General features: G+C 63.1%; 102 protein-coding genes and 1 pseudogene (1 of these 103 only partly in view). 52 read left to right on the forward strand and 51 right to left on the reverse strand.

Translation table 11 applies throughout. The features are described from left to right. The 13 genes from tssA to tssB form a co-directional block, all read right to left on the reverse strand. A protein-coding gene (gene tssA, locus F6X39_RS07280) for a type VI secretion system protein TssA (protein ID WP_187616119.1) crosses the window boundary here: on the reverse strand, positions 1 to 1,166 show its 5' portion. It extends 415 nt beyond the left edge of the window; the window shows 1,166 of its 1,581 coding nt (coding positions 1–1,166); its start codon is at positions 1,164 to 1,166; its stop codon lies off the left edge, out of view. After that, on the reverse strand, positions 1,167 to 4,739 hold the full coding sequence (locus F6X39_RS07285) for an ImcF-related family protein (RefSeq protein ID WP_187616120.1): 3,573 nt from the start codon (positions 4,737 to 4,739) through the stop codon (positions 1,167 to 1,169). Next, positions 4,736 to 5,977 (reverse strand): hypothetical protein, encoded by a 1,242-nt coding sequence (locus F6X39_RS07290; RefSeq protein WP_187616121.1) that lies wholly within the window; start codon positions 5,975 to 5,977, stop codon positions 4,736 to 4,738. The genes F6X39_RS07285 and F6X39_RS07290 overlap by 4 nt, the downstream gene beginning before the upstream one ends. A gap of 4 nt (positions 5,978 to 5,981) precedes the next feature. Beyond that, complete coding sequence (locus tag F6X39_RS07295) at positions 5,982 to 6,239, reverse strand: PAAR domain-containing protein (protein ID WP_121324170.1); 258 nt, start codon at positions 6,237 to 6,239, stop codon at positions 5,982 to 5,984. 164 nt (positions 6,240 to 6,403) lie between these two features. Further along, positions 6,404 to 6,949: a hypothetical protein gene (locus F6X39_RS07300; protein ID WP_187616122.1), complete on the reverse strand. Its 546-nt coding sequence runs from the start codon at positions 6,947 to 6,949 to the stop codon at positions 6,404 to 6,406. Then, the gene (locus F6X39_RS07305; protein ID WP_187616123.1) at positions 6,946 to 7,362 is read right to left on the reverse strand and encodes a hypothetical protein; all 417 of its coding nucleotides are present in this window, start codon (positions 7,360 to 7,362) and stop codon (positions 6,946 to 6,948) included. The genes F6X39_RS07300 and F6X39_RS07305 overlap by 4 nt, the downstream gene beginning before the upstream one ends. A 131-nt stretch (positions 7,363 to 7,493) precedes the next feature. After that, on the reverse strand, positions 7,494 to 9,995 hold the full coding sequence (locus tag F6X39_RS07310) for a chitinase (protein WP_187616124.1): 2,502 nt from the start codon (positions 9,993 to 9,995) through the stop codon (positions 7,494 to 7,496). 154 nt (positions 9,996 to 10,149) lie between these two features. After that, positions 10,150 to 10,944 (reverse strand): hypothetical protein, encoded by a 795-nt coding sequence (locus F6X39_RS07315; RefSeq protein WP_187616125.1) that lies wholly within the window; start codon positions 10,942 to 10,944, stop codon positions 10,150 to 10,152. 45 nt (positions 10,945 to 10,989) lie between these two features. After that, complete coding sequence (locus F6X39_RS07320; protein ID WP_187616126.1) at positions 10,990 to 11,931, reverse strand: hypothetical protein; 942 nt, start codon at positions 11,929 to 11,931, stop codon at positions 10,990 to 10,992. Positions 11,932 to 11,972: 41 nt separating this feature from the next. After that, positions 11,973 to 14,705: an SH3 domain-containing protein gene (locus F6X39_RS07325; protein ID WP_262413581.1), complete on the reverse strand. Its 2,733-nt coding sequence runs from the start codon at positions 14,703 to 14,705 to the stop codon at positions 11,973 to 11,975. Between the two features lie 8 nt (positions 14,706 to 14,713). Then, positions 14,714 to 17,050: a type VI secretion system Vgr family protein gene (locus tag F6X39_RS07330; protein ID WP_187616127.1), complete on the reverse strand. Its 2,337-nt coding sequence runs from the start codon at positions 17,048 to 17,050 to the stop codon at positions 14,714 to 14,716. Between the two features lie 96 nt (positions 17,051 to 17,146). After that, positions 17,147 to 18,697, reverse strand: coding sequence for a type VI secretion system contractile sheath large subunit (gene tssC, locus F6X39_RS07335; RefSeq protein ID WP_187616128.1), 1,551 nt, complete (start codon positions 18,695 to 18,697; stop codon positions 17,147 to 17,149). An 85-nt stretch (positions 18,698 to 18,782) separates the two neighbouring features. Next, entirely contained in the window at positions 18,783 to 19,295 is a 513-nt protein-coding gene (gene tssB, locus F6X39_RS07340; protein ID WP_187616129.1) for a type VI secretion system contractile sheath small subunit, read from the reverse strand. A 598-nt stretch (positions 19,296 to 19,893) separates the two neighbouring features. Here tssB and tssK point away from each other — a divergent pair. The 16 genes from tssK to F6X39_RS07420 all read left to right on the forward strand — a co-directional run bounded on the left by tssK (position 19,894) and on the right by F6X39_RS07420 (position 38,429). After that, positions 19,894 to 21,246, forward strand: a complete 1,353-nt coding sequence (tssK, locus tag F6X39_RS07345) for a type VI secretion system baseplate subunit TssK (protein WP_187616130.1) — start codon at positions 19,894 to 19,896, stop codon at positions 21,244 to 21,246. Then, entirely contained in the window at positions 21,243 to 22,007 is a 765-nt protein-coding gene (locus F6X39_RS07350; protein WP_187616131.1) for a DotU family type IV/VI secretion system protein, read from the forward strand. Before tssK ends, F6X39_RS07350 begins: the two co-directional genes overlap by 4 nt. Before the next feature lie 74 nt (positions 22,008 to 22,081). Beyond that, positions 22,082 to 23,866 (forward strand): OmpA family protein, encoded by a 1,785-nt coding sequence (locus F6X39_RS07355; protein WP_187616201.1) that lies wholly within the window; start codon positions 22,082 to 22,084, stop codon positions 23,864 to 23,866. 98 nt (positions 23,867 to 23,964) lie between these two features. Further along, on the forward strand, positions 23,965 to 24,450 hold the full coding sequence (locus tag F6X39_RS07360; protein ID WP_090807873.1) for an Hcp family type VI secretion system effector: 486 nt from the start codon (positions 23,965 to 23,967) through the stop codon (positions 24,448 to 24,450). Between the two features lie 141 nt (positions 24,451 to 24,591). After that, on the forward strand, positions 24,592 to 27,336 hold the full coding sequence (gene tssH, locus F6X39_RS07365; protein WP_187616132.1) for a type VI secretion system ATPase TssH: 2,745 nt from the start codon (positions 24,592 to 24,594) through the stop codon (positions 27,334 to 27,336). A gap of 11 nt (positions 27,337 to 27,347) precedes the next feature. Beyond that, entirely contained in the window at positions 27,348 to 27,770 is a 423-nt protein-coding gene (gene tssE, locus F6X39_RS07370; RefSeq protein WP_184057939.1) for a type VI secretion system baseplate subunit TssE, read from the forward strand. Positions 27,771 to 27,777: 7 nt separating this feature from the next. Then, positions 27,778 to 28,080, forward strand: coding sequence for a hypothetical protein (locus F6X39_RS07375; protein WP_187616205.1), 303 nt, complete (start codon positions 27,778 to 27,780; stop codon positions 28,078 to 28,080). 739 nt (positions 28,081 to 28,819) lie between these two features. Then, complete coding sequence (locus F6X39_RS07380; RefSeq protein WP_187616133.1) at positions 28,820 to 31,204, forward strand: bifunctional salicylyl-CoA 5-hydroxylase/oxidoreductase; 2,385 nt, start codon at positions 28,820 to 28,822, stop codon at positions 31,202 to 31,204. After that, on the forward strand, positions 31,201 to 31,974 hold the full coding sequence (locus F6X39_RS07385) for an SDR family NAD(P)-dependent oxidoreductase (protein WP_187616134.1): 774 nt from the start codon (positions 31,201 to 31,203) through the stop codon (positions 31,972 to 31,974). The genes F6X39_RS07380 and F6X39_RS07385 overlap by 4 nt, the downstream gene beginning before the upstream one ends. Further along, entirely contained in the window at positions 31,971 to 32,531 is a 561-nt protein-coding gene (locus F6X39_RS07390; protein WP_184030378.1) for a MarR family winged helix-turn-helix transcriptional regulator, read from the forward strand. Before F6X39_RS07385 ends, F6X39_RS07390 begins: the two co-directional genes overlap by 4 nt. Positions 32,532 to 32,550: 19 nt before the next feature. After that, a complete protein-coding gene (locus F6X39_RS07395) occupies positions 32,551 to 33,402 on the forward strand; it encodes an enoyl-CoA hydratase family protein (RefSeq protein WP_187616135.1) in 852 nt (283 codons plus the stop codon). 1 nt (position 33,403) lies between these two features. Next, on the forward strand, positions 33,404 to 34,615 hold the full coding sequence (locus tag F6X39_RS07400; protein ID WP_187616136.1) for an acyl-CoA dehydrogenase family protein: 1,212 nt from the start codon (positions 33,404 to 33,406) through the stop codon (positions 34,613 to 34,615). Then, on the forward strand, positions 34,612 to 35,055 hold the full coding sequence (locus tag F6X39_RS07405) for an acyl-CoA thioesterase (protein ID WP_187616137.1): 444 nt from the start codon (positions 34,612 to 34,614) through the stop codon (positions 35,053 to 35,055). Before F6X39_RS07400 ends, F6X39_RS07405 begins: the two co-directional genes overlap by 4 nt. Beyond that, on the forward strand, positions 35,052 to 35,447 hold the full coding sequence (locus F6X39_RS07410; RefSeq protein ID WP_187616138.1) for a RidA family protein: 396 nt from the start codon (positions 35,052 to 35,054) through the stop codon (positions 35,445 to 35,447). The genes F6X39_RS07405 and F6X39_RS07410 overlap by 4 nt, the downstream gene beginning before the upstream one ends. 84 nt (positions 35,448 to 35,531) lie before the next feature. Then, a complete protein-coding gene (locus F6X39_RS07415) occupies positions 35,532 to 37,172 on the forward strand; it encodes an AMP-binding protein (RefSeq protein WP_187616202.1) in 1,641 nt (546 codons plus the stop codon). A 33-nt stretch (positions 37,173 to 37,205) separates the two neighbouring features. Next, positions 37,206 to 38,429: a dienelactone hydrolase family protein gene (locus F6X39_RS07420; protein ID WP_187616139.1), complete on the forward strand. Its 1,224-nt coding sequence runs from the start codon at positions 37,206 to 37,208 to the stop codon at positions 38,427 to 38,429. 88 nt (positions 38,430 to 38,517) lie between these two features. On the opposite strand, the gene F6X39_RS07425 is transcribed toward F6X39_RS07420, so the two are convergent. Both F6X39_RS07425 and F6X39_RS07430 read right to left on the reverse strand, forming a co-directional pair. Further along, a complete protein-coding gene (locus F6X39_RS07425; RefSeq protein ID WP_187616140.1) occupies positions 38,518 to 38,895 on the reverse strand; it encodes a hypothetical protein in 378 nt (125 codons plus the stop codon). Next, entirely contained in the window at positions 38,892 to 39,278 is a 387-nt protein-coding gene (locus F6X39_RS07430) for a DUF6402 family protein (RefSeq protein ID WP_187616141.1), read from the reverse strand. Before F6X39_RS07430 ends, F6X39_RS07425 begins: the two co-directional genes overlap by 4 nt. 154 nt (positions 39,279 to 39,432) lie before the next feature. Here F6X39_RS07430 and F6X39_RS07435 point away from each other — a divergent pair, with 154 nt between their 5' ends. Together F6X39_RS07435 and F6X39_RS07440 are read left to right on the forward strand one after the other, a co-directional pair. Then, entirely contained in the window at positions 39,433 to 40,926 is a 1,494-nt protein-coding gene (locus F6X39_RS07435; protein WP_184030402.1) for a DHA2 family efflux MFS transporter permease subunit, read from the forward strand. Between the two features lie 45 nt (positions 40,927 to 40,971). Beyond that, positions 40,972 to 41,805, forward strand: a complete 834-nt coding sequence (locus tag F6X39_RS07440) for an AraC family transcriptional regulator (RefSeq protein ID WP_187616142.1) — start codon at positions 40,972 to 40,974, stop codon at positions 41,803 to 41,805. 61 nt (positions 41,806 to 41,866) lie between these two features. Here F6X39_RS07440 and F6X39_RS07445 read toward each other — a convergent pair whose 3' ends face one another. After that, positions 41,867 to 43,234 (reverse strand): MFS transporter, encoded by a 1,368-nt coding sequence (locus F6X39_RS07445; RefSeq protein WP_187616143.1) that lies wholly within the window; start codon positions 43,232 to 43,234, stop codon positions 41,867 to 41,869. A gap of 313 nt (positions 43,235 to 43,547) precedes the next feature. Then, complete coding sequence (locus F6X39_RS07450; protein WP_187616144.1) at positions 43,548 to 44,420, reverse strand: GyrI-like domain-containing protein; 873 nt, start codon at positions 44,418 to 44,420, stop codon at positions 43,548 to 43,550. Between the two features lie 151 nt (positions 44,421 to 44,571). Between F6X39_RS07450 and F6X39_RS07455 the strand changes: the two genes are divergently transcribed. The 3 genes from F6X39_RS07455 (at position 44,572) to F6X39_RS07465 (ending at position 46,012) form a co-directional block, all read left to right on the forward strand. Continuing rightward, positions 44,572 to 44,955 (forward strand): hypothetical protein, encoded by a 384-nt coding sequence (locus tag F6X39_RS07455; protein ID WP_187616145.1) that lies wholly within the window; start codon positions 44,572 to 44,574, stop codon positions 44,953 to 44,955. Continuing rightward, on the forward strand, positions 44,900 to 45,376 hold the full coding sequence (locus F6X39_RS37330; protein ID WP_222945142.1) for a PQQ-binding-like beta-propeller repeat protein: 477 nt from the start codon (positions 44,900 to 44,902) through the stop codon (positions 45,374 to 45,376). The genes F6X39_RS07455 and F6X39_RS37330 overlap by 56 nt, the downstream gene beginning before the upstream one ends. Positions 45,377 to 45,514: 138 nt before the next feature. Beyond that, positions 45,515 to 46,012, forward strand: a complete 498-nt coding sequence (locus F6X39_RS07465) for a GNAT family N-acetyltransferase (RefSeq protein ID WP_187616147.1) — start codon at positions 45,515 to 45,517, stop codon at positions 46,010 to 46,012. Between the two features lie 6 nt (positions 46,013 to 46,018). Here the strand turns inward: F6X39_RS07465 and F6X39_RS07470 are convergent, their stop codons facing one another. The 3 genes from F6X39_RS07470 to F6X39_RS07480 form a co-directional block, all read right to left on the reverse strand. Further along, positions 46,019 to 46,600 carry a flavin reductase family protein gene (locus F6X39_RS07470; RefSeq protein WP_187616148.1) on the reverse strand — a complete coding sequence of 194 codons (582 nt, stop codon included), beginning with the start codon at positions 46,598 to 46,600 and terminating at the stop codon, positions 46,019 to 46,021. Positions 46,601 to 46,784: 184 nt separating this feature from the next. Beyond that, positions 46,785 to 47,117 carry a hypothetical protein gene (locus F6X39_RS07475; protein WP_184030473.1) on the reverse strand — a complete coding sequence of 111 codons (333 nt, stop codon included), beginning with the start codon at positions 47,115 to 47,117 and terminating at the stop codon, positions 46,785 to 46,787. Positions 47,118 to 47,312: 195 nt separating this feature from the next. Continuing rightward, complete coding sequence (locus F6X39_RS07480) at positions 47,313 to 48,905, reverse strand: PLP-dependent aminotransferase family protein (protein ID WP_187616149.1); 1,593 nt, start codon at positions 48,903 to 48,905, stop codon at positions 47,313 to 47,315. Between the two features lie 89 nt (positions 48,906 to 48,994). Here F6X39_RS07480 and F6X39_RS07485 point away from each other — a divergent pair, with 89 nt between their 5' ends. The 7 genes from F6X39_RS07485 (at position 48,995) to F6X39_RS07515 (ending at position 58,391) form a co-directional block, all read left to right on the forward strand. Next, the gene (locus F6X39_RS07485) at positions 48,995 to 49,729 is read left to right on the forward strand and encodes a GNAT family N-acetyltransferase (RefSeq protein ID WP_184030479.1); all 735 of its coding nucleotides are present in this window, start codon (positions 48,995 to 48,997) and stop codon (positions 49,727 to 49,729) included. A gap of 312 nt (positions 49,730 to 50,041) precedes the next feature. Beyond that, positions 50,042 to 51,613 (forward strand): efflux transporter outer membrane subunit, encoded by a 1,572-nt coding sequence (locus tag F6X39_RS07490; RefSeq protein ID WP_187616150.1) that lies wholly within the window; start codon positions 50,042 to 50,044, stop codon positions 51,611 to 51,613. 53 nt (positions 51,614 to 51,666) lie between these two features. Next, positions 51,667 to 52,818: an efflux RND transporter periplasmic adaptor subunit gene (locus tag F6X39_RS07495; protein WP_187616151.1), complete on the forward strand. Its 1,152-nt coding sequence runs from the start codon at positions 51,667 to 51,669 to the stop codon at positions 52,816 to 52,818. Between the two features lie 16 nt (positions 52,819 to 52,834). Continuing rightward, positions 52,835 to 55,903: an efflux RND transporter permease subunit gene (locus F6X39_RS07500; protein WP_222945143.1), complete on the forward strand. Its 3,069-nt coding sequence runs from the start codon at positions 52,835 to 52,837 to the stop codon at positions 55,901 to 55,903. A 137-nt stretch (positions 55,904 to 56,040) separates the two neighbouring features. Continuing rightward, positions 56,041 to 57,009 carry a zinc-binding alcohol dehydrogenase family protein gene (locus F6X39_RS07505; protein WP_187616152.1) on the forward strand — a complete coding sequence of 323 codons (969 nt, stop codon included), beginning with the start codon at positions 56,041 to 56,043 and terminating at the stop codon, positions 57,007 to 57,009. A 124-nt stretch (positions 57,010 to 57,133) separates the two neighbouring features. Beyond that, positions 57,134 to 57,721 carry a DUF4337 domain-containing protein gene (locus F6X39_RS07510; RefSeq protein ID WP_184030515.1) on the forward strand — a complete coding sequence of 196 codons (588 nt, stop codon included), beginning with the start codon at positions 57,134 to 57,136 and terminating at the stop codon, positions 57,719 to 57,721. Positions 57,722 to 57,773: 52 nt separating this feature from the next. Then, the gene (locus tag F6X39_RS07515; protein WP_187616153.1) at positions 57,774 to 58,391 is read left to right on the forward strand and encodes a LysE family translocator; all 618 of its coding nucleotides are present in this window, start codon (positions 57,774 to 57,776) and stop codon (positions 58,389 to 58,391) included. A 53-nt stretch (positions 58,392 to 58,444) separates the two neighbouring features. On the opposite strand, the gene F6X39_RS07520 is transcribed toward F6X39_RS07515, so the two are convergent. The 6 genes from F6X39_RS07520 to F6X39_RS07540 form a co-directional block, all read right to left on the reverse strand. After that, positions 58,445 to 59,719, reverse strand: a complete 1,275-nt coding sequence (locus tag F6X39_RS07520) for an RNA polymerase sigma factor (RefSeq protein ID WP_187616154.1) — start codon at positions 59,717 to 59,719, stop codon at positions 58,445 to 58,447. A gap of 77 nt (positions 59,720 to 59,796) precedes the next feature. Beyond that, positions 59,797 to 60,210: a YciI family protein gene (locus tag F6X39_RS07525; RefSeq protein ID WP_187616155.1), complete on the reverse strand. Its 414-nt coding sequence runs from the start codon at positions 60,208 to 60,210 to the stop codon at positions 59,797 to 59,799. Between the two features lie 179 nt (positions 60,211 to 60,389). Beyond that, positions 60,390 to 60,743 (reverse strand): YciI family protein, encoded by a 354-nt coding sequence (locus F6X39_RS07530; RefSeq protein WP_187616156.1) that lies wholly within the window; start codon positions 60,741 to 60,743, stop codon positions 60,390 to 60,392. A gap of 279 nt (positions 60,744 to 61,022) precedes the next feature. Next, entirely contained in the window at positions 61,023 to 61,148 is a 126-nt protein-coding gene (locus F6X39_RS36630; protein WP_262413586.1) for a hypothetical protein, read from the reverse strand. Continuing rightward, positions 61,145 to 61,618 carry a hypothetical protein gene (locus F6X39_RS07535; RefSeq protein WP_187616157.1) on the reverse strand — a complete coding sequence of 158 codons (474 nt, stop codon included), beginning with the start codon at positions 61,616 to 61,618 and terminating at the stop codon, positions 61,145 to 61,147. The genes F6X39_RS36630 and F6X39_RS07535 overlap by 4 nt, the downstream gene beginning before the upstream one ends. An 887-nt stretch (positions 61,619 to 62,505) precedes the next feature. Then, positions 62,506 to 62,778, reverse strand: coding sequence for a DUF1488 domain-containing protein (locus tag F6X39_RS07540; RefSeq protein ID WP_090807933.1), 273 nt, complete (start codon positions 62,776 to 62,778; stop codon positions 62,506 to 62,508). 285 nt (positions 62,779 to 63,063) lie between these two features. On the opposite strand from F6X39_RS07540, the gene F6X39_RS07545 reads away from it, so the two are divergent. Next, positions 63,064 to 63,567: a GNAT family N-acetyltransferase gene (locus F6X39_RS07545; RefSeq protein WP_187616158.1), complete on the forward strand. Its 504-nt coding sequence runs from the start codon at positions 63,064 to 63,066 to the stop codon at positions 63,565 to 63,567. Between the two features lie 18 nt (positions 63,568 to 63,585). Beyond that, entirely contained in the window at positions 63,586 to 63,948 is a 363-nt protein-coding gene (locus F6X39_RS07550; protein ID WP_187616159.1) for a DOPA 4,5-dioxygenase family protein, read from the forward strand. 28 nt (positions 63,949 to 63,976) lie between these two features. Here the strand turns inward: F6X39_RS07550 and F6X39_RS07555 are convergent, their stop codons facing one another. From F6X39_RS07555 to F6X39_RS07575, 5 genes are all read right to left on the reverse strand, one after another. Next, entirely contained in the window at positions 63,977 to 64,291 is a 315-nt protein-coding gene (locus F6X39_RS07555) for a high-potential iron-sulfur protein (protein WP_187616160.1), read from the reverse strand. Between the two features lie 36 nt (positions 64,292 to 64,327). Further along, complete coding sequence (locus tag F6X39_RS07560; RefSeq protein WP_187616161.1) at positions 64,328 to 65,017, reverse strand: nitroreductase; 690 nt, start codon at positions 65,015 to 65,017, stop codon at positions 64,328 to 64,330. A 110-nt stretch (positions 65,018 to 65,127) separates the two neighbouring features. Continuing rightward, on the reverse strand, positions 65,128 to 65,850 hold the full coding sequence (locus tag F6X39_RS07565; protein ID WP_187616162.1) for a PepSY-associated TM helix domain-containing protein: 723 nt from the start codon (positions 65,848 to 65,850) through the stop codon (positions 65,128 to 65,130). Beyond that, entirely contained in the window at positions 65,847 to 66,530 is a 684-nt protein-coding gene (locus tag F6X39_RS07570) for a Fe2+-dependent dioxygenase (protein WP_187616163.1), read from the reverse strand. Before F6X39_RS07570 ends, F6X39_RS07565 begins: the two co-directional genes overlap by 4 nt. Positions 66,531 to 66,610: 80 nt before the next feature. Further along, positions 66,611 to 68,791: a TonB-dependent receptor gene (locus tag F6X39_RS07575; protein WP_187616164.1), complete on the reverse strand. Its 2,181-nt coding sequence runs from the start codon at positions 68,789 to 68,791 to the stop codon at positions 66,611 to 66,613. Positions 68,792 to 69,068: 277 nt separating this feature from the next. Here F6X39_RS07575 and F6X39_RS07580 point away from each other — a divergent pair, with 277 nt between their 5' ends. Beyond that, complete coding sequence (locus F6X39_RS07580; RefSeq protein ID WP_187616165.1) at positions 69,069 to 70,064, forward strand: aldo/keto reductase; 996 nt, start codon at positions 69,069 to 69,071, stop codon at positions 70,062 to 70,064. A gap of 47 nt (positions 70,065 to 70,111) precedes the next feature. On the opposite strand, the gene F6X39_RS07585 is transcribed toward F6X39_RS07580, so the two are convergent. Next, positions 70,112 to 70,678, reverse strand: coding sequence for a YbhB/YbcL family Raf kinase inhibitor-like protein (locus F6X39_RS07585; protein ID WP_187616166.1), 567 nt, complete (start codon positions 70,676 to 70,678; stop codon positions 70,112 to 70,114). Positions 70,679 to 70,756: 78 nt separating this feature from the next. Here F6X39_RS07585 and F6X39_RS07590 point away from each other — a divergent pair, with 78 nt between their 5' ends. The 3 genes and pseudogenes from F6X39_RS07590 to F6X39_RS07595 all read left to right on the forward strand — a co-directional run. Next, entirely contained in the window at positions 70,757 to 71,326 is a 570-nt protein-coding gene (locus tag F6X39_RS07590) for a hypothetical protein (protein ID WP_187616167.1), read from the forward strand. A gap of 288 nt (positions 71,327 to 71,614) precedes the next feature. Next, on the forward strand, positions 71,615 to 71,779 hold the full coding sequence (locus F6X39_RS37335) for a hypothetical protein (protein ID WP_316251666.1): 165 nt from the start codon (positions 71,615 to 71,617) through the stop codon (positions 71,777 to 71,779). 12 nt (positions 71,780 to 71,791) lie between these two features. After that, positions 71,792 to 72,076 (forward strand): annotated as a pseudogene (locus tag F6X39_RS07595) (type VI secretion system amidase immunity protein Tai4); the annotation flags it as partial. A gap of 137 nt (positions 72,077 to 72,213) precedes the next feature. On the opposite strand, the gene F6X39_RS07600 reads toward F6X39_RS07595, so the two are convergent. The 4 genes from F6X39_RS07600 to F6X39_RS07615 form a co-directional block, all read right to left on the reverse strand. Continuing rightward, positions 72,214 to 73,038 carry an ROK family protein gene (locus tag F6X39_RS07600; protein ID WP_184057872.1) on the reverse strand — a complete coding sequence of 275 codons (825 nt, stop codon included), beginning with the start codon at positions 73,036 to 73,038 and terminating at the stop codon, positions 72,214 to 72,216. A gap of 63 nt (positions 73,039 to 73,101) precedes the next feature. Beyond that, a complete protein-coding gene (gene zwf / locus F6X39_RS07605) occupies positions 73,102 to 74,721 on the reverse strand; it encodes a glucose-6-phosphate dehydrogenase (RefSeq protein WP_187616168.1) in 1,620 nt (539 codons plus the stop codon). A gap of 110 nt (positions 74,722 to 74,831) precedes the next feature. After that, the gene (locus tag F6X39_RS07610) at positions 74,832 to 77,642 is read right to left on the reverse strand and encodes an MGH1-like glycoside hydrolase domain-containing protein (RefSeq protein ID WP_187616169.1); all 2,811 of its coding nucleotides are present in this window, start codon (positions 77,640 to 77,642) and stop codon (positions 74,832 to 74,834) included. Positions 77,643 to 77,693: 51 nt separating this feature from the next. Next, positions 77,694 to 79,664 (reverse strand): amylo-alpha-1,6-glucosidase, encoded by a 1,971-nt coding sequence (locus F6X39_RS07615; RefSeq protein WP_187616170.1) that lies wholly within the window; start codon positions 79,662 to 79,664, stop codon positions 77,694 to 77,696. A 200-nt stretch (positions 79,665 to 79,864) separates the two neighbouring features. On the opposite strand from F6X39_RS07615, the gene F6X39_RS07620 reads away from it, so the two are divergent. After that, a complete protein-coding gene (locus tag F6X39_RS07620) occupies positions 79,865 to 80,218 on the forward strand; it encodes a hypothetical protein (RefSeq protein ID WP_187616171.1) in 354 nt (117 codons plus the stop codon). Between the two features lie 99 nt (positions 80,219 to 80,317). Continuing rightward, positions 80,318 to 82,486 carry a phosphocholine-specific phospholipase C gene (locus tag F6X39_RS07625; RefSeq protein ID WP_187616172.1) on the forward strand — a complete coding sequence of 723 codons (2,169 nt, stop codon included), beginning with the start codon at positions 80,318 to 80,320 and terminating at the stop codon, positions 82,484 to 82,486. A 110-nt stretch (positions 82,487 to 82,596) separates the two neighbouring features. Here the strand turns inward: F6X39_RS07625 and F6X39_RS07630 are convergent, their stop codons facing one another. From F6X39_RS07630 to F6X39_RS07640, 3 genes are all read right to left on the reverse strand, one after another. Next, positions 82,597 to 83,514 carry a dihydrodipicolinate synthase family protein gene (locus F6X39_RS07630; protein ID WP_187616173.1) on the reverse strand — a complete coding sequence of 306 codons (918 nt, stop codon included), beginning with the start codon at positions 83,512 to 83,514 and terminating at the stop codon, positions 82,597 to 82,599. 257 nt (positions 83,515 to 83,771) lie between these two features. Further along, the gene (locus F6X39_RS07635; RefSeq protein WP_187616174.1) at positions 83,772 to 84,887 is read right to left on the reverse strand and encodes a succinylglutamate desuccinylase/aspartoacylase family protein; all 1,116 of its coding nucleotides are present in this window, start codon (positions 84,885 to 84,887) and stop codon (positions 83,772 to 83,774) included. A gap of 37 nt (positions 84,888 to 84,924) precedes the next feature. Further along, positions 84,925 to 85,692, reverse strand: a complete 768-nt coding sequence (locus F6X39_RS07640; RefSeq protein WP_187616175.1) for a transporter substrate-binding domain-containing protein — start codon at positions 85,690 to 85,692, stop codon at positions 84,925 to 84,927. A gap of 114 nt (positions 85,693 to 85,806) precedes the next feature. Between F6X39_RS07640 and F6X39_RS07645 the strand changes: the two genes are divergently transcribed. Next, entirely contained in the window at positions 85,807 to 86,727 is a 921-nt protein-coding gene (locus tag F6X39_RS07645; protein WP_187616176.1) for a LysR substrate-binding domain-containing protein, read from the forward strand. Between the two features lie 29 nt (positions 86,728 to 86,756). Here F6X39_RS07645 and lysA read toward each other — a convergent pair whose 3' ends face one another. Next, positions 86,757 to 88,013: a diaminopimelate decarboxylase gene (lysA, locus tag F6X39_RS07650; protein ID WP_262413595.1), complete on the reverse strand. Its 1,257-nt coding sequence runs from the start codon at positions 88,011 to 88,013 to the stop codon at positions 86,757 to 86,759. 120 nt (positions 88,014 to 88,133) lie between these two features. Here lysA and F6X39_RS07655 point away from each other — a divergent pair, with 120 nt between their 5' ends. Both F6X39_RS07655 and F6X39_RS07660 read left to right on the forward strand, forming a co-directional pair. Continuing rightward, positions 88,134 to 89,072: a LysR family transcriptional regulator gene (locus F6X39_RS07655; RefSeq protein ID WP_187616178.1), complete on the forward strand. Its 939-nt coding sequence runs from the start codon at positions 88,134 to 88,136 to the stop codon at positions 89,070 to 89,072. A 229-nt stretch (positions 89,073 to 89,301) separates the two neighbouring features. Further along, entirely contained in the window at positions 89,302 to 90,156 is an 855-nt protein-coding gene (locus tag F6X39_RS07660; RefSeq protein ID WP_184030598.1) for an oxidoreductase, read from the forward strand. Positions 90,157 to 90,189: 33 nt separating this feature from the next. Here F6X39_RS07660 and F6X39_RS07665 read toward each other — a convergent pair whose 3' ends face one another. The 6 genes from F6X39_RS07665 to F6X39_RS07690 form a co-directional block, all read right to left on the reverse strand. Further along, positions 90,190 to 90,624 carry a rubredoxin gene (locus tag F6X39_RS07665; RefSeq protein ID WP_187616179.1) on the reverse strand — a complete coding sequence of 145 codons (435 nt, stop codon included), beginning with the start codon at positions 90,622 to 90,624 and terminating at the stop codon, positions 90,190 to 90,192. 72 nt (positions 90,625 to 90,696) lie between these two features. Next, a complete protein-coding gene (locus tag F6X39_RS36635) occupies positions 90,697 to 90,822 on the reverse strand; it encodes a hypothetical protein (protein ID WP_260327592.1) in 126 nt (41 codons plus the stop codon). Between the two features lie 225 nt (positions 90,823 to 91,047). Continuing rightward, positions 91,048 to 92,238, reverse strand: coding sequence for an aromatic ring-hydroxylating oxygenase subunit alpha (locus tag F6X39_RS07675; RefSeq protein WP_090807989.1), 1,191 nt, complete (start codon positions 92,236 to 92,238; stop codon positions 91,048 to 91,050). 214 nt (positions 92,239 to 92,452) lie between these two features. Continuing rightward, positions 92,453 to 93,904, reverse strand: coding sequence for a glycosyltransferase family 2 protein (locus F6X39_RS07680; RefSeq protein WP_187616180.1), 1,452 nt, complete (start codon positions 93,902 to 93,904; stop codon positions 92,453 to 92,455). Between the two features lie 79 nt (positions 93,905 to 93,983). Beyond that, a complete protein-coding gene (locus tag F6X39_RS07685) occupies positions 93,984 to 94,583 on the reverse strand; it encodes a cytochrome b (protein ID WP_090807993.1) in 600 nt (199 codons plus the stop codon). A gap of 357 nt (positions 94,584 to 94,940) precedes the next feature. Next, positions 94,941 to 95,855 (reverse strand): LysR substrate-binding domain-containing protein, encoded by a 915-nt coding sequence (locus F6X39_RS07690; protein WP_184030617.1) that lies wholly within the window; start codon positions 95,853 to 95,855, stop codon positions 94,941 to 94,943. Between the two features lie 100 nt (positions 95,856 to 95,955). Here F6X39_RS07690 and metC point away from each other — a divergent pair, with 100 nt between their 5' ends. The 4 genes from metC to F6X39_RS07710 are packed head-to-tail and all read left to right on the forward strand — an operon-like array spanning position 95,956 to position 99,417. Then, the gene (metC, locus tag F6X39_RS07695) at positions 95,956 to 97,119 is read left to right on the forward strand and encodes a cystathionine beta-lyase (RefSeq protein ID WP_187616181.1); all 1,164 of its coding nucleotides are present in this window, start codon (positions 95,956 to 95,958) and stop codon (positions 97,117 to 97,119) included. Positions 97,120 to 97,157: 38 nt separating this feature from the next. Then, entirely contained in the window at positions 97,158 to 97,997 is an 840-nt protein-coding gene (locus tag F6X39_RS07700) for an ABC transporter substrate-binding protein (protein WP_262413600.1), read from the forward strand. Positions 97,998 to 97,999: 2 nt separating this feature from the next. Beyond that, positions 98,000 to 98,650, forward strand: a complete 651-nt coding sequence (locus F6X39_RS07705; protein ID WP_184057818.1) for an amino acid ABC transporter permease — start codon at positions 98,000 to 98,002, stop codon at positions 98,648 to 98,650. Beyond that, complete coding sequence (locus F6X39_RS07710) at positions 98,647 to 99,417, forward strand: amino acid ABC transporter ATP-binding protein (protein ID WP_187616183.1); 771 nt, start codon at positions 98,647 to 98,649, stop codon at positions 99,415 to 99,417. Before F6X39_RS07705 ends, F6X39_RS07710 begins: the two co-directional genes overlap by 4 nt. 131 nt (positions 99,418 to 99,548) lie before the next feature. Here F6X39_RS07710 and F6X39_RS07715 read toward each other — a convergent pair whose 3' ends face one another. Further along, positions 99,549 to 100,433, reverse strand: a complete 885-nt coding sequence (locus F6X39_RS07715; protein ID WP_187616184.1) for a LysR family transcriptional regulator — start codon at positions 100,431 to 100,433, stop codon at positions 99,549 to 99,551. 89 nt (positions 100,434 to 100,522) lie between these two features. Here F6X39_RS07715 and F6X39_RS07720 point away from each other — a divergent pair, with 89 nt between their 5' ends. From F6X39_RS07720 to F6X39_RS07730, 3 genes are all read left to right on the forward strand, one after another. Beyond that, positions 100,523 to 100,852, forward strand: a complete 330-nt coding sequence (locus tag F6X39_RS07720) for a hypothetical protein (protein WP_187616206.1) — start codon at positions 100,523 to 100,525, stop codon at positions 100,850 to 100,852. A gap of 174 nt (positions 100,853 to 101,026) precedes the next feature. Next, complete coding sequence (locus F6X39_RS07725; RefSeq protein WP_187616185.1) at positions 101,027 to 102,289, forward strand: multidrug effflux MFS transporter; 1,263 nt, start codon at positions 101,027 to 101,029, stop codon at positions 102,287 to 102,289. Positions 102,290 to 102,344: 55 nt separating this feature from the next. Further along, a complete protein-coding gene (locus F6X39_RS07730; RefSeq protein ID WP_187616186.1) occupies positions 102,345 to 103,754 on the forward strand; it encodes a DHA2 family efflux MFS transporter permease subunit in 1,410 nt (469 codons plus the stop codon). Between the two features lie 23 nt (positions 103,755 to 103,777). Here F6X39_RS07730 and F6X39_RS07735 read toward each other — a convergent pair whose 3' ends face one another. Next, complete coding sequence (locus F6X39_RS07735; RefSeq protein ID WP_187616187.1) at positions 103,778 to 104,497, reverse strand: SDR family oxidoreductase; 720 nt, start codon at positions 104,495 to 104,497, stop codon at positions 103,778 to 103,780. An 82-nt stretch (positions 104,498 to 104,579) separates the two neighbouring features. On the opposite strand from F6X39_RS07735, the gene F6X39_RS07740 reads away from it, so the two are divergent. Both F6X39_RS07740 and F6X39_RS07745 read left to right on the forward strand, forming a co-directional pair. After that, entirely contained in the window at positions 104,580 to 105,530 is a 951-nt protein-coding gene (locus F6X39_RS07740; RefSeq protein ID WP_187616188.1) for a LysR family transcriptional regulator, read from the forward strand. 83 nt (positions 105,531 to 105,613) lie between these two features. Then, complete coding sequence (locus F6X39_RS07745) at positions 105,614 to 106,018, forward strand: DUF3224 domain-containing protein (protein ID WP_184030690.1); 405 nt, start codon at positions 105,614 to 105,616, stop codon at positions 106,016 to 106,018. 80 nt (positions 106,019 to 106,098) lie between these two features. On the opposite strand, the gene F6X39_RS07750 is transcribed toward F6X39_RS07745, so the two are convergent. After that, a complete protein-coding gene (locus F6X39_RS07750) occupies positions 106,099 to 108,366 on the reverse strand; it encodes a beta-glucosidase (protein ID WP_187616204.1) in 2,268 nt (755 codons plus the stop codon). Positions 108,367 to 108,590: 224 nt separating this feature from the next. Here F6X39_RS07750 and F6X39_RS07755 point away from each other — a divergent pair, with 224 nt between their 5' ends. From F6X39_RS07755 to F6X39_RS07765, 3 genes are all read left to right on the forward strand, one after another. Beyond that, positions 108,591 to 109,610 (forward strand): helix-turn-helix transcriptional regulator, encoded by a 1,020-nt coding sequence (locus F6X39_RS07755; protein WP_187616189.1) that lies wholly within the window; start codon positions 108,591 to 108,593, stop codon positions 109,608 to 109,610. Between the two features lie 7 nt (positions 109,611 to 109,617). Continuing rightward, complete coding sequence (locus F6X39_RS07760; RefSeq protein ID WP_187616190.1) at positions 109,618 to 110,232, forward strand: hypothetical protein; 615 nt, start codon at positions 109,618 to 109,620, stop codon at positions 110,230 to 110,232. Between the two features lie 405 nt (positions 110,233 to 110,637). Further along, positions 110,638 to 111,243, forward strand: coding sequence for a hypothetical protein (locus tag F6X39_RS07765; protein WP_187616191.1), 606 nt, complete (start codon positions 110,638 to 110,640; stop codon positions 111,241 to 111,243). 81 nt (positions 111,244 to 111,324) lie between these two features. On the opposite strand, the gene F6X39_RS07770 is transcribed toward F6X39_RS07765, so the two are convergent. Both F6X39_RS07770 and F6X39_RS07775 read right to left on the reverse strand, forming a co-directional pair. After that, on the reverse strand, positions 111,325 to 112,635 hold the full coding sequence (locus F6X39_RS07770; protein WP_187616192.1) for an MFS transporter: 1,311 nt from the start codon (positions 112,633 to 112,635) through the stop codon (positions 111,325 to 111,327). Between the two features lie 177 nt (positions 112,636 to 112,812). Then, on the reverse strand, positions 112,813 to 113,907 hold the full coding sequence (locus F6X39_RS07775) for a tartrate dehydrogenase (RefSeq protein WP_187616193.1): 1,095 nt from the start codon (positions 113,905 to 113,907) through the stop codon (positions 112,813 to 112,815). Positions 113,908 to 114,031: 124 nt separating this feature from the next. On the opposite strand from F6X39_RS07775, the gene F6X39_RS07780 reads away from it, so the two are divergent. Beyond that, a partial coding sequence (locus F6X39_RS07780) for a LysR substrate-binding domain-containing protein (RefSeq protein WP_187616194.1) occupies positions 114,032 to 114,948 on the forward strand: 917 nt, incomplete at its 3' end.

The raw sequence follows: 114,948 nt of genomic DNA on the forward strand, positions 1-114,948 counted from the left end.
GCGGATACGGACAGTGGTGCAACGCTTTCGCCCGCCTCAAGGTCACGCACGACCGCGTGCCGCGCGATCCATTCGAGCGTTGCGTCGTCGGCGAACGGCGTACCGTCGTTGAACGCGAGCCGTTCGATGCCAGGCAACCTTTCGAGGAACAGCGCGAAGTCTGCGCGCAGCAGCTCGCGCCACGCGTTGTACGGTGCGCCGACGTGGTCGAGCGCGACATGCTGGAAATATTGCAGGTCGAACCAGAGGTGGTTCACCCCCTCCATGAAGGTCCCTTCGACGCGTTCCAGCAGTTCGTGCCACTGTTTCTGCAGCACGAGCCGTTTCATCTGCTGGCGAAGTTCGCCGCGCGGCGGCACAAGGCGCGTACGTGCGCTCGCATCCGCTGGCGGCACCTCGTGGAGTGTGTCCCAGCGGATGCTACGCACGAGCCGCACGGAAGGCAGGTAGCCATTTTCCTGATCGCGCAGCCACGTTGCCATCGTGCGCGCCTGGTCAAGCAGATCACGCGTGGAGGCGATCGTGCTGGATGCTGAAGGGGACCCCGCCACGGCGAACGGCGCGCTCGCGTCGGGTTCCGCGCTGCGTGCCGGATCGTCGCTGCGCTCGAAACGGGACACGAGGGGGCGCAGGTTCGGACGGGCCGCTTCTGGCCACACCCCGGTGCGGGTCACAAGCAGATCGAGCGCGGCGATCGCACGTTCGAGATCGGCCGGCGCGAACTCGCCGCGGCTCTTCAGCAGATCGATCATGCGGGTGGTGGCCAGCATATCGAGCGCGCCCTTCTTCGCCTCGGCGCGTGCGGGCAGCAGCGCCTCGCCGAACCGCTCCACCAGCGCGGCCGCAAGCTCCAGACCGTCCGCGAAGCCAGCCGTCCCATCCTGGCGCAGTCGCGCGAACGCGTAATACCCCACCACCCGCAGATCCTTGCCGGTTTCCTTCGTGAGCTGCTCGCAGGAGCGGACGATCAGGCCATCATCAATGCCGGAGAGCCTGTTCGCCTCGTCCTTCAGTTCGAAGAACGCATCCTCGTAGCCCGGATCGCGGCCCACACCGTGGTCGCCTGGTAACGGGTGCAGCCAGGCGTCCCATGCATCGAGACGCGCGCGCACCAGTTGCTCCGCATCACGCGACGGAAAGAGACTCTTGAGCAGACCGGACAGCATTTATTCGACCTCCGGCATCGCGCCATGCGGCAGCGGCATCGCCGCGTGTTTCGCTGCTGCGATTGCCGACGGCGGCAGGGGCGGCGGATTGACGGCCGAGAGCTTCGGTCCGCCTTTCGCTGCGCTGGTCACGAAGATCCGCGTCGGCAGCGTGAAGTGGCGCAGTTCGAGCACGTCGAGCGGCCCCTTGCCGGCCTCACTGCGCAATTGCACACGCAAGGGAATGCCCTGACTCTGATCCGGCGTCCACGACAGCAGATAGCGCGCACTGTCCTGCGGCGTGACCGTGGCGTGCTCGAACAGGCGGATCAGCCCGAAGCGGCCCTGAGCGTCGAGCCCCGAGCGCAAGCCGCCCTGCTCGGTCTGCCACTCGATATGCGAGAGATTCTCCAGCGAGTCGCCGGGCCAGATAAACGGCGTCCACTCTTCCTTCTGGTTGAAGTAGTGCAACTCGCGGCCCGACAGCACGAACTTCATGTCGGTTACGCCTGGTGTCGGCACCGCGCGTAGCTCATAGCGCACATGCGCGTCGCCGGATGGAAACAGCACGGTCGCCACGCGGGTGAGCCTGTTGAGGTCCGCGAGGAAGCCCGGATCCAGTGTGAGCGCGCCGTGGCTGGTGCCATGATCAGCCCCTTGGGCGGCGACCCATCGGTCGCCCTGACGCTCGACGATACCGGCCAGTTGCGTCGTGACGAACCCGGTGATGACGCCGCTGTCCGGGCGCATGAAGCGCGCCATCTCGGGTAGCGAGGCATCGTTGTCGGAGTCGGCGAATGGATAGCGGCCGCCGAACGTCCGGTTCCAGTCCGCGACAATCGCCGTGCGCCAGATGTCGTTCAGGCTCGCCGCGGCCGGCTGTACCACGACCTGCCAGGTCTGGTCGAGCGGTGCCTGAAAGAGATTGCCGAAGCCTGCCCATTGCTCGCCGAGGCTCGCAGCCAGACGGCTCGCGTAATCCCGGCTGTCGGCGATATCAGACGTCTTGCCCTGCAGCACCGATTGTGCGGCCGAGCGGGCCATCGCGTCCGCGTCGGCACTGTCGACCATCTGCTGTGCCTTCAGCCGCATCGCGCTCACCCGTTCGAGATAACGCGCGAGGCTCAGGTCGCCCGTGGCCGCCAGCCGGGTGGCGACTTTCGCGTTTGCGGGCGCGCCCGAAGCCAGGGAAGCCAGGTCGCTACCCGTCAGGCGCAGGACCGGTCCGAAGGCCACGGCCAGCGGTGCCAGTTGCGGCTGGGTCTGCTTCGACGGATCTTTCTCGTCGGCGCCGACAAGCTGCTGGGCCTTGCTGATCAGGGTGTCGGACAGCGATTGCGTCGCGGTGCCCGCACCTGCCTGATAAACCACTGCGTTCATCAGGGCAACAAGCGGCGAGCGCTGCGGATCGCTGAGCAGCGTCAGCTGGTCAACCGTGCCTGACAACGTCGGCGCCGGCTGCCAGCGCAGGCTGTTGAGAAACAGCTCCCAGGCTCGCGCGTAGTCATCAAAATAGCGCTGACGCAGTTCGGCTTTCAGCGAGCCGGTCGACGGTGCGCTCGCGTGGACGTCTGAGAGCACCCAGTCGCCGGTCACGTTGCGCTGCTCGCTCGCGTCGTCGATCGCTTTCGAGATCCGCTCGTCCCACGCAGTGCGCGCGAACACGCCCGGTACGGTCACCGCGGTATTGAAAAGCCCCTTGCTGCTCGTATCGCCGAGCAGCGTCGCTAGCGACACAGGCGGATATTTCGGCTTCGCGTCGTCGAGGATCTGCTGGTAGATCGCGTCAGTCGAGTTCTGGATGCCGCGCACGCCGATGATGGTCTGACGGGCCGTGGCCACCAGTGCGCCATCCGGAACGATCGCGAGCGACGAGTCCCCGGCGGGTCCACGGCGCCCCAGGTGACTCGCAAAGAACGCGATTGCATGCTGGCGCAGGTCTTCCCACGTGCCGGACGTGAGCTGGGAACGGGCCGGGCGCGCTGGCACGGCCGTGGCAATCAGCTGCGGCGTCAGGAATGAGGCAACCGCCCGATCCGGCCTCGCGAGCATCAGGTAGGTCTTGAGTGTGTCGTAGGCGGCCTGGACCTGCGCGTTGCCGCCGCTGGCGATTTCCGCATCCGAGAGCGAGGCGAGCTGGTGCAGGCGCTCCTCCAGTTTCAGGCGGATCGGCGTGACGAGGATGCGGCTGACGGCGTTTTCATAACCGGGCCAGGCGGCAGTCAACAGTTTACCGTCGCGGTTCAGACCGAAGCGTGTAGTCCACGGTGCGCCATCGCGCTGACGGACTTCGAGGGTGTCGATCTGCTTGTCAAGGCTGTCGAGTGCGAGCACCGCCTGCGTGTGGTCCTGCACGATAGAAAGCTTCGTCAGCGTGCCGGCTGCGGTCTCGATCGCCGAGCGGTTGGTTAAGCCCGACAGCATCGTGCCAGCGACCCAGCATCCAATGAGCGCCATCGTCATCCACGCGGCCGTGGTCGACAGCGAGAAGCCGACACGGCGGCCGTGAATCTTGCGGCTATGGTCGGCGACCGTTTGCCAGATCGTCCTTTGCTGCGGCGGTAGGAGATCACCGTCTTCAGCGTCAGGAGCTGGAACGGGTGCGGTTGCCTCCCGCTCCTTGAACAGCGGAGCAAACAGCAGCCCGTGGACCGCATTGCGCCAAAGGCGTGACGCCCTGGTCTGCATCACAAGGTCCGACAATGGTGCGCGAAGTTCCGAAATGTGTCGCGACAGCTCGGCCGGGTACCGGTCGTTCGGGTCCTGCGTGAGGCGCACGACTCCAGCGTCGGCAAGATTTTCGGAGAGTCCGCGCAGCGACGCTTCGACCTCGTCGGGACGCGTGCGCTCATTCGCCCAGGTGAAACCGATCGCCTCGTCTGGTCCGGACTGTTCGCCACCAAAGTCGGTGACGTTCAGCAGGTACGCGGGCGCAGCCCAGCGCAGCGCGCGCGCGTGACGTGCGAGTCGCTGTGCGGTGCCCTCCGCGTCGAACGGCGTGTTGGCTGAACCGCGGTTTCGCGTCAGGGCTACGATCGCGTCAACAGGGCGTCGCCGACGCAGACGGCGGATCTGGTCGAGCCATCCGGTATCGAGCTTGTCGGTTGTCTGCTTCGCATAGAGCAGCACGGTATCGCCGGTGATCGCATAGCCGGTGTCGGCGAGCCCGGGCGCAAGACGCTTGACGAGCGGCTCGTCGCCAGCGACCACGACCCAGCGGTCGCGATAACGCCAGCTCCAGCCGTGACGCTCGCGAAGCGCATCGCGCAGCATTACGATCTTGTCCGGTGTTGTGACGTGCGCGAACGCCGGGCCTTCGTTGGCACCTTGCGCCTGCTTCTGCGAATCGTAGCGTGCCAACCACCGCATCGCACGCATTGAAGCAATCCAGAGTAAGACGGCCTCAAAGTACTTTACGAACATCAACGCCAGGAGCAGCCCCGAGAGCAGACATAGTTCGATGATGATCCGTGTCTGAAGCGACCATCCGCGCGCCGGGCCCTCCATCCAGACGGCCAGACCCAACGCAACGAAAAGAATGCCAATCCCGATGCCAACGAAGAGCGCTACCGGCTCAGACTTTTGTTCATTCATGTTTGTTTTCTGCACACGAGCGCGATCAGGTCGCCGCCGTCCTGTGTAAGTACGAGTTGCGGGTCGCCGATCCGCGCCGTGAGTTCAGCCGCGAGAGCGGTTGCAAGCCATCCGCCCGCCGCCCCACAGTCCCCGACCGTCGTTTTCAGGTCGATCTTTGATCTTTGTCCGTCGAGTTGGGGCGCCGACTTTATTGCTACCTCCAGCTCGGGCGAAAGTCCGTGACTCCAGACAGTCTTGACGCGTGTCGACGCGGCTTTCCCCCAACGCATGGCATGTCCGAGTGTCTCTCCAACAGCATTGACCGGGCTCCGTGCTGGACGATGCAGGAGTAGGGGCGGGTTTCCCGTCATTGTTCTGGCAAGGCTCGGGTGCCCCAATAGCAGCGCGACGCCCGCCTCCGCGACTCCGTCCTGCAAGCGCTCGCTGACCGCATTGCGCAATCGAACTGCAACTAGCAGGCGAACAACCTGCGGTCTCATACGGTCGAACCACGCGTCCGCTTGAAACACCGACGAAGGCGCGGGGGGAGGCGTCATCGTCACACGTAGAGACGGCGATTTCGCGGAAACAAGCTGCTGCAGCAGGGCACGCACGTCAGTGTCCGCAAGTACGGAATGCAGGCTCGATTCGACCTGGAGCGTGGTGCGCGCCGGAAGGGCCATTAGTTGCGGCGCCAGGCTGTCGATCAACCGGACCAGAAGCCAATTGCAGACTGCCTGATGGCGAGCGTGTTCCGTTAGTTCGTTTCCCGCATGGAATTGCTGATCCGGGAGTTCTAGCCAACGGGCACTCACGTCGGTGTTTGGCTCGGCCCGGCTCGCCCGCGGGCGCAACATGAGGCTGCCGTCGACCAGCCCCTCGATACCGTTCTCATCGTGATCGGAGGAGAAACACCACGCATGGCCCAGCAACGCCAGCGGCTCGCTGGCAAGGGCATGGCATTTTTCGGTTTCGTGGTCGCTGACGCGATTTGCCGCGATTGCTCCACTCCGTCGTGCGTATAAATATCCAAGCCGACAGCACAGCAAAAACGCCCATGCAAGCATCGGATAGCCGACGACACAGAACCAGAACCAAACAGTGTTTGTCGGTCGGCCTTTCGGCCACAGAAAAATCGTCAGCGCGGCACCCAGGCACAGGACGACGCCGAGGAGCACTAGCCAGACGGTTTTCGAGAGATGCGGCGGCGCAGGTACCGCAATCCGCGGCGGTATGCGAGCAAAGTCAATCGGCATCTGGCTATCGAACCGTCGCCCCATCGGACACAGCGATGAGGACACTCCCGCACTGGGTCTTGTCCCCATCACGCGAAAGCGGCGTGCCAGCATCCTTGATGCCGCCTCCCCCTTCCACGATTTCGTTGTCACCGTGAATCGGGCAGGACACCAGGTCTCCCACGCGTGCGGCGCGACGACCCTTGACCTTGATACGGTCCGAGCCGGTAAGGATCTTCCCGCCGTGACTCGTGCTATCGCCTTCGTACGCTAATTTCTTCATTTCAATATCCCTGTTCAAGCTAATTCGATGAATGCGATGACCAACTTGCTAGCAAAGCCAGCGGCGCGCTTTTATATGTCGCACGCATAGGTTGACGCGCCTTTTGAAATCACGTGAAAATTTGCACTTGCGCGATTATTCGTATGGCCATAGTCCGCACCTACCTATTGGGATTCAATATTCTTGTATCCCTCTTTCGTAATGTCGCTGTAGGCCGCCTGACGAATTGAGGCATCGTTACTGCAAATTTTCCGAGAAATTTTCTTGTTGCCGCGATACACAATTATTCCAGCCGAAAATTCCGGGCCATCATCGGTCTTTACGGTCTTGTCATAGAAATAATAGGTATATCCAGCCCTCGAAAATCTAATATGTGCTTCGCCACCGCCGGCATAAGGGACATTGCTAAAATAAAAAACGTTACCTTTGCTCGAGCCGCTATCTGACACCTCAATGTCAATTTTCTTCATTGTTCCATTGCGATACGTCAAAACGCCAGTATCTTTCATCTCACATAGAGAGGCAGTAGTCCTGTCCAATTCGCAATTAAATACAGCTTCTTCTTCCAATCCACACACGCCTTCTGCGTGTGCGGCTGTTGTAGAATTAAAAATAATTGCCAACAAAAATATGGACGTGAATAAACGTGCGAACTCTGTGACAATCATCGACAGAGCGACGCCCCTTGCTGAACGCAACAACGGAATCACTTGTAGCCCCACTCAAGGATCTGGCGTCTCACCGCAAGTGCATTCTTATACTTGTAGGTTACTAAGTGCCCTTCGCGTGTGCCATCGAATCCAACCCCAAACCGGTTGGTCAATTCAGTATCCGGATGCAACTGCAGTGACCTCCCGTTGTTCTCTATCCGTTCGTCGTAAGCAAATACCCGGTATATGCTTCCACCGGTACCCAGAGCTGAACTGTCTGCGCTCCAGGCCACTATTACAAAGAGCTTCTTCGGCTTTCGTCCAGCCACAAATACACTCTTGACATCGGGTGTCACGCCCCCCTCTGGCTCATAGTAGTCGACGCGAATGGGTCCTTTTTCGCGAACACCAGTTATGTAGGCTCCTATCCCATCCCCATCGGGAGTCTTTTCTGGTCGAAACTCGATGTTCACCTGACCGCCCAGAAATGGAATGCGATAGCTTTCCTCTTCCGCCGCACTTGACGTACTGCACCAGAAAAAGAGGAGGCTAAAGATAGCGAGAAGCGTACGGACGATGTTCGTCAAAGGGTATTTTGACATTATTACTTAATCTCACTAAAAATTTCGGCATTCCAAATGGCGTGAAAGTTGTTTTTGCGCGCGCCGTAGCTATCTGTATGGAGATTGATGACTCCCGTAATCTGATCAACTACGCCGTCGGCGTGTCCTGTGTCCGCTATCGCTGGTAGACGATTGTGAATCCAAAAATAGATTGCCGAACGCACCGCATAACGCATTTCGGCTACCACGTCAGGATTCTCAATAAAATTGACATCATCGTCTCCCCACAACGAAGGATAGAAGTTTTGGAAGCTAGTGTAGTTGCCCTTCCCGGTAAGTTGCTTTAACCCTCTTCCCCTATACCGCCAACCATCGCCACTCACCACAGAACCGTTTCCGATTTTGTTTGCATAGGCTCGGTTTGCAATAGGTTCGGGCTGAGCTGGATGGGATGCCGTTTTTCCGTACAACTCAGCTTCATCCGGATGCGAGGCGAAATACGAAAATTTTTGGGACAGAATGTACGATCGGTAGTTGAGGTTCTCCGACGTATTAAGACTGGTGCCTGCCTCCTGCCGGATCTGGGCGAAGAAGTGCGACAATCGAAGTCTCGAATCGAGCTTGTAGTCGCCAAGGCGGGGATTAAGTTCGTTGACTACGACTTGCAACTGATCAGTCGATGCCTCCGTAAAGATTCGCTGGAGCATCGCAACGGTGATCTTGCCGGGTTGACGAGCAAAATTCCCTACCAACCCGATCGGATGGATATGAAATACGTTCGACGCGGGGAAGCCAGTCAAGCTGGCCTTGACCTCATCCCACCAGACCAGCTTTTCGATCCGTTTCTGTTCCTCGGCGTGTTCGGCCCGAGGCCCAGTACGCGCCTCGATCGCCGCAATCAACTGCTCCCATTTATCAGGATTAGCCCACTCGCTCTCGTGCTGAATGATCAGCCTCGACATACGCAGCGCATTCCACGGGTCGTTCGCCGCATTGCACAGGTCATCGGCCGCTTGCGTCTGGTCGCCTGCCAGATGCAACGCCTGGTAAATCGACGTCATGAGCGGGCTGAGCTTGTCCAGCGAACCCGGGTTCGGCACATCCGCACCGACTGAATAGTCGACGAACCCTTGCGTGGTCGCGAACATCGTATGCGTGGGATCATGTTCGTCGTCCAGAGGCTGAAAGTCCACCCACTTCTGCGCAAACTCCTTCGTTACCCTGCCGCCCGCAAAGCTCTGTTCGCGCACCCACCCGTCGATTGGCTGGTGGCGAACATCCGCGCTGTCCACCTTCCACCAGTGCCGCTTTTCACCGTCGCTGCCGGGCACTACTGCAGTCTCCATGAACTGATGGTCCGCGTCCGCCTTTGCAAGCGCCGCGAGCGGAAAAACCCCGATCACACCGGTCTGCCTGGCATCAGCCCCTTCCTGGTTGGGCAGCCCGTACAACGTGGTCTGACTGTCGATCCGCAGGATCGTCGGGTCGCCGGGCAGTTTCAATTGTTGCCACGCGCTGAGATGTGCGCCGTTATCTTTGATCCAGTCACGCCCCTTGTCGATAAACGACTTGACGCTGCCGTCGCAGAAAACTTCGATGTGAACCATGCGGTTGCCCGATGTCTGCTGGGACAATGAATCGTAGCGCCCAAGATGGCCGATCAGTTCTCCTGCCTTGATCTGGACCATTTCAGCAGGATCGGATAGTACGACCACCTGATCCAGCGAAGACTCCGGCTTCACCTCCTTCACGACGGGACCACCGTTTTCCTTGCCGAGAAAGATCCATCCGTTCACCAACGAGGGCTGCACGAAACCACCCGCGACCGGAGGATACGGCGTTACACCACTCGCATCCTTGATCTGCCCCCAGCCGCCCTCGCGCTTTCCAATGCTCACCTGCGCCCCCTGCGGAAGGATGCCGAGCACGGTGCCGCGCGGCTTCGATACCCGAACCCGCAGCCCCTCGTGGTCAGCCGGTGCTGACTGGCCGCCCGCTCCTGCGGTGGGGCGGTCCTGTGCGCAAGTGGTTACCTCAAACTGCGTCGTCCAGTACTTTGGCCTGGGAAGGGACGGGTCGCTGTCGTAGTCCGCGAAATCCTGCAGATGGGCGTACAGGCTGTAAAAGGTCAGTTTCTGGTCTTTCGGAAACTCCATCGAATGACGCACCAGCGCGAAAGCTGTGCTATACGGCGCGCTGATCGCGGGATTGCCATTCTGCGCCGGGATTTCGCTTACCGGGTAGGTTCGGTTGACGCGCCACGCGACCACTTCGCCGTCGGCTATGCAGCGCACCCCGCTTTTCAGATCCAGCGAAGCACCAGCGCCAGCCTCGGTCACATGGATTCCACCGTGCCACATTCCCTTGCCGCTGACCGAATAGGCGCCTGATGGCTCCTGGCTCAGCAGTTTGTGAAACTCATGCTCATCGGTGAAGTCAGCCGACGCCGCGCCAGTGCCCTGTCCCTTCTTGCGAAACGGAAAGGCAAAAGGAAGCTGCTTCACGGGAGTGCTGGGCGGATTCTGCGGAGTCGTATTTGCCATGATTGTGCTTATTCAGAAAACCCGAAGTTCATGTTTCCCTTGACCTCTTTCAGGGGACTGCCAGACCAGTTGGGAAAGGTGAAATCGCCCTTCGCCGGGCCGTCGACATCCAGACCACCCTTGACCTGTACTTCGCTCGGACTAAAGTCAACCGCTACTCGAGCTTCTTTGCCTGCTCGTCAATATCAAGTGCGCTACACATTAACCACATCTCTAGTGGTTTTGCGCCGCCGGAGTAGTTAACGTGACACCATCCCGCTGTAACCTTGTCAACGGTGGCTCGGTCTCCTTCGATCAGATATTTCCTTGTCTTATTTCCAATATTAGGGCCGTCAAACAGATAGCTTTTATTTTTCAATTTGACGGGAATAAATCCGTCTCTAATCATCAACAACGCGAAAGGGGAGTCCATTGCCTGCTGAACGTCCCTTCTTGATTGGTAAGGAAATTTATAAGTTACACTTCGTCCATCTGATAGCGAGCTGTAATCGGCCCCAAACCAATCAGAAGCGCGCTCATCGCGACGCAAGGTGTTGCCGATTTGGTAAAACACAGCAACTGAGTACAATTTACCAGATGAATTTGGCTCCACGAGCGATTCGCGTACATTAATAGCATGGATGACGAAGATTTTCTCTCGGTGATCGTAACCAACACTCGATGAAAATGCGTCAACGATTTCACCGGGCGTGTCATCATAAAGGAGACCCCGTCCTTCCGCCTTCACGGCGGAAAATCCATTGAAGATGTAATACAAGGAAATCGCATCCGCCCCGATGGGCGTCCTCGTCTTTAGGTCTAACATCGGCTCCCGGACAAAGCAGATAGTTCCATTTTTTATGCTCAGTGGCTGATAACTTTGCGGGCCATGCATATCGACACAGGTACTCTTCGCACATGCCGAACCACTTACAAGGACGATCGCCAGGAAAAGCCAACTCTTAATCATTAGTACTCCCCCGACGAAAAGTCTTGTCCATGTTTCCCTCGCCATCTATTTGGTGCAAAGCCCTACGTCGGCGCAGGCGATCCACCTTTCCAATGCATTCCCATTCGATTGAACGTATTCGATCAAAATCCATTCGCCCTGCCTACGGATTAGCCGAACGGAGTCATTCTTTATCACGTACATCTTTGCTTTACTTGATAAATCTGGATTGTCATACAGCCGCGCCTTATCCACAACAACCTTTACGACGCTGGTGAAAGGATCGTCACGCGTCGGAGCGCCCAGTGCTTTATCGATCAATGTGGCTTCAATCGCATCTCCATCCATTCTCAATTGGCGGGAAATCGATAGATAGGCGCTGCGATTATTAGCCGATGGTGGCTCGCAAGCCATCATGTTCGCAATGCCTAAGTTACTCACAAGGAATTCCTCTAATTTCGTAGCTTCATTTTTTTTTGACGATTGTTCATATTGGTTCCATAGTTCGTTCGCACTATTAAACTGGTACTTAAACATAGCCGAATTGGAGTCATACTTATATCCTGTCACGGCCCATTGATCGACGTTGCTGGACCACTCTCCACCGCACAGTTCGCCTGTCTGCATACTAACTATGCATCCAGATGCAGTATTCAGTACCGGGCAATATTGCCGGCTAGATACTTCGGCTTTCCCGCTAGGTCCCGGATTCACGATGCCGGCCCGTAAAACATCCAAAATGGCATATTTGCCTGAGGGTGAAATCTGCGGAGGATAATCGCTTTCGAAAATTACCCCGCCGCCTGAAGTGGGATATTCCAGCCCCAAAAGGGTTATCCGAGTCCCGGACGCCGCGATGAAATCCGCTCGCTTCCAGCCTGAACCAAAATTCTTCTCTTCGGCACCTTTCAGAGGTTGCGAAAAAACTACAGAGGTGCCTGCTGCAAAATCAACTGTTGATACGTCAGTACTGGCATTGGCAGAAATCCATATGGCCAGTGAGAACACTGTTAAAATTACTCTTGTGCGGCACCACATATCAGCCCCCTTTAAGCCAAGTTACTCAGCAAATTGTTGTATCGTCTATGGTTCGAACTTGTTCCATTGTTGTCCAAAGACATTTCTCGACTATTTCCGTAATGCTCGATTGTCTCTCGTTCGTATTGAGCACGATTCACGCCCCATTCGTTTGGGTTTCGAGATAACCCTGGATGCCTCGATAGTAAAACGTCCAGCGATTTCCCGATGTCTCGCGCGACATATCCCGGGCGGTTGACACTCTGGTCCAATGCGGTGGCTCGACCGAGATCGGTTTGGAAATAATCTGCAATAGTGTATTGATAGCCGCGTGGTTTGGCCGGCAAAACCATCTCCCGCAATCGCGAGATAAAATCCATCACTTGTTTTTTTTCATACGGTTGCGAAGTAATCGCATGAGCAATAACGGCCAACGGCACACTTTTTACAGTTTGCCCGAAATTTTCCACGGTACATCCTTGTCTCAACAGGATTTTTAGATCAGCGCCTGTTTTTTTAATCCCGTGTGTAAGCTCAGGATGGGCATAGAACATCTGCGCCGAATTTCCGGTTCCTTCAACAGTCCACCCACATTTCTCAAACAACTCTTGATAGTCCGCCTCATTCTCGGCCTTAAACTCCGCAACCTGTGTCGGAAATTCGCCATTACCTACTGGGTTTATGGTTTTCTGCATCGCTCCTGCAGTTACTATTTCGCTATCGTAAGATTGAACCGCGTCAATTTTTCCTTCATTCGTTGACATCGCCGTAACTATGCGGAATTCACTTTCCGAAACTGAGCCATTCGCTCGCATTGCTATCAATTCTTTTGATTTCTCCAAGGAGATCTCCCCCCAGAACACCGGGCCGTAATGCGTGTGCGGAGCATGACCGTAACGAGTCACCTTGAAAACACTCTGTAGACAGCAACCGCACTCACAGACGGACTTCCTGCGCATGAAATTGCCCACCAATCCGATCGGATGAATATGAAAGACGTTCGACGCGGGGAAGCCAGTCAAGCTGGCCTTGACCTCATCCCACCAGACCAGCTTTTCGATCCGTTTCTGTTCCTCGGCGTGCTCGGCCCGAGGCCCCGTGTGCGCCTCGATCGCGGCAATCAACTGCTTCCATTTGTCGGGATTAGCCCACTCGCTCTCGTGCTGAATGATCAGCCTCGACATACGCAGCGCATTCCACGGGTCGTTCACCGCGTTGCGCAGGTCATCGGCCGCTTGTGTCTGGTCGCCAGCCAGATGCAACGCCTGGTAAATCGACGTCATGAGCGGGCTGAGCTTGTCCAGCGAACCCGGGTTCGGCACATCCGCACCGACTGAATAGTCGACGAACCCTTGCGTGGTCGCGAACATCGTATGCGTGGGATCATGTTCGTCGTCCAGAGGCTGAAAGTCCACCCACTTCTGCGCAAACTCCTTCGTTACCCTGCCGCCCGCAAAGCTCTGTTCGCGCACCCACCCGTCGATTGGCTGGTGGCGAACATCCGCGCTGTCCACCTTCCACCAGTGCCGCTTTTCACCGTCGCTGCCGGGCACTACTGCAGTCTCCATGAACTGATGGTCCGCGTCCGCCTTTGCAAGCGCCGCGAGCGGAAAAACCCCGATCACACCGGTCTGCCTGGCATCAGCCCCTTCCTGGTTGGGCAGCCCGTACAACGTGGTCTGACTGTCGATCCGCAGGATCGTCGGGTCGCCGGGCAGTTTCAATTGTTGCCACGCGCTGAGATGTGCGCCGTTATCTTTGATCCAGTCACGCCCCTTGTCGATAAACGACTTGACGCTGCCGTCGCAGAAAACTTCGATGTGAACCATGCGGTTGCCCGATGTCTGCTGGGACAATGAATCGTAGCGCCCAAGATGGCCGATCAGTTCTCCTGCCTTGATCTGGACCATTTCAGCAGGATCGGATAGTACGACCACCTGATCCAGCGAAGACTCCGGCTTCACCTCCTTCACGACGGGACCACCGTTTTCCTTGCCGAGAAAGATCCATCCGTTCACCAACGAGGGCTGCACGAAACCACCCGCGACCGGAGGATACGGCGTTACACCACTCGCATCCTTGATCTGCCCCCAGCCGCCCTCGCGCTTTCCAATGCTCACCTGCGCCCCCTGCGGAAGGATGCCGAGCACGGTGCCGCGCGGCTTCGATACCCGAACCCGCAGCCCCTCGTGGTCAGCCGGTGCTGACTGGCCGCCCGCTCCTGCGGTGGGGCGGTCCTGTGCGCAAGTGGTTACCTCAAACTGCGTCGTCCAGTACTTTGGCCTGGGAAGGGACGGGTCGCTGTCGTAGTCCGCGAAATCCTGCAGATGGGCGTACAGGCTGTAAAAGGTCAGTTTCTGGTCTTTCGGAAACTCCATCGAATGACGCACCAGCGCGAAAGCTGTGCTATACGGCGCGCTGATCGCGGGATTGCCATTCTGCGCCGGGATTTCGCTTACCGGGTAGGTTCGGTTGACGCGCCACGCGACCACTTCGCCGTCGGCTATGCAGCGCACCCCGCTTTTCAGATCCAGCGAAGCACCAGCGCCAGCCTCGGTCACATGGATTCCACCGTGCCACATGCCCTTGCCGCTGACCGAATAGGCGCCTGATGGCTCCTGGCTCAGCAGTTTGTGAAACTCATGCTCATCGGTGAAGTCAGCCGACGCCGCGCCAGTGCCCTGTCCTTTCTTGCGAAACGGAAAGGCAAAAGGAAGCTGCTTCACGGGAGTGCTGGGCGGATTCTGCGGAGTCGTATTTGCCATGATTGTGCTTATTCAGAAAACCCGAAATTCATGTTTCCCTTGACATCTTTCAGGGGACTGCCAGACCAGTTGGGAAAGGTGAAATCGCCCTTCGCCGGGCCGTCGACATCCAGACCACCCTTGACCTGTACTTCGCTCGGACTCACTATTTCGATCTTTCCGTTCGCGATCTTCAGATATGCACCCGCTCCATCACCCAAGGTGATGCCCTTCGAACCGGTAATGATCACTTCGCCTGTTGACGAACTGACTGCAATGTTGGTAAGCGCCATCAATTCCATCGCATCGCCCTGGGCCTGAATCTGCACCTTGCCTTTGGCCGCAAAAATCCGGATTCCAAGCTTCGCGGCAAACAGCGAAATCGCCTCGCCGGCGGCTGCCGTGATGCGCTTGAGCACACCAATATCGAGCCCTTCGCCGGCTGTGACGAACATCTGCTTGGCGGCGGCCAGCTGCATGTGCTGACCACTCGCAACACCGATGCCTTCAGGTGCGCTTACGACAATTACCGGCTTCTGGAGTTTGGCGAGCTTCTGCTCGACGAGCGTACGTTGCTGATCGACTTCTGCGAGCCATGCCTGCGCGGCGCTAGCAGAATCATTGAGGGAGCGCAGGATTTCCTCGGCCTGCTGAAGCGTGCTATCCGCGTTGGGCATCGCGAGCTGCTCGCCCGAAGCACCCGGCTGCGCCTCGGCGCTGAGCAAAATTCCCTTCGCCGCCCGCGCCGAAAGATGTCCATCTGTCCGCAATTCCGCGCCCTGCCCGCGTTCCTTGCTATCGGCGTCGACCATGTGGCCAAGGTTCAGCTCACTGGTCTGGTACGGCGTCGTCAGGTGGCTGTGCTCGACACCTTCCTTGTCCTCGATTCGCCACTCCGTACCGCCTGCGGTACGAACGATGTTCCGGGTGTTGTTGAGGTTATTGACGAGGTCGGGATGCAGACTGTCGTGCATCGAACCAATGATGACGGGCCGATTTGGATCCCCCGCCGTATGGATGATGGCTACCTCCGCCCCATCGATCAGCGGAAAATGGTGGCCGTAATTGTCGCCGCTGTATGGCTTCGCGAGGCGCACCGGCCGGCTGGTGCCACCCGGGCTCCACTCGTCGAGATCAAACGGCAGCTTGATCACGTACCAGCCCTGCTCGGTCAGGTACGCGTATTTGTATCCGCCCGGCGAGGTAATACGCGCCGGCAGGATACCGTCGATCACCGGTCTCCTGATCGTATCGAGCGACGTGCGCCACACCCGGTCGGCCGAGATCGCCGTGAGCGTATTGGTGTAGGACTGGCTGCGGCCACCGCTGGATTCCACCGACGTGATAAACAGCCCATGCGGCGCATCGACCGGGTTCTGGTCGAGCCGTACGACCTCGCCAGCCTCGATGGCGAATGCGTTGCCCGTTGCCTTGTAGGTGATCTGTGTTGCGAGATAGGCTTCATGCCGCAGCCGTGCGATGCGCCGGCCTTCTTCAGGCGTCTCGTAATGTTCGCCCCAGCGATAGTCAACCGCGTTGGTCGTCTTGTCGCCGCGTGCGGCGTTTTCCTCGACGAGCAGCGACACGTCGGCCTGCCGGTGGTTATAGTCGTGCAGGCGGACAGCTTCCGGGACACGCTGCGTATATCGCTCAAGTGTCTTGATCGCATCTACGCCGACGCTTTCGAGTCCCGAGTGTAGCCGGAACGGCACAACGCGCTGATTGCGGGCATACGCGTCCAGATCGTCGCCGAAGACAATCACGGCGTGATCGCGCTTCTGCTCGAAGCGGAACCAGATGCCTCCCTCCGCGCAGATCCGCTGGATGAAGGCGAACGTCGTTTCCTCGCACTGTGTGATGTACTCGTGCCGCTTGTATTTCGCACGCAGCTTGAACTCGAAATCGACGCCCGCGCGGAAGCCATAGTGGCGCAGCGTATCGGTAATGATTTCTTCGACCGACTGCTTCTGGAACAGCCGGCTCGTGACGCCGCGATTCAGATCAGCGAGCTTCGGCTCCATCACGACCTTGTAGCGCGTCTCGTCAGCCGAAGTCCCGAGTTCATCGAACTTCGTGATAATGCCGTGGACTGTGTGTGCAGGCGGCATCTTGCTGAACTGCCCAGCGTTCTCGCCGAACATCTTGCGCAGATAGTCCATGTTCGGGTCGATCGGATCGATGATGAACTTCGCCGGGCGCCCCAGCACCTGATCCATCGGAATTCCGGCCATCGGGCTCGTGAATTCGATCTCGTACCGGTAAAGCTCGCTGAGCGCGTCGCGCCCGCTGAACTTCAGGATCGAGAACGGCGCCGGGTGCGGCGCCAGTTTCAATTCATAGGCCTGGGAAGGCAAAACCATCGACATTTTCGAAAGACCCCTTGAACACGCGTCACATCGCAAAGGACAGCGCCGGGGCGCATGTTTCAGCGCCCCGGCGGGGGTTACATCAGGTAATGCGGATCAGCTCTTGGCTTTCGGCATCTGCGATACCAGCGACAGGCCGATGTCCATGCCTTCCACCTGGAAGTGCGGAATGATGAAGAGTTTGATGCGGAAGAAGCCCGGGTTGTCCTCGATGTCCTCGACCGTGACCTTCGCCTCACGCAGCGGATGCGACGACTGCAACTCGTCACCCGGATCCTTCATCTCGGTCACGAGGCCCTTGATCCAGCTGTTCAGCTCAAGTTCGAGCAGACGCCGGTCCTTGGTCGTGCCGATGTTCTCGCGCTGGATCAGCTTCAGGTAGTGCGCAATGCGCGAGAGCAGGAAGATGTAAGGCAGGCGCGCATTGATGCGGCTGTTCGCGGTCGCCTCCCTAGTCTCGTACAGCGCCGGTTTCTGGGCCGAGCTGGCCGAGAAGAAGCACGCGAAGTCGTGGTTCTTGTAGAACGAGAGCGGAATAAAGCCGAGGTTGGCGAACTCGAATTCGCGGGTTTCGGGAATCAGCACTTCGGTCGGAATTTTCGGCTGCGCGCCGGTGCCCAGGTCGTACAGGTGAACCGGCAGGTCCTCGACCTTGCCGCCCGCCTGCGGGCCGCGGATCTGCACGCACCAGCCGTTGTTGACAAAGCTGCGCGTCATGTTGGCCGCGAAGGCGAACGACGCGTTGACCCACAGGTATTTGTCGTGGTCCGGACCCTTGACCGCTTCCTCATAGTTGAACGAACGCACCGGCGTCGTATCCTTGCCGTACGGCAGGCGACCGAGCACACGCGGCATTGTCAGGCCCACGTAGCGGGCGTCATCGGTGTCACGGAAGCTCTTCCACTTGATGTACTCGGCGCGATCAAAGTAGTTGCCGATATCCTGGATCGCGGCCACTTCTTCCATCGACTGCTTGCCGAAGAACGCGGCGCCGACTGAGCCGACGAACGGCATGTGCGCGGCTGCGGCCACCTTGGAAACGTTACGCAGCAGCGCCACGTCCTGCGGCGAGTTGGTGAACTCGTAGTCGCTGATCATCGCGCTGATCGGCTGACCACCCGGCGTATCGTATTCCTCGATATAGGTCAGACGGTACAGGCCGCTCTGGATGATCTCGGGCGTATCCTCGAAATCACGCTGCAGCGCTTCCTTCGACACGTCGAGCACTTCGACGCGCGCGTTCCGACGGAAGTCCGTCCGGCTCACGAGCATCTTGAGGCCACGCCAGCGGCCTTCGAGCGCCTGGAATTCCGGTGTATGCATCACTGCGTCAAGCTGCCGGCTGATCTGGCGGTCGATCTGGCCGATATGGAAATCGAGCAGCGACTTGTCGAGCCGGTCGACCGGCTTGCTGCCCTTGCTGATCAGATCGAGAAACGCACCCATGCCGCGCGCGATACGCTCGTCGGCTGAGGCCTCGGACAGCATGTCGCTGTCGCGGAAGGCGACCAGCGGCCGTGCCTCGGCGACGGGCTTCAGGTTGATCTTGCTGCACAGCGACGCATAGACGCTGTCATTGCCCCCCTGGGGGGCGTCCAGCACGACGGTCTCGGTCGTGCCGCCTTGCTGCGATTCAGTGGGATTCATTTCGTGTCCTGTCTGCGATACTATCGCTACCTGCATATCTGTCCGGTTATGGAACGCGGTGAAGGCCATCTTGGGCCGACGCCGTTCAGGCATGGCCTCCAGGCTGGGTGGCCGCCGTCGCGATCTGTGCGAGTTCGCCGCGCAGCTTGTCAGAGAGCGGCTTATCCTTGAGAATCTTCTCGAACTCACGGCGGAACGTGCCGTTATCGAGCAGATTCGATTTCAGGTCACGCAGCAGATTGCGCACCGCCAGCAGCGCCTGCATCTCCGGGATCTGACGTGCCACCTGTTCCGGCTCGAAGTCTTTCAGCGAGCGAAACGAGAGGTTCACCGGCAGTTCCGAGCCGTCGCCAGCCAGGGTGTTTTCCGCAGCGACCTTGAGGTCCGGCGCGTAGTCAGCGAGAACAGAATCAAAATTATTCTTGTTGATGTCCGTTTTCTTGCGCTCGGCGAGCGGCGCCTGTTCCTTGCCCGCGCTGAAGTCACCGGCGACGAGCAGCTTCAACGGCAGCTCGACCTTCTTCTGGGCACCGCCCGTATGCAAATCTAACGTGATCGAAACCCGACTTTTCGGAATTTCGCGCTGGAAGCTGTCCATTTGTATTCCCTATTGAACGACGTTCAGGATCCCCGCAGAACTCGCCCGGTGCGATGCGGTGACCTCTTTCGATCGGGCGCACACGCATATGCGTGTTTCGCTCGCGAAGGACTCCTTGTGGTACCCCATAGCGCGGCCTCCATTCATGCGATCATTATTGCCACGCGCCATTAAACAGGTTTACCCGCGCCGAGTCAAAGTATGTCGGCGTAGTGAAATCGATACGGATTGTAAAGACATCGCGAATAATTGTTAATTATCATCAATTCAATGCGCATTCAGACTCGTCAATATGAATAATTTGATAAACGAGGTATGCGAATGCGTGACAATTTTCACGAAACCGTTGCTGGCATGGGCTCACAAGGGCATGACATTCTCTGACAATCTTTCAATGATGAAGGCGGTACGATGGCAACATCGCGCTAACCATGCATCGAGAATATTGCCTATTCTGGTACGGATAATATCTCAAAAATAATCATCCTCTATTTGATGTAGTTCGCATGCTTAACTATTCGCAACTGTATACGGATCACAAGTCACGCGTATAGAATCGCCACTCACCATAATCCAAGATAACGGCACAACCACACCCATGCGGATCGATAAACCGCTCTTTCACGAAGGGCTGATCCTGACCCAACAGCACTTCCAGCAGCTGGGCCGAAACGTCGACTTCACGTTGAACCAGATCGCTGCCGCCTGCGTCGCCGAGCCGTGGGGCACGCAGGGCATCGATATCGACGAGGAAGTGCTTGCAGCTGGGCGTCTGAAGCTCACCCGACTGAAGCTGCGTTTTCCGGACGGCACACTGATCGACTCCACGGTGACCGATGCGTTGCCGCCTGCACGTGATCTGACGCAGGGACTGCCAGCCGATGTGCAGAGCGTGGTCGTGCTGGCCGCCCTGCCGCTGTTCAATGCCACGGGCAGCAACTGCCGGTTCGACGAAGCGACGCTGGCGCGGCCGCGGCGCTCATACCGGGAGTTCGTCAAGGTCATCGACCTCAACGGTACCGGCGAGGCCGAGATTGCCGCCGAACGCCATGCGGTGCGACTGCTGTTCGACTTCGAGTCGCATGCCGACGACACGGTGTGTGCGATTGCCCGGTTGACGCGTACCACGAGCGGGCAATTTCAGGTCGACCACCAATACGTGCCACCGTGCCTGACGCTTGGCAGTCATGCGCTGCACGTCGAACGGATCAATCGTCTTGCCGACATCCTGCAGGCGAAGAGCACGGCGCTGGGTTCGCGTAGAAGCGAACGGATCGAGCAGGTTGCCGAATACGGCGTGGCCGACGTGCAGCTGTTCTGGTTGCTCCACTGCATCCATACGGTCTGGCCGCAACTGCGGTTCTTCTCGACGCATCCGGGCCAGCCTCCGGAGCGGCTGTACTCGACGCTTGCCCAGCTCGCGAGCGTCCTCATGACGTTCTCGACCGGCTCGCAGCTCGGCGACATTCCGGCGTATGACCACGTACGTGCCGATGAAGTATTCGCCAGGCTCGAGACGCAGATCCGTGATCTGCTCGACGCGATCATTCCGTCGCGTGTGGTGTCGATTGGGCTCACGCACAGGAATCCGACGACGTGGGCGGGCCAGTTCCTCGACGAGCGCATCGTAGCGAGTTCCGCCGACTGGTACCTGTCGGTCCACGCCGCGTCGCCTGCATTCGAACTCGTCGAGCAGTTCCCGAGGCTCTGCAAGATCGGTGCGCCGGACGATATCGAGCACATCGTCAATTCGGCTCTCCCCGGCATTCCACTGAAGGCCGTGCAGCGTGTGCCGGCCGCCATTCCGGTGCGGCTGGACAACCAGTACTTCGCGCTCGACGCGAGCGATCCCGCACACGCGCGGATGCTGGCCGCCCGCGCCTGCCAGATCTACCTGCCGACGTCGGTTCCCGACGCGTCGCTTGAACTTTACGCGGTGTTGCGCTCATGAGCACGCTGACTCCTGCCCGCGGCGAAACCGCCCTGATGGGTGGATTCGCCTCTGCGAACCGTACTTCCGCCGGTGGTATCCGGGACCTGTTGCGCGACACGGCCCTGCTCGTGACACGATTGTCCGAGGGTGGCCACACGGAAGACCCTGCTACCCTGCGTCAACGTTGCAAGCAGCTGATGGCGGGTTTCTCAACCGCGCTCGATCAGCGCGGTTTTGCGGCGGACGTCCGCGAAGACGCAGAGGTTGCCCAATGCGGCCTTCTTGATGAGGCGGTGTTGCGCCACCTGAACGCAACGAACAGGCCGGTTTGGGACGCACAGCCGCTGCAGGTCGAGCGCTTCGGCGAACACGACGCGGGCGAGCGCGTGTTCATTCGGCTTGAGCAACGGATGCGCGAAGCGTCGCCGAACGTCGCCCTACTCGAATGCTACGCGGCGGTCCTCGGGATGGGGTTCATGGGCCGCTATGCGCGTGAAGGCGAAGCGAAGCGTTCCGTGCTGATCGCCTCACTCGGTACGCAACTCGAAAAACTGCGCCCCGAAGGAAGTCCCCTTGGGGGGCGCCCGGTCGCTGCCCGCCCTTTCTTCGCCGATCGTGCCGGCAGGCGGTTCTCGGACTGGTTCTACCGCCTCTCGCCCTGGGCGATTGCCGGCCTCGCGTGCGTGGCGGCCGCGGTGATCTGGCTGATATGGGCACAGGTGCTCGATGCGCAGATTGCGCACCTCGTACCAACTGTACCGACGGCGCCGCGGCCGTGAAGTCCGATCTGCACGAACCGTCCGGACCGGCGCTCGGGGACGCGAGCCGCACACTGGACCCCGGGTCGGGTCAGATGCGGGGCCAGGCGCAGAGCCGCGCGCTGGAGGGCCTGGGTTACCCGTTCCGCGCCATCGTGACACTGATGGCCGCGCTCGCGCTCGCCGTTATCTGGCTGGTGTTGCCTGTCTCCCAGGAGGGCTTCCTTCGACCAACGGAAGTCCCTGTGGAACGGGGCGCCGGACAGGGTCTCGCATGGACGCTCACTGTCCCCATCGTCCTGTCCTGGCTTGTACTGATCTGGCTGCGCACCCGTCAGCTCTCACGCGCGCGCGAACAGAACGTACACGTACTGACTGCACTCGGCGCCGCTACGTCGAATATCCCGGTCAACCTGCGCACCCGCATGCCGCTCGTGCTCGTGACCGGCGACGCCTTGGGGAACCTGTTCGACCGGATTGCCGGAGAGCGACGTCTCGCACACGTTGGCGACGGCGCAATATGGCTACGGGCCGACCGGCTGCAGGATCTGCCCCGCCTTGCGGTGGCCGTGAAGCAGTGGCGCGATGGGCGCGCACCCGATGGTGTCGTGCTGTCGGTTGCGCCGGCATTGCACGCGGGTGAAGACGTCCTGACGCAGAATCTGCGCGTCGTGCGGCAGTCCGTCGCTGACGCCTCGCGCATGCTCGGCGTGCGCCTGCCAGGCTTTGTTGCCGTCTACCAGCGGCTCACCAATGCGCCGGCCACACTCGCGATGCCACAGTGGTATGGCGTGTCATCGGCTACGCGCCTAGCTGACGCAAGCCGTTTTGAAGCCGTGGTCCAGGTGGCCGAAACTGAAGTTGAGCGGGCCGGAGGCGACCGCAGTGTGGCGGCAAGCGTGGCGGCACGCGCCGCAAGCCTGGCTTCGATCGTCGGCTGGACCCAGCGCGTCGTGATCGGCGTGCTAAGCGACCGCCGGCAGCCGGCCACGCCGTGGGCACTGTTCGGCGCGGGCTGGATCGATTGCGGGCCGGCGAGCGGTCCGGGCAGGCCCTGGGAGCGCGACGTCGAAATGCAGACCCGGGTCGTGCCGCCTGCACTGCCGGCGTCCCCGCTGCCGTGGCCGCTGCCCCAGCCGTTGATCGAGGCCATGCCGCGGCGGTTGTGGATGTCGCCGCGCCTGGCGGCTCTCGCCCACGCCGTTGCTCTGGTTGCCTGCGCGATCGCGGTGGCGTTTTGGGGCGCCGCCAGGAACAATCAGGCGCTGATCACCCGTATCGGCGCGGATCTCGGAAGATATTCGATGATTCCTGCTGCACACGACGCCGCGAAGCGCGATGCGCTGCAGGCTCTCGTGGCCGATCGCGACCAGCTCGACCGCTATTCACGCACAGGGGTGCCGCTGGGACTTTCCTTCGGCATGTACCGCGGTGCGCAGTTAATGCCGGCGCTCAACCAGGCGATCGCAACCTACCAGCCGCCGCCGCCTCCACCTGCGGTGGTCACGCTTGACAGCATGTCGCTGTTCGACAGCGGCCGCGCGCAACTGAAGCCCGGCTCGACGCGCGCGATGGTCGGCGCGCTTGAAATGATCAGGTCGCATCCGGACAAACGGATTCTCGTGGCCGGTTATACCGACAACGTTGGCAGTCCGGACAGCAACCTGACGCTGTCGGTCGCACGCGCGGGCGCGGTGCGCGACTGGCTCATCGAGGTGTCGGGCATTGCCGCCACGCAGTTCGCGATCCAGGGCTACGGCGATACGCGGCCGATCGCGAGCAACGATACGCAGGAGGGGCGAGCCAGGAACCGGCGCGTCGAAATCACGCTGGTGCCGGACGCCCCGAAAGAAATCCCGTTGGAGGATTCGACCAGATAGCAGGACTTTTTTTAGCCCTCGAAGCGAACGCTTCGGGTTTCAGAGGCTCGGGGGCTGGCTCCGGGCGATTGTCGTAGTACCAGAAAAGGGAGTGAAAGATGGCAATTCCGGCTTACATGTGGGTCAAGGACGACGGTGGTGCGGACATCAAGGGTTCGGTGACGGTCCAGGGTCGCGAAGGCAGCGTCGAGCTCGTCGCGTTCGACCATGGCGTGAACATCCCGACCGATGGCAACACGGGCAAGCTGACCGGTACGCGCGTGCACAAGCCGATCAAGCTGACCAAGGAAACCGATGCGTCGACGCCGTACCTGTACAAGGCGGTGACGAGCGGTCAGACGCTGAAGTCGGTCGAGATCAAGTGGTACAAGATCGACGACGCGGGCAAGGAGAAAGAGTACTTCAACACCAGGCTCGACAATGTGAAGATCGTGGCCGTCAACCCGAAGATGCTCGATATCAAGAATCCGGACTACGAGAAGCACAACCACATCGAAGAGGTCGAGTTGCGCTACGAGACGATCACGTGGTCGTACAAGGACGGCAACATCATCCACAAGGATACCTGGAACGAGCGTTCCTGATCCTGGCCACAAGCCATGTTGTGCCGGAACCGGTACTGCACCCCGCAGCCGGTTCCTTTTTGCCAGCCCCGTACGTGGGCTGGCACTTTTTTGATACGGGTAGAGCGGCGTTTCTGCCCCGTTCCGTGATACGGCATTGATATGACACTGCGCGACTCTACCCACCTGCTTCGCCGGCTCAACCCGCACTGCGCGAGAGCGCTCGAGGCGGCTGCGAGCCTCTGCCAGACGCGCCTCGCGGACGAGATCACCGTCGAGCACTGGCTACTCAAGCTTATCGAGGCAGACGACGGCGACATTCCTACGATCTTGCGCCACTACGGAATCGACATCAATGCCGTCTGGGACGCGCTAATGGCGGCGATCGATCACCTGCCCCGCAACCTGCGCGGCAAACCCGCCCTTTCCCTACAGCTGGCGACCGTGCTGCAGGATGCCTGGAACTGGGCATCATCGCAGGAGGCTGACCAGCCCATCCGTTCCGGTCATCTGTTGCAGGTGATTGTTGACGCGCCGCACGTGCTGCGTGCGCAAAACGCGTGGCCGCTGCTGTCGGTCAGTAGCGCGCAGATCCAGCGCCTGATCCCGCGACTCGGCCACCAGTCCTGCGAAAACCAGCCCGACGAAGCAGAACCGGCGGCGCCAACGACAGCGCCAGCATCCGGAGTCGACGCAAGCCAACCGCCGTCGGCCACGAGTGCGCCCACGAAACATACGCCGCCGCGCTCGACCGACGGCGAGGCACTTGCCCGGTTCGCCATCGACCTGACCGACAAGGCCCGTCGCGGCGAGATTGACCCCGTGTTCGGGCGCGAACGCGAAATCCGGCAGATGGTCGACGTGCTCGCGCGGCGACGCAAGAACAATCCGATCCTCGTCGGCGAGCCGGGTGTTGGCAAGACCGCGCTGGTCGAAGGCCTCGCGCTACGCGTCGCTGAAGGCAGCGTGCCCAATGTGATCCGCGACGTACGCATTCTGACGCTCGACCTGGGCCTGCTGCAGGCAGGCGCCGGTGTGAAGGGCGAATTCGAGCAGCGCCTGAAGAACGTGATCGACGAGGTGCAGGCTTCGCCCCTGCCAATCCTGCTCTTCATCGACGAAGCCCACACGCTGATCGGCGCGGGCAACGCCGCGGGCGGCGCCGACGCGGCGAACCTGCTGAAACCCGCGCTCGCGCGTGGTGAACTGCGCACGATCGCGGCCACCACCTGGTCGGAATACAAGGAATATTTTGAGCGCGACGCGGCACTCGAGCGGCGCTTCCAGATCATCAAGGTCGACGAGCCCGATGACGAAGCAGCGTGTCTGATGCTGCGGGGGCTCGCGAGCCGCTACGCGAAACACCATAACGTGCATATCCGCGACCAAGCGCTCGTCGCGGCCGTGAAACTCTCGCGCCGCTATATCCCGGCCCGGCAGTTGCCCGACAAGGCGGTCGACCTGATCGACACGGCTGCGGCGCGCGTGCGCATGGGGCTGGAATCGCCGCCGTCCGAGCTGCAGCGTGCCCGCGCAGCAGTCGCCGCGATCGAAATTGAACGCTCGACGCTCGACGCGGACGAACGGGCCGGCGTTGACGACGTCACGCCGCGACGTGATGCGCTCATTGCTGCTCTTGCTGATGCGAACAGTGAACTGATGGCTTTGCAGGCGCGCTACGAGCATGAGTTGGGGCTCGTCCAGGCGTTGCATGTACAGCGGGACACGAAAGATTCAAAACCGGATGCCGGAGCGCTTGCGAGCGCGAAGCGGACACTGGCCGATGCACAGGGCAGGACAGCGCTGGTTTTTGCGGACGTTGATGCGCAGGTGATCGCACGCGTAGTCGCTGAGTGGACCGGCGTGCCGGTCGGCGATCTTGTCGAGGACGAACTCAGGAGCCTGCTGACGATCGAGGACAGTCTCGCGAAGCGGGTCGTCGCACAGGACGATGCGCTGGCCGCGCTCGCGGAGAGCCTGCGCACCGCCAAGGCGGGGCTGAAGAGCGAGCGCACGCCGCTCGGCGTGTTCCTGCTGGCTGGTCCCTCGGGTGTCGGCAAGACCGAGACAGCGCTTGCGCTTGCCGATGTGCTATTCGGCGGTGAGGCGGCGCTCACGACCATCAACATGTCGGAGTACCAGGAAGCACACACGGTGTCGCAACTGAAAGGCTCGCCGCCTGGCTACGTCGGCTTTGGCCGCGGCGGCATCCTGACCGAAGCGGTGCGGCAACGCCCGTACAGCGTCGTGCTGCTCGATGAGATCGAGAAGGCTCATCGCGATGTGCTCGACATCTTTTATCAGGTGTTCGATCGCGGCATGATGCGCGACGGCGAAGGCCGCGAAATCGACTTCCGCAACTGCGTGATCCTGATGACCTCCAACCTCGGCAGCGCGCAGATCGACGAGGCAACCGCGGAGAACCCCGCCATCTCGCAGGCCGAACTGCTCGAGGCGATCCATCCGCAGCTCGTTGCGCACTTCCAGCCCGCGCTGCTCGCGCGCTTCCAGACGCTGGCGTATCGCCCTCTGGGCGCAGGTGCGCTCGCTTCGATCGTGCGGCTCAAGCTCGCGAAAATCGCCGACCGTCTGCGCAGGCAGCACGACGTCGCATTGACCGCCGATGACGCCCTGACCGATTCACTCGCGCAGCGTTGCCTCGCGCGTGAATCGGGTGCGCGCAACGTCGATGCGTTCCTCAACCAGCGGATCCTGCCCGCCGTGTCGCGCGAACTGCTCACGCGGATGGCGAACGGCGCGGCGCCGGCGGAAATCCAGCTGTCCGGTTCGTCTGAAGGGAATCTCACGATCGACTTTGTTGAGCACGATGATGTGCCGGCAGCCGGGGCGAACGCACCAGCAGTGGAGCAAACGGGCGAACGTGTGCCGGCCGACGCCGGCATCTAGGAGAGCGCACGATGCCAGCAGGCCCGTCCCTTTATGACATGCTGCTCGGCCAGATCGGCGGGGAGCCGCTCGATGCCTACGACGACAGAACGCTCGAAATCATGAGCGTGCAGCAGAATGTGCGGCGCATCCTCAACACGCGCGCGGGCGCGCTCAAGCACCTGCCCGATTATGGCCTGCCGGACCTCACGAACATCTACAAGGCACTGCCCGCTTCGTCCCACCTGCTCAGGCAGCAGATGGAGGCAACGCTTTTGAAGTACGAACCCCGGATTCGCGCAATCGACGTCGAGATCATCGACAATCAGGACCCCGGCGTGCTCGTGAGCTTCGAGATGACGTGCCACATGAAGAAGGCCGGCCTGGTGCGGTTCGGCACGTACTTCGAGCCACCGGGACGGATGCGACTTGAGCGGAAGACTGAAGCAAAGTAGCCCTTCGATGAGTGAAGAACCCGATCCGCTGAGACAGGGCCATCTTATAGATGGCCCTGTCCGCCCACGCAAATTTCTTCATTATTGTTTCACTGTCTATTTCCGGCTTCGTGCCGTGCATTTGCAATGCGTATGTGGGAATCCCTTCAATACGACTTTTGCTTGCCCGAAAGAGATGCAAAAACCCGCCTCTTTTGCGCGCAAGGCGAGTGAGTACGGAGATGAGCCTGCAGGTGTTGGCCTACAACCTGAAGCGGGTCATGAACATACTTGGCGTTGCAGGGACGATGAAGGCCATGAAGATGGTTAGAAGCTAAAGCCCCGAGGGTCTTTTTTGTGCTCGCGATGTTCGATTAGTGCAAACTCGCAGTATCAAACTCGATCGGGGTCATCCAGATAACGAGTCGGTAGCATCGCGAGGAATGCATCCATCCGGACATGCAAAAACACGTCTGGGGGCGACAATGATTTCGTCCGGACCTCCTGCTTGACGCTATCCATTCGAATCCCTGATTCGTTCCGCCAAGACAGCGGCTGCCTCTCGCCAAAACCTCAGGCAACCGGAGTGTGCGGGTAACTTCGCTGGTTGGCACATGGCCTCCTCGGGTGTCCGTCCTGTTATTGGCGACGCCGTGCGAAATTGAGGTGCAGCGCATCGCAACCTTTTCTCCCCGCTCTGGCCGGAAAACAGGAAGTGATCAAGAATTTGAGCAATTCGGCGCCCCGATTACACATTTCCGGGTCTGCTCTCGCTGCAAGTCGAATGCGCTTTTCTCCGGGCGTAGCCCAAGCCCTCCTAGTTCTCGCCTGCTTCGATGCAGGCTTTCTTGCGCGTCCCCGAAGGGGCTCCCGCCCCTGCTTTCGCATACTGAAACGTCAGTCCGATATTCCGCATTGTGAGAGACGCGTGACACTCTTTATTTTTCACTGACGCTTTTTATTTCCAGGATCAAGAACACGACTCGATACCCGCCCCCGAAATTTACTTGACATCTAAACTATCAAAACCTAAATTAATCTCACCGCAAAGTTCATTTTTGGGAACCAGCATGCGCATAGTCTGTATCGGCGGCGGTCCGGCCGGTTTGTACTTCGGTCTGTTGATGAAACAACGCAACCCCGGCCATGAAGTCATGGTAATCGAGCGCAACCGCCCCTACGACACCTTCGGCTGGGGCGTCGTGTTCTCCGACCTGACGCTCGGCAATCTGCGCGCCGCCGACGCCCCGAGCGCCGAGTCGATTCTCGACGCGTTCAATCACTGGGACGACATCGAGATTCATTTTCGCGGCCGCAGCGTGCGCTCATCGGGCCACGGTTTTTGCGGCATCGGTCGCAAACGTCTGCTGAATATCCTGCAAGCGCGCTGCGAAGAACTCGGCGTGAAGCTCGTGTTCGAAACCCAGGTCGTGGACGACAGCGCGTACGACGCGGACCTGATCATCGCGAGCGACGGCCTGAACAGCCTCGTGCGCCAGAAATACGCGGACACCTACCAGCCGGACATCGACGTGCGCGACTGCCGCTTCGTGTGGCTCGGTACGAAGAAGCTGTTCGAGGCGTTCACGTTCGCGTTCGAGCAAACCGAATTCGGCTGGTTCCAGGCACACGCCTACCGCTTCGACGATCAAACCTCGACGTTCATCGTCGAAACACCGGAACGCGTGTGGCGCGCCGCCGGTCTCGACGAAATGAGCAAGGAAGACAGCATCGCGTTCTGCGAGAAGCTGTTCGCGAAGTACCTCGACGGCAACGCGCTGATGTCGAACGCGGCGCATCTGCGCGGCTCGTCGCAATGGATCCGGTTTCCGCGCGTCGTCAACAAGGAATGGGTGCATTGGCGCAGCAACGCGAACGGCACACGAACGCCGATCGTGCTGATGGGCGACGCCGCGCACACCGCGCACTTCTCGATCGGCTCGGGCACCAAGCTCGCGCTCGAAGACGCGATCGAACTCGCGAACAGCATCAGCGCGCACCCGGGTTCGCGCCTGGACGATCTGGCCGCCGCATTGAAGCACTACACCGAAGTACGCAGCGTCGACGTGCTGCGCATCCAGAACGCCGCGCGCAATTCGACCGAATGGTTCGAGCACGTCGATCGTTATACGTCGTTCGAGCCGGAACAGTTCGCGTATTCGTTGCTCACGCGCTCGCAGCGCATCTCGCACGAGAACCTGCGCGAGCGCGATGCGCAATATCTGTCCGGTTTCGAGGACTGGCTCGCGAAGCGCGCGGGTGTCGAGCGCGCCGCTGACAGGCATTCGATTCCGCCGATGTTCACCCCCTTGAAGGTGCGCGGCGTCAAGCTGAAAAATCGCGTGATGGTGTCGCCGATGGCGCAGTACTCGGCGGTAAACGGCGTGGCCGGCGACTATCACCTGATGCATCTCGGCGCGCGCGCGATGGGCGGCGCCGCGCTCGTGATGACCGAGATGACCTGTGTGTCACCCGAAGCGCGTATCACTCCCGGATGCCCGGGCATGTACGCGCCCGAGCATCTGGTCGCGTGGAAACGCATCGTCGATCTGGTCCATCTGCAATCGGATGCGAAGATCGGCATCCAGCTCGGCCACTCGGGCGCGAAAGGTTCGACGCGCGTCGCGTGGGAAGGCATCGATCAGCCGCTCGACGAAGGCAACTGGCCACTCGTTTCGGCGTCGCCGCAGCAGTACCTGCGCGGCATCAGCCAGCATTCGCGCGAAGCCACGCATGACGAGCTGCGCGCCATCGAGCAGCAGTTCGTCGAGGCGACGCGCATGTCGATCGAAGCGGGTTTCGACTGGCTCGAACTGCACTGCGCGCATGGCTATTTCCTGTCGAGCTTCCTGTCGCCGCTCACGAATCACCGTACCGACACATACGGCGGTCCGCTCGAAAACCGTCTGCGTTATCCGCTGCAGGTATTCAGCGCGATCCGCGCGGTGTGGCCGCAAGACAAGCCGATCTCGGTACGGATTTCGGCGCACGACTGGGTCGATGGCGGCAACACGCCCGACGACGCCGTGAAGATCGCGCAAGCGTTCAAGGCGGCCGGCGCGGACATGATCGACGTGTCGTCGGGCCAGGTCAGCAAGGAAGAAAAGCCCGTGTTTGGCCGCATGTTCCAGACGCCGTTCGCCGATCGCGTGCGCAACGAAGCCGGCATCGCGACGATCGCGGTTGGCGCGATTTCGGAAGCCGACCACGTGAACAGCATCATCGCGGCGGGTCGCGCCGATCTGTGCGCGATCGCGCGTCCGCATCTCGCGAATCCGTCATGGACATTGAACGAAGCGGCAAAGATCGGCTATCTCGACGTCGCGTGGCCGAAACCCTATACCGCCGCGAAAATGCAGCTCGAACGCAACCTCGAACGCGAGCGTGCGCAGGCCATCGCCAACGCCGGCCTCACGGCGCAACAACGCGCGCAACGCGCCGAAGGAACCGTGTGAACACCTCAGACACTCCTCTCGCCGGACAACACGCGGTCGTCACCGGCGGCGGCAGCGGCATCGGCGCGGCCATCGCGCAGGCGCTGCTGCGCGCCGGCGCGCGCGTCACGCTGATGGGCCGCAACGCGCAACGCCTCGACGCGCAGCGAGAGCAATGCGCGGCGCTCGGCGACGTCGCGTGTGTCAGCGTGGACGTCACGCAAGAAGATTCGGTGGCGCGCGCATTCGGGCAGGCGGGCGCCGCCGATATCCTCGTGAACAACGCGGGCCAGGCGCAGGCCGCGCCGTTCACGCACACCGATATCGCGCTGTGGCAACGCATGGTCGACGTGAATCTGACTGGCGTGTTTCTCGGCACGCGCGCCGTCCTGCCCGGCATGCTCGAGCGTGGCTATGGCCGCATCGTCAATGTCGCGAGCACCGCGGGGCAAATCGGTTATGCGTACGTCGCCGCGTATTGCGCCGCGAAGCACGGCGTGATCGGTCTCACGCGCTCGCTCGCGCTCGAAACCGCGACGCGCGGCATCACGGTCAATGCAGTGTGCCCCGGCTACACCGAAACCGAGCTGCTGCATGCCTCGCTCGAACAGATCACGAGCAAGACCTCGCGCACCGAAGCACAAGCGCGCGAAACGCTGCTGCGCTCGAATCCGCAGCGCCGCTTCGTGAATCCGGAGCAGGTCGCGAACGCGGTGTTGTGGCTGTGCCGCCCCGGCTCGGATGCGATCACGGGGCAATCCATTTCCATTTCGGGTGGAGAAGTGATGTGAGCAAATCAACCCAGGCAAAAAAGTCGGCGGCGGCATCGGATGCGAAGCTGTCGCGCAAAGGCGTGGCTCAACCCGCGGAGAACGTCGTGGACCTCGAAATGAGCACCGGTGCCGACAGCCACATGGGCCTGCGTTTGTGGCTGCGCATGCTGACCACCACCAACCTCGTCCAGGCCGAATTGCGCAAACGTCTGCGCACCGAATTCGACACCACGCTGCCGCGATTCGATCTGATGGCGCAGCTCGAACGACATCCCGATGGCCTGAAGATGACCGAGCTATCGCGCCGTTTGATGGTGACGGGCGGCAACGTCACTGGCATCACCGATCAGCTCGAAAAAGAAGGGCTCGTCACGCGCGACACCGATCCGAACGACCGCCGCTCGATCAGCGTGTGCCTGACGCCCGCTGGCCGCAAGGCGTTCGACAAAATGGCCGTCGCGCACGAGCAATGGGTCGTCGAACTGTTCGGCGGCCTGAGCCTCGACGAAAAGATGAAGACGCATCAGGACCTCGGCAAGCTCAAGCAGCATCTGCTCGACAGCCTGAGAGGCTGACTTCGCACTGGAGGAATACATGACACGATCCAACGCCGATGCACTGTTGTCCGGCAACCGCCTGACCCTGGCAGGCCACGAGGCGAAGCATGTCGGCTGGTCGGTGAGCGACAAGGTCGCGACGATCACGCTGAACCGTCCCGAGCGCAAGAACCCGCTGACCTTCGAATCGTATGTGGAGCTGCGCAACCTGTTCCGCGATCTCGCGTACGCGACCGACGTGAAAGCCGTCGTGCTACACGGCGCGGGCGAAAACTTCTGCTCGGGCGGCGACGTGCACGACATCATCGCGCCGCTGATCGATCTGCCGATGCCCGAGTTGTTGATGTTCACGCGCATGACCGGCGACCTCGTCAAGGCAATGCGCCATTGCCCGCAGCCGATCGTCGCAGCCGTCGACGGCGTCTGCGCGGGCGCCGGCGCGATCCTCGCGATGGCTTCCGATCTGCGCCTCGGCACCGCGCGCAGCAAGCTCGCGTTCCTGTTTGCGCGCGTCGGCCTCGCCGGCTGCGACATGGGCGCGTGCGCGATGCTGCCGCGCATCATCGGCCAGGGACGCGCCGCCGAACTGCTGTTCACCGGCCGCTCGGCAAGCGGCGACGAAGCTCACGCCTGGGGCTTCTACAACCGCCTGTGCGACCCGGCCGCGCTCATCGAAGTAACACAGAAGCTCGCCGCCGATCTCGCGGCCGGTCCGAGCTTCGCGCACGGCATGACGAAGAAGATGCTGCACCAGGAATGGAGTATGAGCATCGACGAAGCGATCGAATCCGAAGCGCAGGCGCAGGCGATCTGCATGGGCACGCGCGATTTCGAGCGCGCATACAACGCGTTCGCGGCGAAGACGCGTCCGGTGTTCGAAGGAGACTGAGTTGAGCGCCGATCATCAGAACATCCCGATCGATTTGCACAGCCCGCTCGCGTGGCCGTTTTTCGAGCCGCGTCATCGCGAACTCGCGGCAGGCATCGACGCATGGTGCCGCGCGCATCTCACGCATGACGAGCATGGCGACACCGATGCGACCTGCCGTCTGCTGGTGCGCGAACTCGGTCACGCCGGCTGGCTGAACTACGGCGTGGGCGGCGTCGCCTATGGCGGGCACGGCGACACGATCGACACGCGCGCCGTATGCCTGCTGCGCGAAACGCTCGCGCGCTATTCGGGCCTCGCCGATTTCGCCCTCGCGATGCAAGGCCTCGGCTCGGGCGCGATCTCGCTCGCGGGCACGCATGAGCAGAAATCGCGTTATCTGCCGCGCGTCGCGAGCGGCACGGCGATCGCCGCGTTCGCGCTGTCGGAGCCGCAAGCGGGCTCGGACGTCGCCGCGATGGCGCTCGCGGCTCGCGAAGAGGGTGAGCACTACGTGCTCGACGGCGAAAAGACGTGGATTTCGAACGGCGGCATCGCGGACTTCTACGTGGTGTTCGCGCGCACCGGCGAAGCGCCGGGCGCGCGCGGCATCAGCGCGTTCATCGTGGATGCGCAGACACCGGGCCTCGACATCGCCGAGCGCATCGACGTAATCGCGCCGCATCCGCTCGCGCGCCTGCGCTTCACGAACGCGCGCGTGCCGAAGAGCCAGATGCTAGGTGCGCCCGGCGAAGGTTTCAAGATCGCCATGCGCACGCTCGATATTTTCCGCACCTCGGTGGCGGCCGCATCGCTTGGCTTTGCCCGTCATGCGATGGCCGAGGGCCTCGCGCGCGCGGCGTCGCGCAAGATGTTCGGCCAGACGCTCGGCGACTTCCAGTTGACCCAGGCGAAGCTCGCGCAGATGGCGTTGACGATCGACAGCAGCGCGCTGCTCGTCTATCGCGCCGCATGGCTGCGCGACCAGGGCGAAAGCGTCACGCGCGAAGCCGCGATGGCGAAGTGGCACGCGAGCGAAGGCGCGCAGCAGGTGATCGACGCGGCAGTGCAGCTTTACGGCGGCATGGGTGTGCAAAGCGGCAGCGCGGTCGAGATGCTGTACCGCGAGATCCGCGCGCTGCGCATCTACGAAGGCGCGACCGAGGTGCAGCAGCTGATCGTCGGCCGCGATCTGTTGAAGGCGCATGCCGCCGCGAACGGGAAGGCGCAATGAGCACTTCGTTCGAGCGGCCCATACGCATCCGCTTTTCGCACTGCGATCCCGCGGGCATCGTGTTCTTTCCGCAGTACCTCGTGATGACCAACGTGCTCGTCGAAGATTGGTTCAACGAGGGCTTGCGCATCGACTACGCGCACATGATCGCGCGGCGCCGCATCGGCCTGCCGATCGTCAAGCTCGACTGCGAGTTCTCGCGGCCGAGCCAGATGGGCGAAACGATCCTGCTCACGCTCAAGGTCCGAACCGTCGGCCGCAGTTCGATCGGCATCGAGATTCACGGTCATTGCAACGGCGAAACGCGTTTCCGCTCTAAACAGGTGCTCGTGTTCATATCGTTCGACAGCGGCAAATCCATCGATATTCCCGGCGACGTCGCGAGCGCGCTCGCGGCGTACGCTCCATCGGCCCCCTCCATCGAGGCGCATCGCTCATGAAACAGGCTCTCCTTCCCGCCGGCTGGGTCAAGCCGCGCGGCTATGCGAACGGCGTCGCTGCGAGCGGCACGCAGGTGTTCATCGCCGGCCAGATCGGCTGGGACGAACAGGCGCAGTTCCAGTCCGATGACTTCGCGCAGCAGTCCGAGCAGGCGCTGAAGAATCTGCTCGCCGTGTTGCGCGAAGCGGGCGGCAAGCCCGAACACCTGGTGCGCCTCACGTGGTACGTGACCGACAAGCTCGAGTATCTCGCATCGCTGAAGGACATCGGCCGCGCGTTTCGCGAGCTGATCGGCGACTACGACATCGCGATGAGCGCGGTGCAGGTCGTCGCGCTGATGGAAGACCGCGCGAAGGTCGAGATCGAAGCCACCGCGGTGATTCCGCACTGAACGTCGTACAGGTACCGAACGCACAGGCAAGCCCTTCACACCGAACGAAGCGCATTTTCCGGCTCAACGCCTCGGGAGACCATGATGGAACCGTCAGCACACGTCGATACTTTCGCGCGCGACAATCTTCCGCCGCAGGATCAATGGCCCGTCTTACTGCTCGACAATCCGGACGTCGCCTATCCGCCGAGGCTGAACTGCGCGACCGAACTGCTGGAGCGGACGATCGAGGCGGGGCATCGCGACCGGCCGGCGATCTGGTCCGACGTGGACGGCAAGCCGCAAGCCACCACGTACGGCGAACTGCTCGCGCGGGTCAACCGCAGCGCGCATGTGCTCGTCGATGAAATGGGCTTGCGCCCCGGCAACCGCGTGCTGCTGCGCGGACCGAACACATTGCAGATGGCCGTCGCCACACTCGCGGCGCTGAAGGCCGGGCTCGTCGTCGTGCCGACCATGCCGCTGCTGCGCGCGAAGGAGCTCAAGCAGATCATCGAGAAGGCGCAGGTCAGCGCCGCGCTTTGCGACGCGCGCCTGAGCGCGGAACTCGAGCGCTGCACGAATCCGCGGGACGAGTTCTACTGCGCGGTGCTGAAACAGACCCGCCGCTTTCACGACGACTCCGCCGATTCGCTCGACACGCTCGCCGTCAACAAGCCCGAGCACTTCACCGCCAGCGACACCGCCGCGGACGACATCTGCCTGATCGCGTTCACGAGCGGCACGACCGGTGCGCCGAAAGGCTGCATGCATTTCCATCGCGACATGATCGCGATGTGCGACCTGTTCCCGCGTCATGTGCTGAAGCCTTGCGCGAACGACATCTTCTGCGGCACACCGCCGCTCGCGTTCACGTTCGGGCTCGGCGGGCTGCTGTGCTTTCCGCTGCGCGTCGGTGCCTCGACGGTGTTGGTCGAAAAGCTCACGCCGCAGACCTTGCTCGAGGTGGTCGAACGATTTCATGCGACCGTGATGTTCACAGCGCCGACGTTCTATCGGCAGATGGTGCCGCTCGTCGCGCAACATGACCTTTCGTCGCTGCAGAAGACCGTGTCGGCCGGCGAGGCGCTGCCCGATTCGACGCGGCGCCTGTGGCGCGAGGCGACCGGCATCGACATGATCGACGGTATCGGCGGCACCGAGCTGATCCACATCTTCGTTTCGTCGCAAGGCGCGGAGATCCGGCCGAACGCAATCGGCCGCGCGGTGCCGGGCTACGTCGTGCAAGCCGTCGACGACGACATGCAACCCGTGCCGCCCGGCACGATCGGCAAACTCGCGGTGCGCGGCCCCACCGGCTGCCGCTATCTGGCCGACGAACGGCAGTCGCGCTTCGTGCGCGACGGCTGGAACCTGCCGGGCGATTCGGTCTATCTCGACGCGGACGGCTACGTGTTCTACCAGGCGCGCGCCGACGACATGATCGTGTCGGCCGGCTACAACATCTCCGGTCCTGAGGTGGAAAGCGTGCTGATGCAGCACGAGGCGGTGGCCGAATGCGGCGTGATCGGCGTGCCCGAAGAAACGCGTGGGCAAATCGTGCGAGCCTTCGTCGTGGTGAACCCGGGCTACACCGCCGACGACAAACTGGTCGCGCAACTGCAGGATTTCGTTAAGAATAACGTCGCGCCGTATAAATATCCCCGCGTCATCACGTTCGTCGGCGCGCTGCCGCGCACCGAAACCGGCAAGCTCAAACGTTTCGAGTTGCGCATGATGACGTAACCCCTATCTTTCGTGAGACTGGAGGCAGACTGCATGGCCGGCTCTTTCATCGAAGTCGTCGCCCACGATGGCGGCCGTTTCAACGCATACGTCGCGCGGCCCGCGCAGGGCTCGGGCCCAGGGCTCGTGCTGCTGCAGGAAATCTTCGGCGTCAACGACACGATGAAAGCGACCGCCGATCGCTACGCCGAAGAAGGCTACGTCGTGCTCGTGCCAGATCTGTTCTGGCGCATCAAGCCGAGCATTGCGCTTGGCTACGGCGACGCCGACATGAGAGAGGCGCTCGGCTATCTGGGGCAGTTCGACGCCGACGTCGCGGTCAAGGACATCGCCGCCACCGTCGCCGCGTTGCGCGGACTGCCCGAGCAGGCCGGCAAGGTGGGCGTGGTCGGCTACTGCCTCGGCGGCAAGCTCGCGTTTCTGAGCGCGGCGCGCACCGACGTCGATTGCGCGGTCAGCTATTACGGCGTGGGCCTCGAAGCGCATCTCGACGAAGTATCGGCAATCAACTGCCCGATGGTGTTCCACTTCCCTGAAAACGACGCGCACTGCCCACCCGAAACGCGCGAGCGCATCAGCGCCGCGCTGCGCACGCGACCGCAAATCGAGCAATACGTGTACCCCGGCTGCGATCACGCGTTCGCCGCGCCGCAGCGCAAACAGTACGACAAGCCCGCCGCGATGATGGCGTACTCGCGCACGCTCGCGCTGCTGCGCAAGGTGCTCGGTCCGGTCTACGATCTGAACGCGCTGTGGGAAGCGCACTGCTATCACGAGTTCGCGACACGCGACGTCGACGCGGTGATGCCGACGATGGTCGCCGAGCCCTACGTCAATCACGTGCCGACGATGACGGGCGGCGTCGGGCATGACAATCTGAAGCGCTTTTACACGCATCACTTCGTCAACTCGAATCCGCCCGACACGAAGCTGATTCCGATTTCGCGCACGATCGGCTCGGATCGCGTCGTCGATGAATTCATTTTCAGCTGCACGCATAGCTGCGAAATCGACTGGCTGCTGCCGGGCGTCGCGCCGACCGGCAAGTACTTCGAGGTGCCGATGCTCGCCGTGGTGTGCTTCCGCGGTGACAAGCTTTATAACGAGCATATCTATTGGGATCAGGCTTCGGTGCTCGTGCAGGTGGGGCTGCTCGATCCGGAGGGCTTGCCGGTGGCGGGGATTGAAAGTGCGAGGAAGTTGCTCGATGAGACGTTGCCGTCGAATGGGTTGATGGGGGGTAAGTCGAAGGTTTAAGGAACTGGTGCTGCCGTCGCTGTGTATCATCCGAATGACTCGCGCCGGCAGCGCGTATTAATCGCGGCGTGCAAGACCGAAAAACTCATCATCCAATCGACGAAAATCTGGCGATCATGCGGTCATAGAATGACGGCGGCAGCTTTATAAACGACGCGTCGTCGCCGCCGCGGGAAAATGAAACGCCTTCGTCGCCCACCCAAATCAATTCAGGAACCGGTGTGCTGAAGGTTCTGCGCACTAGCAGTTTGCCTGACGCGGCGTCGTAGACCTGACCGAGATAAGCCGGGTCGTTGCCGCCTCTCCATTGGAGCAGGCATCGCTCCGCAGTGTAGCGGCCGTTTTTTGACGTGCTTTTGATGCATTCGCTCGCATTCCTGTGATCGGGGTGCGTCGCGACGAGAAGCACGGCAAACGCGACTGTGAGCACTACAGCGCCCCATCCGATCGATCGCCCCGGTTTCATAAATACACCTTGATCGGTGGGTCGATTCGAACAAGCTTTCGATCCGAATAGATCACGAAGTCACCTCCTCGCTGATGTTTTATTGCCCACTCTCTAAAGTCCTTATTGTGAACCGGGTAGTACACGTTGCCCCTGACCTTCGGGTTCCCCAGTGCAACGGGATAGGAAAAATACAATCGCGGTTCGTTCAGATATGACATCGCGCCGTTGTAAGCCAGAACGATCACCCCGTTTTTGCTCCAATGGCCAAGATATTGCGACGCCTCGCCAGGCTTGTCGGTGAAGTCGTAACTATCCTTAATATAAACGTAGATACCTGAGATTTCTGCAACCCTGGTATTGCCTTCCTTCCCGCTCGAAGCCGCCACCGCGCGCGGCGGCAAATACGAAATCCTCGGCGGTGATTGAAGCGGAACCGCGCGCGGCTTCGCGCAACGCCGCCGCCCAGGATTTCGTAGTTGGACGCTAAATGTGCGGGTGCTAGACTCGAAAACCCATCGTCGGTGATCGACCGAATCCGCGTAAAGGGGCGTCCGCATGACCCATTCCCTCCACGGCAAGCAACGCTGGCTCGCGCTAATCGTGCTCTGCCTCGGCGTACTGATGATCGTGCTCGACACGACCATCGTGAACGTCGCGCTGCCGTCCATCGCAGCCGATCTCGGCTTTAGCGAAACTTCGCTCGTGTGGGTCGTCAACGCCTACATGCTGACGTTCGGCGGCTGCCTGCTGCTCGGCGGACGGCTTGGCGATCTGTACGGACACCGCAAGCTGTTTCTCAGCGGCATTACGCTCTTCACGCTCGCTTCGCTCGCCTGCGGCCTCGCGAATTCGCAGGTGCTGCTGGTCGCCGCGCGCGCCGTGCAGGGCCTGGGCGGTGCGATCGTCTCGGCGGTATCGTTGTCGCTGATCATGAATCTGTTCACCGAAGCCGGCGAACGCGCGAAGGCGATGGGCGTGTATGGCTTTGTCTGCGCGGGCGGCGGCAGCATCGGCGTGCTGCTCGGCGGACTGCTCACCAACCTGCTGAGCTGGCACTGGATCTTCCTGGTCAATCTGCCGATCGGCATTGCGGTGTACGCGCTGTGCCTCGCGCTACTGCCCGCCGCGCGCGGCCACGCGCACGGCGAACGGCTCGACGTGGCCGGGGCGCTCAGCGTGACCGCATCGCTGATGCTGGCGGTCTATGCGATCGTCAACGGCAACGAAGCGGGCTGGACTTCGGCGCAAACGCTCGGCCTGCTGTTCGTCGGGCTCGCGCTGCTTGCCGTGTTCCTCGCAATCGAGGCGAGAATCGAACACCCGTTGATGCCGCTCGCTCTGCTGCGTTTGCGCAATGTCGCGACCGCGAACCTGGTCGGCGTGTTGTGGGCGGCGGCGATGTTCGCGTGGTTCTTTATTTCGGCGCTGTATCTGCAGCGCGTGCTCGGCTATCGGCCATTGCAGGTGGGGCTCGCGTTTCTGCCCGCGAACCTGATCATGGGACTCTTTTCGCTGGGATTGTCGGCGCGCGTGGTGATGCGCTTCGGGCTGCGTCGTCCGCTCGCGGCCGGCCTGCTGATCGCGGCATGCGGGCTTGCGCTGTTCGCGCGTGCGCCCGTCGACGGCAGCTTCGTACCCGACGTGTTGCCCGGCATGTTGCTGCTCGGCTTTGGCGCGGGCATCGCGTTCAATCCGCTGCTGCTCGCCGCGATGAGCGACGTCGATCCCGCCGATTCGGGCCTCGCGTCGGGCATCGTCAATACATCGTTCATGATGGGCGGGGCGCTCGGGCTTGCGGTGCTCGCGAGTCTTGCCGCCGCGCGTAGCGAGGCGATGCAGGCGTCGTCGAGTGCGGCGGCTGCGCTGAACAGCGGGTATCACGTCGCGTTTCTGTTTGGGGCGGTTTTTGCGGCGGCGGCCGGCGTGCTGGGTGGGCTGTTGCTGAGGCCGGGGCAGGCGGGTGGCGCCGCGGGCGTGCATGGTGACGCGGCGGAATCGTCTCGGCCCTCCGCCGCGACCGCAAAACCGCAAGCGCGATCAAATGCGTGAGTTCGCCGCTGACTATGCTGGCTTCATGCTGACATGAGAGCCGAGATGAACCCGGTTGGAAAAGCGCTCTGGTATATCGAAAGCCACTTCGCCGGCGAGTTGACGCTCGACGACATCGCCCGCTGTGGCTGCGTATCGCGCTTTCACCTCGCACGCGCGTTCGAAGCGGCCACCGGGATGCCGGTGATGCGCTACGTTCGCACACGGCGTTTGAGCGAGGCCGCACGACGTCTGGCCGATGGTGCGCCCGACATCCTCGCGGTCGCTCTCGACGCCGGCTACGGCTCTCACGAAGCATTCACGCGCGCGTTTCGCGAACAGTTCGGGCTCACGCCCGACGCGCTGCGCGCGCGGGGTCATCTCGACAACCTGACCATCGTGGAGCCGATCAAAATGGACGAAACCCTGCTCACCCATCTGGACCCGCCGCGCTTCGAAGACGCGCGACCGTTTCTCGTCGCTGGACTGAGCGAGCGCTATACGTGCGACAGCAGCAAGGCGATCCCATCCCAATGGCAGCGCTTTGGCGCCTGGTACGGCAGGGTGCCGGGACAGGTCGGCAAGGTGGCTTATGGCGTTGGCTATAACGCCGATGAACTGGGTAACTTCGACTACATGTGCGGCGTCGAAGTCAGCGATTTTTCCGCATTGCCGCCAGAGTTGAGTCGTGTGCGCATCGCCGCGCAACGGTATGCGGTGTTCGCTCATCGCGAACACATCTCAGGCATTCGTCGCACGATGAATACGATCTGGAATCAGTGGTTGCCCGCGTCAGGGCACGTGCCTGCCGATGCACCGCATTTCGAACGGTATGGCGAGCAGTTCGACCCGGTGACGGGGATGGGTGGAGTCGAAGTCTGGTTGCCGCTGAAAAGTTGATGGTCGATTCGGCGGATGGCCGTTGCGGATGGCCGTTGTGGCCGGCCATCCGCCTGATCGTTCACGGAGTGGCATGTCTGCTGCTGTCATGCAATGCATGCACGTCGTCGTATTCCCGCGAAATGTCCTTATTCGTGTAATCGCCCAATCTCATGGCGGCCGCCACGCTAATCACCGCGCACGCGAAGACATACCACGCCACCGCAAATCCCGAATGGAAGTAAGCATAAAGCGCCGTCGCAATCAACGGTGCCGGACCGCCAGCGATGACGGAAGCCAACTGATAGCCCATCGACGCACCGCTGTAGCGCAAGCGCCCCGTGAACGATTCGGCGATCAACGCGGCTTGGGGACCATACATCATCGCGTGCGGCACCAGCGAAAGTACGATGGCCGCGAAGATCCATATCGGGTTATGGGTTCCGACCATGAAAAAGTACAGGAAGCCGAATAGCCCGACAGCAGCGGCACCGATCACATACATGCGTCGACGTCCGATCAGATCAGACACATGACCAAACAGCGGAATCGTGAAGAATTCCAGCACCGAAGCGGCCAGCACCGCCGTGAGCAACAGATCGCGTGTGACGCCCAGACTCATCACACCATAGGTGAATATAAAGGCCGTGAAAATATAGAACGGCGCCTGTTCCGCCATACGCGCAAGAGCCGACAGAAGAATGTCTTTCGGCTGCCGGCGCAATACTTCACGCATCGGCGCCTTTTCGATCCTGCGCTCAGCGAGCAGCTTCGCGAAGATAGGCGTCTCGAGGATACTCAAGCGGATATAAAGGCCGATCGCGACCAGCACGATACTGAGGAAAAACGGCACCCGCCAGCCCCAGGTGAGAAATGCGCTGCCGGAGATCTGGCTGACGGCAAGCACCACCAGATTCGCGACGAACAATCCCGCCGGTACGCCGAACTGCGGCCAGGACGCGATGAAACCGCGATGCTTGTTGGTACGTGCCCACTCCATCGACATCAACACCGAACCGCCCCACTCGCCTCCAACGCCCACACCTTGAATGAAGCGCAGCGCCGTGAGCAGGATTGCCCCCCAGATACCGATCGTCGCATAGGTTGGAACAAAGCCCACGGCAAACGTCGCGAGTCCCATCAGCAACAGCGTCACGATTAACGTGGCTTTACGTCCGATGCGATCGCCATAGTGGCCGAAAATCGCCGCGCCCACCGGCCGCGCGATAAAGCCGACAGCGTAAATCAGAAAAGCTTGCAGTGTGCCGACGAGCGGGTCCGATTCAGGAAAGAACAGTTTCGCGAATACAAGACCCGTGACAATGCTGTATAGGAAGAAGTCATACCATTCGATTGTGGTACCAATCGTGCTGGCGATGACAGCGCGGCGCAACTGGCGCCGAGCCTCCTCATCCGAAAGGGGCACCGCCCCTGATTGCGTGGCAGCCATTTGATATCTCCCCAAAATGGACGGGTGACATCGTTTTTTGACATTTGAGGTATTGCGTGGTTCCAGCGAGGACGCGAGGTACGTGCAGCGAAAACCGGCTTTGCGGCTACTGTTATGGCTGGGCGGCCGGGTCGATAAAAACCGGCTCCGAACCACTATTCGCAGAGAGCGGGGCTTTATTCAGAGAGACATTGGGAAATTGCATTTTTTGCCGAATTAGCAATCGGCAATGCTCGCTCAATGCAATTGATACCGATGGAGCAACTTGCTTCGCACTAGCAGGCACCTCGCATGCTCATCACACCCATTCCAATCACACCAACGGAATGTAGATATCCGTCTGCCACTGATCCAGCGGCGTCTCAGGATAGACGCTCAGGTAGTAGAAAAACAGCGGATGGTCCCGCAACTCTTCCCCACTCGAAGGCAACCAGTCGCGATAGACCGGGTAGATCGTCTCGCCGATGTGGTCGGTTGATCCCGTGTGCCGAACCACCGCGCACCGTCCACCCTGCATCACGAGCTCGCGCACGCCATAGAGATTCGGCGCGACCGGCTCGTCGATCTCTCCGCAGATATCGAAACGGAATTCATCCGCTGGCACCGTGTCTGGATTGCCGTGCGGGACGCCGAAGGTCCGGCTCGACGCCACCGGTGATTGTCCGCTTTGAATACGCCAATCGATGAACTTGCGCGCACTTTCATTGACGAGTCCGGGCGAACCACAATGTTCGAGCGCGGCAACGCGGGTTTCTGCAAAATCGACGATTTTCACTTGCATGGTCAGTTTCCTCGAAACATAGGGGACAACAAAACTCGCACTCCAGAATTGCCATGTTGGATGTCGTCGAAACGCGCTCGGCGCCATGCCGAACGCACGCTTGAACGCACGGCTGAAGGCTTCGGGACTGTCGAAGCCGGCGTCGAGCGCGGCATCGAGAACCGGGCACGTCGCCTGCGACGCGAGGCGGCGGCCCGCGCGACGCAAGCGCATCAACTGCACGTAGCGTGCGACGGGCACGCCGACATACGCGACAAACTGCCGATGAAAGTGGAACATCGAGAAGTTTGCGATGCGGCTTAGCGCGTCGACCGACAGATCGCCCTCGAGGTTTGCATCGATATAGGCGAGAACGGCTTCGAAGCGCTTCGTGTAGGCAGCGGTGGCGTCTGTGTGAGCTAACATGGTCTGGATCGTGCGAGTGTCGATATGGTCGCCGAGGTTGGACACATCTTACCTAGCCGGACTTGCTCGATCTTCAATTGGCTCGCCGCCGAGCCGGAGAATTTACGTAAACTTATCTTCGTTCACCCGCGCTTCCTGAGATTGTCCGCCGATGCCCTCTTCGATCAGCAATTCGCTCCTTTGGATCTTCGACGCGTTCGAACGCGATCCGACGTATATGCGTCGGCGGATGTTTGGTAGCGACGCTGCGTATATCGATGGGCTGTTGTGCCTGGTTGCCGCCGATCGCGATAAGCCGTGGAATGGGCTGCTCGTCTGTACGTCGCGGGAACGCCATGCTGCTCTGATTACCGATATGCCTGCGTTGCGGCCTCACCCGGTGCTTGGGAAATGGCTTTACCTGCCACAGGAGGATCCTGCGTTTGAAGACACTGTCGAGCAGTTGACGGCACTCGTGCTGGAGCGGGACCCGCGAGTGGGTGTCGAGCCTAAGCCGAAAAAGCGGCGCGGTAAGTCGGTGTTGCCGGAGGGTTGAAGCGCGGCAGTGCCGTTTCGGTCTCTCTTCCTGTCCGAACGCGCGCTCATGCCGGGCAATCATCCAATCAGCCGCGAATCGCACCACCCCGTCATACTCTCGCCGACGAACCCGGCAGGGATGTAGAAGGGCGTCGCTCAACGCGAATTCCGGCGCAGTGACGTGGACCACGCCGGACCCGCTCGGAAGCCGCGCGGAGGCAGCCGTCAGTGTCGCCAATGGCGTGGTCTTCGGATGCAATCTCGACTACACGAATGGCACGATGTACGCGCTCGATTCTTCCAACGGAAAAGTCCTGTGGTCATTCAATAGCGGGGGTGCATGCAATACCGGGCCGGCCATTGCGGACGGCGTGGTGTTCTGGGGCTCTGGCTCGACGAGTGGACCGGGGCCGCTGAAATTGTTCGCCTTCGGTCTGTAGGAAACGCCCAAGGCCCGGTCCGTTCGCGGCGGGGCCTTTGGCTCTTTGCTACGATGTGAGTCTGTTCCGAAACCGGCGCATTTGGCGCGTACCGCCCGCCGGCCGGCAGTCATCACCGAACTCACCGAGCACTAGACCTTGACGATCCACATCCGCCCCGCCACCGCTTCCGACGCCCCCCTGATCCTGCGCTTCATCACCGAACTCGCGATCTACGAAAAAGCCGAGCACGAAGTCGTCGCCGGCGTCGAAGACATCGAGAAGAGCCTGTTTGCCGAGGGCGCGCCCGCGAAAGCGCTGATCTGCGAAATGAACGGCGAGCCAGTCGGTTTTTGCGTGTACTTCTTTTCGTATTCGACGTGGCTCGGCAAACAGGGGCTTTATCTGGAAGACCTGTACGTATCGCCCGCATCGCGTGGCAGCGGCGCGGGCAAACAGATGCTGCGCCATCTCGCGCAAATCGCCTGCGAAACGGGCTGCGGCCGATTCGAATGGAGCGTGCTCGACTGGAACGAGCCGGCCATCGGCTTCTACAAGTCGATCGGCGCGAATCCGCAAAGCGAATGGGTACGTTATCGTCTCGCCGGCGACGCGCTCAAAGCATTCGCCGAAGGCGAAACCGAACGGAGCACCTAAGCCCGGTCACTGCGCGGAGGCCGCGACGGGCGCCACCTCGAATGCATCGCCCGTCGCGAAGAAGGTACCGCCGGCCACGTAATGGCATGTGCGCAGGTCGGGATCGTCGCCGAAATGCCAGCGGTTGCGCGAATACACGCGGCTATCCGCATACGCGGCGACCACCTCGCCGATGATCAGATCGTGCCGTTGGCTGTCGTCCGGAATCACCTTGCATTCCATCCAGGTGATGCAGCCGGCCAGCATCGGCACGTCGATTTTTTGCGCGAGGAAGGTCTCGAGATCGAACGCGGAGAACTTGTCGAGTTCGACGCCCGCGTGCGTGCCGACCGCGAGCGTTTGCGCGGCGAAACCGCGGCTCGGCAACTGCAGCCCGAACACGCCGCTCGCTTCGATCAGGCGACGCGTCAGCGTGCGGCTATCGACGACCACCACCACCTTCGGCGGATTGAAGTCGAGCGGCATCGACCATGACGCGGCCATCACGTTCGATCGACCATCGTGTGCGCTCGTGATCAGCGTGACGGGTCCGTGATTGAGCAGTTGAGTCGCGCGCGACAATTCCACGGTTTCTCGGGTGGCGTTCATGGCATCGTGATGGCGTCGAAAGAATGACGCTGATTGTAGCGGGGCGGGAGAAATGCGGTGCGGCGTAGGGCCGAGCGATACGAGAGCGATTCGAACCACGCGCGGATGGCGGCCGAATCGAACTGCCGGGCGGCAGCCCACAAGCCGCCACCCGACCGGACTTCAAACGAATTTCAAGGGACCCTCAATGTGGCGCCTTGCCGTTCGGCACCGCATTGAGCGGCTTGTGCTGCTCGTCGCCGAGCCCCGGGAAGAACGCGTTCCAGGCGGCGCGCACGCCTTGCGCCGCGGTGGCTTCGGCGCCGACCGACTCGGCCGCGCCGTCCGCGGCTTTCGAGGGATCGGCGGACAGGCCGCGCCAGTGCGTGAATACGAGCAACGGCTTTTCGGTCCACACGCCGTCGCCAAATTTCGCAAACGCCGTGTCCCCGCTCGCCAACTGCACTTCGTACCAGCCTTCGCGTACGGGCGTATGGATGGCAAGGTCAAACCACGGGGTCGGTTCGATTTCCTTCATGTCGTCTCCGGTCGGATAGATCGTCATCGATAACCACACTGAACGCATTGTTCGTGCCCATCGCCGGCGCCACACCCGCCGCGCGACGGGACGGGCAACCGCGGCACATGCGGGCAAACCAGCACATCGGAACTGCGAAGTCGCCGCGCATACGACACGATAGCGCGACATGGGCCAGGCGGACAGACGTAAAACTTACATGCCCGGAGTGGCGGGCGTGCGGCGTGGCGGGGTGGGTTTTTTGCGGGGCCGGACGACGGTTTTTCCGCCCCGTTTTGCCGCGCGCTTCGCAGCCGGTCGCGCCTCGCCCTCCATCTGCCGCACCACCTCCGCCAGCGCTTTCACCGCGGGCCCCAAGCGCTCCGCCTCCGTATTGCCATACCCGATCACAAGCCCGTTCATCTGCTCCGACGCCCCGATCGAAAACCCCGACAGCGCGCGCGGACTCAACGCCAACGCCTGCGCCCGCGCAGTGAGCGCGCGATCGTCGAGCGACGCCGGCAGCCGCAGCGTCAGATGCATGCCGCAATCGCCGCCAAGAATCTTCGCTGCCGGAAAATGCTCGGCCAGCGCGTCGCGCAGCGCCTGCTGCCGCTCGCGGTACAGCCGCCGCATCCGCCCGAGATGCCGCCCGAATTCGCCGCTTTCGATGAAACGCGCGAGCGCCAGTTGCTCCAGCCGATGCCCGCCGCGCAGCATCTCTTGCAGCGCAACAGCGGCGTGCGCGGCGATCGCGCGAGGCAGCACGACGAAGCCGATGCGCAGCGCCGGAAACATCGTCTTGCTGAACGAGCCGACGTACAGCACGGGCGCCGCGTCGACGAGGCCCTGCATGCTCGCGATCGGCTCGCCGGTGTGACGCACCTCGCCGTCGTAATCGTCCTCGATCAGCCACGCGCCGCAGCGCCGCGCCTCGGCAATCAGCGCAAGCCGCCGCGCCACCGACAGCACCGCGCCGGTCGGATACTGATGCGCGGGAGACGTGTAGATCAGTTTCGGCGGATGCGTGTGCCACGCGTCGGCCGGCACGGCCATGCCTTCGGCGTCGACGGGAATCGGCAGCGTGCGCAAGTCGCCCGCGTTGAAAGCGGCCTTCGCGCCGCGATAGCCGGGGTCCTCGATCCATGCGATATCGCCGGGATTGGTCAGCAGTCGCACGCACAGGTTCAGCGCCTCCTGCGCGCCCTCGGTGATCACGACCTGCGAGCCATCGCAGCGCACGCCGCGCGCCATCCGCAGATGCCCGGCGATCGCGTCGCGCAGCGCGGGCTCGCCGGCCGGCGTGCCGTAGCCCAGCGCTCGCGGTAATGCGCGCTCCATCGCACGTTCGAGCGCGCGCCGCCACGCGGCAAGCGGGAAACGGTCGAGCGCGGGCGTGCCGGGGGTCAGCGCGCACCCGTTGTCGGCGTGCTTGTGCGACGCCGCGAACCGCTCGACGCGCGCCGCGTATACGACCTCCGGCGCGGCCGACGCCGCCGCCCGCTCGCCGCGCGCGGCGGGGCTCGACAGCGGGCTCACGCGCGTGCCCTGGCGATCGGCGATGACGTAGCCGACCGCGGCGAGATGCTCGTAAGCGATCACGACCGTGTTGCGCGACACGCCCATTTCGGCGGCGAGCAGCCGCGACGACGGCAACAGCGACCCGGCCGGCAGACGACCGGCGAGAATCGCCTGCTGCAGACGTTCGATCAGTTGCTTTTGCAGCGGCGCGGGCCGCATGGCCCCGCTGGCGCCGCTCGCGGCGAACGCGTCGTCCGCATGGACGAGCGGTCCGATGATTTCGATCATGGTGGCTGGACCTATCGAATAAGCACGTCGTGGATCTTTTGAACATACCACGTTTGCCGTATCGTTCCTGCATCGACAGGAGAACAGACATGGAACCCACACGTAACGCCTACGGCCAGCCAATCGGCGCGCCCCTGCCCGGGTGGCACGGCGCGCAGCCGCCGGGCCGCGAGCCGCTCGGCGGCCGCTATTGCCGGCTCGAAGCGGTCGACGTCGAGCGCCACGCGGCCGACCTCTTCGACGCGTACGGCTCGGCCACCGACGGCCGCGACTGGACCTATCTGGCGGTCGGCCCGTTCGACAGCCTCGCGGCCTATCGTGAGCGTCTGACGCAGATGGCGGCATCGAAAGATCCGCTGCACTACGCGGTCATCGACCTGGCGACGGGCAAGCCGGTCGGCACGCTCTCGCTGATGCGGATCGATCCGGCCAACGGCGTGATCGAAGTCGGCCACGTCACGTATTCGCCGCGGCTCAAGCGCACGCGCATCGCGACCGATGCGATGTACCTGCTGCTAGGCGAAGTGTTCGACAAGCTCGGTTATCGGCGCTTCGAATGGAAATGCGATTCGCTCAACGAGCCGTCGCGCAAGGCCGCGTTGCGCTATGGATTTACGTTCGAGGGGATCTTCCGGCAGGCGATCGTCTATCGCGAGCGCAATCGCGACACGGCGTGGTTTTCGATCATCGACAGCGAGTGGCCGGCATTGCGCTCGTGCTATGAGCGGTGGCTCGACGCCGGCAATTTCGATGCGCAAGGGCAGCAGGTCGAGCGGCTCGCCGATCTGATCGCGCAGCGCCGAGCGGCGGACGAGGCCCGGTAAAGCCAGACGATCGATAACCAGGCAACAGCTCGACCAGTTCGCCAGGCGCGATGCCGAGCCAACCGCGTGCCCGAATCCGTGAAATTGTCGTGAATGCCGCTCCGGGCGTGGCAGACAGCGGTAGCACCGCCTGCCATCACCGCCCTCCTACGTGATCTCGTATCCACCTTCGTCCGCCAGCGAACGCGAGGCCAAGCGCGGTTCGCGCCGTGCATGGTAAATTCCAGCGTCGGCAAGACAACTCCAAGAACGTTCGGGTGACCTGAACATCTTCGTCCGGTCCACCCGCCACTGGCGATACAAGGTAGATCGATGATCGACGTGAGTCAGCGTATTGTCTGGCGGCGCCTCTACGTTGCGCTGTGCAGCTGCGTCGCGCTGGCCGGCTGCATGGTCGGCCCCGACTACCACGCGCCGCCCGCGCCGGCCACCGACACCTTCACCACCACGCCGCTGCCCGACCAGACCGCCTCCGCGCCCGGCCCGGCAGGCCTGCCGCAGCGTTTCGCGCCGGCCCAGGACATTCCCGCCGCGTGGTGGACGCTGTTTCATTGCGAGCCGCTCGACGCACTGATCCGCGAGGCGATCGCCAACAGTCCGAACATGGCCGCCGCGCAGGCGGCGTTGCGACAGGCTCGCGAGAATTACACCGCGCAAGCCGGCGGCACCTTGCTGCCGAGCGTCGACGCGCAACTGAGCGCCACGCGCGAAAAGATCAACGGCATCGCGTTCGGCGAGCCCGGCCTCGTCGAGGAATTCAATCTCTACAACGCGTCGGTCAACGTCTCGTACAAGCTGGACGTGTTCGGCGGCGCGCGGCGCGAACTCGAAGCGCTGCATGCGCAGATCGACTATCAGCGCTTCCAGCTGCAGGCCGCCTATCTCACGATATCGGCCAACATCGTGACCGCGGCGGTCAAGGAAGCGTCGGTGCGCGCGCAGATCGACGCGACCGAGCGGATCGCTACCGAGGAAGAGCAGCAGCTGAACGTGCTCGACCAGCAATTCTCACTCGGCGGCGTGAGCCGCACGGCCGTGCTCGCGCAGGAAACGCTGCTCGCGCAGACCCGCGCGACGCTGCCGCCGCTGCAACAGCAGCTCGATCAGGCGCGCCATCAGCTTGCGGTACTCGCCGGCAAGCTGCCGAGCGATACTTCGGTGCCCGACTTCACGCTCGACATGTTCTCGCTGCCCGACACGCTGCCCGTGAGCCTGCCGTCGTCGCTGGTGCACCAGCGCCCCGACATCCTTGCCGCCGACGCCACGCTGCATCAGGCGAGCGCGCAGGTCGGCGTCGCGACCGCGGCGATGTATCCGCAGATCACGCTGTCCGCGAGCTACGGCGCCGAGGCGTTGACGCCCGCGCAGGTGCTCAGGGCCGGCAGCACGATCTGGAGCATCGGCGCGGGCTTGCTGCAACCGGTCTTTCACGGCGGCCAGCTGAGCGCGCAGAAGCGCGCGGCCGAGGCCGCCTACGAGCAGGCCGGCGCGCAATACCGCGAGACGGTGCTGCTCGCGTTCCAGAACGTTGCGGACACGCTGCGCGCGCTCGAACACGACGCAACCGGCCTCAAGGCGCAGACCGACGCGTCGCGCGCCGCGAGCGATTCGCTCGAACTGACGCGCGGACAGTATCACGTCGGCGGTGTCAGCTACCTCGCGCTGCTCGACGCGCAACGCCAGTATCAGCAAACGGTCGTGAGTCTCGCGCAGGCGCAGGCCGCGCGTTACGCCGACACGGCGGCGCTGTTCCAGGCGCTCGGCGGCGGCTGGTGGAATGCCGCCGCGCCCGAGTCCGCGGCCGCGCCGGCCGCCGCGTCGGCGAGCGCGTCGAACCCGTCGTCGCCATCGGCAACGACGGCAACCGCCGCAACGCCACATTGACCGTGCCCTGACGCAACCCCAGCCCTCGCCCCAAGCCGAGCAAGGACATCACGATGGCCGAAAGAAAACCGATGACAAAGCGGATGGTGATCATGTTGATCAGCGTCGGCCTGCTGCTCGCCGCGCTGGTCGGCTTCAACCTGTTCCGCGCGCACATGTTCGCGAAGTTCATGGCGGCCAACACCGCGCCGCCCGCCACGGTCTCGGCGGTGGTGGTCCACTATCAGTCGTGGCAGCCGCAGCTCGCGGCGGTCGGCAGCCTGCGCGCGGTGCGCGGCGTAGACGTGACGACCGAAGTCGCCGGCCTCGTGCGCGAGGTCGCGTTCGTGTCGGGGCAGGAAGCGAAAGCCGGACAGATCCTCGTGCGACTCAACGCCGACAGCGACGTCGCACTGCTGCAATCGCTGCAGGCCGCGGCCCAACTCGCGCAGACGGTCTACGAGCGCGACCGCGCGCAGTACGACATCAAGGCGATCGCGAAGGCGCAGCTCGACGCCGATGCGGCCGACCTCAAGGGCAAGAAGGCGCAGGTCGCGCAACAGCAGGCGCTCGTCGACAAGAAGACGATTCGTGCGCCCTTCGCGGGGCGCCTCGGCATCACGACGATCAATCCGGGGCAATACCTGAATCCCGGCGACGCGATCGTCACGCTGCAAGCCATCGATCCGATCTACGCCGACTTCTCGGTACCGCAACAACAGCTCGGCCAGCTCGCGATCGGCGCGACCGTCAGCGTCGACACCAACGCGTACAGCGGGAAAACCTTCACCGGCAAGATCCAGTCGGTGAGCCCGAAAATCGACAGCGCGACGCGCAACGTACAGATCGAAGCGAGCGTCGACAATCGCGAGCGCAAGCTGCTGCCCGGCATGTACGCGAACGTGAAGATCGACTCGGGCGCCGAACAGCGCTACCTGACCCTGCCGCAAACGGCGATCACCTACAACCCGTACGGCGCGACCGTGTTCATCGTGAAGCCCGGCACGCAGCCCAACGCGCAGGGCAAGACGCTGCCCGTGGCGCAGCAGGTATTCGTAACGCCGGGGCCGACGCGCGGCGACCAGGTGGCGATTCTCAAGGGCATCGACGACGGCACGCAGGTCGTGACGAGCGGCCAGATCAAGCTGAAGAACGGCACGCCGCTGATCATCGACAACCGCGTGCAGCCGTCGGACAGTCCGAATCCAAAGCCGCAGGAACAATGAGCGAGGCAGCCCGATCATGTTCACGGACATCTTCATTCGCCGGCCGGTACTCGCTTCGGTCGTGAGCCTGCTGATCCTCGTGCTCGGGTTGCGCGCGCTCGCGGTGCTGAAGGTCAGCCAGTATCCGCAGACCGAGAACGCGGTCGTCACGATCACGACGGCCTACTATGGCGCGAACTCGGACACGATCGCCGGCTTCATCACGCAGCCGCTCGAAGCGGCGATCGCGCAGGCACAGGGCATCGACTACATGTCGTCGACGAGCATCACGGGCGTGTCGACGATCATCGCGACGCTGCGTCTGAACTACGACGCGAACCGCGCGCTGACCGAGATCAACACGCAGATCGGCTCGGTGCGCAACCAGTTGCCGCCGCAGGCGCAGCAGCCGGTGCTGACGGTGCAGACCGGGCAGACCACCGACGCGATGTACATGGGCTTCTACAGCAGCGTGCTGCCAAGCAACAACGTCACCGATTACCTGCTGCGCGTGGTCAAGCCCAAGCTCGATTCGATCCAGGGCGTGCAGACCGCCGAAGTGCTCGGCGGGCGGCAATTCGCGATGCGCGCGTGGCTCGACTCGGCGCGGCTCGCCGCGCACGGCGTGAGCGCGAGTGACGTGTACACCGCGCTCGGCAACAACAACTATCTCGCCACGCTCGGCACGACGAAGGGGCAAATGGTCAGCGTCGACCTGGAAGCGGGCACGGACCTGCATACCGTCGAAGACTTCAAGCAGCTCGTCGTCAAGCAGAAGGACGGCTCGATCGTGCGTCTCGAGGATGTCGCGAACGTCGTGCTCGGCGCCGACAGCTACGACTTCAACGTCGCTTTCAGCGGCAAGCGGTCGGTGTTCATCGGCATCAAGGTCGCGCCGGACGCGAACATTCTCGACGTAGCCAAGCGCGTGAAAACCGTGTTTCCGGATCTGCAGAAGCAGTTTCCGACCGGCATGACGGGCGACATCGTTTATGACGCGACCGACTTCGTCAACACCGCGATCAGGGAAGTGATCAAAACGCTCGTCGAAGCGCTCGTGATCGTCACCATCGTGATCTTCCTGTTTCTCGGCAGCTTCCGCGCGGTGATCGTGCCGTTGATCGCGATGCCGCTGTCGCTGATCGGCACGTTCTTCGTGATGCAGGTGCTCGGCTATTCGATCAATCTGCTCACGCTGCTCGCACTCGTGCTCGCGATCGGGCTCGTCGTGGACGACGCGATCATCGTCGTCGAGAACGTCGATCGGCACATGAAGCACGAAGGCAGGACACCGTTCGACGCCGCGCTGATCGCCGCTCGCGAACTGGGCGGCCCGATCGTCGCGATGACCGTCGTGCTGATCGCCGTGTACGCGCCGATCGGCTTCCAGGGCGGGCTGACGGGCGCGCTCTTCACCGAATTCGCGTTCACGCTCGCGGGCGCGGTGACGGTGTCGGGCGTGATCGCACTCACGTTGTCGCCGATGATGTGCTCGCGCTTCTTCCGTGCCGCGCAGGAGTCGGGCCGCTTCGCGCGTTTCGTCGACCGCCAGTTCGAGCGCGTGCATCGCGGCTACGGCCGCCTGTTGCATGCGACGCTCGATACCTGGCCCGTGTTCGTGATCATGGGCGCGCTGCTGCTGTGCGGCACGGTGTATCTGTTCATGACCTCGAAGTCGGAACTCGCGCCGCAGGAAGACCAGGGCATCGTGCTCTCGCAGATCATCGGGCCGCCCAACGCGACGATCCAGCAGATGCAGACCTACGCGGACCAGGTGTTCGATGCTTCGAAGACACTGCCCGAATATTCGCAGATGTTCCAGCTCACGGGCTCGCCGACTGTCAACCGGGGCATCGGCGGCGTGCTGTTCAAGACCTGGGATCAGCGCGGCAAGAACGCGACCGTGCTGCAGCAGGAGTTGCAGCAGAAGTGGAATCAGATCGCGGGCGCGCGCGTCGCGGCGTTCCAGTTTCCGCCGCTGCCGGGCGCGCAGGGCTTGCCGGTGCAGTTCGTGATCAGCACGACCGAGCCGTTCGAAAACCTCAACGAGGTGTCGCAAGCAGTGCTGGAAAAAGCGCGCGAGAGCGGCATGTTCTTCTTCGTCGATAGCGACCTGAAAATCGACAAGCCGGAAGTGACGCTCGTCGTCGATCGCGACAAGGTGGCCTCGCTCGGGCTGTCGCAGAGCGACGTCGGACAGGCGCTCGGGTCGGCGCTGGGCGGCGGCTACGTCAACTACTTCTCGATTGCGGGACGCTCGTACAAGGTGATTCCGCAGGTGTTGCAGATCGACCGGCTCAATCCGTCGCAAGTGCTCGACTACTATCTGCGCACGCCGGACGGCAACGTGATTCCGGCGTCGACGATCGCGCATCTGCGGCACAGCGTCGTGCCCGAATCGATCAACCACTTCCAGCAGTTGAACTCGGCGACGATCTCCGGCGTGATCGTGCCGGGCGTGTCGCAAGGCCAGGTGCTCGATTTTCTGCGCAAGGCGACCGCGCAGGTCGCGCCGGCCGGCTATTCAGCCGATTACTCGGGAGAGTCGCGCCAGTTCGTGCAGGAGTCGGGCGGCTTCGTCATCACGCTGCTGCTCGCGACGATCATCGTGTTCCTCGCGCTCGCGGCGCAATTTGAAAGTTTCCGCGATCCGATCGTGATCCTGATCTCGGTGCCGATGGCGCTGTTCGGCGCGCTGATCTTCATCAACATCGGCCTGACGACGCTGAACATCTACACGCAGGTCGGCCTTGTCACACTGATGGGGCTCGTCAGCAAGCACGGCATTCTGATCGTGCAGTTCGCCAACGAATTGCAGCGCGCGGGCCGCGCGAAGCGCGAAGCGGTCGAGGAAGCGGCGGGCGTGCGGCTGCGTCCGATCCTGATGACGACCGCGGCGATGGTGCTCGGTGTGGTGCCGCTCGTGATCGCGTCGGGCGCGGGCGCGGCGGGCCGCAACGCAATGGGGCTCGTGATCTTCACCGGGATGTCGATCGGCACGCTGTTCACGTTGTTCGTCGTGCCGGCGATGTACATGTTTCTGGCCGCCGAACACCAGCGGCATGCTCAGGCGCCGAAGGCCGACGAGGCGGGTCAGGCGGGTTAGAGCCTGGGTGATCGCGTACCCGGCGCGCGGGTTGTCCAAAATCTGAAAGCCGTTGTCCTGACGACTTTACTCGCGTCACTTAGACTACGGTGCATTCGCTGCGCAACGCGGCGCAAGACCAACCGGAGCCACGCACGATGAAAGCGATTCAGTTCAAATCTTTTGGCAACCCCGAAGTGCTCGAATACGTCGATCTGCCGACGCCGCAGGCCGACGCGGAGCATGCGGTCGTGCGGGTCATGGCGGCCTCGGTCAATCCGAGCGACGTGAAGAACGTGTCCGGCCATTTCGAACATACGGTGCTGCCGCGCACGCCGGGGCGCGACTTCAGCGGCGTGGTGGTGGACGGCCCGGCCGCATGGCTCGACGCCGAGGTGTGGGGAACCGGCGGCGACATCGGCTTCACGCGCGACGGCACGCACGCCGAGTACCTCAGCATTCCGGTCGCGGCGCTGTCGCGCAAGCCCGTGGCGTTGAGCCACGTCGAGGCGGCGGCGATCGGCGTGAACTTCGTGGTCGCGTGGCTCGGCACCGTCGAATACGCAAAGTTGCAGGCCGGCGAGACCATTGCCGTGCTTGGCGCGAGCGGCGGTGTCGGTGGCGCGGTCGTGCAGATCGCGAAAGCACGCGGCGCGCGCGTGATCGCCGTCGACCGCCGGCCGCTCGATCCCGCCACGCCCGCGGGCCGCCTGATCGACGCCTACGTAGCGTTTGACGAACACGCGGCCGCACGCGTGCGCGAGCTGACCGGCGGCGCGGGCGCGGAAGTCGTGTACGACACGGTAGGCGGTGTCGCGTTCGAGACCGCGCTGAGTCTCGCAAAGCGACGCGGCCGCGTGCTCGAAATCAGCGGGACCGGCAAGCGCCGCGTCGAGTTCGATCTGATCGACTTCTATCACAACGAGACGCAATTGCTCGGCGTCGACAGCGCGAAGCTCGGCGTCGCGGAATCGGCGCCGCTGATGACGGCGCTCGTCGAGGGCTTCGACAACGGCAAGCTGAGCGGCCCGGCGATCGCGCAGGAATTCCCGCTCGCCCGCGCGCGCGAAGCCTACGAGGCGGTCGCCGCCGGCACGCGCGGGCGTGTCGTGATTCGCATGCAATAACCGTCCCTCTGACACAGTGCATTGAAGCTGCGGCCTCCGGGCCTCCGCGACACGCTAAGATTGAGGCCGCCGGGCGCCCGCCCCGTCCGGCGAGAACGACAAAAGCATTGCCTCGGAGAATCTGATGTCTGAAGAATATGAAGTGCACGGTCCGCACGACCATGCCGTCGAACACGCCGGCCACGCCGCGCATCACGACGCCGATCCGTTCGCGAGCCGCATGGCCGTGATGACCGCGATCCTCGCGACGATCGGCGCGCTGTGCGCGTACCAGAGCGGCAACGCCGAAAACCTCGCGCTGTTCTTCAAGAACGAAGCCGCGATCAAGAAGACCGAAGCGTCGAACCAGTGGAGCTACTACCAGGCGAAGGGCGAAAAGGAAAACCTCGCGGAACTCGGCGCGGCGCTGTCGGCGCCCAATAGCGACGCGCACGCGAAGTTCGTCGCCGACGTCGAGAAATACAAGCAGCAGAAGGAGCCGATCCGCGCGAACGCAGAAGCGATCGAAAAACAGGTCGTCGCCGCCGATACGCGCAGCGAAACGCTGTTGCACGGCCATCATCGCTGGGCTCAGGCGACGCTGCTGATTCAGGTCGCGATTGCGCTGTGCGCGATCACGCTGCTCACGCGCAAGAACTGGCTGCGCAATCTGTCGTATCTCGTCGCGGGAGTGGGCGTCTTGACCGCGGGCGCGGCGTTTTTCGGGCTATGAGCGGGATGCTCGCGTTACTTTTCACCCAGAGCTTTGCAATCGGGAGTGGGTCGTGATCGATGGGTCCGCCGTGGTCGGCGTGTTTTCCGTGTATATCGCGGGCGTGGTGAGTCCGGGCCCGAACTTCGTCGCGGTCGCGCACAAGGCGGCTTCGGCGACGCGCATCGAAGCGCTCGCGATGGTCGCCGGCATCGTGCTCGTCAATCTGTTCTGGGCCAGCTGCGCGATTCTTGGCGTCGGCATCGTGTTCGCCGCGTTCCCGTGGCTCGCGCTCGTGGTCAGGATCGTGGGCGCGTGTTACCTGCTATGGTTCGGCGGGCGGCTGATCTTCAATGCCTCGGCGGCGCGGCAAGCGGTGCTCGTCAAGGCACCGGCGGGCGGCTTCAGGCAGGCGTTCGCGCAGGGCTTCGCGACCAACATCGCGAATCCGAAGTCGATGGCGTTTTTTGCCGCGGTGTTTTCGTCGGCGGCGCCGGCGCATGTGAGCACCGGCACGTTCGCCGCGATGCTCGGCATGGTGTTCGTCGTCGCGAGCAGCTGGTATGGGTTCGTCGCGCTGGCGCTGTCGCATCAGCGCATCGCGTCGGCTTATCGGCGCGGCAAGATGTGGGTGGATCGTGTGTGCGGCGGCTTGATCGTTGCGTTGGGGGTGCGGCAGCTGATTCGTTGAGGCGGCACTGACGTGTGCGTGAGCACCAATGTGCCAGCACCAATGTGCCAGCCTCAATCCGCGAGCCCGCGCGCACGCTCCAGCAACAACTCGCGCTCGCGCGTATTGCGCGTCATGGCCGCGGCGCGCTCGAACTCCACGCGGGCTTCATCGACGCGTCCAAGCTTGACCAGCAGATCGCCGCGCACGCTCGGCAGCCAGTGATAATTCGCGAGCGCCGAACCGGCAGCGAGCGCATCGACGATCTCGAGTCCGGCCGCCGGCCCGAACGCCATCCCCACCGCGACCGCACGATTCAACTCCACTACCGGCGACGGCGCGACCTGCTCCAACGCATCGTAGAGCGCGACGATCTGCGCCCAGTCGGTATCCTCGGCGCGGCGCGCTCGCGCATGGCACGCGGCGAGCGCCGCCTGCAACGCATACGGCCCGCTCTCGCCGCCGAGCGCATGCGCGTTGTCCAGCGCTGCGAGGCCGCGGCGAATCAGCAGCGGGTCCCAGCGGCTGCGATCCTGATCGAGCAGCAGTACCGGACGCCCCTGGGCGTCGGTGCGCGCGTGCGTACGCGACGCCTGAATCTCCATCAGCGCAACGAGACCGTGGACCTCGCTCTCGTCGGGTGCGAGTCCGCTCAACACGCGCCCAAGCCGCAACGCCTCCTCGCATAGCGTCGGGCGCATCCAGTCGTCGCCGGCCGTGGCCGAATAACCTTCGTTGAAAATCAGGTAGATCACCTGCAGCACCGACGCGAGCCGCGCCGCGCGCGCGTCCGCCTGCGGCACCTCGAACGGCACGCGCGCCGCCGACAGCGTGCGTTTCGCGCGCACGATCCGCTGCGCGATGGTTGGCTCCGGCACGAGAAACGCGCGCGCGATTTCGTCGGTGGTGAGGCCGCCGAGCAGGCGCAGCGTCAGCGCGACGCGCGCATCGGTCGACAGCAACGGATGGCACGCGGTGAAGATGAGCCGCAGCAGATCGTCGCCGATGTCGTCGGCGCGCGCGGCGTCGAGCGCATCGACGAAATCGGGCACCACGTGCGCTTCGATCGCGTCGAGATCGTGGCCGAGCTCCTCGCGCTTGCGCGCATGCAGCGCTTCCTGGCGCAGGCGATCGAGCGCGCGGTTCTTCGCGGCGGTCATCAGCCACGCTCCGGGGTTGTCGGGCACGCCCGCGTCCGGCCAATGCTCGAGCGCGGCCACCAGCGCATCCTGCGCGAGTTCCTCGGCGAGTCCCACGTCGCGCACGATCCGCGCGACGTGAGCGATGACCTTCGCGGATTCGATCCGCCAGACAGCGTCGATCGCACGATGGGTGGCCTGTATCGTCACGGCGTCAGCCTTCACCTGCTGCCGGCGGTTGCGCGTTCAGGAACATGTACGCGGGCTCCCAGACGTAGTCCATCAAATCAGCGGCGATCTTCTTCGAGCTTGTGAAAGCGCTCGATTTCCGGCCCCGGCTCGAAGTCGTCGAGTTCGAACAGCTGCCGCACTTCGATTTCGCCATCGGCGTGCTCACCGAACGGCGCCGGAAAACGCCGCGCCCATTCCATCGCCTCGTCGCGCGAGCGCACCTGGATCAACGTGTAGCCCGCGATCAGCTCCTTGGTCTCCACGAACGGCCCGTCCACGATGCTCCGTTTGCCGCCGCTATAGCGCACGCGCCAGCCTTTCGAGCTCGGCTGCAGGCCCGTCGCGTCGAGCAGCACGCCGGCCTTCGCGAGTTCTTCGTGGTAGGCGCCCATGGCGGCGATCAGCGACGGTTCGGGCATCTCGCCGGCTTCGCTCGCGGCCGTGGCTTTGACGATGATCATGAATCGCATGTCGTTGCTCCTTGTTGTTAGTGGTTGGTCGTGAGTGGATTCTTGTGAATCGCCTGGCGGGGCCACGCCGGCTCGCCCCTCACTCACACGACGCGCGATGCACGGTCCGATCGACACGCGCGGCGGTCCCCACATCCCAGGGAAAACACCGAAGCTAGTGAAGTGGGAGTCACGCGTGCCTAGATGAAGCACGGTCCGAGCTTGCGCACCTCGACCGTGCACCACGACGCCGCCGGGCAGGTTTGCGCGATCGCCACGGCCTCTTCACGGCTGTCGCAGTTCAACAGAAAGAAGCCGCCGATCATCTCCTTCGCCTCGGCGAACGGCCCGTCGACGAGCTTCGATTCGCCATGGCGGACCTGCACGCGCACGGCGTCCTTCTGCGAAGTCAGTGACTCGACCGCGAGCAGCTTGCCGCGCGCTTTCAGGTTCTCGGAGAAACGCACCATCTGGTCGTAGAGGTCGCGGCCCGCGGCTTCGGCGCGCTCCTCGCGTTGGTCCGTGGGTTCGACGATCAGCAGCATGTAGGACATGATGTCTCCGATAGGGCTCGGTTATATGCGCGAGTCGGCATCGCAACGACGCCAGCGACGCCTGGCCTCGGCGGTATGCAGGAGGTACGCAAGCAGGTAGGCGGCGAGCAGGCGCAGCCAGTCTAGCAAGCGGGAATCGCAGCGGCAAACGCGCCCGGCGGGACTTCTACGGACACTCGTAACAAGCCCGCGCCACGCGCATCAGCCGGCCTCGCGCGACACGTCGAAGCCGCTTTCAATGTGTCCGTATCCATTTACGTCCGCGCTGAAACGGTCGTATCAGCCGTTCGACGAACGCGGCGCAGCGGGCAGCCACTCGCTCGGGCTCGCCGATAGCGCATTGAGCGCAGCGCCGGTGACCCGCGACGCTTCCGAAATGCGCGCCGCCAGATGCGTGCCGCTCAAACCGCCGCTTCCGCCAGCGCCCGCAGTCGCGCGGAACGCATCAAACCTTCGATCATTTTTGCTTCCGCGCTCGCCAGCTCGCTCAGCGACGCCGCCGACAACTGTCCGTCGAAAATCGCTAGCGCCGCGCACAGACTTGCGTAGTCGTCGTCTTCGAGCGACCAGCGGCCAGTCTGGCGCTCGCGCACATCGAGCCGCACCATCGCCGCATGCGCGCTTTCGATGTCGGCGCGCGCGTCGGCGCCCCGTCCGGCATGCACAAGTTCCTGCGACACCAGCAAATGCCGGCTCAGCGTCGTGTGCAGAATGCGCGCGCCGTGGCCGCGGCGGAATGCATCGAGCGCGGCGTAGGCCTGCAACAGCATGGTCTGCGTGACCGGCGCGTGCGCGGTGCGGCTCTGGGTCAGAGAACGCAACAACGGGGACATGGCCGTGCGGCCGGGCTTGCGAACTCGCGACTTGCTGGACATCGATTCAACCTCCTTCTTTCGGCAGCGCGCCCGGACTTCGGCACGCGACGGCGGCAAACGCCGCGCTCAAACGTCCGACGTATTTCGCGCCCGACAGTTCACCCCATGCGCACGCCATGCGACGCGCGCGTTCTTCGAACGTATCGAAGAACGCAATGTCCGCATATCGGTTCGAAGCCACCAGAAACAAGAAGCCCGCTTCGTTGCGACGAAAAAAAGCCCTGTTCCGCGAGGAACAGGGCTGACACGATGGAACGGCCGAGCAGGCGCGTGGATGCCTGCCAACCTATAACCACCTAACCTGCAAAGCTATTGCTTACGTGTACTGCACCGGCAATTTCTACCGCTCGACAGGAAACTTCAAACTGCCGATTCAAACTACCACTTCAATTGCGACTGCATGTGGGCCGGTCCTCGCTATCTGCTACTTCTGGCCGCTACCCCTGTTGCTTCGCGCTCGTGCTCGATGCATTGCGCGCTTGTATTGCGTCAACTGCGGACTGCCAACTGCCAGATACGAACTGCGAACTGCGAACTGCAGACTACTCATCAATGGTACGGTTCAAATCCGACACGAGGGGAAGATCGCATCGATGGAGGTCGGTGATTCCTCGCTCCATGGAAAAGAGTGTATGCGCGCACGCGCGAAAGCAATTCAGCGAACCGAAGCGCTTTGGCGGGTTAATTTGGCGAATCGATGTAACAGCGGCCCCACGGAGCGCTCGATGTGAAATCAGCGATTGCACCGAAACGGTGCTGCGAAAGCCTGAGAGAAAAAAACGCGAAGTGCGAAGCCGGCCGCATTCAGGCCGAGCGGAGCCGGTGCCGTCGCGCCGGCGTCATCGCGTGTGCAGCTTCGAGCGATGACGCGCGCCACGCCACGCACGTCAACCGCGTGTGGAGAAATCGTCGATCGTCAGCAAGACCTTCTCACCGGGACGCGCGAGCATTTTTCGTTCGGCGATCGCCGTAATACGTTTGCGCCCATCCGCGAACGTCTTCAGAACGCGCGCCTCGCCCGCGCCGCGTTGCAGCCAGAAGTGCTGCTCGAGCGCCTCGCGCGTGACCGCGCATTCAAGGTCTCGTCCCTGCGACGAAAGCTGGAAAATCACCGCGCGTCCATCTGCCGAGACGCTGGGTACCACCTCGATCATCGTCATAGCCCACCTCGCAACGTTGATTACGACGTTCGCCGCATCACGCGAACCTCCCCGGATAAGCGCGGCCGCGATGGGTCGACGACCGTGCCCGCGAAAAGCGAATCAGCAATGCGCATGCCACACAACGCAGCAGGCGGCGCCTCGCCGCATCGAGCGTTCGCCCTGCATCGCAAAGTGAGAAGACTGCAACATAGCCGCGTGGTAAAAAAGCGCAGCCGGCGCGACAATCGACGACAATTCTTACTCGCGCTTCGCACGATCATCGCGCGCCACCACCTTGCCGACATGTCCGCCCAACTGCCCGACCAACGATCCGGGTTGACCTTGCGCCCCGCGCAACCCGACGACGAAGCCTTCCTGCTCGAACTGCGCAAGACGACGATGACCGAACGCCTGGCGCGCGCCGGCGAGCCGACCGACGACGACGCCCATCGCGCGCGCCTGTTGCATCGCTACGACGCGGCGCGGGTGGTCTGCATCGACGGCGCGCCCGCGGGCTTGTTGAAGGCGCATCGCAACGACGACGAATGGCTCGTCGTGCAGTTGCAGATCGCGCCGGCGCTACAGGGTCGCGGCATCGGCGAGCAAGCGCTGCGCACGATCCTGCGCGCCGCCGCAGCCGAAGCGTTGCCGGTCAGCTTGCAGGTGCTCAAGGGCAATCCCGCCAAACGGCTGTACGATCGTCTTGGCTTCGAGATCGTCGGCGAGGATCAGACACAGTTTCACATGCGCCTTGCAGCGCGCGCGCCGGCGGAAAGTGAAGCAGAACGAATGTCGGATAAAGACTGATACGGAACGAGCCTGGCAATGAACTCTGATACGACTTTTCGCGCTGCTTCAGCGATACAAAGCTGGCACGCGCACATCTACTTCGACCCGGCGAGCCGCGATGCCGCCTGGGCGTTTCGCGAGCAGATCGACGCGCATTGGGGCGACAAACTGCAAATCGGGCGCTTCCACGAACGGCCGGTCGGGCCGCATCCGATGTGGTCGTATCAGCTCGCCTTCGCGCACACGCAGTTCGCCGACGTGGTCGGCTGGCTCACGCTCAATCACGGCGCGCTCGATGTCTTTCTGCATCCGAACACCGGCGACGCGCTGCGCGATCATCGCGACGCCGCCGTGTGGATCGGGCACTCGCACGAACTCGTGCTGAAGGCGCTGCTATAGCACCGCTGCGAACGCCACGGCGGCGTGCTCACATATTCGTATACGCGCTGCACCAGCCGCGCGACGCGACCTGTTTAGTGCCGAACAGCGTGCAGCCGCCGTATGCGTCCGATGCCTTGCCCTGGAACAGCGAGCAGTTCGCGCACGATTGCCCGGCCGCGAAGTTCGGAAATCTGGCCTTGTCGACCTTCGACGCATCTTCGGTATAGCCGACCGCCTGCGCCTGCGGATCGCTCTCGCTGAGCGCATTGGGAACGGTCGCGGCGAACGCGAGCCGAGACAGCGCGAGCGACGAGCCGACGCCCGCGCTGACCAACAGGAAATGGCGCCGCGATGTTTTCATTGTCGTTTGCCTCTGGGTGGGGACTGAGGGATGCGTTCAATCGAGAAAGCGCGCGAAGCGCTCGACCGGTTCGCGCTCGGGGCGCAGCGCATTGACCGGCGCGTTGGGGTCGCCGAAACCGAGCGACATGCCGCACACGAATTGCTCGTTTTCGGGCAAGCCGAGATGTCCGGCAATCAGTCGATGAAACTGCATGAACGCGGCCTGCGGACAGGTGTCGAGACCGCGTCCGCGCGCGGCCGTCATGATCGCCTGCAGGAACATGCCGTAGTCGAGCCAGCTGCCGCGCTCGAGGCTGCGATCGATCGTGAACAGCAGGCCGACGGGTGCGTCGAAGAAACGGAAGTTGCGCGAGTGCTGTTCGTGCATGCGCGCCTTGTCGCCCTTCTCGATGCCGAGCAGGCTATACATGTCCCAGCCGATCTTGCGACGCCGGTCGATGAACGGCGACTGCCACTGGCGCGGATAGTACGCGTACTCCTCCTGGTACAGCTCGTCGCGCTGCGGATCGTCGTAGGCCGCGAGCAGATCGCGCGACAGACGCGCGAGCGATTCGCCCGTCGGCACGTACACCTTCCAAGGCTGCGTGTTGGTGCCCGACGGTGCGTGGCTGGCGGCTTCGAGAATCGCTTCGATGTCGGCGCGCGGCACCGGTGTCGGCAGAAAGGCGCGCACCGAGCGCCGCGTGGTCAGCGCGGTGTCGACGGGGTTCGCGGGAGAGGTCATCGGCGGATGGCGGCAGAGCCTGCGGAGTAGGTCTGCGACGATTCTAGCGCGGACTGCTCAGAGCCTGCCCGTCAGCGCGCAGGCGTCGCCCGAAGCGTTGCGCTGCGCCCTTACATCGTCCCCAACACCACCGCCGCCGCAATCGATCCGACCACGAGCGCGAGCCCCACCGTCTTGCGCTTGTTCAACTCGGTCCACAACAGCACGCCCGTCAACGACAGCAGGATCAGGCTGCCCGCGAGCGTATCGATCAGCAGCACCCAACCGACGCTCAAGCCCACACCCTTGTGCATGTTCGTCAGCATCGCGAGAAAGGTGTTCGCGCTGCGCTTGACCGTGACGGTGTGGTTGCCGACCCAGTATTCGGCCGACGTGTTTTCCTTCGGCGACCCGAAACTCAGTTGCCAGTGCTCGGGCTGCACGACGCTGCGATCGCCCCACGCCACCGGATGCTCGGTTTCCTTCTGCACGCGCCCCGGATTGCCGGCGATCTTCAGTTCCTGCTTGAGCCACTTCGCGAGCTCACGGGGCGTTTGCGGCGCCGGTTGCGGCAGCGGCACCTGCATCACCGAGACCTGCGGCTCGCCGGTCGAGACGCGCAGCGGGCCGCCGCGATGATTCAGAAAGAAGCCCGTCGTGCCGAACAGCAGACCGAGCGCGGCGCCCCACAGTCCAACCCACCCATGCACCTTGCGCAGCCACTTGATGAAGGTCGCGCGACGCGAGCGCTGCTGGCGCGATTTCAGTTCATCGTCATCGAGCCGCCGCGGCTCCTGCGCGCCATGTTCGCCGGCCGCGGGCGGTTGAATGTCGAGGGTGTCCGAGACGCTCACGTTTCACTCCAGGTGCGCAGCAGATTGTGATAACAACCGACGAGGCTGCGTCGCGCAGCTTCGTCGGCATCGGTGGCATTGAGCCGTTGAATCGCGGTGTCCATGTCGAACAGCAGCGCGCGATGCGTGTCGCTGCGCACGAGGCTCTGCACCCAGAAGAAGCTCGCCACCCGCGCGCCGCGTGTGACCGGCGTCACCTGGTGCAGACTCGTCGCCGGATAGACGATCATGTCGCCGGCCGGCAGTTTCACCTGCTGCACGCCGTAGGTGTCCTCGATCACGAGTTCGCCGCCGTCGTATTCGTCGGGCGCGCTGAGAAACAGCGTCACCGACACGTCCGTGCGCAGCTTCACGCCGTTCGGCAGCACGCGCACCGCGCCATCCACGTGGCTGCCGAACTGCATGCCGCCCTCGTAGCGGTTGAAGAGCGGCGGATAGACCTGGTTGGGCAGCACCGCGCTGATGAACAGCGGATTGCGTTCGATCGCCGCGAGAATCACATCGCCGAGTTCGCGCGCGAGCGTCGAGTGCTCGGCGATCTGCTGATTGCGCTTGACCGGCGCGCCCTGATAGCCCGCGGTCGCGCGGCCATCGACCCACGCGTCGCCGGCTCGATCGAGCCGCTCGCGCATGAAGCGCAACTGCCCGGCGTCCAGTACCTTCTGAATGTGCAGCAACATAGTGTGTCCTTCGCGTCGGCTTGCCGTTTGCAGAAGCGGCAAGCCGTACGCATGCGCTCAGTGCGTATCAAAAGCGCGTATCAAAAGCGGTAGTTGAACGTCGCGAGCAGCGTGCGGCCGATGCCCGGCACCGAACGTCCGCCGTCCGACGGAATCAACGCGTCGTAGTAATACTTGTTGGTGAGGTTCAGCAGGTTCAGGCGCACGTCGTACTTCTTCGCGTGATAGGCCGCGGTCGCGTCCCAACGCGTGTAGCCCGGCACCTTCACGTAGTTCGTATTCGACGCATAACGTGGCGACATGTAGATCGGACCGCCGCCGATTTCCCAATGCGGCGTGATCGCATACGTGGTCCAGAACGTCAGCGTGTTGCGCGGCGTGTTGGCCGGCGTGTGACCTTGCGTGCCGTCGGCCGCTTTCAGGATCGTCGCGTCCATGTACGTGTAGCCGCCGAAAATCTGCCACTTGTCGGTGATGTGCCCCGTCACGCCCGCCTGGAAGCCGTCGACGCGAATGTTGCCGGCCAGCTGGTACTCGGTCGGTGACACCTGCGTGCGCGCGTTGTCCTTTTCCTCGCGGAACAACGCCGAGGTCACCGATATGTTGCCGCCGAACAGATCCCACTTGCCGCCGATTTCATACGACTTCGTCGATTCCGGCGCGAGGTTCTGAGTGCGGTTCGTGACCGTCAGGTTTTCGAGCGACGGGTTGAACGACGTGCCGTACGACACGTAGTACGACTGCCAGTCGGTCGGCTGATAGATAACGCCGGCGCGCACGCTCGTGAAGTAGTTGGTCTGGCTCGCATAAGCCGGCGCGCTAATCGAATTGCGGATTCCCGCCGAGAAACGATCCCAGCGCACACCGCCGATCAGCTTCCAGTGCGGCGTCAGCGTGATCGTGTCGTTCAGGTAAGCGGCAATTTCGTTCGCACTCGAATCGGCGTAGTTGCCGACCGTCGTCGTCACGTTCGACGGCGTGCCCATGATCGGCGGATTGAGCATCGGCACGATCGGCAGGTTGTTGCGCGTGTACGCCTGGTTCGTATAGCTGTCGTGGCCCACTTCGACACCGGCGATCAGGTCGTGCCTGATCGGTCCGGTGTCGAATTTGTATTCGAGCATCGTGTCGTTGTAGATCGCATGATTCTGGATCACGCGGTCATGACTTTGCAGCTTGATGAACAGCTGCGACGGCGACAGCGTCGTGAAGTTGCCGTTGGTCAACGCTGTGCTGGACGACAGCGGTCCGGTCAGCACCGCTTGCGGCGCGGTTTCGCGCGCGTCGGTCATGGAGTGCGAGATCTGCGTCTGGTTCGTCAGCGTCAGGTCCTCGGAAAACTTGTGCTTGATCGCCGCGGTAAAGATCTGCACGTCCTGGATCGTGCGGTCGCTGGTCAAACCGTAGAACGTGTTCTTCGGTACCGGCGACGGGCGGCCGTTCAGCGCCTGGATGCCGTAGTCGGGCATGTCGTGGTTGCGCTGGATCAGCGCGGACAGCGTGATCTCGGTCGGCGTGCCGATGCCGAAGCGCAGCTCCGGCGCGACGCCGAAGTCCTTGTTCTTCATCACGTCGCGCGTCGAGCCGAGGCTCTGGCCGAATGCATTGAGGCGGATCGCCGAGGTGTCGGTGAGCTTGTGATTCACGTCGACGGTGGAGCGGTAGCGCTCGTCGGTGCCGATCATGCCGGAGACTTCCGCCGAGTCCGTCAGGTTCGCCTTCTTGCTGACCTGGTTGATCACGCCGCCGGTCGAGCCGCGGCCGAACAGCATCGACGACGGACCGTACAGCACTTCGAGCGATTCAAGATTGAACGTGTCGCGGTAGTACTGATTGCGGTCCCGAAAGCCGTCCAGATAGATGTCGTTCTGCGCGGTGAAGCCGCGCAGGTTGATGTTGTTGCCGATCTGGCCGCCTTCGGCCGCGCCGATCGTCACGCCGGGCGCGTTGCGCAGCGCGTCCGCAAACGACGTCGCGCCCTGTGAGGCGAGCAGGTCGCGATTGATCACGGTGACGGTCTGCGGAATGTCGCGAAGCGCGGTCGGCGTCTTGGCGCCGACGGTCGCATGGTCGGCCTGGAAGTCCTGCTGAACGGCCTGAGCCTGCACGCCGATGGTCGGCAGCGTCTGCGCGGCGGCGGGTGTGTCGTTCCGTGCGCTGGTTTGTGCGTTCTGCGGCGCGCTTTGCGCGAGCGCCGGGGGCGCCAAAGGAATGGCAAAAGCGAGCGCTAGCGCTGTCGCGAGCGGCGTGTGATTGAGCATGGAAATCCCGTCAGAAATGCGTTTGTCAGATTCGCATCACTAACGTCGAATTCATGACAAAGCCGCAAATGGCTGGCTGCCGCTCTCCGTAGTGTGAGATGGAGATGACGGGATGGCTGGCTAGGTTTAAATGAGAATCGCTATCATTTCATATCTACTGGAAGTCAGCAATCCCGGCGTGCGTCAGGCACATCGAATCGCGACTCGGTTTATCCTTTTTACAACAATGTAGTTTCATCGCTTCGGCAGCGCTTTCCTTCCCTCTGGAGTCGACTTTATGCAATATCGCCAATTCGGCCGCACCGGCCTGACCGTTTCTCGCCTGTGTCTCGGCACCATGACCTTCGGGCTGCAAACCGAAGAAGCCGCATCGCACCGCATCCTCGACACGGCCGCGGACGCCGGTGTCAATTTCATCGATACCGCGAACGTCTATCCGCTCGGCGGCGACGAAAATCTGGCCGGACGCACCGAGGAAATCGTCGGACGCTGGCTGAAGGGCAAACGCGAGCGCTTCATCGTTGCGACCAAGGCGGTCGGCAAGATGGGGCCCGCCGCGTGGGACCAGGGCGCGTCGCGCAAGCACCTGCTCGATGCGATCGACGCGTCCTTGCAGCGCCTAGGCACCGACTACGTCGACCTGTACCAGCTCCATTCCGACGACGCGAAGACCCCGCTCGACGAGACGCTCGAAGCGCTCGATGCGATCGTGCGCTCGGGCAAGGCGCGCTATATCGGCGTGTCGAACTTTCTCGCCTACCGGCTCGCGCGCGCACTGGGGCGCGCGGACGTGCTCCGCGTCGCGCGCTTCGTGTCGGTCCAGCCGCGCTACAACCTGCTGTTTCGCCAGATCGAGCGCGAGCTGCTGCCGCTGGCCGCCGAGGAGCAGCTGGCCGTGATGCCGTATAACCCGCTCGCGGGCGGACTGCTGAGCGGCAAGCACCGGCTCGACGCGACGCCCGCCGAAGGGCGCTTCACCGAAAGCGTCGGCAAGGCTGGCGCGATGTATCAGGAGCGCTACTGGCATGAGCGCGAGTTCGACACGATCGAAAGGCTGAAGGCGATCGTCGCGCCGACCGGCGAATCGCTGGCGAAGGTCTCGCTTGCGTGGGTGCTCGCGAATCCGCTGATTACGTCGGCGATCATTGGTGCGAGCCGCGTGGAGCAGTTGAGCGATACGCTCGCGGCGGCCGAGCTCACGCTCGACGCCGCGATCAAGACCCAGCTCGATGAAGCGAGCGTGCAGTATCGCTGGGGGGACGCGGCGCGCTAGGCGCCCGCCGGCAGATCAAGCGCGGCCCGGCGTTCGGCCGCGCGTGTTCATCGTCCGTAGCGCAGCACGGTGCTCGTCGCGGCGAGCACGTGATCCTTGATCGCGGCGTGGAACGCGTCGCGCGTCAAGCCGGCCGGCAATGCGCCGGGCGGCAGATCGAGCGCATAGACCTGCGCCACGTAGTGATGCGGTACCTCGCCGACGGGCGGACACGGGCCGTAATAGCCGGGGCCGCCGGTGCGATTCGTGCCGGCGACGCTGCCCGCCGGCGCGGCTTCGCCTTCGGCGAGTCCGGTCGTGGTAGGCGCGATGCCATAGACGATCCAGTGCACGATGCCGAGGCCTTTCGCGCCGTCGGGGTCGAAGATAGTCACCGCGAAACTTTTCGTGCCGACCGGCGCGTTATGCCATTGCAGCGCCGGCGACACGTTGCCGCCGCCGCAATTGTTCGCGCTCGCCGCGTGGCTTGCGCTGAGCGTGCCACCATCGGCCAGTCCCGGCGACGACACCGCGAAGGCCTGCGCCGCACACGCATGCGCGCTCGCGTAAGCGAGCAGCGCGCACGCGCCGACGGAGAGCAGGCGCCGCGCGAGGTTCAGGTGGATGCGAGTCATTGGGAGTCTCCGGGGTTGGACGTGCCGTTGAGAGCTTTGCAGTTCAGAGAGCAACTATAATGAGAATGTTGTTTTGAGATGGAAGAGGCGGCATATTGCGCATGGGGCTGCGCGAATCAAACAATATGGCCAGAGGATTCTGGCAACAACACCACTGGTATTAAAACGATGCGTCTTTCGTCCTGGCTTATTGCCACATTGATGTTCGGCGCAGTATCCGGTTTGGCCCTTGCGGAATCGGTTCCCAGGTTTGAGGATTGTCCCGCCACTGTCGAGTCCAGGCACGCTGCGATGCCACGCATGATATTCACGGACGCGACGGCACGTCATTACCGCAGCATTCTTCGTGAAGCCGCAAAGGAGCCAATTAACTTCGCGGGCCACTACGTTCTCGCTACGTGGGGATGCGGTGCTGGCTGCGTGATGGCGGCGGCAATCGATACGAACTCGGGCCGCGTCACTTCGCTGCCGTTCACGGTTTCCGATTGGCCGCTGGACATCACGGATCCGCTTGCCTATCGCGCAGACAGTTGCCTGCTGATCGCTCACGGTAGCCGCAATGAAAACGCCGAGCACGGAACCTACTACTCCGCGTTCGACGGCAAAACATTTACCTTGCGCGCGAGTACGACAAACGTCGGGCGTTAGACAAACCGCGGAAGCAGTGAACGAGACCGTCACCCCGTGCACTGCCTCCGAGTTTGCGGCTGCCACAGATATGCAACGACCGTAGATTTCGACACAAGACTCGGTTCACTCGCTTGCGTGTGAACCACTTGAACGTTGACTGATGGGCATCTACGGCGAGAGGTGTGTCAACTTTACTTGATCAGAATGGACAACTGAATTGTGCGAAAACTACTGTTACGACCACTGCTATTTCAACGAACCTGAGGCGAAGTATCGCACTGACCGCGCGAACTTCTGGAGTTTGCCGTGAAGAAGGTCGGGGTTGGCATCCTAACTGCTTTTGCCCTCATCTTCGGCATGTCTGCTTGCTATGCAAAAGGCGATCAACGTGCGACTCCACAAGCTGGAGCACGTACTTATGCACAGAATTACAAAGACATGGTTCTGGCTACTTGTATAGCAAACGCCTAAAGGAACGACAAAGATGCTGCTATGGATGCGGGAAGCAGCGTCAGTGCATTGCGAGACTGGACTTACTTTGACTTGGAGAAGGCTCCAGACGCGATCAAAACCTTGGTGGACAATTATTTGGCGCGAGATTATCAAAACCCGCTGGTTGATTCGGAGACTGAAGGTGTCCGTTTCGATTTCCTGAAGTGTCTGGACCTGTATCACAGCAAGGAATTAGACGCACAGGTCAAGCGTTTGATCATTAACCCCAGGCGCACTTACAGGCAAGATAATCCGTTGCCAGCAAAGCCGAAGTAGTTATGAGCACGTCCAGCGTCGAAGCGCTGACCAGTGCTCGGGCACGGATCGCCTTGGCAATCGTTGATGGATTGACATGAACCCTTGGACGTGGAGCCGCGGCGCTGGATACGTGATGGCAGCGGCAATCCACCGCCTCACTTCGGCTTGAACCGCCCCGTCTTCTGCGTCGCCTCGGGATACTGTCGCGTCTCGCGCACCGAAAGCGGATGCCACAATTTCGCGCCGCCCTCGATCCCCGCGTCGTTCGATACGGTCGCCACGTTCGCCGGCAGCGAAAACTTGATGCGCGCCGCGTTGCCGCCGCCGATCCACAGCTTGTCGTAATTGACCAGTGACTCGAGAATGCCGATCACCTTCTCGACACGCCGGCTCCAACGCTTGTTGCCGATCTGCTCGCGCGCGGCCTCGCCGATGTATTCGTCGTACGCCACGCCCTTCTTGCTGACCGGATGATGCGCGAGCTCCAGATGCGGCATCAGCTCGCCATCGCGAAACATCGCGGTGCCGGCGCCGGTGCCGAGCGTCAGCACGAATTCGAGGCCGTGGCCTTCGATCGCCGCGAAGCCTTGCATTTCGGCGTCGTTGATCATCCGCACCGGCAGTCCGCCCAGGCGCTGCGCGAGCGAATCCGCGAGCGCAATGTCGTGCCATCCTTCGATGCCGAAGTGCGGCGCGGTCAGAATGCGGTTGTTGCGCACGACACCCGGAAACCCGATCGAGATACGGACGGGCCGCACCTGCTCGATGAGCGGAGCCACGAGTTGCGCGAGCGCGTCCACCAGTTGATCCGGCGTGCACGGATGCGGCGTCGCAACGCGCACGCGCTCGGTTTTCATCTGCCCGTCGGCGTCGATGATCGCGGCCTTCAGGCCGGTGCCGCCGACGTCGATCGCGAGGATGTGCTCGCTGCCGCTTGTCGGCGCATTCCGTTTCACTGCGTTCTTGTTGCGTGTTGCCACGATGTCTCCCGATTGTGTTGAGGCGGTTGTGATGCGGGTCTGCGGGTTGGTTCAAAGTTGCCGCTACGACTTGCCACCGGGCGCTTTTTGCTGCAACGGGCGCCACGCGTGGCCGTCGCGCGCGAGCAGCGCGTCGGCTTCGGCCGGCCCGTCGCTGCCGGCCGCATAGCCGCGCACGGCAACCGCGCCGCCACTCCTCGGATGCAGCACGTCGTCGACCGCGCACCAGCTCGTCTCGATGCTGTCGGCGCGCTGAAACAACGTCGCGTCGCCAAACATGCAGTCGTACAGCAGCGTCTCGTAGCCGACGTTCGCGCTTTCCGCAAAGAAGTCGCCATAGTTGAACGACGACTGTACCGGACCGACCTGCATCACCGGCCCCGGCACCTTCACGTTGAAATCGAAGCTCGAGCCGTGCTCGGGATCGATGCGAATGGTCAGCACGTTCGGCGTCAATGCGTTGACCGGCGTATCGCGGAACAGGCGGAACGGCACCGGCTTCAGCTGCACCGAAACCTCGGTGCGGCGCACCGCGAGCCGCTTGCCGGTACGCAGATAGAACGGCACGCCGGCCCAGCGCCAGTTCTCGACGAACACGCGCGCCGCCGCGTAGGTTTCCGTCGTGCTGCCGGGCGCGACGTCGGGCTCCTCGCGATAGCCCACGCCGGCTGGCCCTTTTTCGTACTGGCCGAAGACGACGTCGGCGGACGTCAGCGGCTGGATTGCGTCGAATAGCTCGGCCTTCTTGTTTCGCACGGCTTCGGCGTCGAACGAATTCGGCGGCTCCATCGCGACGATGCCGAGCAGCTGGAACAGGTGGTTCGGCACCATGTCGCGAAACGCGCCGGTCTGCTCGTAGAACCTGCCGCGCCCCTCGACGCCGATCGTTTCCGCCGCCGTGATCTGCACGCAATCGATGTACTCGCGCCGCCAGATCGGCTCGAACATCGCATTCGCGAAGCGCACCGCGAGGATGCTCTGCACGGTGTCCTTGCCGAGAAAATGATCGATGCGGTACACCTGCGACTCCCGCGCATACGACAGGATGTGCGCGTTCAGATCGCGCGCCGATGCGAGATCGGTGCCGAACGGCTTCTCGATCACGAGACGCCGAAAGCCGCCGTTCGCGCCGTCGCCTTCCTTCAGCAGGCCCGCTTTGCCGAGCCGGTCGGTGATCGGTTTGAAAAAACGCGCGCCGACCGCGAGGTAGAAGATCGCGTTACCGCCTTTCGACTGATCGAGCTTCTGCTTCAGCTTCGCGAACGTATCGTCGGATTCGAACTCGCCCGCCATGTATTCGAGGCGCTGCGCGACCCAGTTCCACGCGTTGTCGTCGAGCTTGCCGGCGTGAAAGGTGCTGGCCTTGTCGGCGGCGAACTTCTGCAGCGAGGTATGCAGTTCGTCGCACCATTCGCGCGTTTCGCGCTCGCCGTGATTGACGCCGATGATCTTCATGCTGTCGTCGAGCAGGCCATCGACCGCGAGGTTGTAGAGCGCCGGCATCAACAGACGTTTGGTCAGATCGCCGCCCGCGCCGAAGATCACGAGCGTGCACGGCGGCGCGGGCTTCTTGCCGGCCGGCGACGACAGGGCGTCGTACCGGTTCGCGCTGAGCTTGCAGCTCAGGGCGGGCGTTGCGTTGGGTTGATCGGGAGAAGCGGAAGGGTTCGGTGTGGTCGACATGGGATTCACTTGGACCTCGGTAAGCCGGTAGAACGAACGCGGCGATACATGAAAGACCACGGGCGCTGCCGCACAGTTCAATCGCGTTCGCGCGTGAGCGCGCGGCGTGCTTACTTCGTCGTCGTGGCCGCGAGCGACGGTACCGGTTCTTTCGCCACCGCCGGCGTTACCGCGGATGCAGAAGCCGCCGGCACCGGAATCGGCGCGGGCGCCGGCGCCGGTTCCCCCGCCAGCGGCACGTTGCCCGATGCCGCCATCGCGCGCGGCTGCAACAGCAACGCGACGAGCCCGGTCCAGCCGGTCTGATGCGAAGCCCCGACGCCACGACCGTTATCGCCATGAAAATACTCATGGAACAGGATCAGATCCTGCGAACGCGGGTCCGCCTGCAGCAGCGGATACGCACCCATCACCGGCCGCTCGCCGTTTTTGTCCTTCAGGAACAGCGTGGTCGCGCGGCGCGCGAGTTCGTCGGCGATTTCGCTCAACGAGAACTTCTGGCCCGACCCAGTCGGATACTCGACGCGGAAATCATCGCCGTAATAGCGATGAAACTCGTACAGCGATTCGATCAGCAGATAGTTGACCGGCATCCACACCGGCCCGCGCCAGTTCGAATTACCGCCGAACACACGGGTATCGGATTCGGCCGGCAGATACTTCACGCAGAAGCTGTTGCCGTTGTGCTGGTACACGAACGGATGATCGCGATGGCAACGCGACAACGCCCGCACGCCATGATCGGAAAGAAATTCACTTTCGTCGAGCGCGCGCCGTAACAACGCCTTCATCCGATGCCCGCGCAGCAGCGACAGCAAAAGCGCGTTGCCCTTGCCGGGCTCGTTCCAGCGCGACACCAGCTTCGCGAGATCGGGCCGATGCTCGAGAAACCACACGAGGCGCTCGCGCAAGCCCGGCAAGCCGCCGTGCAGACGCTCCTCGAGCACGTGCACGGCGAACAGCGGTATCAGTCCGACGATCGAGCGAACGCGCATCGGCAAGTTGCTGCCGTCGGGCAGGCGCAGCTTGTCGTAGAAGAATTCGTCCTCGCTGTCCCACAGGCCCGTGTCGCAGCCGTCGTCGCAACTGACTGCCTCCGCGATGTACAGGAAGTGCTCGAAGAACTTCACACCAATATCGACGAACACATGGTTCGCGTAGGCGAGTTCGAGCGCGATACGCATCAGGTCGAGCGCATACGCGGCCATCCACGCGGTGCCGTCGGCCTGATCGATGTGGCCGCCGGTGGGCAGCGGCGACGAGCGGTCGAAGATGCCGACGTTGTCGAGCCCGAGAAAACCGCCCTGAAAAATATTATGGCCGTCGGCGTCCTTGCGATTCACCCACCACGAGAAATTCAGCAGCAGCTTGTGAAACACGAGCTCCAGAAAATCGCGGTCCGCCTTGCCGGTCAGCGCGCGGTCAATCTCGTACACGCGCCACGCGGCCCATGCATGGACCGGCGGGTTCGCGTCGCTCAATGCCCATTCGTAAGCGGGCAACTGGCCGTTCGGGTGCTGATAGCGGTCCTTCACGAGCAGCAGCAACTGCTTCTTGGCGAACGCCGGATCGATCAGCGCGAACGCGGCCGCGTGAAACGCGAGGTCCCACGACGCGTACCACGGGTACTCCCACTTGTCCGGCATCGACACGATGTCCGCGTTGCACAGATGCCGCCAGTCGGTGTTGCGACCGTGCTTGCGCGCGGCGGGTGGGCTCGGTTGCAGCGGATCGCCGTCGAGCCAGCGCTGCACGTCGTACTGGTAGTACTGCTTCGACCACAGCATGCCGGCGAGCGCCTGACGTTGCACGAGACGCGCATCGGGGTCGGTGATCTCGTGTTGCAACGCGCCATAGAATTCGTTGGCTTCGGCGAGGCGGCGCGCGATCAACACGTCGGCATCGAATGGCGCTTCATCGGTCGCCGATTGCGGGTGCCAGCGCAGATACACGACCGCGCGTCCGTGCGGCCCGAACTCGAGCGCCGCATGCGCGGCGGCCCGGGTGCCCGCGTCGTGACGGATCGCGTTCGCGTCGCCGTGCACGAGGTAGTCGTTGAAGCCGTCCTTGAACGGGCCCGCGCCGTCCATGCCGAACAGCCGCTTCACGTTGGTGTCGTTCTCGCAAAACAGCCATGCGAGTTGCGGCGCGTCCTTCGACCACGCGGTCACGACGATCGGTTCGTGCACATGGTGATGGCCAAGCAGACGCACCGCGCCGTCATGACCGGTACCGGCGACGAGCTTCGGCTTGTCCTTGTTCTCTTTCCACGACCACGAGTTGCGCGCCCAGATTTGCGGCAGCACATCGAGCGACGCCGCTTCGTCCGCGCGATTTTCGATCGTCACGCGCATCACGATGTCGTCGGGCGTGTGCTTCGCGTATTCGATCTGGACGTCGAAATAGCGCTGATCGTCGAACACGCCGGTATCGAGTACTTCGTACTCTGGCATATCGCCGCCGCGGCGCGCGTTTTCGTCGATCAGGTCCTGGTAGGGATAGGCCGCATGCGCGTACTTGTACAGCATGCGCATGTAGGAATGCGTGGGCGTGCCGTCGAGATAGAAGTACAGCTCCTTGACGTCCTCGCCGTGATTGCCCTGCGAGTTCGTCAGGCCGAACAGGCGCTCCTTGATGATCGGGTCCTTGCGGTTCCACAGCGCGAGCGACACGCACCAGCTGAGCCGGTCGTCGCCGAAACCGGCGATGCCGTCTTCGCCCCAGCGGTAGGCGCGGCTGCGCGCATGGTCGTGCGGAAATGAGTCCCAGGCGGTGCCGTTCGCGCTGTAGTCCTCGCGCACCGTGCCCCACTGGCGCTCGCTCAGATACGGCCCCCAGCGCTGCCAGTGGCCGCATTCGGGCGAATGCAGTCGGGAACCTTCGATCGTGGCGAGCAGATTGGCAGCGCGCAGCGGTGGCATGAAAACGTCCTTGCAACAGGCCTGGCGGTGGGACCCACATCGTAGCGCGGTTTACGCGCCGTTGTGCTCGAACCGGGCAAGCAGACTTTCGACGCGCAGCAATTCGCCTAGCGACCAGGCCTGGAACGGCGTGCCGGCGGGCGCGTGCGGCGCGTCGCCGGCGGCGATCTCGGACAGGTGATCGAGGCCCGCGTGATCGAGATGCGCGTACAGCGGGGCGAGAAAACGCGCCCTCGCCTGCGCGAGACTATCGGCACTCGCGCCATTCACTCGCAGCCACGCTTCGACGAACGGGCCGATCAGCCACAACCACGCGGTGCCCTGATGATAGGCGCCGTCGCGTTCGCGCGGCGCGCCGCCGTAGCGGCCGCGATAGGCGGGATCGGACGGCGCGAGCGTGCGCAGGCCGAGCGGCGTCAGCAATTGCGCTTCGACCTGACCCACCACCGCGCGCGCCGCCGCGCCTTCGAGCAGCGGAAACGGCAGGCCACCGACCGCGAAGATCTGATTCGGCCGGATCGAGCGGTCGACCGTGCCCGGCACATGATCGACGTCGACGTTATCGAACAGCGCCTGGGTGGCCGGATCGACGAAGCGCCGGCGAAACGCGAGCGTCGCGCGCTCGGCAGCTTGCCGCCACTGGGGGTTCCATGCTGACGCGATTCGCAGCGCGTTGATCCACAGCGCCTGCACTTCGACCGGCTTGCCGATGCGCGGTGTGACGACCCAGTCGCCGACTTTCGCGTCCATCCACGTCAGTTGCACGCCGGGGATGCCGGCGCGCAGCAGGCCGTCGTCCGCGCACACGCCGATGTTGAAGCGCGTGCCGTTCGTGTAGCCGGTCAGGATCGTTTCGGCGGCCTGCTGCAGATGCGCGCGCGTTTGCGCGCCCGCATGCGGCGTCGCCAGATAGTCGTGAACCGCGACGATGAACCATAGCGACGCGTCGACCGAGTTGTATTCGGGCGTGTCGCCGTAGTCGGGGAAGCGGTTCGGCAGCATGCCTTCGGACAGCGTGCCCGACCATTCGAGCAGGATCGCTTCGGCATCGTCGAGACGGTTCGACTCGATCAGCAGGCCGCGCATCGAGATGAACGTGTCGCGGCCCCAGTCGGTGAACCACGGAAAGCCCGCGAGGATCGTGCGGCCTTCGTTGCGCGTGACGACGTAGGCGTCGGCCGAACGTTGCAGGCGCGAGCCGAGTGCGGCGCGGCGTTGTTTTTCGGTGTGGGCGAGTTGGGCGGCGTGGGCGGTGGTTTGGGGTTTGTCGTTCGCGCATTCGGTGGCGGACGTGCTCGACGCGCTCAGAATCATCACCGCGTCGCCCTGCGCGAGATCGAAGCTGAACACGCCGGGCGTCGCGAGATCTTCGCTGCAATCGAGACCGCGCTCCTGCTCGCGCACGTAGCAGAAGTTGCGATACCAGTCGGGCGCATGCGTATAGGCGCCGTTCGTCGCCGCTCGCACGACCGGCAGTCCGCCATACGGTTGCCAGCTCGCGCACGATTGATCGGCGCTGACTTGCGCGCCGAAGTTGAAGGCCGGATTCTCGTGATGCAGCGCATGATAGTCACGGCCCGACAGCAGCGGTCTGATCTTCAGCACGGGCGCATTGAGTTCGCCGCCTTCGAGCCGCCAGCGCAATACCGTTTCGCACGTCGCTTTGCTGACGAACACGTCGGCGATCATCGCCGCGTGCGCACCGAGTCGAATGCGCCACGTCGGCCACGGCGCGGTGTCGAAGCTGGCAAGGCGGCCGCGCAGATCCGGATAGATCACGTCAGGCCCATAGCGTTGCATGGTCAACGCGAAGCGCTCGCCGCCCGCCTCGACCCACGCCTCGATGCCGTTGACGAGCACCAGGCGCCCGCCCGGCGCGCGCGTCGCGGCTAGCAGCAGCGCATGGTAGCGGCGCGTGCGCAACATGCCGAGCGTGCCCGAAGCAAAGCCGCCGAAGCCGTCGGCTTCGAGCCATTCGTCTTCGAGTTGCGAGATGTCGATGGCTGAATCGATGCGAGTCATTGAATCGTGCCCATGCGCGAACGATAAAGCAGCAAACATAGCGCAGATGGCAGCGCCATGAACATTGACCTTCCCGATACTTTCCATTTTCTTTCGATCAACCAACGATTTATCGAAAGTTATGCCGGGCGCAAACGTTTCACAATTATTTCTTGAAAGGAATGGAGACTGCACCCGCTTTCATCGAACCGGATGCAGACATGAGAAAAATCAGTTGCATCGCGAGCGCCGCATTGCTGGTGCTTGCCACGATAGCGTTGAACGGTTGCGGCGCGGACGACTCCTCTTCCACGAGCAACGCGACAACCACGAGCCTTGCGCCGAACGACGCGGCGCAACGCCCCGCAATGGCGGCAGCGGCGACTCCCAATGCCTCAGCGCCATTCGCGGACAACACGGCGAGCAACGCGGCGAACAACACGGCGAGCAACGCGGCAAGTGGCGCAGCCGCCACCGACGCGATCACGCAAAACATGCAGGCCAGTCTCGCGGCCGACAGCCAGCAGGTCGCGCCGGTCATGCGCTACGCGCCGGGCGACAGCGCGAACAACTAGTTCGCAACTGATCAGCAAGAGCAACGCGTAACCGACCACGAAACACCCCAAGGCACGCTCACGCGCGCCATTCTTCCCCTACGCAGAAGGTGATATTCGATGACCTCAACTAGCCGTCGCCGTTTCCTGCAAACCGTGGCTTCATCCGCGGGCGCCGCCGCCGCGATGACCGCATTGCCCGAGTCGATCCGCAACGCGCTCGCCGTGCCCGCGTTTTCGCGCACGGGCACGATTCGCGATGTCGAGCACATCGTCGTGTTCATGCAGGAGAACCGCTCGTTCGACCACTACTTCGGCCATCTGCGCGGCGTGCGCGGCTACAACGACCGCTTCCCGATTCCGCTGCCGAGCGGCCTGCCGGTGTGGAATCAGCCGTCGAAGGAAGACCCGACCAAGCCGGTGCTGCCGTTCCATCTGGACACCGCGACGACGAGCGCGCAATGCGTCGGCGATCTCGATCACTCGTGGTACAAGACCCAATATGCGATCGACGGCGGCCGCTACGACCAGTGGCCCGCCAACAAGACCGACATGACGATGGGCTACCACCTGCGTAGCGACATCCCGTTCCACTACGCGCTCGCCGACGCGTTCACGATCTGCGATGCGTACTTCTGCTCGTTGCCGGGACCGACGCACCCGAACCGCGCGTATCTGATGACCGGCATGGTCGACCCGACCGGCACGATGGGCGGCCCGCTGCTCGACAACAACGACTGGGTCGACAGCGACGGTCCGCCGAACTATCAGTTGCTGTCGTGGACCACGTATCCGGAGCGTCTGCAGGCCGCGGGCATTTCGTGGCAGATCTATCAGCAGGGCACGTCGGGCGCCGATCCGCTGAACGGCAACTACGGCACCAACATCCTGCAGAACTTCACGAACTTCATCAACGCGCAACCGGGTTCGCCGCTCTACGAGCGCGCACAAACCGTGCGCACGATCGACGACCTGAAAGCCGACGTGCTCGCGAACCAGCTGCCGCAGGTGTCGTGGCTGTGCCCGCCGGCCGCCTACTCGGAGCATCCGAGCTACACGCCCGCGTACGGCGCCGAATACACGTCGCAGATTCTCGACGCGCTGACGTCGAACCCCGAGGTGTGGAGCAAGACCGTGCTCTTCATCATGTACGACGAGAACGACGGCTTCTTCGATCACCTCGTGCCACCGCAACCGCCGACGACCTCCACCCAGGGCAAGTCGACGGTGACGACCGACGGCGAGATCCACAATGTCGTCAATCCGCTGCGCGGCGGCAGCTACACCGCCGACGGCTATCCGTACGGCCTCGGCCCGCGCGTGCCGATGACGATCGTGTCGCCGTGGACCAAGGGCGGCTTCGTGTGCTCGCAGGTGTTCGATCACACGTCTGTGATCCGCTTCATCGAAACGCGCTTCGGCGTGCATGAGCCGAACATCACGGCATGGCGTCGCGCGGTATGCGGCGACCTGACCACCGCATTCGACTTCCGCACGCCGGATGCGAAGATGCCGTCGCTGCCGGACACCAGCAACTACATGAGCATGGCCGACAACCAGTGCAAGACGCAACCGAAGCCGACCGTGCCGACGACGCCGACTCCGGTCGATGCGCAGGAAGCGGGCATCCGTTTCGCGCGCGCGTTGCCGTACGAACTGCATGTGAACGGCGCGGCGAACGCGGGCAACGACACGTTCGAAATCACGATCGGCAACACCGGCGACCAGGGCGCGCACTTCTACGTGTACGCGACGAATCGCACCGACGGTCCGTGGCGCTACACGGTCGAAGCGGGCAAGTCGCTCAGCGACACGTTCGACCTGAGCACGACGAACGGCGTGTATGCATTCGACGTGTTCGGCCCGAACGGCTTCGTGCGCAAGTTCGCGGGCAACACCCAGGCGAATACCCAGGCGAGCACGCAAAGCACGCAGAATGGCCATGGCAACGGTCATGGCGACAACCAGCCGGCGCGGCCTGAAGTGACCGTGCAATACGACGTCGCGAATGGCAACGTGTTCCTGAAGTTCACCAACAGCGGCGGCGGCATCGCGCATCTGACGGTGATCGACAACGCGTACGGCGCGCGCCCGCGTACCGTGGTCGTGCCGGCCAATGCGCGTATCGAAGAAGGCTGGGTGCTTGCGTCGAGCCATCACTGGTACGACCTGACGGTGACGAGCAGTGACGACGCGAGCTTCTCGCGCCGCTTTGCCGGTCACGTCGAGAACGGCCGGCCGAGTATCAGCGATCCGGCTGCGGTTGCGCCGGTGCTGAGCGCGAGTTGAGGCGACAACCGCCCCGCCCTGCTTACTCGCAGTAAGATTCGGCATCCTGTCCCGCCAACGTGGCGGACAGGGTGCCGATGTTTTTTGAGGCTCGTATTGAAACGCGGTGCTTAGAGACCGACGTCCGGGAGCGCCGGACGCGTGGCGAGCGCCTTGGCGACGATGTGTTTGACTTCGGCGAGCGCGTCGCCTTGCAGCGCGAGGCGCGGCGGACGCGTGACGGCGCTGCCGCGGCCGAGCAGTTCCTCGCACAGCTTGATGCATTGCACGAGGTCGGGGCGCGCGTCGAGGTGCAACAGCGGCATGAACCAGCGGTACAGCGACAGCGCTTCATCGAAACGCTTCTGCGTGGCGAGGCGGAACAGCGTCTCGCCCTCCTTCGGGAACGCGTTCGACATGCCCGACACCCACCCTTCTGCACCGACCGCGATGCTTTCGACGACGACGTCGTCGAGGCCGGCGAACAGCACGAAGCGGTCGCCCACCGCGTTGCGCAGATCGATGAAGCGTCGCGTATCGCCCGACGAATCCTTGAAGCAGACGATGTTCTCGCAGTCCTGCAGTGCGATCAGCACGTCAGGCGTAACGTCGTTCTTGTAGATCGGCGGGTTGTTGTAGATCATCACCGGCAGATCGGTGCTGGTCGCGACCGAGCGGAAATGCGCGGCAGTTTCGTGCGGCTTCGCGGAATAGACGAGCGCCGGCATGACCATCACGCCGTCGACGCCGACACGCGCGGCTTCACGCACCGTCTGCCGCGCGAACTCGGTCGTGAACTCGGCGACACCCGCGACGACCGGCACCTTGCCGCCAGCCGCGTCGCGCGCGGCCTCGATCACCTGCAGTTTTTCCGACGTGCTCAGCGAGGTGTTTTCGCCAACCGTGCCGCAGACCACCAGACCCGACACGCCGTCCTTGACGAGATTGCTGACCACGCGGTGCGTCGCGTCGATGTCGAGCGAAAAATCCGGCTTGAACTGGGTGCTGACGGCGGGAAACACCCCGCTCCATTGGATAGCCTTGCTCACTTTGTCCGTCTCCTTCAAAAAGCCGGCCGCGCCGACACACGTTGAGTATGACGACGAGTATCGGCCTTTATCCGGAGGCGGGCTTGGGCTTTTTCGTGGCTGAAAGAGATTAAATCCGCACAACAGGCGAGGCGCCGGATCGCCGGCCGGGCGGCGCCGGCTACTTCGCAGCAAGGCGGCTGAGGCGCACGTCAGCACCGTCGCGCGAGGCGTCGAGGCTGCCCCTGGATGCCGAGTCCGGCATAGCCGCTACGCGATCAGGCGCCCAGCAATACGCCCGTTCGGATCGGCCGCGTGCCGGTCACGCGACCGAGCGGCGCACCGGCCGTCACGAAACGGATCGCGCGCCGCATGTACAGCACCCCTTCGGTCTGGCTCGCGATCGTGGTCGTCTCGTCGGTCAGCGGATCGACGATATCGAACAGCGGCTGGCCGACGCGGATCTTCTCGCCGATCTTCGCGCGGTGCACGAGAATCCCGCTCACCGGCGCATAGAACTGCTCGCTGCCCGCGAGCGGCGTCGCCGGCGACAGCAGCGGCGGCAACGGCTTGGCCTCGCCCCGAATCGCGCCGCGCCACACCAGATAGTCGACGAGCGCGTCGGCATCCTGCTGCGCGACTTCATACGACACGTCGCGCTGGCCGCGGCATTCGACCGTCACCGCGATCGAGCCGGTCGGCACCGGCTTGCTCGCCGGCATCTGCTGCTGCAACGTCCACCACAGCAGGCTGTGAGTTTCGTCGAATGCGCCGCCGCCCGAATCGGTCGCGAGCAACGACGCCTCTGCGCCGAGATAGCGCGACAGCGGCTCGAACTCGGCCCAAGCGGATTCGCTCGTGTACACATGCATCGCCGCTTCGAGCGAGCAATGCAGATCGATCACGACGTCCGCGTCGCACGACAACTTCAGGAGCGCCAGTTGCAGCGACTCGAATTCGGTCAGCGGCTTCTGTTGCGCGAGTTCGGCCGCGAGCAGCTCGCGCACGATGCGGCGGTTCTCGTTCGCGTCGGCGCCGAGCGCCTCTTTTGCATTCGCGACGAGCTTTGCGAACTGCACGAAATGCCGGTTGAAGTTCTTGCCACTGCCGAGATCGAAGCGGCCGATGAACTGCCCGAGCACGTACTGACTGAGCCCGACCGGATTCGACACCGGCACGAGCACGATTTGAGCGCTCAGCGCGCCGGCTTCCTCGAGCTCCCGCAGACGCCGCTTCAGCAGCACCGTGGTCAGCATCGCGGGCGTTTCGTCGGCATGCAGCGACGCCTGGATGTAGATCTTCTGCCCGCTATTGGCCGGGCCGAAATGAAACGACACCAGTTCGCGGTGCGTGCCGATGGCTGGCGACACAAGCGGAATCGATTGCCTGTTCATGAATGGAAAGCCGTGAAGATAAGGTTGGAAATCTGGATCAATTGCCGTACGGATCGAAGTCGAAGTACTTCTTCGCGATCTGCGCATAGGTGCCGTCTTTGCGCATCGACGCGATCGCCGCGTTGATCGATGCCTGCACCGCGGTTTCGTCCTTGCGTAAGCCGATGCCGACGCCGCGATCTCCCATCGAAAGCGGCTCGCCGACAAACGCGAAGCCCTTGCCCGCGGGCGTGCGCAGGAAGCCGTAATCGGCCTCGACGGTGCCGAGCAACGCGCCGTCGAGCCGGCCGTTCTGCAGATCGGCGAACACCTCGTCCTGGCTCTTGTAGGCGACCACGTTCGCGCCGAGCGGCGTCCAGTTCTTCAGTGCGTAGCCCTCGAACTGCGTGCCCGACTGCACGCCGATCTGCTTGCCGGCAAGTCCGCTCGCCGTAGGCGCAAGCGACGAGCCTTGCCGCGCGATCAGCCGCGACTTGAACTGGAACAGCTTCGACGAAAACAGAATCTGCTGCTCGCGCTTCTCGGTGATCGCCATCGACGACAGCACCGCGTCGATCTTGCGCGCCTGCAGCGCCGGAATCATGCCCGAAAACTCGAGTTCGACCCACTGACAATGCGCGTGGATGCGCCGGCAAATCTCGTTGCCGAGATCGACGTCGAAGCCCTTCAGGCTGCCATCGGGCGCCTTCGAGTCCATCGGCGGATAGGTCGGATCGATGCCGAGGCGCAACGTGTTGGCGTCAGCGGCGAACGCGCCGCTGCTGAAAGCCAGCGCGGCGCAGAGAGTCATCAGTGGAGTTTTCATGGAAGGCGACGATGAGCGGATCAGGACAGCGTGATCGTAAGCCGCTGTGGCGCCTCGAAGAAGTCCCGTTCGGACTATCATGATCACTTTTACCGATCACCAAACCCTGTCGCCATGGCATTGACGATTTCCCAGCTGCGCGCGTTCACGGCGGTCGCCGAGCATGGCAGCATCCGCGCGGCGTCGCGCGCGCTCGGCATCGCGCAAAGCGGCATCACGCAGCAGTTGCAGAACCTCGAATCGATGCTCGGCGCGACGCTGTTCACGCGCACGAATCGCGGCATTGCGCTGACCGCGCTGGGCCAGCGGCTGCTGCAGCGGGCCGGCGCGATCCTCGGTGAATGCGAGCGTGCCGAGCAGGACGTGCGGCAACTGCGCGGCGACTACGTGGGCGAGGTCACGTTCGGCATGACGACAGAGCCGCTCGTCGACGCGTTCGCGCCCGTGCTGATGGAATTTCGTGCGCGCTTCGAGCGCGTCGCCGTGCATCTGCGCACGGGCACGTCGCGCATGATGATTTCGTGGATCCGCGAAGGCACGCTGGATTTCGCTGTCGCGCTCGTATCGAAGCAGACCGACACCGCCGATCTGTCGGTCACGCCGCTCTATCCGTCCGACCCGGTAATCGTGTGCCGGCGCGGTCATCCGAAGGCGCGCGCGAAGTCGCTCGCCGAACTCGTCGATTGCAGGTGGGTGACGACGCGCTCGCCGAATCTGACCGAGGAGCCGCACGTGAACCGGTTGAGCCATCTGTTCGATAGCTACGGCTTGCCGCCGCCGAAGATCGTCGCGACCGTCGAGGGCTTGTACGAGACGCTGCACCTGGTAGCCGCGACCGATTGCCTGTCGCTCGAATCATCGGTCATCGCGAAGCGCGGACCGTTCGCGGACGTGCTGACGACGATCCCCGTGCGCGAGCGCGCGTTGCAGCAGAACGTCTGTCTGCTGCAACGCGCCGCGATTCCGCTGACCCCAGCCGCGCAGGAGTTCGCGACGATGATGGCGTCGTACGCACGCGCGGTGCGGGCGCATTGAGCGTTGAGCGTTGAACTCCAACGCGCCGCTCAAGCCGCCGTTGCTTCGAGCGCTATCAATTCTTCGATGCGCTGCCTGCGTCGGATCAGCCGCGCGTTGCCGCGCTCGATCAGCACCTCGGGCGCGAGCGGCCGGCTGTTGTAGTTCGATGACATCGACGCGCCATACGCGCCTGTGTCATGGAACACGAGCAGGTCGCCCACTCGAGGCGCGGGCATCGACCGGCTCGTGACGACACCGCCTTGCGCCTGCGTGAACACGTCGCCGGCTTCGCACAGTGGCCCCGCCACGCTGAACGAGCCGGCCGGCGCATCGCTCGGCGTGCCGTTGCGCCGAAGCACGCTGATCTCGTGATAACTGCCGTAGTACGACGGCCGCACCAGGTCGTTGAAGCCCGCATCGAGCAACGCGAATTGCCGCGACGGCCGCCGGTTCAGCGCGTGCACTTCGGCGACGAGTACACCTGCCTGCGCGACCAGAAAGCGCCCCGGTTCGATTTCGAGTCGCACGCGATGCCCGACGCGTGCTTCGATGCGGCGCCGCGCGTCATCCCACAGCCGGAAATAATGCGCGGTATCGACACTTAGCTCGCCATCGCGATACGGCACCGACAAACCACCACCCGCGGAAATCGCCTCGATATCCTGATCGAGTTGCGACACCGCATCGACCATCGCATCGCATACTTTCGCGAGATGCGCGTAATCGACACCCGAGCCGATATGCATATGCAGCCCGACGAGCTTCAGCCGATAGCGCCGCACCAGTTCGAGCGCGCGTGGCAGGTCATCGCGCCAGATGCCGTGCTTGCTGTGCTCGCCGCCTGTGTTGGTCTTGCTGCTGTGGCCGTGACCGAAGCCGGGATTGATCCGCAGCCACACGCGATGGCCTTCGCTCGCGTGTCTCCCGAGCCGTTCGAGCATGTCGGGCGAGCCGGCGTTGACCGTGATTCGCTCGTCGAGCACGGTGGCCAGCGTCGCGTGGTCGAGCACGTCGGCGGTGAAGACGACGCCTTCGGGCCCACCGTTCGATGCGGGTTGAGCCGCATAGCCCGCGGCAAAACTGCGCGCGAGTTCACCCAAAGAGACCGCATCGAGCATCACGCCTTCGTCGCGCATCAGCTTCAGGATGTGCACGTTCGAGCAGGCCTTCTGCGCGTAGCGGATCGTGTCGAAACTGCGCAACTGCGCGATGCGCCGGCGGATCGTGTCGGCGTCATAGACCCATAGCGGCGTGCCGTGCTGGCGCGCGAGGTCGGCGAGTTGACGGGAGTCGAATGGCGTCATGGTCGGTTGCATGTCGAAGCTTTGCGAAAGCGATAGCCGACATGATGATCCGCGGCGATCATTCAGTAAAATACCAATCTATTGCTCGCCTATTCACTTTTGATATAGCACGGACCCACCATGGCGCTCACGCACCGGCACATCGAAATCTTCCGCGCGCTGATGACGGCCGGCAGCGTGACCAAGGCAGCCGAGATGCTGTTCACGTCGCAGCCCACCGTGAGCCGCGAACTCGCGCGCATGGAACAGAGCATCGGCTTCGCGTTGTTCGAGCGAGTGCAGGGCCGGCTGCGTCCCACGCAATCCGCGCTGACGCTGTTCGACGAGATCAAGCGCGTGTATGTCGGGCTCGAACGCGTCGCGTCGACGGCGGCCGCGCTGCGGGAATTCAAGGGTGGCCAGCTGTCCGTGATCGCGCTGCCGGTGTTTTCGCATTCGATCCTGCCGGGCGCCGTCAAACGCTTTCACGATGTGCAGCCGGGCGTCAGCGTATCGATCGCGACGCAGGAGTCGCCGTTTCTCGAAGAATGGCTGAGCGCGCAGCGCTACGACCTCGGCCTCACCGAGCACGACGCGCCGCCGCCCGGCACGCGGCTCACGCCACTCATCGCCGTCGATGAAGTGTGTGTGCTGCCCGACGCTCACCCGCTGCTCGCGAAACGCGTGATCGCATTGAAAGATTTCGCCGATCAGGCGTTCATCAGCCTGTCCGCGAACGATCCATACCGGCTGCAAATCGACGAAGCGTTCGCGCGAGCCGGCATCGCGCGCCGCCTGCTGATCGAAACGCCGACCGCGGTGTCCGTGTGCAGCTTCGTGCGGCAAGGGCTCGGCATTGCGATCGTCAATCCGCTGACCGCGCTCGATTTCGCGGGCCACAATCTGCATATCCGGCCGCTCGCGTCGTCGCTGCCGTTTCGCGTCAGCGTGATCCGTCCCGAGCACCGGCCCGCGCATCCGCTCGCGGACGCGTTCGTCGGCGCGCTGCAAAGCGAAGCCGCCGCGCTGCGGCTACAATTGAAGCGCCACACCAGCCCCAAGCGGTCATCGCATTCATAGCAGTCACGGCGGCGTCCCCGCTTCATCGCCCGGCGAATCCGCGCAGCGCCACGCGCGTTCGCGCGGGGCCACGGCCCGAACCGTCCGCCGCGCGAACCGGGCACGCTTCGAGCTGACATCACCCGCATACCGATTACCGACGCGCCGCGCGTCTGCGCCGCACCGGGGCGCCGTTTTTAGCGCCGTTTTCCAGGCTTCACGTCATAGACCCTCAACAGGAGTGTTCCAAATGATGAATCGAGACAATCCCGTCTGGCTGATCACAGGCTGTTCCACCGGCTTCGGCCGCGAGCTCGCGAAGCTCGTGCTGGAACGCGGCTGGCGCGCGGTCGTCACCGCGCGCGATGCATCGAAAGTGAAGGACATCGCAGAGGGGCACGGCGAGCGCGCGCTGGTGCTGCCGCTCGACGTGACCAATCGTGCGCAGATTGAAACCGTGGTCGCGCAGGCGAAGCGCCATTTCGGCCGCATCGACGCGCTCGTCAACAACGCGGGCTACGGTTATCTGGCCGCGATCGAGGAAGGCGAGGACAGCGAAGTCCGCGCGATGTTCGAGACCAACGTGTTCGGCCTCGTCGACATCACGAAGGCCGTGCTGCCGATCATGCGTGAGCAGCGCAGCGGTTTGATCGTCAACGTGTCGTCGATTGGCGGGATTGCGAGTTTCGCGGCGACCGGCTACTACCATGCGACGAAGTACGCAGTGGAAGGGCTGTCGGAATCGCTCGCGCTGGAAGTGAAACCACTCGGCATCGGCGTGCTGATCGTCGAGCCTGGGCCGTTTCGCACCAACTGGGCGGGTCCGTCGATCAAGCAGTCGGCAACCTTGATCGACGACTATGCGTCGACCGCCGGCGAGCGCCGCAAGCAGACCGAAGCGCGCAGCGGCAACCAGGCCGGCGACCCGGTGCGCGCCGCGCAGGCGATCATCGATGCGGCGTTGTCGGACGCGCCGCCGTTGCGGCTGCTGCTCGGCAAGACCGCGCTCGATCTCGCGTACAGGAAGCTCGACTTTCTGCGCGGCGATTTCGACACCTGGCGAGCGACGAGCGAGGGGGCGGATTATCCGGAAGGGACGGCGTAGAGCGGGTTTATCAGGCGAGCCTCGGCCCGCCGCTTAAAACTCCACCAGCGCAAAATCTTCCTTGCCCACATCGCACAGCGGGCAGCGCCAGTCGGCCGGCACATCGACCCAGCGCGTGCCCGGCGCGATGCCCTCTTCCGGCACGCCGGCGGCTTCGTCGTAGACCCAGCCGCAGATCACGCAGACCCATTGCTTGAAGTCGTCGGCTGTGGCGACGTTCGCGGCCGACCGTGCATCGGGCGTACCGGTCGCAGCGGCATCCGCCGCGCACGTGCGCGCCGTCGCATCGAGGCTCACGACGAGCGGCGCGACCGTGCCGCTACCGGTTCCCGCGAGCCGCGCCTTCAGGCTGTCGAGCAGGCGCTGCGCTTCGTCGCGGGTCAGATCGATCCAGTACGGATCGCCGGCGCCGTCGTTGAGCCGCTCGGGGGAAAACTGGATTTCTACGGCTACGCCCTTCTTGTACATGGCAATCAAAAATCTCGAGAAAGCCGGCGACGCGCGCCGGCACAAGGCTGCCCGCGCGACGCGGGCGCTGCTTCAGTGCGCGTGGACCAGCAGATTCAGCGCGATCGAGGCGATCAGGCCAGCGGCGCCGATCAGGCCAAGCAACTGCAGCAGAGTGAGGGATTTACGCGAGTTGGTGGGGGTTTGTTGCGTGGTCACGAGCGAGTCTTGAAGTTCGGAAAAAGCGCAATGGTACACGGGTGCGGACGCGACGAATGTCGATTGGCGCAAACTCGCGCGCAATCAAAGTACCGGGCGATATTATCGCCGCTCGCGCGCCGCGCATTGTCTACCGTGGGGAGATGGATTAATTCCCGGCGAGGGGGAAAGCCGTGGCGGGACAGGGTGCGCGGCGCCGGTGAACAGACCCGCGCCGCGCCGCGCTCAGGTCTTGGCGAGCGGATCGCCGTGACGCGAATCCCAGAAACGGATCACCGCCGTATCGCCGGTGCCCGCGCCGACCACCTGGTCCGGCGCGCCGCACTCGCGCAGCAGCGCGCGCAAGTCGTTGATGACCGGGAACACCTCGTGATTCCAGTCCGCTCCCTGCGAATCGTGGGCGCGCTGCTCCGCCTCGACGATCTCGCGATCCTCCTTGAAAATGCGCTCGGTGAACCACACCAGCAGCGGCCATGCGAGATTCATCACACCCGGAATGCCGGGCTTGCGGATCGACAGCAGCCCGAACGTTCGGTTGGTGCGCTGCTCGCGGTCGAGCGGCACATAGACGATCCACAGGTCCATCACCAGCGTCTGCTCGTCGTTGCGGATTTGCAGCGTCTGGAACGGGTATTCGGTGCGGATCGTCATGACGTCTTTGTCGCCGGAGCCACCGGTCTTGCGCCTCTCGCCGAACACCATCGCCTCGCCTAGCGGCTGCTGCCCCTCCATGCGCGCAAACGTGTAGTCGACCTCGACCCAGCCCTCACCGCGCCGCCGCCCGAGCGAACGCGCGCGCATACGCCCCATCTGGCGGCGATGCAGGAACTGATGATTCATGTCCATCAGGTTCTCGTGCATGAACGAATAATGACACTTGACCGGACGGCCGAAGCGGCGCGTCTTGTACTTCGGGTCGGACACCGAGCGAAAGCCCGGCAACGGCCGCTCCTGCGCGAGCGCGGCGTCGCCGGGAAACACGAAGATCAGTCCCTCCACTTCCTGACACGGATACGAGCGCACACCGTTCGGTAGACGCTCGCGGCCGAGGTACGGCACGTCGATGCACTTGCCCGAGCAGTCGTAGGTCCAGCCGTGATAGCCGCAGCGAATCGATTCGCCGTCGACCACGCCCTGATGCAGCGGCACCTGCCGATGCGCGCAGCGATCTTCCAGCGCGAACACTTTGCCGCTCCCGGTGCGCGCGAGCACGATCGGATCGCCGGCGAAGGTTACGCCGAGCGTCTTGCCGCGCTTCACTTCATGCGACCACGCGAGTGGGTACCAGTAATCCGGATGAATGGCGACGCGGCGCAGATCGCGCACCGGCGCCTCGTGAGTGGCTTGAGCAGGCGCGGCAGCGAGCGTTGCGCCTGCGGATTCCTGTTCCTGTTCGAGCGGGGGAACTGCATGCATAGGTCAAGCCTCCGTGCACCAGCGGATGGAAGGTTGCCGCGCTGCATGGCAGCGCGGCATCTTCACCAGTCTACTTGATGCAGCCGCCGCATGGCACTTTCGCCGGCATGCGCGATGCATCGCAGCACACATTGCGCAGCAGCGCGCATCAGGGTGAACGAGCTTCCTTTACCACACCCGCCCTACAGAAACATTGGCCTGCTCGTCGAACTGCTCAATCCTCGTCGAGCGCGACGAGCCCGGAGCGCCGTTGCACGCCCCACGCGCGGCCGCCCCGCAGAAAATGCAGCCAGCCGAGCGCGGCGCCCAGATGACGCGCGAGCTGGAACGAGAACGGCTCCGCAACGGCCGCGAGCATCGCCATGCCGAGACTGTTGCCACTGCGCTCGCCGGTCCAGCGCCGGTAGAGATGGATGCTCCACAGGTAAAACGCCAGATCGATCGCCGTTTTCAGGCCGATCACGCTGAAGATCGACACGACGATCGCCCCGTGTCCGCCGAACAGAAAACCGAGTAGCAATGCGAATGCCGTGAGGCCGTAGATCGGCTGCATCGTGTCGACCGCCTTGACCGGCAGCATCAGCATGCCGAGCGTGCCGTAGCGCGGATTGCCGGTCATGTCGCGGTTCCAGTACTGGGTCTGCAGGAAGCCCGCGAACCAGCGACGGCGCTGGCGCAGAAAGCTCGCGAGGGTGTCGGGCGCATCGGTGCGCGCATGCGCTTCGCCGACCACGCGCACGTCCCAGCCGAGCTCGTGATCCACCGAATAGCGGCGCAGCCGGTGAATCAGTTCGTAATCCTCGACCAGACACTGCGGATCGAAGCCGCCGACCGCGACGAGCGCATCGCGCCGGAACGACGCGAATGCGCCCGAGATCAGCAGCAGGCTGTCCGCGCGCATCCACGCGAAACGCGCGATGAAGTTGCGCATGTACTCGTAGGTCTGGAACCACTGGAACACGCGGCCCGACAGCGACTTGCCGCAGACCGGCACGAGAATGCCCGCTGCCGCGACGAGCGACGGCTCGCTCGCGAACGCGGCGCGCATCGCGTAGGTGGCGTCGTCGTCGAGCAGCGTGTCGGCGTCGACGGTCATCACGGTGTCGGTCGTCATCACGGTGATCGCGGCGTTCAGCGCGCGGGCCTTGCCGCCGTGCGGCACGCGCAGCCAGAACAGGTTCGGATGCAGCGAGCTCGGCGCGCTCAGCACGCCATCGGCGGCGGGCGTGAGGCCGAAGCGTTGCGTGAGCAGCTCGGCGGTGGCATCGGTGGAGCCGTCGTCGGCGATCACGATCTGCGCGGGGCCGTGCGTTTGCCGCAGCAGCGCGGCGAGCGTGACCGGCAACACGGCCGCCTCGTTACGGGACGCGACGATGACACCCATGCCCGGCAACTCGCGCCGTTCGTGGTCGGCTTCGAGCGGCGCCGCGCGGCGCGTGAGCGGCAACGACTTCCACGTGACGAACGCGAGCAGCAACGTGTCGTATACGACATACGCAATACCGGTCGACCACGCGAGCGCGCCACGCAGAAAGAATGCTCGCGCGAACAGCAGTGCCCACAGCACGACGACGCTGGAATGGATCAGCGTGCTCGATAGCGTCGCGCGACGCGGCAGAATGCGCGGCGACGCGACAGCGAGTGCCTGTTCTAGGGTCTTCTTCAAGGTGAGTGTTTCAGGTTCAGTTGGGTTGCGGTTAGTTGGCGAAGCTGTGTTCGCGCGCCATCAAAAACACGCCGCGACTTCACGGCGTCATGCGCTTCAATACCGATTTGCGATCGAGCCACTCATGCTTGAGCGCGCCGCCGATGTGCATCGCCAGCAACGCGTAGAGCGCATAACCGAGCCACGCATGCAGCGCGCCGAAGCGATCGTGCAACGTCTCTTTCAGTGTCGGGTCGAGATGCATCACATAGCCGAAGCGCGGCCATTGGAACAGGCCGAACCACTGCATCGGATGCGTGGCCGCGTCTTTCCACGCGGAATCGTGCAGCCAGCCGGACAGCGGCAACGCAATCATCAGCAAATACAGCGCGAAGTGCGCGAGGTGCGCGGCAATCTTTTCCCACGACGGAAACTCGCGCGGCAACGGCGGCGGCTTGTGCGACACGCGCCACAGGATGCGCAGCAGCGCGAGCCCGAGCACCGTGATGCCGATCGATTTGTGTGTGTCGATCACCGGACGCACCCAGTCGTCGGGCAGCGAATCGGCGGACAGAGCGAGCACGACATTGACGCACATCAGCAACGCGATCAGCCAGTGCAGCGTCATCGCGGTGCGCGTATAGCGCGGCGGGCGAGAGGCATCGGTCGAATCGGTCAGGGAATTCGCTTGGGTGTTCATGGGGGTTCCGTTCGCGAGGGCGATGAATGCCGCGAAAGCTGTTTGAAAATCGACGCTACCGGTATCAGGCAAACGCCCAAGTGTGCCGTTTTATTCCGCAAAGCGCTCAACCTGCGTGTTTCAGTTTGTTTCGGGCTTTGGAGGCACGACGCGCGCGCAAATCGCACTCGCGTGGCTGCTTTTTAGCTGGTGTTTTGGCCCATGTTCTGGCTGGCGTCCCGCAGATCAGCGTGGGACTCGCGGCAGCATCGAGTTCACCTTGCGCTTGCGCGCGTTCGAGCCGTCGCTCGAACGCGGTGTCGAACGTGACGAGGCCAGCCGCGATGTAGCGATCAAGCGTGTCCGATTTCTATCCGATCAATTCGCCAGCGCCCTTTTGAGCGCCTTCTGGTCACGTTCGAGCTGCATTCTCATGTGCCGCATGAACTGCCTCGCGGTTTCCGTGAGTGGGGTACCAGGGCGAAACACCAGCACTCCTGTGAACATTACCTCGATGTCGATCGGCTTCACGACGAGTCCCCGCTCTGCGAAGTCCAACGTCACGAGCGGATGAGCGATTCCTATACCGACTCCCGCGAGCGCCAGTTCGCAGATCGTGTGCGAATACGGCGTCTCGACGACCGGTTTGAGACGGATTTCGCGTGCCGTGAGTTGCGTTTCCAGGCGTAGCCTGGTGCTGTCTTCGGGATTCAGCGCGATGAAAGGAAATTCAGGCAGGTCCGCAACAGCGATGACAGGACGCGTGGCCAAAGGATGATGCGAGTTCATCACTGCGACAGCCCGCATACGCGCGAACACCGAGTGTTCGAGGCCGGCCATCGACATCTCGTCGGACATCAGGCCGAAATCCACCTGTCCAGCCGAGACCTTCTCATGCACTTCGCGCGAACTCATCACCTGTAGCGAAATTTGCACGTTCCTGGACGGGGCATCGAACGCCGCAATGACACGTGGCAGAAAGCCTGTGCCCAGTGCCGGCAGAGAGGCGATCGCCATCCGGCCCAATCCGTAGGACCGCAAACTACGGATTCGATGCTCGATGACCTCGAATCCGCGAAAGTACTGGTCAACCTCACGCATCAGGGCGACGGCTTCCTGGGTGGGAACGAGCCGGCTGCGTATCCGCTCGAACAGGCCGAAGTCCGCCATGGTTTCCAGACGCCTGATGGCCTGACTGACAGCCGGTTGCGAAATGCCGAGCAGGGCCGCCGCCTTGCTCGTGCTTCCTGCGTTCATGACCGCCCTGAACACTTCAATATCCCTGATCCGCATAACCTAAACTTATTGAGCTAATTATTTCCGATGTTGATGCAATCCCGGGTGAAAGTAAACTTCGATCATCAATCCACCACGAGGCATCGCCGGGAGCAAGATGACAAGCAATCCCCAGAAAGCGCCGCAGCCGTTCCGCAGCCTGTCCCCATCCGTCATGCGGGCATCGACAGTTGTATTCGATTCTCTGGCCGAGTTTTCGCGCCGCAAGGAGCGGCAACCGGACGGTTACAGCTATGGCATCACCGGAACGCCAACGGCTCGTGAACTGGAGCACCGCATCGCCGAGCTCGAAGGTGGCGCGCATTGCGTGGTGACGCCTTCCGGTCAATCGGCGCTGATGACGACCGCGATGGGCTTCGTGCGCGGCGGCGATCACCTGCTGGTGTCCGCTGCCTGCTACGGCGCGTTCAAGACATTCGCGCATAAGTGGCTGGCGCACTTCGACGTCGAGGTCGAACTGTATCCGCCGGCAATCGGGGCTGCGATTCAAAAGTACATCAAGCCCAACACCCGCATGATCTGCATGGAGTCGCCGGGGACGGTGACGATGGAGATGCCCGACATTCCGGCGATCGTCGAAGTCGCGAAACGTCACGGCGTATTGACGATGATGGACAACACCTGGGCAAGCCCTCTCGCTTTCAAACCGCTCGAACATGGTGTGGATTTCAGCGTCGAAGCCGCGACGAAATTTTTTGGTGGTCATTCGGATCTCCTGGCGGGCTGCATCAGCATGAACGACGCGGATTACTACGCGACCTTGCGCGAGACGCAGAGCGTTCTCGGCCAGCAGACCAGCCCTGATGACTGCTTCCTCGTCATGCGCGGCCTGCAAACCCTGAAGGTTCGCTTCGCTGCCCAGAGCGCCTCAACGCTGCAGATTGCGAGGGAACTCGAACGTCACCCGGAAGTGAGCAAGGTGCTGTTCCCGGCACTGCCGTCCGATGCCGGTCATGCCATCTGGAAGCGGGATTTTGCGAGCAGCGGGTGTCTCTTCTCCCTGATCCTCCAGCCCGCGGCGGAGGACGCGTTCAACGCATTCTTCGATACGCTCCAATATTTCCCCATCGGGGCGAGCTGGGGAGGCGTGCATAGCCTCGCTGCCTACTACCCGGCCCCGTTGCAGGCCGAGCGTGCGTTCCCGCTTACCGACCAGCCTATCGTGCGCCTTTCGATCGGGTTGGAGGACCCGGCGATGCTGCTTGCGGATCTGAATGCCGGTCTTGACGCATTCGGACGCGCCCGGGCAACCGCTGCGTAGATTTTTTAATTCAATTTATCTGGATGAGTGAGTACGAGATGAAATCAATCAATGGATGGAGACGCTTTGCCACGGTAGCGAGTTTCGTGACGCTTTCCGCGGCATTCAGTTCACCCGCTACTGTGCAGGCAGCGGATCTTCTCGCGCAGGTGAAGGCGAATGGCACATTGCGCGTGGCCAACACCCAGAGTAGTCCCCCATGGAGCATGCTTGACGAAAACAATCAACCTGTCGGCTATGACGTTGCAATTGCAAAGGAAGTCGGCAAGCGCATTGGCGTGCCGAACGTAGTATTCGTCGCCGATTCGTTCAAGAACTTCGTGGAAGGGTTGAAGACGGGCAAGTACGACCTTGTGATGAACGATCTCACGCCTACACCTGAACGGCAACAACAGGTTGATTTCGGCGAACCATACGGCGTGGAGGATTTCCGCATTTTCGTACCCGCCGGCAACACAGACATTAAGGGCAAGGAAACCCTTAAGGGCAAGCGAGTGGGAGTGGTCACTGGCTCGAGCAATGAAACTTGGGCACGAGCACACCTGCATGACTCCGACATCCGTTCGTACGATAACGGGGGACTCGTCTTCAGCGATCTGGGCAATGGACGTATCGACGCAGTCATCATCTCGCACTTCGGCGGCATGAAGTACGCCAACGTCAACCATTTACCGGTCAAGGAAGTGGGCGAACCCTTGATCTACCAGCTATCAGCGCCGGCTTTGCAGAAAGGCCAACCGGCCCTGCTCGCAGCGGTCGATAAGGCGATTGCAGACATGATGGCTGACGGGACGATCGAGGCCATTGCCAGGAAGTGGGTCGGGCAAGATTACGATATGGCCGGCACGATCACCAAAGCGAAGGCACACAAGGAGTAGTCATGCTCGAGCTTTTCATGCGCTCGCTTCCGCTGTTAAAGAGTGCGGTGCTGATGACACTCTTTCTCGGTTTGTTGTCGTTTGTGCTCGGCTCGACGCTAGGGTTGCTGGTCGCCTTGGCTCGTATCTCCAGCATAGGTGCACTACGCGCCTTCGCATTCGCATATGTATCCATCTTCCGTGGCACGCCGCTGCTCGTGCAGATACTGCTGATCTATTTCGGTTTGCCCCGGTACGGTCTGACACTTGACCCGGTTCCCGCCGCGCTCCTCGCGCTCACGCTGTTTTCGGCCGCGTATCTGAGCGAGAACTTCCGTTCCGGCATCAACGCGGTGGACAAGGGCCAGTGGGAAGCTGCGATGTCGCTGGGCATGGGTTACTGGAAAGCCATGTCGCGGGTTATTCTTCCCCAAGGACTACGCATCGCCATTCCGCCTGTCGGCAGCCGCATGATTGCACTCATCAAAGATACATCCCTCGCTTCGACAATTACGGTGGTAGAACTGACCCGCGTCGCCGACCAGGTCGGCGCCTCCACCTTCCGCTACATGGAAATGTTCCTGATGGTCGGCCTGATCTACTGGGGCATCAACCAGATTCTCACGATAGTCCAGACCGTCCTCGAGAATCGCATTTCGAGGCGTTTTGTATGAATACTGATATCAGGACGATTGAAGTCCGTGGACTTTCGAAGGCATTTGGCGACAACCAGGTCTTGCGCGGCGTCGATTTCAGCGTATCGAAAGGCGAGGTTGTCGTTGTAATGGGTCCCTCCGGGTCGGGCAAGACCACGCTGCTGCGCTCACTGAACTTCCTCGAGGTACCGGATGCCGGCAGCGTGACAGTATGCGGCATTGATGTCGAATGCAACGGTTTGTCAAAACCGTCACGCCAGAATCAGAAGAAGATCCGCGCGATCCGCCAGCGCACCGCGATGGTGTTCCAGTCGTTCAACCTCTTTCCGCACAGGACAGCACTGGAAAACGTGATGGAAGGTCCGATCAGCGTCAAGGGTGTCCCTCGTGCGCAAGCGTCGGAGCGCGCAATTCACCTGCTGACACAGGTTGGCCTGGCCGCAAAAGCCAACGAATATCCGGCACGGCTGTCCGGCGGTCAGAAGCAGCGCGTAGCGATCGCGCGGGCGCTCGCGATGGATCCAGAGGTCATCTTCTTCGACGAGCCCACGTCTGCCCTCGATCCAGCGCTGCGGGAGGATGTCCTGACCGTCATGCGCGACGTTGCCAAAGCGGGCATGACGATGCTGATCGTCACGCACGAAGTGCGGTTTGCGCGAGATGTAGCGGATCGGGTTGTTTTTATGGACGGCGGCGTGGTTGCCGAAGACACGACACCGCAAGCCTTCTTTGGTGAAGGCAGCAGTCCACGGGTAAGGCAGTTTCTGCATCTGATCGAGACCTGAGTATTGAGTACGCCGCGACACCGCCTTGAATCACGCGTAGGGCTTCCGTTGCAAAAGCGTTGGCGGAAGAGTTCGTGCCTTATCGCGAGGAGCAGGAGAGGCGGAAAGCGTCGGCGACGTAACACAGCCCGCTAGCTCAACCGCAAACTCCGCAATACGTCGAGCACATACTGAGTCGGACGCTCCACGGTACCCGCGCGAAAGGCCAGGCCCAGCTGTCGCCATAACGCAGGGCGCAGCGCACGTGTGACGATGCGCGCGTCGGCCGACGAGCGGCTCGGTTCCTGCGGCAGCAGCGCGGCGCCGTATCCCGCTGCGACGAGACTCTTGATCGCATCCGAGTAGTTGAGCTGGATGCGCGGCGTGGGGTGCTGCCCCGCCGCGCTGAACCATTCCGTCGTCAAACGCGAAAGCCGCGTGGTCGCGTCGTTCAGAATCAGCGGCTTCGCGGCGATCCATTGCGGCGTGATGCGAGCTGGACACGTCCACCCGGCCGGCATGAACGCGACCACCGGATCGCGGCGCCATGTTTCGATCGATAGCCCTCGTAGCGGCGCTTGCGGCAGCGCCACGATGCCCACGTCGAGCGACTCCTGGGCGAGTCGCGTCAGCGTTTCCTGCGAAGTCAGCACGGCAATTTGCACATCGATGTCGGGATGCCCGGCGGCCAGTCGTTCCAACGCCTGCGGCAGCAGATTCGCGATGGCCGCGGTGGAAGCGCCGAGCCGAACCCGTCCGCCGAGCCCTTCCACCTGTCGCCGCACCTCCTCCAGTGCCTGCTCGGCATTGGCCAGCATCTGACGCGCATAGGCCACCAGCGTCTCGCCGATCGCCGAGGCCCGCACCTGACCGCGTTTGCGCGACAACAGCGGCGCGCCGACGCGGCTTTCGAGATCCGCGATATGCAGACTGACGGTGGGCGGTGCGAGATGCAGAACGCGAGCGGCCTCGGCGAAAGAGCCGAGGTCGGCGACGACGACAAGAGTGCGCAGGCGGTCGAGACTGATTTCTCTCATCGGAACGGGTATCGGAATGGCACTGGTCAGAAAAGCTGAATCACGCGGTCAGTAAACTCAACTTTTCCAATCTTACGTGCAGACGGAAGATGGTGGCGCTGGTTTTTTCAACGCTCACCATCGGGGCCATTGGCATGAACTCATCTTCAACCAGAGGTTGCGAGCCGCGGGCGGCTTCGCATCGGCTCGACGCAATATCGGACGACGCCAGGTCGTTACTGCTCGGGCTCGTCTTTACAGGCGTCGTGCTGGCTCTCGCCGTGATGGCGATGATCTGGACGGCGTCTCGCCCCCCGCTCAAAGGCAAGGACTGCTCCGGCCGCATCGCAAACGACGAGCATGCGAGCTTCGTCGCGTTCTTCCAGGACCCGGCAGACCAGGGCGCGTTACTGCGGTCGATCGAGGACTGCGCGAACTGAGCCTCGTTGCGGCGGGATAGCGCGCTCGTCGGCCGCGCCATCCCACACCCCCGCCAGGGACTATCCCACTTCCTGCCATACCACGGGCACAATACCCGGCGATAATGCCGGGGGCATTCGCGCCTTCCGAACGCACCGATGCCCGCGCCGCCAGTGTTCCCTTTCGATGCACCCATGAGCCACGCCACCGCCGACCACCCCGCTTCCGCCGACTCCGCCCCGAACTCGCCGCGCTTCCTGCTATTCCTGATCTGCCTGTTCGCGTCCGCCGGACAGCTCGCCATCGACATCTACGTGCCCGCGCTGCCCGCGATGGCGCGCTACTTCGGCACCTCGCCGCAAGCGATCCAGATCAGCGTCACCGGCTACATGGCCGCCTACGCGTTCGGTCAGCTGATCTTCGGTCCGATCGCCGACGCGTATGGCCGCAAGCGCGTGCTCGCGTTCGGTCTGACGGTCTACACGGTCGGCTGCCTGCTGTCGCTCGCGGCGCCCAATCTCGAGACGTTCATCCTCGCCCGCGCACTGCAGGGCTTCGGCATCGCGAGCACGAACCTGCTGGCGAAGGCGATCATCACCGATTCGTTCGCGGGTCAGGCCTTGCTGCATGCGTTCACGTACATGTCGATCGCGTGGGGGCTCGCGCCGATCGTCGCGCCGGTGATCGGCGCGCATCTGCAGACCGCGTTCGGCTGGCGCGCGTGCCTCATGTTTCTGCTGATCTATTCGCTGGTGATGTGGGCGCTGCTGTGGCGTTATCGCGAGACCTTGCCGAAGCCCGTCCATCTCGAACCGCGCACGCTGACCGCGAACGCGCGCAAAGTGCTCGCGAGCCCCGTGTTCCAGAGCTGCTTCCTCGCGCAGGGCCTGTGCTACAGCATCCTGCTGGTGTTCAACATCGTCGGGCCGTTCATGGTGCAGACCACGCTGCACAAGCCGCCGACCTTCTTCGGCTACCTCGCGCTCGGCATCGGCATGATGTACTTCCTTGGCGGTCTGTCGAATCGCCTGCACGGTCCGGGCCTGCCGAGCGCCGAGCAGCGGCTGCGCATCGGCGCACGGCTGATGGCGGCCGCGTCGCTTGCGATGCTGCTGCTCGCGCTGACGGTCGGTCTGCGCGTGTGGACGCTCGCGACGCCTGTGCTCGTGATGGGCTTCTGCGCCGGCGCAATGTATCCGACGCTGATGGCGAAGGGCAACTCGCTGTTCCCGCACATCGCGGGTCTGACGAGCGCGATTCTCGGCTGCGCGCTGCTGCTGGTTTCATCGGCGATGATGGGACTCGCCGGCTTCGTGTCGGTACAGGTTCTCACACCGCTCGCGCTGTTCTTCGTGGTCCTCGCGTTCGTCGTCGTCGTGATGGTGACGAAGCTGCTGCGCCATCTCGAACAGGTACAGCCTGCGGCCGCGGCGAGCGCGAGCGGCAAGGCAGCGTGAGCCGGCACATGAGCTCGACCGAACGCCAGACCTTCATCTGTACACGCGCGGACCGATGAGCGGCATGCGCGAGCACGCCTGCGCATCCGCTTCCACGCGGATCGATCCGACCGTGTGGAAAGTCGCGGCGGTCGTGTCGATCGGCTCGTTCATGTCGCAGATGGACTCGACGCTGGTCAACGTGTCGCTGTCGGCGATCGGCCATACGCTCGATGCGTCGATCGCTACCGCGCAGTGGATCGTCAGCGGCTACCTGCTCGCGATGGCGTTGATGTTGCCGCTCAACGGCTGGCTGGTCGACCGCATCGGCGCGAAGCGGCTGTACCTGTTCTGCTTTTCGACGTTCACGATAGCGTCGATGCTGTGCGGCGCGGCGCAGACGATCGGCGAGCTGATCGGCGCGCGCATCTTCCAGGGCCTCGTTGCCGGTGTGCTCGCGCCGATGGCACAAATGATGATCGGACGCGTGGCCGGCAAGAACCTCGAGCGGGTGATGGGCTACACCGCGCTACCCATTCTGCTCGGCCCGATTCTCGGCCCGGTGCTGGCCGGCCTCGTGCTCGCGCACGCGAGCTGGCCCTGGCTGTTCTTCATCAATGTTCCGGTGGGCGCTTTCGGTGTCGCGACGGCGGTGTTGCTGCTGCCGCGCGATGCCGCCGAGTCGCAGAAGCGACCGTTCGATTTCACCGGCTTTGCGTTGATCTCCCCTGGGCTCGTCGCGCTTGTCTATGGACTTCAGGACGCGTCGCGAGCGGTGGGCTTGGCGTGTCTACTCGCGGGCGTCGCGTTTCTCGCCGGCTTCGTGCTGTACGCGGCGCGCAAAGGCCATACCGCGCTGATCGACGTGCGCATGTTTGCGACACGTACGTTCTCGGTCGCCGCACTCGCCCAGTTCTTCGCGAACGGGATCATGTATGGACGGCAACTCGCCGTGCCGCTTTTTCTGATCGCGGGCTGCGGTTTGTCGGCCACGCACGCGGGCGGCCTGCTTGCGGCAACCGGCGTCGGCATGATGTGCTCGTTTCCGCTGCTCGGATGGTTGACCGAGCGGCTCGGCTGCCGCGCGCTCGCGGCGGGCGGCGCATTGCTGGCGTTTCTGAGCACGCTCGTGTTTCTGTGGCTGAGCGTTGATTCGTTCTCCGCCGGATGGGCCGCGGTCGGTCTGTTCTTTGCGGGCGTCGGTCAGGGGACGATCAGCGTGCCGTCGATCTCGGCCGCGTATTCGTCGATCGGGAGAGAAAGGCTCGCGGTTGCGAATACTGCGTTGAACATCGCGCAGAGAGTGGGCGGTCCGTTCGCGACGACGCTGCTTTCGATGGTGATGGCGTCGACGTTGCACGGTGTTTCGGGTGCACAGCCCGGCCGCTTTCTGCCGACGTTCGTGCTGCTGGCCGGGCTGCATTTGTTTTGCTTCGCGGCGGCGATGTTTCTGCCGGTTCGCGTTCAGCGGGCGAAGAACGCCTGACCACGCATTCCCGCGCCCGAGCTTCACAGTAGCCGCAAGCCGCCATCACACTCGATCACCGCCCCCGTCATAAACGTGTTCTCCAGCAGAAACTGCAGCGCGTGCGCGACATCGTCGGCCTGCCCGACGCGCCGCACCGGTAACGTTTCGCTCTGCTGCCGAAACACCTCACTCTTCACGCTCGCGGGAAATCTGTCCCACCAGGGCGTATCGATCACACCCGGCGACACCGCGTTCACGCGCAGCGGCGCAAGCTCGCGCGCCAGCGTGCCGATCATGCTTTCGAGCGCGCCGTTGATCGCACCCAGACCCGCCGTGCCCGGATTCGCGATGCGCGCCGAAATCGCGGTCAGAAACGTCAGGCTGCCGTCGCGGCGCAGGGTGGGTAGCGCGGTCTGCGCGGCTTCGAGCTGCGGCCAGAACTTGGCCTCGAAGCCACGCCGCAGCGCGGCCAGATCCAGTTCGGCAAACGGCCCCGCGCCTTCGCCGCCCGACAGCGTCATCACCAGATGATCGACCCGGCCGAGGCCGCCGAAAAAGTGTCCGAGCGCCGCGCGATCGGCGCAATCGAGCGCCTCGCTCGTCACCTGTCCACCGATGCCAAGCAGCGCATCGTCCAGTTTGGCGCGGTCGCGCCCCACCGCGACGACGCTCGCGCCAGCCGTCACGAGCCGCTTCACCAGCGCGAGCCCAATGCCCGACGAGCCACCTAGCACCACGACCTTCTGATTTTGCCAGTCCATGTCATTGCTCCTGAGTGTGAACGGAAGACCCCGTGGCAGTAGAATGCGCGGTGCGAGCCCATCACTCAAATCGTTTAATGTCATGGCCAACATCATTGAAAATGATTTTCGGCGCTTCGACCTGAACCTGCTGCTGACCTTCCGCGCGCTGCTGGAAGAGCGCAGCGTCACGCGTGCCGCGCAGCGGCTGTTTCTTGGGCAACCGGCCGTCAGCGGCGCGCTCAAGCGCTTGCGCGAGACGTTCGGCGACGAGTTGTTCGTGCGCACGCCGCAAGGCATGACGCCGACCCCGCGCGCGCTCGAACTCGCGCGGCAGATCGAGCCGTTCCTGCAATCGCTGCATCAGGCGCTCACGCAGCCGTCCGTCTTCGATCCGGCCCGCGCGCAGCGGGTGTTCCGCATCGGCCTCAGCGATTCGCTCGAACTGCTGCTGATGCCCGAGATCATTGCGCGCCTCGCCGACACCGCACGCGGCGTGAAGCTGATCGCGCGCTCCACAGATTCGACGCGCGCCGCCGCGATGCTCGACGATGGCGCGATCGAACTCGCGGTCGGCGTATTCCGCGAATGCGTGCCGTGGCAGCGACTCACGCCGCTGTTTTCATGGCGCTTCGTGAGCGTCTACAACCCCCGGCTCGTCAGGACGCGCCGCAAGCATTTGTCGATGGACGAGTTTCTGCGCCACCGCCATGTGCTGACTTCGTTCAGCGCCGAGCTGCGCGGCTTCATCGATGAACGACTCGAGATGCAGGGACTGAAGCGCGACGTCGTGTTTTCGAGCTCGAACTTCGCGACCAGTCCGTTCATCGTGCAACGCACGGCGGCGATCGCGACGGTGCCGGAGTTCATCGGCCGCGTCTGGCGCGATACGCTCGGTCTCGCGCTGAGTCCGCTGCCATTCGAGGCGCCGGGCTACGAGGTTTCGCTGATGTGGGCCGCGGCGCACGACCAGGACCCGGCGCTCGCGTGGTTGAAGCGCGAGTTCGCGGACGCGTTCGGCACGAGCGACGGCACTGCGCGTGCAGCGCCCTGACAGCGACGTGTGCTACGGTTCGGAAGCGTCACGTTTCGTTTCGCCGCTTCGCCGTCGCCCGTTCAAGCCAGGAGGAAATTCCGATGACTCACCACGTCGCAAAAGGCACCTTCATCGTCTCCCTTCAACCGATGCCGTTCGAAAACGCGGAGGCCGAATCGAAGCTCGGCCGCATGTCGATCGACAAGCAGATCTCCGGCGATCTCGCCGCGACCACCCAAGGGCAAATGCTGAGCGCGATGACGAACGTCAAAGGCTCGGCCGGCTATGTCGCGCTCGAACAGGTCACTGGCACGCTGGCGGGCAAGCAGGGCACGTTCGTGCTGCAGCATATCGGCGTGATGAATCGCGGCGCAGCGGCGCTGGCGGTGACGGTCGTGCCGGATTCAGGCACGGGCGAGCTGAGCGGCATTGAAGGCGAGTTCAGGATCGACATCGTCGACGGCGCGCATTCGTACGAGTTCGCTTATCGTCTGCCCGGCCACTGACATGCCGAACGCGTGCCGGCGGGATACGGCGCTCGACCCCGTACCCCGCTACCAGGCTTTCCAGTTCAAAACCTCAGCGCTCAATGCCCCGCGATCGTCACCGACGCCGTCAACGCATTCGGATCGCGCGAAGAAGCCCCCGCGATCATCTGATAGACGCCGCCGTTGAGCTTCCACACGTGGTTGGTCGCGTCCCACGTCGACAGCAGCTTCGGCGCAATCGATACGCTGACCTGCTGCGACTGCCCCGCCTGCAGCGCGACCTTTTGCCAGCCGACCAGACGCTTCGGCGGTTCGCCCAGACCGCTCGGCAACGCGGCATAAACTTCGGCGATTTCCGCGCCCGCGCGCGAGCCCGTATTCTTGACGGTAAAGGTCACCTTCACGTTGCCGCTCGCATCCACTTGCGCGTTGAGGCCCGAGTAGCTGTAGCTCGTGTAGGACAGCCCATAACCGAACGGGAACAGCGGCGCGATGTGCTTGCCGTCATACCAGCGATAACCCATGAGGAGCCCTTCGCTGTAGGTAACGGTGGTATCGGTGGCCGAGATCGTCGGTTGCGGGAGATCCGCGTCCTGCATCGGGAACGTGATCGGCAATTTGCCGGACGGGTTCACGGCGCCGAACAGCAGATCGGCAATCGCCTGACCGCCCTGCACGCCCGGATACCACGCTTCGAGCACGCCGTGCACGTTGGATAGCCACGGCATCAGGACCGGGCTGCCGTTCTCGAGCACGACGATCACGCGCTTCGCTTGCGCCGCGACCGCGCTGATCAGCGCGTTCTGATCGTAGCTCTGGTTATAGCTGTCAGTCGTATTGCTCGGCAGGCTCAGGCTCGGCAGATCCGCGCCCTCGCTTTCCCATTGCGTCGCGAACACGATCGCCACATCCGCCTTCGCGGCGGCGGTCGCCGCTGCCGCCGCGTTCGTGCCGTCGACGAAGGTCACGCTCGCGTTCGGCGCCTTGGCCTGGATCGCGGCCAGCGGTGCCGACTTGTACCACGTCGCGCAGGTGCTCAACAGCGGCGACGGCGACACGCAACCGGACACCGCGTTGCCCGCGGCCGCCGGCACCGCGCCCGAGCCGCCGCCCGACAGCACGCCCGCATCCGCGTGACCGCCGATCACCACGATCGACGACAGCCCCGCCGCGTTCAGCGGCAGCACCGGTTGCGAATCGCCACTCGCCACCGCGTTCTTCAGCAAGACCGACGATTGCTGCGCGACCTGCAACGCGAGCGCATTGCCCGCGGTTTGATCGACGCTTCCTCCGGTGGTTGGGGGCGAATCGAAGACGCCATAGCGAATCATCGTGCGAAGCTTGCGCTGAACCATGTCGTTGAGTCGCGACATCGGCACGCTGCCGGCGTTGACCGCGCTCGTCAGCGCGGTATTGAAATACGACGTCAGCGTAAAGCCCGGAATCGACGCTCCGCCGCCGAGATCGCCAGGCTCTTCTTCATCGAGGCCGGCCAATGCCGAGGCGACCGTACTGTGCGTGGCTGTCCAGTCCGACTGCACCACGCCCTTGAAGCCCCACTCGTTCTTCAGCACGGTGGTCAGCAGATACGGGTTTTCGCACGCGTAAACGCCGTTCACCAGGTTGTACGAACACATCACGTTGCCGGGCGTTCCCTGCGTGACGCCGAGTTCGAACGCCAGCAGTTCGGTTTCGCGCATCGTGCGTTCGTCGACGACCGAGTTGCTGGTCATGCGGTTCGTTTCCTGATCGTTCATCGCGTAGTGCTTGATCGTCGCGATGACGTTCTGCGCCTGCGTGCCGATCGTGCGCGCGGCGCTCAGCGTGCCGGTCAGTACCGGATCTTCGCCCATGTACTCGAAGGTGCGGCCATTGCGTGGTTCGCGCGCGAGATTGACGCCGCCGCCGAGACCTTCGCCATAACCGAGCACGCGCAGTTCGGTCGCGATACGCGCGCCGTATTGGTTCGCCAGCGTGGGGTCCCAGCTTGCCGCGAGCGCCACCGGCGCGGGCAGCGCCGTCGCGTTCGAGTTGACGACATTGACGCCGCCGGCCGAATCGGCCATTGCAAGGCCCGGAATGCCCAGCCGCGCGATGCCGGGAATATAGCCGGCTCCGTTGACGCCGGCCGGATACGGACCGCCGAGTCCCGCGTTGGGGATGCCCACGCCGTGCACGAGCTGAATCTTTTCGGCGGTCGTCATCTTCTGGACGAGCGCGGCGGCACGCGCGTCGGCGCGCGCATCGGGATCGGACGGCAACGGCGGGTCACTGATGTCGCTGCCATTGCCGCAGGCGGCGAGTACCAGCGCGACACCGCAGGCGATGGCGCTTGCGGCAAAGGGTATCGTCAGCTTCCTTCTCATCATCTCGCTCCGTGTTGTCGTTGTCGGTCATGTGATTTGCATTGCGTAACGTTGTATCGACGCGCTACCGGCACGTGACGCGTCCTGTTACGCTAAGCGCTTGTGGTAATGCGCCGAAAGAAATTCTAGGGATGCGCCCGAAACGCGCTTGACCGATAGGTGCAGCGCTTGACCGATGAAGAGTCAGGAATACCCGCAGACAGGTTTCGACCGGAGGAGGCAAAGTGGATTTGCGTCAGAAGTCCGTTTCAGCGCGCATCTATCGAGGATTGCTCGACGCGGCGGAGCGTGAGGGCCTCGATCGCACCAAAGTGGCCCACGATATCGGCATCGACGAGGCCGACATCGCCGCGGCCGATGCGCGAGTGCCGGGCGACAAGCACGTCGCCATACTCCAGCTTGCGGAAAGCTGCCTGATGCGCGGCGCGCCCGAGGGCGACGTGCTCGATGGTCTGCTGTATTTCCCCGAGCTTGCGGGCGTGCTCTGCAATAGACCGACGCTGCGCGATGCATTGCGCAATTACGTCACGTATCGTGACCTGATCGGTAATGTCGACTGGCTCGTCATGCAGGAGCACGGCGACGAAGTCGCATTCGAATACGTGACGGAAGGCGAAGGGCGCAACGCATCGAGCGCGCTCGGCAACTTCGCGCTGATAGCGGGTGTGGCAAAGCTCTACGACGTGCGACTGCGCGTGCGCGACGCGGGTATCACCGATGCGCGGCTCGGGGCGATCGCGGCGCTGAGCGGGACGTTGGGCGTGCGCATTCAACTCGATCAGGCTCGCAATCGGATGGTGTTGCAGTCGTCCGCGCTGGATCGCGCGTTCGAGGTCTACAACGCGCCGCTCGCGAAGATTCACATGCATGCCGCGCATGGAATCTTGCAGCGGATTCGCGAGCAGGGCCGCTTTTCTCCGACGGTCGAGCGATGTCTGCGTGACGTGCTGCGCGAGCACGCGGATGCGATCGAGCCGAAGAGCCTGCAGACGATCGTCTGCGAGCGGCTGTCGCTGACGCGCTGGACCTTGCAACGCAAACTCGCGGCGGAGTGCAAAACCTTCAGCGAGGTGCTGATGCAAATGCGTATCGACGAAGCACGCACGCTGCTCGCGCATACGCCGATGTCGATCAGCGAGATTAGCGAACGGGTCGGCTTTGCCTCGACGACGGCGTTTACGCGGTTTTTTACGCGTGCATGTGGGGCGCCGCCGGCGCGGTATCGGGGGCGATGCCGGGTGTGATCGTCCTATGATGAGCATCGATCAGGACATGACTCGACTGTTCGGTGTCATGGGATCGATCGTATCCTTGGTCGCGTTTCTGCCTTATGGACTTGCGATCTGGCGCGGCACCGTACGCCCTCATCTTTTTACCTGGTTGATCTGGTCGCTCGTCACGGCGATTGCGGCTGTGGGACAGTTCGTCGCCGGTGCGGGTCCTTCGGCGTGGTGTACGGCGGCGATCGCGGCCACCTGCTTCTTTGTTCTTGTGGCAAGCGTTTTTCGGGGCGAACGGCAGCGGACCGCTTTTGATTGGCTTTGCCTCGCCGCGGCGTTGTCCGCTATTCCGCTCTGGATGTTCACTAATGATCCGACGTTGTCGATCTGTCTTGTGACGCTGATCGAACTCGTCGGCCTCGCGCCGACGGTTCGCAAGACTATTCGTGATCCGTGGAGTGAGAGTCTTTTGTACTTTGCGCTCTGTGTTTTTAAATACGCGCTCGCGATTCTTGCGCTGCCGAAATGGAGTGTGGCCGTGGCGTTTTATCCGGCGGTGAATATCGTGGCGGCAAGTGGGGTTTGTTTGTTGATGGTGGTGCGGCGTCGACGGGTGCGAGCCTACTCCGAGGACAAGGTTCGGTGAGGGGCGCCCGAAAGACAGCGCGACGACTCGCAGCGCGCGATCTGAATGTGCCTTCCTTTTGTCCGATATTCATCAGGTCGCCGCAAGTAGCATCGATTACACTGGTTTTCGCTATGCGACTTTCAGGCGTGGCTGACCCACGAAGTCACCATTGCGCGGACTTTCGTGCATCCCTTCCGCACGTATCCGCCGACACCGGGCGAAATACGACTGCTTGGTGAAAGCGTTTCGCCATTCACCACTTTGGCCCGCCCCTGGTCCCTCACACGACGGCGACCAGGTATCGCTGCGGCCATTTCACATCGACTATTTTCGCTTGATTGAATCAGGCGCCTGATCCGGCAGCCAATGGGCCCCTTGCGCGGCGCGATTTCACGCGCCTGATTCGCTGACAAGGAGATGAAGATGAAGACCCGCCAATTAAGCATTTGGTCGGCTGTAGCCGTTGCACTTCTGTCGCTGAGTGGCACCGCGCAGGCCGGTGGTGATGACGGCGACCGGGGCCGTGGCGGTGGCGGCGGTCTTTGCTCGAACGCAACGCTAAAAGGACCCTATGGGTTCATCGGTCACGGCGTGATCCTTGGGTTGCTGGATTCGAGCAACGTGCTGCATCCGTTCGCCACCCAGTCGATCCTCGATGACGTCGCCCTCGTGACATTCGACGGCAACGGCAAATTTACCCGCACCGATTTCGGGAGCATCAACGGCGTGCCGAAAGGTGGACAGATAACCTTCAATCCGGCGCAGAAAGGCACTTATTCGGTGAACTCCGATTGCACCGGCACCATGTCGGTTGTCTATACCGCCGGAGGACCCACGCCAGCCGGCGTCGTGACCGACCTGAACATCGTGGTCACTTCGGACGGCACGCAGATCGAATCCGTCGTCTATCGGGCGAGCATCCCGTCGGCCGCGTCGGCCCCCGACGGCTACAGCTGCCCGATGGATTGCGTGCAAGGTGTGCAGGAGGCGTTCGAAGGGAAGAAGGTTCTGGTCTACGGCTTCCGGTAGTCGGGTACTGACGTATCGGATGAATTCGCGGTTGCCGCCGGCTTTTCAACCGGCGGCGCGCTCGTTTCATCGGTGCTTCGCTCAATGCCCCGGCCGTTCGCCCACTGCGACCGGCGCATGCTTCGTCTGCCGGCTCAACATCAGCGTCACGACCGCCGACACCGCCAACGTCGCCCCAACCACATAAAGCCCTGCCGTATAGCCGCCCGTCACGTGCTTGAGCCAGCCGATCGCAAACGGCCCGACGAAGCCGCCGAGATTGCCGATCGAGTTGATCATGGCAATGCCCGCCGCCGCCCCGGCGCCCGACAGGAACATGCTCGGCATCGCCCACAGCGGCGCCTTTGCGGCACTGATGCCCACGTTCACGACGACGAGCGCAAGCACGATCATCAACGCGGTGGTCGCATTACCGGCGAACACGAAGCCGACGCACGCAAGCGCACACGGAATCACGACGTGCCACGTACGTTCGTCGGTGCGATCCGAGTGCTTCGCCCATAGCACCATCGCGATCACCGCGAGCACGCTCGGCACGCCGGCGAGCAGCCCGGTTTCGAACGTGCCGAAACCGTATTGGCGGATGATCAGCGGCGCCCACAAGCCGAGCGTATAAAGTCCCGCCGAGGTGCCGAAGTAGATCAGCGCGAGTGCGAGCACGCGCGGATCGCGCAACGCGCTGAGCGCGCCGGCCGTGTGGCCCGCATGCGCGTGCCGCGCGTCGGCTTCGAGCTTCAGCCTCGCGATCAGCCAGTCGCGCTCTTCGGGCTGCAGCCACTCGGCTTGCGCGGGCTTGTCGGTCAGATACCTGAGCACGCAGAAGCCGAGGATCATCGCGGGCAATGCTTCGAGTATGTAGAGCATTTGCCAGTCGACGAGTCCGGCAATCGGCGGCAGTTTCATGATCGCGCCGGAAATCGGCGAGCCGATCGCAGTCGAGATCGGCGCGGCGGCCATGAACCATGCCGCCGCGACCGCACGCTGCCGCGCCGGAAACCACAGGCTCAGATACAGGATGATGCCGGGAAAGAAGCCCGCTTCCGCGACGCCGAGAATGAAGCGCAGCGCGTAGAAACTGTTCGGCCCGACGACGAACGCCGACGCGAGCGACACGAGCCCCCACGACACCATCACGCGAGCAATCCAGCGCCGCGCGCCGACCTTGTGCAGGATCAGGTTCGACGGCACTTCGAACAGAAAATAGCCGATAAAGAAGAGCCCGCCGCCGAGGCCGAACGCGGTCGGCGAAAGACCGATCGCCTTGTTCATCGACAACGCGGCGAAGCCCACATTCACGCGATCGAGAAAGCTCACGAAGTACAACAGCATGACGAACGGGATGATCCGCAGCATCAGCTTGCGGGACACCCGGCTTTCGAGTTCCGAAGTCATTGTCTCCTCCTGCGGCGCGCGGCTATTGACCGCGCGCGAGCCTCGCGCCGGCCGACGTTGGGCCGAGCTAATCGAGTCAAGGTTGTGTGCCGGCCACGTCGTGGCCGGGGCGTAGACCGCGCGCCTGATTTGCGCGCGGTTCCGCTCAGTCCTGTTCAGTTCACGCGAAGCCGGCGCTCAAGCCGCGTTCGCCGCGGGCGTCGCCGCCCGCTCGATGAACGCGCACACGGCCGCCGTCACCTGCGCGGTCGTGGCCGTGCCGCCGAGGTCGCGCGTGTGCAGCGCTTTGTTCGCGGTCACCGCTTCGACGGCCTGCATCACGCGCCTGGCCGCGTCGAATTCGCCGAGGTGTTCGAGCAGCATCACGACCGACCAGAACGTGCCGACCGGATTCGCGAGCCCCTTGCCCATGATGTCGAACGCGGAGCCGTGGATCGGCTCGAACATCGACGGATAGCGGCGCTCCGGATCGATGTTGCCGGTCGGCGCGATGCCGAGGCTGCCGGCGAGCGCGGCCGCGAGGTCGCTGAGAATATCGGCGTGCAGATTGGTGGCGACGATCGTGTCGAGCGTCGCGGGACGATTGACCATACGCGCGGTCGCCGCGTCGACGAGTTCCTTGTCCCACGTGACGTCCGGAAACTCCTTCGAGATTTCGAGCGCGATCTCGTCCCACATCACCATCGCATGACGCTGCGCGTTGCTCTTCGTGATGACGGTCAACAGCTTGCGCGGGCGCGACTGCGCGAGGCGGAACGCGAAGCGCATGATGCGCTCGACGCCGGCGCGCGTCATGATCGACACGTCGGTCGCGGCTTCGATCGGATGGCCCTGATGCACGCGGCCGCCGACGCCCGAATATTCACCCTCCGAATTTTCGCGGACGATCACCCAGTTCAGATCCTCGGGCTTGCAGTACTTCAGCGGTGCGTCGATGCCGGGCAGAATGCGCGTCGGGCGCACGTTCGCGTATTGGTCGAAGCCCTGGCAGATTTTCAGTCGCAGACCCCACAGCGTGATGTGATCGGGAATGTCCTTGTCGCCCGCCGAGCCGAACAGGATCGCATCTTTGTTGCGGATCGCGTCGAGCCCGTTGACCGGCATCATCACGCCGTGCTGGCGGTAGTAGTCGCCGCCCCAGTCGAAGTTCTCGAACTCGAACGTGAAGGCGCGCGTGGTCTTCGCGAGCGCCTCGAGCACCTGCGCGCCGGCCGGCACGACCTCCTTGCCGATGCCGTCGCCGGGGATAGTTGCGATGCGATAGGTCTTCATGTCTCCGTCCTGTGCTTGGTGAATGGCGTGAGTGGACTCTAGCGCGATCCCACGGGTAAAAACGGGTGCTAAACTCAAAGCATCTTTAACTTGCATTCACAAATGCGAAGGCGCGGAAAAGACGATGCGCGACACCGTCCAGCCAGCCGATCTGGGCTTTTTCTCGACGCTCGCCGCGAGCGGCAGCCTCAGCGCGGCCGCACGCGAACTGGGGCTGACCGCGGCGGCCGTCAGCAAGCGCCTCACGCAGATGGAGCAGCGCGCGGGCGTCGCACTCGTGAACCGCACGACGCGCCGCATGATGCTGACGCCCGAAGGCGAGCTATACCTCGAGCGCGCGCGGCGGATTCTCGACGAGATCGACGAACTGGCCGAACTGCTCGGCTCGGCGAAGAAGACACCGAAGGGCTTGCTGCGCGTGAACGCGACGCTCGGCTTCGGGCGCAGCCATGTCGGGCCGGCGATCTCGCGCTTCGTCGCGCGGTATCCGCAGGTGTCGGTTCAACTGCAGTTGTCGGTCACGCCCCCGCCGCTTACCGACGACAGCTTCGACGTCTGCATCCGCTTCGGCGAGCCGCCCGATACGCGCGTGGTCGCGCGCCGGCTTGCGCCGAACCGGCGTCTGCTGTGCGCGGCGCCGTCGTATCTCGCGGCGCACGGCATGCCGCTCACGGCGCACGATCTGACGCGCCACAACTGCATCGGCATTCGTCAGGGCGACGAAGCGTACGGCGTGTGGCGGCTGACCTCGGGACGCGGCGCCGCGCGCAAGACCGAGGCGGTGCGGATCAAGGGCACGCTGACCACCAACGACGGCGAGATCGCCGTCAAATGGGCGCTCGAAGGACACGGCATCCTGATGCGCGCGGAATGGGACATCCGGCAGTATCTGACGGAAGGAGCGCTCGTCCAGTTGCTGCCCGATCACGACACACCGAATGCGGATATCTTCGCGGTGTATTCGCCGCGGCATCAGATGTCGAATCGTATTCGCGCGTTCGTGGAGTTTATTGCGCGGGAGTTGGGGGGTGAGGTGGGGGT

Source organism: Paraburkholderia sp. UCT2, from assembly GCF_014397665.1.
In the GTDB taxonomy this organism is placed as follows: domain Bacteria; phylum Pseudomonadota; class Gammaproteobacteria; order Burkholderiales; family Burkholderiaceae; genus Paraburkholderia; species Paraburkholderia tuberum.

Coding starts and splice junctions, on each gene's coding strand:
- F6X39_RS07570 (WP_187616163.1), bottom strand. CDS start 66,530: ATGTTGCTGCACATTCAGAAGGTACTGGACGCCGGGCAGTTGCGCTTC.
- zwf (WP_187616168.1), bottom strand. CDS start 74,721: ATGTCGACCACACCGAACCCTTCCGCTTCTCCCGATCAACCCAACGCA.
- tssH (WP_187616132.1), top strand. CDS start 24,592: ATGACACTGCGCGACTCTACCCACCTGCTTCGCCGGCTCAACCCGCAC.
- F6X39_RS07660 (WP_184030598.1), top strand. CDS start 89,302: ATGATGAATCGAGACAATCCCGTCTGGCTGATCACAGGCTGTTCCACC.
- F6X39_RS07705 (WP_184057818.1), top strand. CDS start 98,000: ATGCTCGAGCTTTTCATGCGCTCGCTTCCGCTGTTAAAGAGTGCGGTG.
- F6X39_RS07745 (WP_184030690.1), top strand. CDS start 105,614: ATGACTCACCACGTCGCAAAAGGCACCTTCATCGTCTCCCTTCAACCG.
- F6X39_RS07310 (WP_187616124.1), bottom strand. CDS start 9,995: ATGGCAAATACGACTCCGCAGAATCCGCCCAGCACTCCCGTGAAGCAG.
- F6X39_RS07590 (WP_187616167.1), top strand. CDS start 70,757: ATGGAAGAGGCGGCATATTGCGCATGGGGCTGCGCGAATCAAACAATA.
- F6X39_RS07720 (WP_187616206.1), top strand. CDS start 100,523: ATGGTGGCGCTGGTTTTTTCAACGCTCACCATCGGGGCCATTGGCATG.
- F6X39_RS07700 (WP_262413600.1), top strand. CDS start 97,158: ATGAAATCAATCAATGGATGGAGACGCTTTGCCACGGTAGCGAGTTTC.
- tssB (WP_187616129.1), bottom strand. CDS start 19,295: ATGGACAGCTTCCAGCGCGAAATTCCGAAAAGTCGGGTTTCGATCACG.
- F6X39_RS07420 (WP_187616139.1), top strand. CDS start 37,206: ATGGCCGGCTCTTTCATCGAAGTCGTCGCCCACGATGGCGGCCGTTTC.
- F6X39_RS07480 (WP_187616149.1), bottom strand. CDS start 48,905: ATGATCGAAATCATCGGACCGCTCGTCCATGCGGACGACGCGTTCGCC.
- F6X39_RS07580 (WP_187616165.1), top strand. CDS start 69,069: ATGCAATATCGCCAATTCGGCCGCACCGGCCTGACCGTTTCTCGCCTG.
- F6X39_RS07505 (WP_187616152.1), top strand. CDS start 56,041: ATGAAAGCGATTCAGTTCAAATCTTTTGGCAACCCCGAAGTGCTCGAA.
- F6X39_RS07470 (WP_187616148.1), bottom strand. CDS start 46,600: ATGAACGCCACCCGAGAAACCGTGGAATTGTCGCGCGCGACTCAACTG.
- F6X39_RS07750 (WP_187616204.1), bottom strand. CDS start 108,366: ATGAGAAGGAAGCTGACGATACCCTTTGCCGCAAGCGCCATCGCCTGC.
- F6X39_RS07500 (WP_222945143.1), top strand. CDS start 52,835: ATGTTCACGGACATCTTCATTCGCCGGCCGGTACTCGCTTCGGTCGTG.
- F6X39_RS07645 (WP_187616176.1), top strand. CDS start 85,807: ATGGCATTGACGATTTCCCAGCTGCGCGCGTTCACGGCGGTCGCCGAG.
- F6X39_RS07690 (WP_184030617.1), bottom strand. CDS start 95,855: ATGCGGATCAGGGATATTGAAGTGTTCAGGGCGGTCATGAACGCAGGA.
- F6X39_RS07495 (WP_187616151.1), top strand. CDS start 51,667: ATGGCCGAAAGAAAACCGATGACAAAGCGGATGGTGATCATGTTGATC.
- F6X39_RS07585 (WP_187616166.1), bottom strand. CDS start 70,678: ATGACTCGCATCCACCTGAACCTCGCGCGGCGCCTGCTCTCCGTCGGC.
- F6X39_RS07735 (WP_187616187.1), bottom strand. CDS start 104,497: ATGGACTGGCAAAATCAGAAGGTCGTGGTGCTAGGTGGCTCGTCGGGC.
- F6X39_RS07450 (WP_187616144.1), bottom strand. CDS start 44,420: ATGTTAGCTCACACAGACGCCACCGCTGCCTACACGAAGCGCTTCGAA.
- F6X39_RS07415 (WP_187616202.1), top strand. CDS start 35,532: ATGGAACCGTCAGCACACGTCGATACTTTCGCGCGCGACAATCTTCCG.
- F6X39_RS07640 (WP_187616175.1), bottom strand. CDS start 85,692: ATGAAAACTCCACTGATGACTCTCTGCGCCGCGCTGGCTTTCAGCAGC.
- F6X39_RS07375 (WP_187616205.1), top strand. CDS start 27,778: ATGAGTGAAGAACCCGATCCGCTGAGACAGGGCCATCTTATAGATGGC.
- F6X39_RS07285 (WP_187616120.1), bottom strand. CDS start 4,739: ATGAATGAACAAAAGTCTGAGCCGGTAGCGCTCTTCGTTGGCATCGGG.
- F6X39_RS07555 (WP_187616160.1), bottom strand. CDS start 64,291: ATGAAAACATCGCGGCGCCATTTCCTGTTGGTCAGCGCGGGCGTCGGC.
- F6X39_RS07410 (WP_187616138.1), top strand. CDS start 35,052: ATGAAACAGGCTCTCCTTCCCGCCGGCTGGGTCAAGCCGCGCGGCTAT.
- F6X39_RS07765 (WP_187616191.1), top strand. CDS start 110,638: ATGAAGACCCGCCAATTAAGCATTTGGTCGGCTGTAGCCGTTGCACTT.
- F6X39_RS07760 (WP_187616190.1), top strand. CDS start 109,618: ATGATGAGCATCGATCAGGACATGACTCGACTGTTCGGTGTCATGGGA.
- F6X39_RS07325 (WP_262413581.1), bottom strand. CDS start 14,705: ATGGCAAATACGACTCCGCAGAATCCGCCCAGCACTCCCGTGAAGCAG.
- F6X39_RS07675 (WP_090807989.1), bottom strand. CDS start 92,238: ATGCATGCAGTTCCCCCGCTCGAACAGGAACAGGAATCCGCAGGCGCA.
- F6X39_RS07545 (WP_187616158.1), top strand. CDS start 63,064: ATGTCCGCCCAACTGCCCGACCAACGATCCGGGTTGACCTTGCGCCCC.
- F6X39_RS07685 (WP_090807993.1), bottom strand. CDS start 94,583: ATGAACACCCAAGCGAATTCCCTGACCGATTCGACCGATGCCTCTCGC.
- F6X39_RS07445 (WP_187616143.1), bottom strand. CDS start 43,234: ATGGCTGCCACGCAATCAGGGGCGGTGCCCCTTTCGGATGAGGAGGCT.
- tssK (WP_187616130.1), top strand. CDS start 19,894: ATGCGGATCGATAAACCGCTCTTTCACGAAGGGCTGATCCTGACCCAA.
- F6X39_RS07775 (WP_187616193.1), bottom strand. CDS start 113,907: ATGAAGACCTATCGCATCGCAACTATCCCCGGCGACGGCATCGGCAAG.
- F6X39_RS07730 (WP_187616186.1), top strand. CDS start 102,345: ATGAGCGGCATGCGCGAGCACGCCTGCGCATCCGCTTCCACGCGGATC.
- F6X39_RS07360 (WP_090807873.1), top strand. CDS start 23,965: ATGGCAATTCCGGCTTACATGTGGGTCAAGGACGACGGTGGTGCGGAC.
- F6X39_RS07550 (WP_187616159.1), top strand. CDS start 63,586: ATGAACTCTGATACGACTTTTCGCGCTGCTTCAGCGATACAAAGCTGG.
- F6X39_RS07510 (WP_184030515.1), top strand. CDS start 57,134: ATGTCTGAAGAATATGAAGTGCACGGTCCGCACGACCATGCCGTCGAA.
- F6X39_RS07770 (WP_187616192.1), bottom strand. CDS start 112,635: ATGACTTCGGAACTCGAAAGCCGGGTGTCCCGCAAGCTGATGCTGCGG.
- F6X39_RS07485 (WP_184030479.1), top strand. CDS start 48,995: ATGGAACCCACACGTAACGCCTACGGCCAGCCAATCGGCGCGCCCCTG.
- metC (WP_187616181.1), top strand. CDS start 95,956: ATGACAAGCAATCCCCAGAAAGCGCCGCAGCCGTTCCGCAGCCTGTCC.
- F6X39_RS07625 (WP_187616172.1), top strand. CDS start 80,318: ATGACCTCAACTAGCCGTCGCCGTTTCCTGCAAACCGTGGCTTCATCC.
- F6X39_RS07395 (WP_187616135.1), top strand. CDS start 32,551: ATGACACGATCCAACGCCGATGCACTGTTGTCCGGCAACCGCCTGACC.
- lysA (WP_262413595.1), bottom strand. CDS start 88,013: ATGACGCCATTCGACTCCCGTCAACTCGCCGACCTCGCGCGCCAGCAC.
- F6X39_RS07620 (WP_187616171.1), top strand. CDS start 79,865: ATGAGAAAAATCAGTTGCATCGCGAGCGCCGCATTGCTGGTGCTTGCC.
- F6X39_RS07655 (WP_187616178.1), top strand. CDS start 88,134: ATGGCGCTCACGCACCGGCACATCGAAATCTTCCGCGCGCTGATGACG.
- F6X39_RS07530 (WP_187616156.1), bottom strand. CDS start 60,743: ATGTCCTACATGCTGCTGATCGTCGAACCCACGGACCAACGCGAGGAG.
- F6X39_RS07455 (WP_187616145.1), top strand. CDS start 44,572: ATGCCCTCTTCGATCAGCAATTCGCTCCTTTGGATCTTCGACGCGTTC.
- F6X39_RS07425 (WP_187616140.1), bottom strand. CDS start 38,895: ATGAAACCGGGGCGATCGATCGGATGGGGCGCTGTAGTGCTCACAGTC.
- F6X39_RS07740 (WP_187616188.1), top strand. CDS start 104,580: ATGGCCAACATCATTGAAAATGATTTTCGGCGCTTCGACCTGAACCTG.
- F6X39_RS07330 (WP_187616127.1), bottom strand. CDS start 17,050: ATGTCGATGGTTTTGCCTTCCCAGGCCTATGAATTGAAACTGGCGCCG.
- F6X39_RS07635 (WP_187616174.1), bottom strand. CDS start 84,887: ATGAACAGGCAATCGATTCCGCTTGTGTCGCCAGCCATCGGCACGCAC.
- F6X39_RS07355 (WP_187616201.1), top strand. CDS start 22,082: ATGCGGGGCCAGGCGCAGAGCCGCGCGCTGGAGGGCCTGGGTTACCCG.
- F6X39_RS07295 (WP_121324170.1), bottom strand. CDS start 6,239: ATGAAGAAATTAGCGTACGAAGGCGATAGCACGAGTCACGGCGGGAAG.
- F6X39_RS07665 (WP_187616179.1), bottom strand. CDS start 90,624: ATGTACAAGAAGGGCGTAGCCGTAGAAATCCAGTTTTCCCCCGAGCGG.
- tssC (WP_187616128.1), bottom strand. CDS start 18,697: ATGAATCCCACTGAATCGCAGCAAGGCGGCACGACCGAGACCGTCGTG.
- F6X39_RS07575 (WP_187616164.1), bottom strand. CDS start 68,791: ATGCTCAATCACACGCCGCTCGCGACAGCGCTAGCGCTCGCTTTTGCC.
- F6X39_RS07540 (WP_090807933.1), bottom strand. CDS start 62,778: ATGACGATGATCGAGGTGGTACCCAGCGTCTCGGCAGATGGACGCGCG.
- F6X39_RS07535 (WP_187616157.1), bottom strand. CDS start 61,618: ATGTCCAGCAAGTCGCGAGTTCGCAAGCCCGGCCGCACGGCCATGTCC.
- tssE (WP_184057939.1), top strand. CDS start 27,348: ATGCCAGCAGGCCCGTCCCTTTATGACATGCTGCTCGGCCAGATCGGC.
- F6X39_RS07315 (WP_187616125.1), bottom strand. CDS start 10,944: ATGATTAAGAGTTGGCTTTTCCTGGCGATCGTCCTTGTAAGTGGTTCG.
- F6X39_RS07715 (WP_187616184.1), bottom strand. CDS start 100,433: ATGAGAGAAATCAGTCTCGACCGCCTGCGCACTCTTGTCGTCGTCGCC.
- F6X39_RS07525 (WP_187616155.1), bottom strand. CDS start 60,210: ATGCGATTCATGATCATCGTCAAAGCCACGGCCGCGAGCGAAGCCGGC.
- F6X39_RS07610 (WP_187616169.1), bottom strand. CDS start 77,642: ATGCCACCGCTGCGCGCTGCCAATCTGCTCGCCACGATCGAAGGTTCC.
- F6X39_RS07560 (WP_187616161.1), bottom strand. CDS start 65,017: ATGACCTCTCCCGCGAACCCCGTCGACACCGCGCTGACCACGCGGCGC.
- F6X39_RS07710 (WP_187616183.1), top strand. CDS start 98,647: ATGAATACTGATATCAGGACGATTGAAGTCCGTGGACTTTCGAAGGCA.
- F6X39_RS07490 (WP_187616150.1), top strand. CDS start 50,042: ATGATCGACGTGAGTCAGCGTATTGTCTGGCGGCGCCTCTACGTTGCG.
- F6X39_RS07440 (WP_187616142.1), top strand. CDS start 40,972: ATGAACCCGGTTGGAAAAGCGCTCTGGTATATCGAAAGCCACTTCGCC.
- F6X39_RS07380 (WP_187616133.1), top strand. CDS start 28,820: ATGCGCATAGTCTGTATCGGCGGCGGTCCGGCCGGTTTGTACTTCGGT.
- F6X39_RS07435 (WP_184030402.1), top strand. CDS start 39,433: ATGACCCATTCCCTCCACGGCAAGCAACGCTGGCTCGCGCTAATCGTG.
- F6X39_RS07475 (WP_184030473.1), bottom strand. CDS start 47,117: ATGAAGGAAATCGAACCGACCCCGTGGTTTGACCTTGCCATCCATACG.
- F6X39_RS07615 (WP_187616170.1), bottom strand. CDS start 79,664: ATGACTCGCATCGATTCAGCCATCGACATCTCGCAACTCGAAGACGAA.
- F6X39_RS07350 (WP_187616131.1), top strand. CDS start 21,243: ATGAGCACGCTGACTCCTGCCCGCGGCGAAACCGCCCTGATGGGTGGA.
- F6X39_RS07725 (WP_187616185.1), top strand. CDS start 101,027: ATGAGCCACGCCACCGCCGACCACCCCGCTTCCGCCGACTCCGCCCCG.
- F6X39_RS07405 (WP_187616137.1), top strand. CDS start 34,612: ATGAGCACTTCGTTCGAGCGGCCCATACGCATCCGCTTTTCGCACTGC.
- F6X39_RS07290 (WP_187616121.1), bottom strand. CDS start 5,977: ATGCCGATTGACTTTGCTCGCATACCGCCGCGGATTGCGGTACCTGCG.